This window comes from Inquilinus ginsengisoli (assembly GCF_050434925.1).
In the GTDB taxonomy this organism is placed as follows: Bacteria; Pseudomonadota; Alphaproteobacteria; order DSM-16000; family Inquilinaceae; genus Inquilinus; species Inquilinus ginsengisoli_B.
The window spans coordinates 2,634,117-2,746,294 of sequence record NZ_JBNDJK010000001.1 but is presented as its reverse complement, the minus strand read 5'-3'; the positions used below and the strand labels follow the sequence as shown (position 1 = coordinate 2,746,294).

At 69.7% G+C, this 112,178-nt stretch carries 109 protein-coding genes (2 of these 109 cut by a window edge); 58 read left to right on the top strand and 51 right to left on the bottom strand.

Translation table 11 applies throughout. The features are described from left to right. Positions 1–19: the final stretch of an FUSC family protein gene (locus tag QFZ27_RS12950; protein WP_429226807.1), read on the top strand. It extends 1,064 nt beyond the left edge of the window; 19 of the gene's 1,083 nt are visible here — the last part of the coding sequence; its start codon lies beyond the left edge, outside the window; the stop codon is at positions 17–19. 16 nt (positions 20–35) lie between these two features. Then, a complete protein-coding gene (locus QFZ27_RS12945) occupies positions 36–929 on the top strand; it encodes a dihydrodipicolinate synthase family protein (RefSeq protein WP_429226806.1) in 894 nt (297 codons plus the stop codon). A 225-nt stretch (positions 930–1,154) separates the two neighbouring features. On the opposite strand, the gene QFZ27_RS12940 is transcribed toward QFZ27_RS12945, so the two are convergent. The 6 genes from QFZ27_RS12940 to QFZ27_RS12915 all read right to left on the bottom strand — a co-directional run bounded on the left by QFZ27_RS12940 (position 1,155) and on the right by QFZ27_RS12915 (position 7,467). After that, on the bottom strand, positions 1,155–2,225 hold the full coding sequence (locus QFZ27_RS12940; protein WP_429226805.1) for a DUF2333 family protein: 1,071 nt from the start codon (positions 2,223–2,225) through the stop codon (positions 1,155–1,157). A gap of 116 nt (positions 2,226–2,341) precedes the next feature. Continuing rightward, on the bottom strand, positions 2,342–3,211 hold the full coding sequence (locus tag QFZ27_RS12935) for a hypothetical protein (RefSeq protein ID WP_429226804.1): 870 nt from the start codon (positions 3,209–3,211) through the stop codon (positions 2,342–2,344). A 613-nt stretch (positions 3,212–3,824) separates the two neighbouring features. Further along, complete coding sequence (locus QFZ27_RS12930) at positions 3,825–4,385, bottom strand: DUF308 domain-containing protein (protein ID WP_429226803.1); 561 nt, start codon at positions 4,383–4,385, stop codon at positions 3,825–3,827. A gap of 141 nt (positions 4,386–4,526) precedes the next feature. Continuing rightward, entirely contained in the window at positions 4,527–6,077 is a 1,551-nt protein-coding gene (locus QFZ27_RS12925) for an MFS transporter (RefSeq protein ID WP_429226802.1), read from the bottom strand. Positions 6,078–6,251: 174 nt separating this feature from the next. Then, positions 6,252–6,551 (bottom strand): EthD family reductase, encoded by a 300-nt coding sequence (locus QFZ27_RS12920; RefSeq protein ID WP_429226801.1) that lies wholly within the window; start codon positions 6,549–6,551, stop codon positions 6,252–6,254. A gap of 10 nt (positions 6,552–6,561) precedes the next feature. Further along, positions 6,562–7,467 carry an oxidoreductase gene (locus QFZ27_RS12915; protein ID WP_429226800.1) on the bottom strand — a complete coding sequence of 302 codons (906 nt, stop codon included), beginning with the start codon at positions 7,465–7,467 and terminating at the stop codon, positions 6,562–6,564. Positions 7,468–7,515: 48 nt separating this feature from the next. On the opposite strand from QFZ27_RS12915, the gene QFZ27_RS12910 reads away from it, so the two are divergent. Continuing rightward, entirely contained in the window at positions 7,516–8,415 is a 900-nt protein-coding gene (locus QFZ27_RS12910; protein ID WP_429226799.1) for a LysR family transcriptional regulator, read from the top strand. A 338-nt stretch (positions 8,416–8,753) separates the two neighbouring features. Here QFZ27_RS12910 and trhA read toward each other — a convergent pair whose 3' ends face one another. Both trhA and QFZ27_RS12900 read right to left on the bottom strand, forming a co-directional pair. Next, entirely contained in the window at positions 8,754–9,410 is a 657-nt protein-coding gene (gene trhA, locus QFZ27_RS12905; RefSeq protein WP_429226798.1) for a PAQR family membrane homeostasis protein TrhA, read from the bottom strand. A gap of 130 nt (positions 9,411–9,540) precedes the next feature. Further along, on the bottom strand, positions 9,541–9,732 hold the full coding sequence (locus QFZ27_RS12900) for a hypothetical protein (protein WP_429226797.1): 192 nt from the start codon (positions 9,730–9,732) through the stop codon (positions 9,541–9,543). A gap of 221 nt (positions 9,733–9,953) precedes the next feature. Between QFZ27_RS12900 and QFZ27_RS12895 the strand changes: the two genes are divergently transcribed. Next, on the top strand, positions 9,954–11,957 hold the full coding sequence (locus tag QFZ27_RS12895; RefSeq protein ID WP_429226796.1) for an LVIVD repeat-containing protein: 2,004 nt from the start codon (positions 9,954–9,956) through the stop codon (positions 11,955–11,957). 233 nt (positions 11,958–12,190) lie between these two features. Here the strand turns inward: QFZ27_RS12895 and QFZ27_RS12890 are convergent, their stop codons facing one another. Further along, positions 12,191–12,403 carry a DUF1127 domain-containing protein gene (locus QFZ27_RS12890; protein WP_429226795.1) on the bottom strand — a complete coding sequence of 71 codons (213 nt, stop codon included), beginning with the start codon at positions 12,401–12,403 and terminating at the stop codon, positions 12,191–12,193. Between the two features lie 145 nt (positions 12,404–12,548). Here QFZ27_RS12890 and gcvA point away from each other — a divergent pair, with 145 nt between their 5' ends. The 16 genes from gcvA to QFZ27_RS12810 all read left to right on the top strand — a co-directional run bounded on the left by gcvA (position 12,549) and on the right by QFZ27_RS12810 (position 30,848). After that, positions 12,549–13,499, top strand: coding sequence for a transcriptional regulator GcvA (gcvA, locus tag QFZ27_RS12885; protein ID WP_429226794.1), 951 nt, complete (start codon positions 12,549–12,551; stop codon positions 13,497–13,499). 345 nt (positions 13,500–13,844) lie between these two features. Next, positions 13,845–14,840 (top strand): BMP family lipoprotein, encoded by a 996-nt coding sequence (locus QFZ27_RS12880; RefSeq protein WP_429226793.1) that lies wholly within the window; start codon positions 13,845–13,847, stop codon positions 14,838–14,840. A gap of 34 nt (positions 14,841–14,874) precedes the next feature. Next, a complete protein-coding gene (locus QFZ27_RS12875; RefSeq protein ID WP_429226792.1) occupies positions 14,875–16,443 on the top strand; it encodes an ABC transporter ATP-binding protein in 1,569 nt (522 codons plus the stop codon). Continuing rightward, on the top strand, positions 16,440–17,618 hold the full coding sequence (locus tag QFZ27_RS12870) for an ABC transporter permease (protein ID WP_429226791.1): 1,179 nt from the start codon (positions 16,440–16,442) through the stop codon (positions 17,616–17,618). The genes QFZ27_RS12875 and QFZ27_RS12870 overlap by 4 nt, the downstream gene beginning before the upstream one ends. Then, positions 17,615–18,583, top strand: a complete 969-nt coding sequence (locus QFZ27_RS12865) for an ABC transporter permease (protein ID WP_429226790.1) — start codon at positions 17,615–17,617, stop codon at positions 18,581–18,583. Before QFZ27_RS12870 ends, QFZ27_RS12865 begins: the two co-directional genes overlap by 4 nt. Before the next feature lie 108 nt (positions 18,584–18,691). After that, complete coding sequence (locus QFZ27_RS12860) at positions 18,692–20,101, top strand: SWIM zinc finger family protein (RefSeq protein ID WP_429226789.1); 1,410 nt, start codon at positions 18,692–18,694, stop codon at positions 20,099–20,101. An 8-nt stretch (positions 20,102–20,109) separates the two neighbouring features. Then, on the top strand, positions 20,110–21,552 hold the full coding sequence (locus QFZ27_RS12855; protein WP_429226788.1) for a DUF5691 domain-containing protein: 1,443 nt from the start codon (positions 20,110–20,112) through the stop codon (positions 21,550–21,552). A gap of 21 nt (positions 21,553–21,573) precedes the next feature. Further along, a complete protein-coding gene (locus tag QFZ27_RS12850) occupies positions 21,574–22,653 on the top strand; it encodes an ATP-binding protein (protein WP_429226787.1) in 1,080 nt (359 codons plus the stop codon). Between the two features lie 3 nt (positions 22,654–22,656). Further along, positions 22,657–24,966, top strand: a complete 2,310-nt coding sequence (locus tag QFZ27_RS12845; protein ID WP_429226786.1) for a DUF5682 family protein — start codon at positions 22,657–22,659, stop codon at positions 24,964–24,966. Next, positions 24,959–26,182 carry a VWA domain-containing protein gene (locus tag QFZ27_RS12840; protein WP_429226785.1) on the top strand — a complete coding sequence of 408 codons (1,224 nt, stop codon included), beginning with the start codon at positions 24,959–24,961 and terminating at the stop codon, positions 26,180–26,182. The genes QFZ27_RS12845 and QFZ27_RS12840 overlap by 8 nt, the downstream gene beginning before the upstream one ends. Then, positions 26,166–26,630, top strand: a complete 465-nt coding sequence (locus QFZ27_RS12835; protein ID WP_429226784.1) for a cytidine deaminase — start codon at positions 26,166–26,168, stop codon at positions 26,628–26,630. Before QFZ27_RS12840 ends, QFZ27_RS12835 begins: the two co-directional genes overlap by 17 nt. A 22-nt stretch (positions 26,631–26,652) precedes the next feature. Beyond that, complete coding sequence (locus tag QFZ27_RS12830) at positions 26,653–27,075, top strand: hypothetical protein (RefSeq protein ID WP_429226783.1); 423 nt, start codon at positions 26,653–26,655, stop codon at positions 27,073–27,075. Between the two features lie 129 nt (positions 27,076–27,204). Continuing rightward, on the top strand, positions 27,205–28,524 hold the full coding sequence (gene deoA / locus QFZ27_RS12825) for a thymidine phosphorylase (protein ID WP_429226782.1): 1,320 nt from the start codon (positions 27,205–27,207) through the stop codon (positions 28,522–28,524). 2 nt (positions 28,525–28,526) lie between these two features. After that, a complete protein-coding gene (locus tag QFZ27_RS12820) occupies positions 28,527–29,486 on the top strand; it encodes a DMT family transporter (RefSeq protein ID WP_429226781.1) in 960 nt (319 codons plus the stop codon). After that, positions 29,483–30,472, top strand: coding sequence for an adenosine deaminase (locus QFZ27_RS12815; RefSeq protein ID WP_429226780.1), 990 nt, complete (start codon positions 29,483–29,485; stop codon positions 30,470–30,472). Before QFZ27_RS12820 ends, QFZ27_RS12815 begins: the two co-directional genes overlap by 4 nt. A gap of 28 nt (positions 30,473–30,500) precedes the next feature. Next, a complete protein-coding gene (locus QFZ27_RS12810; protein ID WP_429226779.1) occupies positions 30,501–30,848 on the top strand; it encodes a RidA family protein in 348 nt (115 codons plus the stop codon). A gap of 95 nt (positions 30,849–30,943) precedes the next feature. Here the strand turns inward: QFZ27_RS12810 and lepB are convergent, their stop codons facing one another. Both lepB and QFZ27_RS12800 read right to left on the bottom strand, forming a co-directional pair. Beyond that, positions 30,944–31,717 carry a signal peptidase I gene (gene lepB, locus QFZ27_RS12805; RefSeq protein ID WP_429226778.1) on the bottom strand — a complete coding sequence of 258 codons (774 nt, stop codon included), beginning with the start codon at positions 31,715–31,717 and terminating at the stop codon, positions 30,944–30,946. A gap of 66 nt (positions 31,718–31,783) precedes the next feature. Beyond that, entirely contained in the window at positions 31,784–32,737 is a 954-nt protein-coding gene (locus QFZ27_RS12800) for a phytanoyl-CoA dioxygenase family protein (protein ID WP_429226777.1), read from the bottom strand. A 151-nt stretch (positions 32,738–32,888) separates the two neighbouring features. Here QFZ27_RS12800 and QFZ27_RS12795 point away from each other — a divergent pair, with 151 nt between their 5' ends. Together QFZ27_RS12795 and QFZ27_RS12790 are read left to right on the top strand one after the other, a co-directional pair. Continuing rightward, entirely contained in the window at positions 32,889–33,752 is an 864-nt protein-coding gene (locus tag QFZ27_RS12795) for a helix-turn-helix domain-containing protein (RefSeq protein WP_429226776.1), read from the top strand. A gap of 151 nt (positions 33,753–33,903) precedes the next feature. Continuing rightward, a complete protein-coding gene (locus QFZ27_RS12790) occupies positions 33,904–34,956 on the top strand; it encodes an ankyrin repeat domain-containing protein (RefSeq protein ID WP_429226775.1) in 1,053 nt (350 codons plus the stop codon). A gap of 646 nt (positions 34,957–35,602) precedes the next feature. Here the strand turns inward: QFZ27_RS12790 and QFZ27_RS12785 are convergent. Continuing rightward, positions 35,603–36,124, bottom strand: a complete 522-nt coding sequence (locus tag QFZ27_RS12785; RefSeq protein ID WP_429226774.1) for a GNAT family N-acetyltransferase — start codon at positions 36,122–36,124, stop codon at positions 35,603–35,605. A gap of 92 nt (positions 36,125–36,216) precedes the next feature. On the opposite strand from QFZ27_RS12785, the gene QFZ27_RS12780 reads away from it, so the two are divergent. Then, a complete protein-coding gene (locus QFZ27_RS12780) occupies positions 36,217–37,356 on the top strand; it encodes a hypothetical protein (protein ID WP_429226773.1) in 1,140 nt (379 codons plus the stop codon). Between the two features lie 121 nt (positions 37,357–37,477). Here QFZ27_RS12780 and QFZ27_RS12775 read toward each other — a convergent pair whose 3' ends face one another. Further along, positions 37,478–38,026, bottom strand: coding sequence for a PH domain-containing protein (locus tag QFZ27_RS12775; RefSeq protein WP_429226772.1), 549 nt, complete (start codon positions 38,024–38,026; stop codon positions 37,478–37,480). Positions 38,027–38,113: 87 nt separating this feature from the next. On the opposite strand from QFZ27_RS12775, the gene QFZ27_RS12770 reads away from it, so the two are divergent. Beyond that, on the top strand, positions 38,114–39,028 hold the full coding sequence (locus QFZ27_RS12770; protein ID WP_429226771.1) for a pirin family protein: 915 nt from the start codon (positions 38,114–38,116) through the stop codon (positions 39,026–39,028). A gap of 361 nt (positions 39,029–39,389) precedes the next feature. Here the strand turns inward: QFZ27_RS12770 and QFZ27_RS12765 are convergent, their stop codons facing one another. Beyond that, on the bottom strand, positions 39,390–40,304 hold the full coding sequence (locus tag QFZ27_RS12765) for a LysR family transcriptional regulator (protein ID WP_429226770.1): 915 nt from the start codon (positions 40,302–40,304) through the stop codon (positions 39,390–39,392). Positions 40,305–40,402: 98 nt separating this feature from the next. Here QFZ27_RS12765 and QFZ27_RS12760 point away from each other — a divergent pair, with 98 nt between their 5' ends. Continuing rightward, positions 40,403–41,143: a sulfite exporter TauE/SafE family protein gene (locus QFZ27_RS12760; protein WP_429226769.1), complete on the top strand. Its 741-nt coding sequence runs from the start codon at positions 40,403–40,405 to the stop codon at positions 41,141–41,143. Between the two features lie 16 nt (positions 41,144–41,159). Here the strand turns inward: QFZ27_RS12760 and QFZ27_RS12755 are convergent, their stop codons facing one another. The 4 genes from QFZ27_RS12755 to QFZ27_RS12740 all read right to left on the bottom strand — a co-directional run bounded on the left by QFZ27_RS12755 (position 41,160) and on the right by QFZ27_RS12740 (position 44,589). Next, positions 41,160–41,651 carry a hypothetical protein gene (locus QFZ27_RS12755; RefSeq protein ID WP_429226768.1) on the bottom strand — a complete coding sequence of 164 codons (492 nt, stop codon included), beginning with the start codon at positions 41,649–41,651 and terminating at the stop codon, positions 41,160–41,162. A gap of 279 nt (positions 41,652–41,930) precedes the next feature. Further along, positions 41,931–42,380, bottom strand: a complete 450-nt coding sequence (locus QFZ27_RS12750) for a hypothetical protein (protein WP_429226767.1) — start codon at positions 42,378–42,380, stop codon at positions 41,931–41,933. 18 nt (positions 42,381–42,398) lie between these two features. After that, the gene (locus QFZ27_RS12745) at positions 42,399–42,851 is read right to left on the bottom strand and encodes a hypothetical protein (RefSeq protein ID WP_429226766.1); all 453 of its coding nucleotides are present in this window, start codon (positions 42,849–42,851) and stop codon (positions 42,399–42,401) included. A gap of 205 nt (positions 42,852–43,056) precedes the next feature. After that, the gene (locus QFZ27_RS12740) at positions 43,057–44,589 is read right to left on the bottom strand and encodes an acyl-CoA carboxylase subunit beta (protein WP_429226765.1); all 1,533 of its coding nucleotides are present in this window, start codon (positions 44,587–44,589) and stop codon (positions 43,057–43,059) included. Positions 44,590–44,723: 134 nt separating this feature from the next. On the opposite strand from QFZ27_RS12740, the gene QFZ27_RS12735 reads away from it, so the two are divergent. Then, entirely contained in the window at positions 44,724–45,890 is a 1,167-nt protein-coding gene (locus QFZ27_RS12735; protein ID WP_429226764.1) for a M20 aminoacylase family protein, read from the top strand. Between the two features lie 3 nt (positions 45,891–45,893). On the opposite strand, the gene QFZ27_RS12730 is transcribed toward QFZ27_RS12735, so the two are convergent. The 3 genes from QFZ27_RS12730 to QFZ27_RS12720 form a co-directional block, all read right to left on the bottom strand. Next, positions 45,894–46,229 carry an antibiotic biosynthesis monooxygenase family protein gene (locus QFZ27_RS12730; protein ID WP_429226763.1) on the bottom strand — a complete coding sequence of 112 codons (336 nt, stop codon included), beginning with the start codon at positions 46,227–46,229 and terminating at the stop codon, positions 45,894–45,896. A gap of 11 nt (positions 46,230–46,240) precedes the next feature. After that, on the bottom strand, positions 46,241–47,137 hold the full coding sequence (locus tag QFZ27_RS12725; RefSeq protein WP_429226762.1) for an alpha/beta fold hydrolase: 897 nt from the start codon (positions 47,135–47,137) through the stop codon (positions 46,241–46,243). Between the two features lie 117 nt (positions 47,138–47,254). Beyond that, positions 47,255–47,950, bottom strand: coding sequence for an ATP12 family chaperone protein (locus QFZ27_RS12720; protein WP_429226761.1), 696 nt, complete (start codon positions 47,948–47,950; stop codon positions 47,255–47,257). Positions 47,951–48,055: 105 nt separating this feature from the next. Here QFZ27_RS12720 and QFZ27_RS12715 point away from each other — a divergent pair, with 105 nt between their 5' ends. Then, positions 48,056–48,274: a hypothetical protein gene (locus tag QFZ27_RS12715; RefSeq protein ID WP_429226760.1), complete on the top strand. Its 219-nt coding sequence runs from the start codon at positions 48,056–48,058 to the stop codon at positions 48,272–48,274. 22 nt (positions 48,275–48,296) lie between these two features. Here the strand turns inward: QFZ27_RS12715 and QFZ27_RS12710 are convergent, their stop codons facing one another. Beyond that, positions 48,297–49,139, bottom strand: coding sequence for a 5'-nucleotidase, lipoprotein e(P4) family (locus tag QFZ27_RS12710; RefSeq protein ID WP_429226759.1), 843 nt, complete (start codon positions 49,137–49,139; stop codon positions 48,297–48,299). A gap of 136 nt (positions 49,140–49,275) precedes the next feature. Here QFZ27_RS12710 and QFZ27_RS12705 point away from each other — a divergent pair, with 136 nt between their 5' ends. Together QFZ27_RS12705 and QFZ27_RS12700 are read left to right on the top strand one after the other, a co-directional pair. After that, a complete protein-coding gene (locus QFZ27_RS12705; protein ID WP_429226758.1) occupies positions 49,276–49,896 on the top strand; it encodes a glutathione S-transferase family protein in 621 nt (206 codons plus the stop codon). Between the two features lie 38 nt (positions 49,897–49,934). Continuing rightward, positions 49,935–51,629 carry a dihydroxyacetone kinase family protein gene (locus tag QFZ27_RS12700; protein WP_429226757.1) on the top strand — a complete coding sequence of 565 codons (1,695 nt, stop codon included), beginning with the start codon at positions 49,935–49,937 and terminating at the stop codon, positions 51,627–51,629. A gap of 62 nt (positions 51,630–51,691) precedes the next feature. Here the strand turns inward: QFZ27_RS12700 and ureG are convergent, their stop codons facing one another. The 12 genes from ureG to urtA all read right to left on the bottom strand — a co-directional run bounded on the left by ureG (position 51,692) and on the right by urtA (position 62,679). Further along, positions 51,692–52,321, bottom strand: coding sequence for an urease accessory protein UreG (gene ureG, locus QFZ27_RS12695; RefSeq protein WP_429226756.1), 630 nt, complete (start codon positions 52,319–52,321; stop codon positions 51,692–51,694). Beyond that, complete coding sequence (locus QFZ27_RS12690) at positions 52,318–53,010, bottom strand: urease accessory protein UreF (protein ID WP_429226755.1); 693 nt, start codon at positions 53,008–53,010, stop codon at positions 52,318–52,320. The genes ureG and QFZ27_RS12690 overlap by 4 nt, the downstream gene beginning before the upstream one ends. Further along, complete coding sequence (locus QFZ27_RS12685; RefSeq protein ID WP_429226754.1) at positions 53,003–53,464, bottom strand: urease accessory protein UreE; 462 nt, start codon at positions 53,462–53,464, stop codon at positions 53,003–53,005. The genes QFZ27_RS12690 and QFZ27_RS12685 overlap by 8 nt, the downstream gene beginning before the upstream one ends. Positions 53,465–53,674: 210 nt before the next feature. After that, complete coding sequence (gene ureC / locus QFZ27_RS12680; RefSeq protein ID WP_429226753.1) at positions 53,675–55,384, bottom strand: urease subunit alpha; 1,710 nt, start codon at positions 55,382–55,384, stop codon at positions 53,675–53,677. Between the two features lie 12 nt (positions 55,385–55,396). After that, on the bottom strand, positions 55,397–55,717 hold the full coding sequence (locus tag QFZ27_RS12675) for an urease subunit beta (protein ID WP_429226752.1): 321 nt from the start codon (positions 55,715–55,717) through the stop codon (positions 55,397–55,399). Positions 55,718–55,865: 148 nt separating this feature from the next. Further along, the gene (locus QFZ27_RS12670) at positions 55,866–56,168 is read right to left on the bottom strand and encodes an urease subunit gamma (RefSeq protein ID WP_429226751.1); all 303 of its coding nucleotides are present in this window, start codon (positions 56,166–56,168) and stop codon (positions 55,866–55,868) included. Between the two features lie 22 nt (positions 56,169–56,190). Further along, complete coding sequence (locus tag QFZ27_RS12665; protein ID WP_429226750.1) at positions 56,191–57,018, bottom strand: urease accessory protein UreD; 828 nt, start codon at positions 57,016–57,018, stop codon at positions 56,191–56,193. A 16-nt stretch (positions 57,019–57,034) separates the two neighbouring features. Then, positions 57,035–57,730: an urea ABC transporter ATP-binding subunit UrtE gene (urtE, locus tag QFZ27_RS12660; protein WP_429226749.1), complete on the bottom strand. Its 696-nt coding sequence runs from the start codon at positions 57,728–57,730 to the stop codon at positions 57,035–57,037. A gap of 2 nt (positions 57,731–57,732) precedes the next feature. Continuing rightward, positions 57,733–58,491 carry an urea ABC transporter ATP-binding protein UrtD gene (urtD, locus tag QFZ27_RS12655; protein ID WP_429226748.1) on the bottom strand — a complete coding sequence of 253 codons (759 nt, stop codon included), beginning with the start codon at positions 58,489–58,491 and terminating at the stop codon, positions 57,733–57,735. Continuing rightward, positions 58,488–59,624, bottom strand: a complete 1,137-nt coding sequence (gene urtC, locus QFZ27_RS12650; RefSeq protein ID WP_429226747.1) for an urea ABC transporter permease subunit UrtC — start codon at positions 59,622–59,624, stop codon at positions 58,488–58,490. Before urtC ends, urtD begins: the two co-directional genes overlap by 4 nt. Then, positions 59,621–61,189, bottom strand: a complete 1,569-nt coding sequence (gene urtB, locus QFZ27_RS12645) for an urea ABC transporter permease subunit UrtB (RefSeq protein WP_429226746.1) — start codon at positions 61,187–61,189, stop codon at positions 59,621–59,623. The genes urtC and urtB overlap by 4 nt, the downstream gene beginning before the upstream one ends. A gap of 248 nt (positions 61,190–61,437) precedes the next feature. Next, complete coding sequence (urtA, locus tag QFZ27_RS12640; RefSeq protein WP_429232448.1) at positions 61,438–62,679, bottom strand: urea ABC transporter substrate-binding protein; 1,242 nt, start codon at positions 62,677–62,679, stop codon at positions 61,438–61,440. Positions 62,680–62,945: 266 nt separating this feature from the next. Here urtA and QFZ27_RS12635 point away from each other — a divergent pair, with 266 nt between their 5' ends. From QFZ27_RS12635 to QFZ27_RS12590, 10 genes are all read left to right on the top strand, one after another. Then, positions 62,946–63,530: an ANTAR domain-containing response regulator gene (locus tag QFZ27_RS12635; RefSeq protein ID WP_429226745.1), complete on the top strand. Its 585-nt coding sequence runs from the start codon at positions 62,946–62,948 to the stop codon at positions 63,528–63,530. Positions 63,531–63,841: 311 nt separating this feature from the next. Continuing rightward, positions 63,842–65,098 (top strand): CmpA/NrtA family ABC transporter substrate-binding protein, encoded by a 1,257-nt coding sequence (locus tag QFZ27_RS12630; RefSeq protein ID WP_429226744.1) that lies wholly within the window; start codon positions 63,842–63,844, stop codon positions 65,096–65,098. Positions 65,099–65,118: 20 nt separating this feature from the next. Next, positions 65,119–66,435: a CmpA/NrtA family ABC transporter substrate-binding protein gene (locus QFZ27_RS12625; protein WP_429226743.1), complete on the top strand. Its 1,317-nt coding sequence runs from the start codon at positions 65,119–65,121 to the stop codon at positions 66,433–66,435. 32 nt (positions 66,436–66,467) lie between these two features. Continuing rightward, entirely contained in the window at positions 66,468–67,367 is a 900-nt protein-coding gene (gene ntrB, locus QFZ27_RS12620) for a nitrate ABC transporter permease (protein WP_429226742.1), read from the top strand. Positions 67,368–67,378: 11 nt separating this feature from the next. Further along, complete coding sequence (locus tag QFZ27_RS12615) at positions 67,379–68,176, top strand: ABC transporter ATP-binding protein (protein ID WP_429226741.1); 798 nt, start codon at positions 67,379–67,381, stop codon at positions 68,174–68,176. 15 nt (positions 68,177–68,191) lie between these two features. Continuing rightward, complete coding sequence (gene nirB / locus QFZ27_RS12610) at positions 68,192–70,657, top strand: nitrite reductase large subunit NirB (RefSeq protein ID WP_429226740.1); 2,466 nt, start codon at positions 68,192–68,194, stop codon at positions 70,655–70,657. A gap of 3 nt (positions 70,658–70,660) precedes the next feature. Further along, positions 70,661–71,002 carry a nitrite reductase small subunit NirD gene (nirD, locus tag QFZ27_RS12605; protein WP_429226739.1) on the top strand — a complete coding sequence of 114 codons (342 nt, stop codon included), beginning with the start codon at positions 70,661–70,663 and terminating at the stop codon, positions 71,000–71,002. Beyond that, a complete protein-coding gene (locus tag QFZ27_RS12600) occupies positions 70,995–73,808 on the top strand; it encodes a molybdopterin-dependent oxidoreductase (protein WP_429226738.1) in 2,814 nt (937 codons plus the stop codon). Before nirD ends, QFZ27_RS12600 begins: the two co-directional genes overlap by 8 nt. Further along, on the top strand, positions 73,783–74,697 hold the full coding sequence (locus tag QFZ27_RS12595) for a precorrin-2 dehydrogenase/sirohydrochlorin ferrochelatase family protein (protein ID WP_429226737.1): 915 nt from the start codon (positions 73,783–73,785) through the stop codon (positions 74,695–74,697). Before QFZ27_RS12600 ends, QFZ27_RS12595 begins: the two co-directional genes overlap by 26 nt. Positions 74,698–74,771: 74 nt before the next feature. Next, a complete protein-coding gene (locus QFZ27_RS12590) occupies positions 74,772–76,214 on the top strand; it encodes an alpha/beta fold hydrolase (RefSeq protein ID WP_429226736.1) in 1,443 nt (480 codons plus the stop codon). A 14-nt stretch (positions 76,215–76,228) separates the two neighbouring features. On the opposite strand, the gene QFZ27_RS12585 is transcribed toward QFZ27_RS12590, so the two are convergent. Both QFZ27_RS12585 and QFZ27_RS12580 read right to left on the bottom strand, forming a co-directional pair. Beyond that, positions 76,229–76,435 (bottom strand): heavy-metal-associated domain-containing protein, encoded by a 207-nt coding sequence (locus tag QFZ27_RS12585; RefSeq protein WP_429226735.1) that lies wholly within the window; start codon positions 76,433–76,435, stop codon positions 76,229–76,231. Between the two features lie 80 nt (positions 76,436–76,515). Next, positions 76,516–78,126: a GH3 auxin-responsive promoter family protein gene (locus tag QFZ27_RS12580; protein ID WP_429226734.1), complete on the bottom strand. Its 1,611-nt coding sequence runs from the start codon at positions 78,124–78,126 to the stop codon at positions 76,516–76,518. A gap of 238 nt (positions 78,127–78,364) precedes the next feature. Between QFZ27_RS12580 and QFZ27_RS12575 the strand changes: the two genes are divergently transcribed. From QFZ27_RS12575 to QFZ27_RS12545, 7 genes are all read left to right on the top strand, one after another. After that, entirely contained in the window at positions 78,365–79,315 is a 951-nt protein-coding gene (locus QFZ27_RS12575) for a sugar-binding protein (RefSeq protein ID WP_429226733.1), read from the top strand. 114 nt (positions 79,316–79,429) lie between these two features. Beyond that, the gene (locus QFZ27_RS12570; protein WP_429226732.1) at positions 79,430–80,938 is read left to right on the top strand and encodes a sugar ABC transporter ATP-binding protein; all 1,509 of its coding nucleotides are present in this window, start codon (positions 79,430–79,432) and stop codon (positions 80,936–80,938) included. A 32-nt stretch (positions 80,939–80,970) separates the two neighbouring features. Beyond that, positions 80,971–81,981, top strand: a complete 1,011-nt coding sequence (locus QFZ27_RS12565) for an ABC transporter permease (RefSeq protein ID WP_429226731.1) — start codon at positions 80,971–80,973, stop codon at positions 81,979–81,981. Positions 81,982–82,055: 74 nt separating this feature from the next. Further along, positions 82,056–82,649, top strand: a complete 594-nt coding sequence (locus tag QFZ27_RS12560) for a GNAT family N-acetyltransferase (protein ID WP_429226730.1) — start codon at positions 82,056–82,058, stop codon at positions 82,647–82,649. A gap of 100 nt (positions 82,650–82,749) precedes the next feature. After that, positions 82,750–83,139, top strand: a complete 390-nt coding sequence (locus QFZ27_RS12555; protein ID WP_429226729.1) for a VOC family protein — start codon at positions 82,750–82,752, stop codon at positions 83,137–83,139. A 216-nt stretch (positions 83,140–83,355) separates the two neighbouring features. Then, positions 83,356–84,603, top strand: coding sequence for an MFS transporter (locus tag QFZ27_RS12550; RefSeq protein WP_429226728.1), 1,248 nt, complete (start codon positions 83,356–83,358; stop codon positions 84,601–84,603). Between the two features lie 247 nt (positions 84,604–84,850). After that, a complete protein-coding gene (locus tag QFZ27_RS12545) occupies positions 84,851–85,468 on the top strand; it encodes a LysE family translocator (protein WP_429226727.1) in 618 nt (205 codons plus the stop codon). Positions 85,469–85,509: 41 nt separating this feature from the next. On the opposite strand, the gene QFZ27_RS12540 is transcribed toward QFZ27_RS12545, so the two are convergent. The 3 genes from QFZ27_RS12540 to QFZ27_RS12530 form a co-directional block, all read right to left on the bottom strand. Beyond that, on the bottom strand, positions 85,510–86,070 hold the full coding sequence (locus QFZ27_RS12540) for a nucleotidyltransferase family protein (RefSeq protein WP_429226726.1): 561 nt from the start codon (positions 86,068–86,070) through the stop codon (positions 85,510–85,512). Between the two features lies 1 nt (position 86,071). Further along, positions 86,072–86,614, bottom strand: coding sequence for an NAD-dependent epimerase/dehydratase family protein (locus QFZ27_RS12535; RefSeq protein WP_429226725.1), 543 nt, complete (start codon positions 86,612–86,614; stop codon positions 86,072–86,074). Positions 86,615–86,709: 95 nt separating this feature from the next. Next, entirely contained in the window at positions 86,710–87,681 is a 972-nt protein-coding gene (locus tag QFZ27_RS12530; RefSeq protein WP_429226724.1) for an RluA family pseudouridine synthase, read from the bottom strand. Positions 87,682–87,837: 156 nt separating this feature from the next. On the opposite strand from QFZ27_RS12530, the gene crcB reads away from it, so the two are divergent. Together crcB and QFZ27_RS12520 are read left to right on the top strand one after the other, a co-directional pair. Continuing rightward, positions 87,838–88,230 carry a fluoride efflux transporter CrcB gene (gene crcB, locus QFZ27_RS12525; protein ID WP_429226723.1) on the top strand — a complete coding sequence of 131 codons (393 nt, stop codon included), beginning with the start codon at positions 87,838–87,840 and terminating at the stop codon, positions 88,228–88,230. 89 nt (positions 88,231–88,319) lie between these two features. Continuing rightward, complete coding sequence (locus tag QFZ27_RS12520; RefSeq protein ID WP_429226722.1) at positions 88,320–88,823, top strand: hypothetical protein; 504 nt, start codon at positions 88,320–88,322, stop codon at positions 88,821–88,823. Positions 88,824–88,826: 3 nt separating this feature from the next. Here the strand turns inward: QFZ27_RS12520 and QFZ27_RS12515 are convergent, their stop codons facing one another. The 4 genes from QFZ27_RS12515 to QFZ27_RS12500 all read right to left on the bottom strand — a co-directional run bounded on the left by QFZ27_RS12515 (position 88,827) and on the right by QFZ27_RS12500 (position 92,341). After that, a complete protein-coding gene (locus QFZ27_RS12515) occupies positions 88,827–89,510 on the bottom strand; it encodes a DUF2459 domain-containing protein (protein ID WP_429226721.1) in 684 nt (227 codons plus the stop codon). After that, positions 89,507–90,394, bottom strand: coding sequence for a hypothetical protein (locus tag QFZ27_RS12510; RefSeq protein ID WP_429226720.1), 888 nt, complete (start codon positions 90,392–90,394; stop codon positions 89,507–89,509). Before QFZ27_RS12510 ends, QFZ27_RS12515 begins: the two co-directional genes overlap by 4 nt. 68 nt (positions 90,395–90,462) lie before the next feature. Next, a complete protein-coding gene (locus QFZ27_RS12505) occupies positions 90,463–91,386 on the bottom strand; it encodes an aspartyl/asparaginyl beta-hydroxylase domain-containing protein (RefSeq protein WP_429226719.1) in 924 nt (307 codons plus the stop codon). A 94-nt stretch (positions 91,387–91,480) separates the two neighbouring features. Then, complete coding sequence (locus QFZ27_RS12500) at positions 91,481–92,341, bottom strand: TrmB family transcriptional regulator (RefSeq protein WP_429226718.1); 861 nt, start codon at positions 92,339–92,341, stop codon at positions 91,481–91,483. An 89-nt stretch (positions 92,342–92,430) separates the two neighbouring features. On the opposite strand from QFZ27_RS12500, the gene QFZ27_RS12495 reads away from it, so the two are divergent. Beyond that, positions 92,431–92,886: a VOC family protein gene (locus QFZ27_RS12495; RefSeq protein ID WP_429226717.1), complete on the top strand. Its 456-nt coding sequence runs from the start codon at positions 92,431–92,433 to the stop codon at positions 92,884–92,886. A 344-nt stretch (positions 92,887–93,230) separates the two neighbouring features. Continuing rightward, complete coding sequence (locus tag QFZ27_RS12490) at positions 93,231–94,829, top strand: amidohydrolase family protein (RefSeq protein WP_429226716.1); 1,599 nt, start codon at positions 93,231–93,233, stop codon at positions 94,827–94,829. Here the strand turns inward: QFZ27_RS12490 and QFZ27_RS12485 are convergent. After that, complete coding sequence (locus QFZ27_RS12485) at positions 94,777–96,093, bottom strand: replication-associated recombination protein A (RefSeq protein ID WP_429226715.1); 1,317 nt, start codon at positions 96,091–96,093, stop codon at positions 94,777–94,779. The two genes, QFZ27_RS12490 and QFZ27_RS12485, sit on opposite strands and share 53 nt — an antisense overlap. 231 nt (positions 96,094–96,324) lie before the next feature. Between QFZ27_RS12485 and QFZ27_RS12480 the strand changes: the two genes are divergently transcribed. Further along, complete coding sequence (locus QFZ27_RS12480; protein ID WP_429226714.1) at positions 96,325–97,518, top strand: efflux RND transporter periplasmic adaptor subunit; 1,194 nt, start codon at positions 96,325–96,327, stop codon at positions 97,516–97,518. 10 nt (positions 97,519–97,528) lie between these two features. Further along, positions 97,529–100,717 carry an efflux RND transporter permease subunit gene (locus QFZ27_RS12475; protein ID WP_429226713.1) on the top strand — a complete coding sequence of 1,063 codons (3,189 nt, stop codon included), beginning with the start codon at positions 97,529–97,531 and terminating at the stop codon, positions 100,715–100,717. 27 nt (positions 100,718–100,744) lie between these two features. Here the strand turns inward: QFZ27_RS12475 and QFZ27_RS12470 are convergent, their stop codons facing one another. Further along, positions 100,745–101,593: a hypothetical protein gene (locus tag QFZ27_RS12470; protein WP_429226712.1), complete on the bottom strand. Its 849-nt coding sequence runs from the start codon at positions 101,591–101,593 to the stop codon at positions 100,745–100,747. Between the two features lie 185 nt (positions 101,594–101,778). On the opposite strand from QFZ27_RS12470, the gene QFZ27_RS12465 reads away from it, so the two are divergent. After that, positions 101,779–102,417, top strand: coding sequence for a hypothetical protein (locus QFZ27_RS12465; protein WP_429226711.1), 639 nt, complete (start codon positions 101,779–101,781; stop codon positions 102,415–102,417). A 149-nt stretch (positions 102,418–102,566) separates the two neighbouring features. Here the strand turns inward: QFZ27_RS12465 and QFZ27_RS12460 are convergent, their stop codons facing one another. Beyond that, entirely contained in the window at positions 102,567–103,970 is a 1,404-nt protein-coding gene (locus QFZ27_RS12460; protein ID WP_429226710.1) for a Do family serine endopeptidase, read from the bottom strand. A gap of 78 nt (positions 103,971–104,048) precedes the next feature. After that, positions 104,049–104,936, bottom strand: a complete 888-nt coding sequence (locus tag QFZ27_RS12455) for a LysR family transcriptional regulator (protein WP_429226709.1) — start codon at positions 104,934–104,936, stop codon at positions 104,049–104,051. Positions 104,937–105,035: 99 nt separating this feature from the next. On the opposite strand from QFZ27_RS12455, the gene QFZ27_RS12450 reads away from it, so the two are divergent. Further along, positions 105,036–105,806, top strand: coding sequence for an SDR family NAD(P)-dependent oxidoreductase (locus QFZ27_RS12450; protein WP_429226708.1), 771 nt, complete (start codon positions 105,036–105,038; stop codon positions 105,804–105,806). 77 nt (positions 105,807–105,883) lie between these two features. On the opposite strand, the gene rplQ is transcribed toward QFZ27_RS12450, so the two are convergent. The 4 genes from rplQ to rpsM all read right to left on the bottom strand — a co-directional run bounded on the left by rplQ (position 105,884) and on the right by rpsM (position 108,426). Then, on the bottom strand, positions 105,884–106,324 hold the full coding sequence (gene rplQ / locus QFZ27_RS12445; protein WP_429226707.1) for a 50S ribosomal protein L17: 441 nt from the start codon (positions 106,322–106,324) through the stop codon (positions 105,884–105,886). 119 nt (positions 106,325–106,443) lie between these two features. Next, positions 106,444–107,460, bottom strand: a complete 1,017-nt coding sequence (locus QFZ27_RS12440) for a DNA-directed RNA polymerase subunit alpha (protein WP_429232447.1) — start codon at positions 107,458–107,460, stop codon at positions 106,444–106,446. A 174-nt stretch (positions 107,461–107,634) separates the two neighbouring features. Continuing rightward, positions 107,635–108,039, bottom strand: a complete 405-nt coding sequence (gene rpsK / locus QFZ27_RS12435) for a 30S ribosomal protein S11 (RefSeq protein WP_309791678.1) — start codon at positions 108,037–108,039, stop codon at positions 107,635–107,637. A gap of 18 nt (positions 108,040–108,057) precedes the next feature. Continuing rightward, positions 108,058–108,426 (bottom strand): 30S ribosomal protein S13, encoded by a 369-nt coding sequence (gene rpsM / locus QFZ27_RS12430; protein WP_429226706.1) that lies wholly within the window; start codon positions 108,424–108,426, stop codon positions 108,058–108,060. 334 nt (positions 108,427–108,760) lie between these two features. Here rpsM and QFZ27_RS12425 point away from each other — a divergent pair, with 334 nt between their 5' ends. From QFZ27_RS12425 to QFZ27_RS12410, 4 genes are all read left to right on the top strand, one after another. Further along, positions 108,761–109,324 carry an HdeD family acid-resistance protein gene (locus QFZ27_RS12425; protein ID WP_429226705.1) on the top strand — a complete coding sequence of 188 codons (564 nt, stop codon included), beginning with the start codon at positions 108,761–108,763 and terminating at the stop codon, positions 109,322–109,324. Positions 109,325–109,379: 55 nt separating this feature from the next. Continuing rightward, on the top strand, positions 109,380–109,784 hold the full coding sequence (locus tag QFZ27_RS12420; protein ID WP_429226704.1) for a carboxymuconolactone decarboxylase family protein: 405 nt from the start codon (positions 109,380–109,382) through the stop codon (positions 109,782–109,784). A gap of 208 nt (positions 109,785–109,992) precedes the next feature. Further along, positions 109,993–111,285: a hypothetical protein gene (locus QFZ27_RS12415; protein WP_429226703.1), complete on the top strand. Its 1,293-nt coding sequence runs from the start codon at positions 109,993–109,995 to the stop codon at positions 111,283–111,285. 122 nt (positions 111,286–111,407) lie between these two features. Beyond that, positions 111,408–112,178: the 5' portion of an arginase family protein gene (locus tag QFZ27_RS12410; protein ID WP_429226702.1), read on the top strand. 150 nt of this gene lie beyond the right edge of the window; only the first 771 of its 921 coding nucleotides appear in the window; it begins with the start codon at positions 111,408–111,410; its stop codon lies beyond the right edge, outside the window.

Genomic DNA, 112,178 nt, shown 5'->3' with positions numbered 1-112,178 from the left:
GGCGCTGACGGCGGACTGACATCAGGGAGAGCGCCATGACCGCACCCGGCATCCACGCCATCCTGTACGCCTTCTTCGATACGGAGGAGCGGCTGGACCGCGCCGCCATGCGCCGACAGGCGGAGGCGTGCCTGGAGGCCGGAGTCGCCGGCATCGCCGCGCTGGGCCTGGCCACCGAGGTGGCGAAGCTGGCCTTCGACGAGCGCCGGGCGGTGATGGACTGGGTGGCCGAGGATGTCGGCGGCCGGGTGCCGGTCGGCTTCACCATCTTCGGCCCGTCGGTGGCGGAGCAGGTGGCCATGGTCCGGGCGGCCGAGGCGGCGGGAGCCGGCTGGCTGATCCTGCAGCCGCCGGCCGCAGGCAGCTACGGCGCCGGCGAGTATCTCGACGTCTTCAGCCGGGTGATGGATGCGACGGCGCTGCCGGTGGCGATCCAGAACGCGCCGCAATATCTCGGCCGCGGCCTGGCCGCCGACGACATCGCCCGGTTGATGCGCCGCCACGCCAACATGACGCTGATCAAGGCGGAGGGGTCGGCGGTCGAGATCGAGCGGCTGATCGCCGTGACCGAGGGAAAGCTGCGGGTGTTCAACGGCCGCGGCGGGCTGGAGATGATCGACAGCCTGCACGCCGGCTGCAGCGGCTTCCTGCTGGCGCCGGACGCGGTCGACCACGCGGTGGCGATCCACCGGCGGCACGACGCCGGGGATGAAGCAGGCGCCGCGGCGGCCTATGCCCGGGTGGCGCCGTCGATCGTCTTCGTCATGCAGTCGATCGAGACGCTGATCTGCTACGGCAAGCGCCTGTTCGCCGCCCGGGCGGGGCTGACGGTGCATGACCGGGCGCCGGCGCTGCGCCCGACCGAATTCGGCCTCGACCTGGTGGCCCGGCACGCCGCGGCGCTGGGGCCGTTCGGGCCAAAGGGCTGATACCAAGCCCTATTGAGGCCGACTCTCCGGCCCTTTCCTCGTCATGGCGAGCATCTCACGCCGCTGGGGCGGCCCCGGAAGGGAAAGAAAGTTTTAACTTCTTCAAGAGCGAGGCGTGGCCATCCAGCCCCGCCGTCGGAGCCCTGCCAACCTGGATGGCCACGTCGCTTCGCTCCTCGTCATGACGGAAAGGAACCGAAGGATCGATCCCAAAGGCCGTTGGTGTCAGTTCCGCAGCACGTTCGACAGCTCGCGCATCTGGGTGCGGGCGCGCAGCAGGAAGAAGCCCTGCACCGCCAGGTGGTTGGGCTGGAACATGGCGTCGGCGCGGCCGTTCATCACCACCAGCGGCCGCAGCTCCGCCGCCTCGCGCAGGTTGTCGACCATCTCGTCCCAGATCTTGGTCGCGCCGGACTGGGCTATCACCCCTTCGAAGTCGCGGCCGAGCGCGCGCAGCACCAGGAAATAAGCGTAGAGCCGGCCCTTGGTGGAATAGAAGACGTCGTCCGCCTGGGTGTCGATGATCCAGCCGCGGCTGGCCTCGATATGGTCGGCGATCACCGAGGATTGCGAGCCGAGATCGGCGGCGAAGCGGTCGATCGTCTGCAGCAGGTTGTCGGCCCGCCGCTCGAACGGCGCGGTGCCGGCGGCGACCCTGTCGTTGTAGCTGCGCAGCGCCCGGGCGGCGGCGCGGTACTGCGATTCCGACGACGCCGTCGGCGCCCAGGAGGTGCTGAGGTCGAACAGCCAGATCGTGCCGGGATAGCGCAAGAGGCCGGTGGCGCGGTCGAGCTCCGGATCCACCTGCGACGAGCCGCGCGACCGGCCGATCTGGTCGCCCATCTCGGCGGTGAAGCGCGACAGGGCATAGATGATGCCCTGCTGGTAATTCGGCATGTTGTCCAGCAGCCAGCCGGGCAGGAAGAACGGGTCGTTGGCGGTCCAGCGATGGGCGCCGCCGGTCTCGCGCTCTATCAGCGCGGCGGCGATCTCCACCGCCTGGCTGCCATTGGCCACCGGCGCGGCCGGGACGAAGTCGGGGTCGTCGTCGATGGCGTGCACGACGAAGGCGCCGACGGCCATGTAGAGGACGAACAGCAGCACCAGCCCGCCGATGCCCCAGCCGACCGCCCGGGACCAGCGCCGGCCACCGGCGGGCGGCGGTGCGGCGGACGGGACCGCGCCGGTCGCCCGGCGCCGGAACAGGCCGCCCAGCCGCGCGCCCCAGCCGCGACGGGCGGGAGCCGGATCAGCGGCGAGGTCTTCCTTAAAGATGTCGTCCGACCGCTCGCTCACTCGCCCCTCGCCCCCTGGTGGTCTCGGGGAACAGAATGGCGATGGCGGCAACTTCGTGCCAGTCCCGTCGCGGCGGCGCCGGCACAATCGGCCGCACGCCGACGACGCCTCGGCGGTCAGCCGTGCCGATGGATGTGGGCGAGCATCCGCGAATGGCGCCACCGGGCACCGCGCTCGGTCTCGCGGCTGCGCCGTCCGGCCAGCTCCGGGTCAGTCCATCGGCTCTGGTCGCGCGGCGGCGCCGGATCGGGCGGCGGGGCCGTGGCGGGCGGTCCGGTGACGGCGTCCGGCCGGTCGTCCCCGGGCGGCGTCGGAACGGGCTCCCGGTTCCGGTTGAAGATCTCGCCGGTGGCGGCGCCGTGGTGGATGCCGCGCTCGCCCTCAGGCTCGCCGGCAGCATCGGCCGGGATGGCGCGACGGAGATTGGAGGAGGCGCGGCGCGGGGCCGGGCCGGAGGCCTGGCCCTTCGGGCCGACATCATCGGTCCCGGACTTCGCGGCGGCGGCGGGACCGCCGGCAGCAGGCCCGCCGGCCGGAGGGATCCCGCCGGGCGGGAGGCCGAGGGCCCGGCACAGGCTGGCGATCAGGGCCTCGATCGACAAGGTGGTGTCGGCGAGGTCGACGTCGATGCGCTCGTCCTCGGTCAGCTTTTCCTGCAGATCCGCGGCCAACTGCTCCCGGACCTCGGGGTCGGGAACGGCGGCGATGGCCTGGGCGACGGCGTGGCGCCGGTCGTCCTTCTGGTCCTGCCGGGACGTCCGCCGGAGCTCGGCCTCGCGCCGTGCCTGCTCCCGCTGCTGCCGCAGCCTGATCTTCAGCGCGATCGCACGGCGGATGCCGAGGAACAGGCTGCTGAAGCGGGTCTCCGCCTCCCCGGCGCGATCGAGATCGCCGGCCGCGAGGGCGGCGAGGGCCAGGGCGTGAAAGCCGCGGGCCAGCGCCTCCGCGAGCTCCATCAGCTCGGACAGCATCGCGGCCTGGTCCATGGCCGGCGACGCGGCGGCGTCCTCCCGCTGCTGGCGGAGCCTGAGCGCGACGGCGCGGCGGCCACCGCCTCGGCCTGGAAGGTCCGGGCCAGCTCCAGGGCGAGCCTGGTCAGCCCGGACAGCACCTCGGCCTCCCGCTCGTCCGGGGACGGCGAAGCGGCGGAGGGAGTCCCGGCTGGGATGGCATCGACCATTCCTGTATTAGAACAGAATAGGAACACAAAGTCAAGCAGAACTGCATCCGCTTCGCACCTGCCATCGCAAGCCGGCCCGGCCGGCCCGCTGGGTTTGCAGGCCCCATAGGCCGGCGCCACTGGATCGCCAGCCCCGCGAGCTCACTACGGCCGGGCACCTGCTTCGGCATGCCGGACAAACGGTCCGGCAACCTCCGAACGTCCGCAAAGCGCGATGACGAGACATTCACGAGGCGCCCGACAACGGACACTGTCCAAACCAGCCAGATTCCTGCTCCTCGCGGCCAACTCTGGCCCCGACCATGACGCTCATCACCGGACATCGCGGTAGCGGACATTGCCGCATCCCATGGCCGGAACGTTCAACTGCCCGCCGATGATGCCTTCTCACGCTCTTGCCGAAACAACCTGACCAGAACTCACGCCGAGGCCCGGGCGGCTTTGCGCCGTAGTTCGCTCACGGACAACCACACCGCCGAAACCAGGAAATAAAGGGCTCCAGCCGCTGCGTAGCCGGCGACGTCTGTGATCGATGGCCGCACCGGCATCCGGGCCTGCACGATGAAGAAGACGCCCGCCAACGCCGACTGCCCGCCGCTCAAGATCATCGCCCACTGCGCGCCGTAGCTTTTCCAACGGCCGACGGCGGTGCCGAGTTGAAGCAGGCCCGAGAGCATCGCCCAGGCACCGAACACCGCAAGCACCAAATTCATGCTCATCTGCAGCGCCGCGACGACGACATTGATGGCCTGAGTGCGGTTCAGCCGCAATCCACCGCTTCGCGACACATCGAAATAATTGGCGGCGGCATCCCATGCGGGATACGCGACAAGCAAAGCGGCCGCGGCGGCCAAGGAATTCGGACCTATCGCGAATGCGGCCGCCACCCATATGGCCGAAAACACCGTCCGGGTAAAGTAGTAGCGCTTCAGCCATCTCTCCTGATTGCGAAGAGCGGAATCCTCGTGATCGTCCTGCATTGGATTGTCCTTTCGACGAGTAGGCAGCCTGAGAGGGCGAGCTGTCTGGCGCACAGCGTCGCGTCTATGAGGTTGGGATCGGTCTCGAGCTGCCGGCGCAGGCGCAGCACCTGCACGTCCATGCTGCGGTCGAACACGTCCTCATGGACGCGTGTCGCCTGCCTCAACTGCTCGCGCGAGTGCACCCGCTGCGAAGCCTAGGCCCGCGGATTTCGACCGGATCTCGGGCAGCAAGGCAGGACCGTCGCCAATCTTATCTGGATGCCCGCTGTCGGGACGATAGCTGCCACATGGCCGCTCTGCATTTTCTTCGTCGGGGAGCGGAGCGAGCCGCCGGGCAAGGGTGATGCTGAGACCCGCTCCGACGGCGAGGCAGGCGGCGATGCAGAGGATGGCGACGGTAAAGGCCTGGGCGATGGTCGCCGGATCGGTGCGCGCGCCGAGGACGGTGTAGAAAATCCCGCCGATCACCGCGACGCTGAGCGCGGTGCCGACCTGCAGGGTCGAACTGGCGATGCCGGCGATCATGCCGGAAAAGGCCGGCGCGACGCGGCCCGTCACCATCCGCATCAAGGTCGGCAGCGCGAGCCCCTGTCCGAAACCGATGGCGAACAGGATGGCGGCCAGCGGCATGGGCGGGGTGGGCACGCCGGCCGGTGCCGCCACGACGGCCCAGGCCAGGCCGACAAACCCGACGGCCTCCAGCCCCATGCCGACCGGATTGACATAGGCGCCGAGGATGCGCCTGCAGAACGGCGTCGACAGCGGCCCCAGCAGGAACCCCGCGCCGAACGGCAGGAAGACCAGGCCGGCGCCCAGCGCGGTCGCGTGCAGCGCGTCCTGCAGATAGACCGAGAACAGCAGGAAGAAGGGCGCGATCGTGTAGAACAGCAGCGCGATCAGCAGCGCGCGGCCCAGCCCCGGTGCCCGCATGGCGGCCGGATCGACCAACGGCGTTCCGCCCGCCTGGGCCAGCCGGCTCTCATAGCGCCAGAACAGCCATGCCAGCACCGGCACCGCCATGAGCGACAGCCAGGACCACGGCGGCCAGCCCGCCTCGCGCCCCTCGATCAGCGGCACGATCAGCGCGCCCAGCGTCAGCATCGACAACGCCGTGCCGCCGAGGTCCAGCTTGCGCGCGTCCTGCGCGCGCGTTTCCTTCAGCAGGGGAATGCCGAACAGCACGACCAGGATCGCCACCGGCAGGTTGACGAGGAAGATCGCCCGCCACCCCAAGCCCCAGAGATCGGCCGAAATCAGGATGCCGCCCAGCGCCTGGCCGACCACGGCGGCCAGGCCGAAGACCGCGCCATAGAGGCTGAGCGCGAGCGGCTTCTCGCTTTCGGGGAAGATCGCCTGCACCGAGGCGAGCGCCTGCGGCGCCATCACGGCCGCCGTCACGCCCTGCAAGGCGCGGCCGGCGACGAGCGCCCAGGGCGACCCCGCAAGGCCGCACAGCAGCGATGCCGCGGCGAAGCCGATCAGCCCGAGGAAGAACACCCGGCCGCGGCCATACAGATCGCCCAGGCGCCCGCCGGTGATCAGCGTCACGGCATAGAGCCCGGCATAGGAGGAGATGACGAGCTGCTCGGCGGAGGACGAGGCGCCCAATTCCCCGCGAATCGAGGGAAGGGCAACATTGACGATGAAGAAATCGAGCGGCGGCAGGAACGCGCCGACCAGCAGGATCACGAACATGGCCCAGCGGCGCGGGTCGAGTGAGGCGGCATCACCCCGGGGCCGGGCAGGCGGCAGGGTTTCCGGGTGAGATTCTATGGTGCTCACGGATATCTTCCATTCTGGATGGTGAACGTCGCCATCGCCGACCCGTCCAGGTCGCTCCAGCGGCTGCCGCGTTGCCGCCGCTCAGAGGGGCATCGCCAGGCTTCGCTGCGGCTTGACGGCCGTGACGAGATCCACGTCGGCCATCACCCGCGCCGTCTCCGGCGAGGCCAGTGCCGTTCTCATCGCCGCCTCGTCCCGGAAAACACAGGTCGCGATCGCGATCAGGCCGCCGCCATTCCCCTGCGGAAAGAAGCCGGCGAGGCGCTCAAGCCCGTAGGGGGCCCAGCATTCGCGCACGAGCGGGAAATGAACGTTGATCCAGTGCTCGCGGTCGAACGGCGTGTCGGCATTGCCGGCATAGGTCACGTACATGGTGATCATGGCGATCCTCTCAGGCCGCAGTGTCGAAATCGGTGGCGATGGAGATGTCGCGCCAGGCGGCGATGTCGGCGCGGAATCTCTCCAGCTTCCGCTCCGCGATCGCGTGGGCGCTCGGCCCGAGCGGGAGGTGCAGCGGCGGATGCTCGGCATCGATGGCCTGCAGCATCACGGCGACAGCCTTGGCGGGATCGCCCGCCTGCCTGCCGTTGTTGGTCCGGCGATAATGCCGCCTCGCATGCGCGGTGCTGGCGTAGGCGGGAATCTCCCGCGCCGCGGTGACGATCGAGCGACCGAGAAACTCGGTGCGGAAGGGGCCGGGCTCGACGATGATGACGTTCAGCCCCAGGGGACGAAGCTCCGCCGCGAGCGCTTCCGACAGGCCTTCCACCGCGAACTTGGTCGCATTGTAGATTCCATTGCCCGCGGAACCGGCGATGCCGGCGCCGGAGGACAGGTTGACGATGCAGGCTCCTTCGCGCTTGCGGAGCGCCGGCAACGCGGCACGCGTCGTCTCGATCAGGCCGAACACGTTCGCCTCGAACACCGGTCGGTATTCGCTGGGCTCCCCCTCCTCGATCGCCCCGACGAAGCCGAATCCGGCGTTGTTCACCAGGATATCGAGACCGCCGAAGGCGCTTTCCGCCAGCGCGACCGCCTCTGCCGCGGCGCCGGGCTGCGTCACGTCGAGCGCTATGCCGCGCACCGTATCGGGGAAGCGGTCGCACAGCGCCTGCACGGCGTCGATCGAACGCGCGGTGGCGACAAGGCGGTCGCCGCGCCCGGCGACCGCCTCGGCAAGTTGCTTCCCCAGGCCGGACGAACATCCGGTAATCAGCCAGGTCTTCACCAAATCCTCCTGCAATGCGTCGGACGAGTGCCGCCTCACGGGCGCTCGCCAAGCGGCCGGCAATTCCAAGCCTGCACGAGGTGGATTTAGGCGATCAGATCTGTACGATAACTGACAATGTCGTACGGCTTCCGTTCACTTTTGTGGGTCGACCCGATGGAGTGGAGTGACGTCCGGATTTTTCTGGCCATAGCCCGTTCCGGCACGCTGGGCGGCGCCGCCCGCGCGCTTCACCTGAGCCATCCGACTGTCGGGCGTCGCCTTCGGGCTCTCGAACAGGCAACGGGCCATACGCTGTTCCAGAGAACGGCCGATGGCTTCATTCCGACCGAGGAGGGTAACGCCGTCATCGCGATGGCGGAGCAGATGGAAGAAGCCGCCCTGGCCATGGAACGGCGGCTCGCCGGGCAGGAGCAGGACCTTCAGGGCAGCTTGCGCATATCGTCGGCCGACTGGTTCGGCGCCTATGTCCTGCCCCCGATCATCGCCGACTACGCAAGGGCCTACCCCCTCGTCGATGTCGAGATCCTGACGGGCACCCGCTTGTTCAGCCTGGCCCAGCGGGAGGCCGACATCGCCTTCCGAATCGTCCCGTTCGACACGCCCGATGTCGTGCAGCGACGGCTGGTCCGATTGGCCTATGGTGCCTACGTCGCGGCGGACTCCCCCGAGCCGGCCTATGGCGATGGAGCCGGCTTCCGGCTCATCACCCACGACACGTCGACGGGCCAGTTCCCGGATATCGCCTGGCTCCAGAAGAGCTTCCCGAACGCGAGGCCTGTCCTGCGTTCGAACAATCGGAATGTGCAGGGACGCATGTGCAGACTAGGCATCGGTATCGCTGTTCTGCCACAGGTGGTCGGCAATCAGATGGCGGGCCTGCGCCGGCTCAACCTGCCAGCGGAGCCGCCCGGCCGGGATATCTGGATGGGCTATCATCGTGACATGAGGCGTCTTCATCGCCTGCGAGCCTTCATCACCACGGTGACCAATCACATCGCGGAGGTGCAGTCCTGACTCGGAGCGCTGGAAGCCGTGACCACTGGCTTTGGTTCGTAGTCGACACGCTCGCGCCGGCGCCCCCCGTTTCCACCCGCTTCCTCAGCATCGACCATCATGCCTTCCGGTTCTTGTCCGATCCCGACGCACCTGGTGATCCGCTCATGAATCGCATCGGTGCGTTTCGAAGGGTCGCCCGGGGGACGGACCAGCCCTGACCGTGGCGTCCGGTTTCTGGAGCCACTCGGCACGGGGAATGTCCGGTTCAGAGCGCCTTGGAAGGCCTCCGGACGGCAATGGGCGGATCCGGCCTGCGGCGGGATGGTGGCCCGGCCGCCTGCCGCCGGCCCTCACCGTCAGCCGCGGGGCACGACGGTGATCATGATGCCGGTGAAGTGCAGGGCGCTGCCGGCCAGCACGAACAGGTGCCAGATCATGTGGTTGAAGGGCAGCCGCTCCCACACATAGAACGCGACGCCGGCGGTGTAGGCGAGGCCGCCGGCCACGATCCAGCCGACCGCGGCGCCGCCGAGCGACGACCAGACCGGGCCGATCGCGACCAGGATCAGCCAGCCCATGCCGAGATACAGCGGCAGCGCGATGTGCCGGCCGTAACGGCGCCAGGACAGCCGCAGCACCACGCCGGTGATCGCCAGGCCCCAGATCACCGCAAACAGCGTCCAGCCCCAGGTACCGCGCAGGCCGAGCAGCAGGAACGGAGTGTAGGTGCCGGCGATCAGCAGATAGATCGAGGCATGGTCGAGCAGGTTGCAGGCGTGCCTGAACCGGGCCGTGCGCGCCGCATGCAGCAGGGTGGACGACACATAGGTCAGCACCAGCGTCGCGCCGTAGATCGCCAGGCTGACGATCTCGAGCGCGCCGCCGTACAGGCTGGCCAGGACCAGGAGCACCACCAGCCCGGCCATGGCGAGGGCGGCGCCGATGCCGTGGGTGACCGCATTCGCGATCTCCTCGGCCAGGGTCTCGGTGTGCGGAGCGATCCCTTCGGTCATGGGATCAATCTAGCATCCGCCCCGGCCGCCGCCATGGGGCGCTGGGATGCATCGATCGTCACGATGAGCCCTCGCCCTCAGCAGACTGCCGGACAAACAAAACAGGTGTCATGATTTACAATAAAAGAATCTAATTTTTGGCAATATTGAATAGATCTCCATCGACCATTTCCTGGGAGAGCAAATCTCGCTTGTCAGATTTCGTTTCATTTGTAATGGTGAAATTCAGATCCGAATCTGTGGAGCGGCATTTCGCCGCCGGATCCATAGGCTTCAATGTTTCCGAGGTCGAATAATCGAAGGGAGGCGAGCTTGCATCCATGCCTGCGTCGGTGGTGCAGCATGTCCTTCGTGAGTTCGCCCGCACCTCCTTGAGATGTCGTCGATTCCGTCCTGAGAGCGACTCTTCGCCCCCTTTCCCCGTCATGGCGAGGAGGCGAAGCCGCCCCCTTGAGTCAAGAAGGGGCCATTCAGAAGGCGGTGCCGCTGGATGGCCACGCCCCTGCGGGCTCGCGATGACGGATCAACACCAGACATTGCGACGTGCCGAAAACCAACCCAATCAAAAAGGAGTCGGTCGTGAAAGCATCTGCAACAGCAAGATTATCGACGCATGTTCGGCAGACAGTATTTCGGTATTCAAGACAGATCGCGCTGGCGCTGGCCCTGGCGATCTCCGGCGCGGGTCTGGCCCATTCGCAGGATCTGGCGACGCGGGCCAATCAGACGGCCTATGGCGGCCGGATCGGCGTCCCCCTCAAGCAAGGTGACTTCGTCTATCTTCCGACTGGATCGACCGTCACGGCATGGGACTACCGGATTCCGGAGGCGCCCCGGCTGGCCGGAGACACGCGCAGGCAGCCGCTCGCCGGCGTCATCACCGCGATCGCGTCGCGCGGCCGGTATCTCTACGCAAGCTGGCAACGGGGTGGCAGCTCTTCCGGCCTGGCCATCTATTCCCTCCTCGATCCGGGTCAGCCAAGGCTGATCGACGGCGGCCTCCTGCGGAAAAGCGCATCGCCCGAAAACATCACGGCGATCTCGATCGATGGGGATTTCCTCTATGCGTTCGACAGCGAGAGAGGCGTGGTCGTCCACTCCCTGGCCGATCCGCTCTATCCCAAAGCGATCCGGGTGGTCGAGGGCGGCCCCGCCGACGTGGTCGGCATGGCCGGCAACCGCATCTTCACGTCAGGCCGAAGCTGGGTGGGCGACACTCTGCTGCAGGTGTTCGACAACAGCCGAAAGAACTATCCCAAGAGGGTGGCCAGCGAAAACCTGGACGGGTTCGAGAATTTCCGCCTGCAGTTCGCCTGGCCGCTCGCGGTGGGGTTCGGGCTGAGCGTCAATCTGTATTACTTGCCGCCCTGGGGCGGTCCGCCGCTGCTGTGGGGCAGCGCGGCGCCGGGCGAAGCCCTGTTCAACGGCTTCATCGCCGGCGACAAAGCCTACGGCTTCGGGGCGTCCGGCGTCAGTGTCTGGAGCCTGCGCCTGCCGGTCCGCCGGGTCGGCCGTGCCGACTTCGCCAATGCCTTCGCCACGGAAACGACCACGGTGCAGGGCCAGTTCGGATGGGTGGCCACCACCACCGATCAGCTGGCGCTCTTCGACACCGGCAAGACCGCATCCCCCCGCCTGGCCAGCGTCGTCGACACCCTCGGCGGCGCCGATGTCAGGGACGCGGCCCTCATCGACCGCAGCCTGGTCCTGCTGCAGAACGTTTACGGGCTGAGCGCGGCCAATGACGGTGACCTCACGCCGACGGGAAGGTTCGACGCCGACCTGCCGAAGGCCAAGCAGGCCCGCGCCTTCGAGGACATGGCGGTCGATGGCAGGCGGGCCTATCTGGCGGCCTGGGGCTATGGGCTGATCGTGGTCGATCTCAGCAATCCGTCGTCGCCGCGGGAGCTGGGGCGCCTGCCCGCCGAGTTCTCCTCCGCGGTCGCGGGGAAGGGCCGGCATGTCTATCTCGGCACCGCCACCAACGGGGGCTCGGTGACGTCGGTCGATGTGTCGAACCCGGCTCGTCCGGTGGTGCGGGATGCGGTTCCGGTGGACACCCGGGTCGAGCGGCTGCAATTGGCCGGACGGTTTCTCTTTGCGGCCAGCGCGCCGGACGCGGCGGGAGGTCCTCCGGGCGGATTGCGCGTCTTCGATGTCGGCAACCCCTCGCAGATCAGCGAGATCGGCCGCTACAGTGAGGATTGCGAATTCGCGAGCGACCTGGCCGTCAGCGACGACGCCCGGACCGTCCATCTGCGATGCTCGAGCGGCCTGCACATCCTGGATGTGAGCCAGCCGAGCCGGCCGGTCCGCATCGGGTTCTACGCGGCCAGCCAAGGTGATCGGGCGATCGCGCTCGGCTCCGGATCGGTGTTCGTCGCGGCAGACGGGAGTGTCGAGGAGATCGATGTGCGCAATCCGCGCCGGCCGACCTTGCTGAACCGCTATCAGCTTCCGGCCGAGGCCCGCCGGCTGCGGGTGATGCCGGGCCGTCGCCTGTTCGTGTTCACGGGGACGGGCGGCATGCAGATCATCAAGCTGTAGCGAGACCTTTCAGAACGCCCGTTTCCTCGCCGTCATTGCGAGCATCTCACGCCGCTGGGGCGGCCCCGGAAAGGAAAGAAAGTTTTAACTTCTTCAAGAGGAGGCGAAGCCGACGAAGCAATCCAGGGACCGGTGCGAGCCTCCCTGGATTGCTTCCCCCCGGCTCAAGGCCGGGGTCGCAATGACGGTGTTGGGAATTCCGAAAGGTCTCTCTCGCGGGCCACCGCTCGAGGTCAGGCGCGCCAGAACGGCTTGCGGATCTCGGCCTCGACATCGCTGTGGCTCAGGCCGACATCGGCCAGGACATGGTCGTCGAGGCTGGACAGGTGGCGGCGCTGGCGCTCGCGGTCCTGCCAGTCCAGAAGCCGGTCGACCAGGCGCAGGACCATGCCGCGGGTGGCGAGGTCGGTCCGAGTGGCGGTGAGCTGGATTCCAGTGGCGGACATGACGGTTCTCCTTGCTTTCGAGGCGGCTGGCCCCGCAGGGAAGCATTTGCCTCGCCCCAATAGTTGCGCCTTCGTTCTCGCTTCGACAAACGAGGCTTTCTCGTGCTACGGCTTAGAAAATCTATCGCTCGACCGGGCCGATCCGATGGCGCGCCGCCTGCCTCCGCTGAATGCCCTCCGCGCCTTCGAGGCGGCGGCCCGCCATCTCAGCTTCGTCGATGCGGCCGACGAGCTCGCCGTCACGCCCGCCGCGGTCAGCCACCAGGTCAAGGCGCTGGAGGCGCATCTCGGCGTCGCCTTGTTCCAGCGGCTGCCGCGCGGGCTGGTGCTGACCGAGCAGGCCCGGATCCTGGCGCCGCAGCTGACCCGCGGCTTCGACCGCCTGGCCGAGGCCGTGGCGCGGATCCGGGTCGACGACGTCCAGACCGTATTGTCGGTCACCGTTTTGCCGTCCTTTGCCGTGCGCTGGCTGCTGCCGCGGCTGGCCGGGTTCCGCCGGCTGAACCCCGGCCTCGAGGTCGAGGTCCGCGCCCAGCACCAGGCGGTGGATTTCCGCGGCGAGCGGGTCGACATCGCCCTGCGCTACGGCCGCGGCGGCTGGCCCGGCCTGCATGTCGAGCGCTTCCTCGACGACGCGGTGTTCCCGGTGTGCAGTCCGAAGCTGCTGGACGGGCCGCACCCGCTGCTGCGGCCGGAGGATCTGCGCCGCCACACCCTGATTCACGACGTGCTGACCGGGGATGACGAGCCCTGGGTCACCTGGCAGCACTGGCTGCTGCATTTCGGCCTCGACGACATCGACCACCGCCGCGGGCCGCGCTACAGCGACAGCCACATGATGCTGGAGGCGGCCGCGGCGGGCGAAGGCGTGGCGCTCGGCCGCAGCTCGATCATGGCCGACGACCTGGTCCGCGGCCGGCTGATCCGCCCGTTCCCGGACATCCAGGTGGCCGACTACGCCTACCATTTCCTGTGCCGCACCGATGCCATCGACCGGCCGGCCGTGCGCGCCTTCCGCGACTGGCTGGTCGCCACCGCGGCCGACGACCCGACCGCGCCCAACGCGGCGGCGCCTGCCCCGGCCCTGGGTGATTGAGCGCGGTCCAGCAATAGGCCTTTTGTCCGATATTAATACTGATTTTCAACGCAAAATTTGCTTTGACCGTTTGGTCAGGTTTTCGTTACGGTTCGATTTCAGGAGAGGCGGCGCCGAGGCACGGGAATCCGGCCGCGGCGCCATGCGAGGCTTGCGGTTCGTCGTCTCCCGGCTGGATGTCCGGGATCGAGCCCCTGGGAGAGATCATGACGACGGTATCCGACGCCGGGCGCAGCCGGCCTGCTCCATTTCCTCCACGATGCCCATGGCCCTCGCCGCGCTGGCGCCCCATGCGCATGGCAGATATGTTCTGACTCTTGGTTCGACAGGGAGCGTCTTCCAGCAATGAGAAACCTTCTCTCCGCCCTCGCCCTTTCCACGGCGCTCGTGGCCGGGGCTGCCTTCGCCGATGAGGTGAAGCCGGCAGTGGTCTTCGACATGGGCGGCAAGTTCGACCGCTCCTTCAACGAAGGCATCTACAACGGCTCGAAGAAGTGGTCCGACGAGACCGGCATCAAGATCGCCGAGTTCGAGGTCACCAATGAGTCCCAGCGCGAGCAGGCGCTGCGCCGCATGGCCGAGAACGGGGCCAACGTCGTGATCGCCGTCGGCTTCGCCCAGGCCCCGGCGCTGGAGATCGTGGCCGAGGAGTTCCCGGACACGAAGTTCGCGATCATCGACGCGGTGGTCGAGAAGCCGAACGTCCAGTCGATCGTGTTCAAGGAGCAGGAAGGCTCCTTCCTGGTCGGCGTGCTGGCGGCGCTGGCCTCGAAGACCGGCACGGTCGGCTTTGTCGGCGGCATGGACATCCCGCTGATCCGCGCCTTCAGCTGCGGCTACATCCAGGGCGTGCACTACGCCAATTCCAGCGCCAAGGTGCTGGAGAACATGACCGGCACCACCCCTGCCGCCTGGAACGACCCGACCAAGGGCGGCGAGCTGGCGCGCAGCCAGTTCGACCGCGGCGCCGACGTGGTCTATGCCGCGGCGGGCGCCACCGGCCTGGGCGTGCTGCAGGCCGCGGCCGACGCCAAGAAGCTGTCGATCGGCGTCGACAGCAACCAGAACCACCTGCACCCCGGCTCGGTCCTGACCTCGATGCTGAAGCGCGTCGACGTCGCCGCCTACGAGGTGTTCAAGACCGCGCAGGACGGCAGCTTCAAGCCGGGCATCAAGGTGCTCGGCCTGAAGGAGGACGGCGTCGGCTGGGCCCAGGACGACAACAACGCCAAGCTGATCACGCCGGAGATGAAGACCAAGGTCGACGCGGCGGCCAAGGGCATCATCGACGGCTCGATCCAGGTGGTGGACTACCGCACCAACAATTCCTGCCCGATGTGACGGCGGCGTCCGATCCGCAATGGACAATGATGGCGTGACCCGCGCCGCGACGGTTGGCGGCGCCCCTGCAGGGGCGCCGCCGGCCATCGAGCTGCGCGGCATCAACAAGAGCTTCGGCCCGGTCAAGGCCAACCAGGACGTGTCGCTGACGATCGCCCCCGGCACGATCCACGGCATCATCGGCGAGAACGGCGCCGGCAAGTCGACGCTGATGTCGATCCTGTACGGCTTCTACGAGGCCGACAGCGGCGAGATCCTGGTCAACGGCCAGCCCAGGCGCATCACCTCCTCCAGCGACGCGATCGCGGCCGGCATCGGCATGGTGCACCAGCACTTCATGCTGGTGGAGCCGTTCACCGTGCTGGAGAACGTGATCCTCGGCGCCGAGGGTGGCGCCCTCCTGGCCGGCGGCAAGGCCCGGGCGCGGGCGGAGCTGCAGCGGCTGGAGCGCGAATACACCCTGGAGGTGCCGGTCGACGCCGTGGTCGGCGACCTGCCGGTCGGGCTGCAGCAGCGGGTCGAGATCCTGAAGGCGCTGTATCGCGGCGCCGACACCCTGATCCTGGACGAGCCGACCGGCGTGCTGACGCCGCAGGAGGCCGACCATCTGTTCCGCATCCTCGCGGCGCTGCGGGCGCAGGGCAAGACGGTGATCCTGATCACCCACAAGCTGCGCGAGATCATGGCGATCACCGATGCGGTGACGGTGATGCGGCAGGGCCGCGTCGTCGCCAATGTCGCGACCAGGGAGACCAGCCGCGAGCAGCTGGCCGAGCTGATGGTCGGCCGCAAGGTGCTGCTGCGCGTCGACAAGACCCCGGCCCGGCCGGGCCAGACGCTGATGGAGGTGCGCGGCCTCGACGTCGTCGACGGCCAGGGCGTGCGCCGGGTCAAGGACGTGTCCTTCGCGCTGCGGGCCGGCGAGATCGTCGGCATCGCCGGCGTCTCCGGCAACGGCCAGTCGGAGCTGCTGGCCGCGCTGGCCGGCATGGTCCGGCCGGCCAAGGGCGACATCATGGTCGGCGGCACCGCGCTGTCGTCCCTGCCCCGTGTCGATGCCGGGACGCTGCGCGCGCTGGGTGTCGGCCATGTGCCCGAGGACCGGCACCGCGACGGCCTGGTCACCGCCTTCACCGCTGCCGAATGCGCCATCCTCGGCCACCATGCCGACCCGGCCTATAACGGCGCGGTGATGACCGACGGCCGCAAGGTGCTGGCGCATTGCGAGCGGCTGATGAAGGATTACGACGTCCGGCCGCCGAACCCGCATCTCAAGGCCGCCAACTTCTCCGGCGGCAACCAGCAGAAGATCATCGTCGGCCGCGAGGTCGAGCGCGACCCGAAGGTGCTGCTGGTCGGGCAGCCGACCCGCGGCGTCGACATCGGCGCGATCGAGGCGATCCACCGCCGCCTGGTGGCGCTGCGCGACAGCGGCAAGGCCATCCTGCTGGTGTCGGTCGAGCTGGACGAGATCCGCTCGCTGGCCGACCGCATCCTGGTGATGTTCGACGGCATGATCGTCGGCGAGGTCGCGGCCGACGGCGCCAGCGAGCAGTCGCTGGGCCTGATGATGGCCGGCGTCCAGCAGGAGGCGGCGGAATGAGCGCCTTCGGCCGTCCGGCCGATGTGCCGCGCTGGGTGTCGATCGGGCTGATCCCGGCGGTGAACCTGGTCCTGGCCTTCGTCGCCGCCGGGCTGGTGGTGCTGCTGATCTACTGGGGCCAGTACGCCGACGGCACGCTGCCCGGGGCCGATTATCTCTACACCCCGGTGCGGGCGGCGGGGCTGCTGCTGAAGGGCGCTTTCGGCACCTTCCCGAACTGGAGCTACACGCTCTACTACACCACCAACTTCATCTTCGCCGGCCTGGCCGTGGCGGTGGCCTTCCACGCCGGGCTGTTCAACATCGGCGCCGAGGGCCAGGCCTATGTCGCCGGGCTCGGGGTCGGGCTGGTCTGCCTCTATCTCGACTTCCTGCCCTTCATCCTGGTGCTGCCGCTGGCGATCGTGGCCGCGGCGCTGTTCGGCGCCGCCTGGGCCTTCATCCCGGCCTATCTGCAGGCGAAGCGGGGCAGCCACATCGTCATCACGACGATCATGTTCAACTTCATCGCCTCGTCGCTGATGGTCTATCTGATGGTCCATGTGCTGATCGCACCGGGCCAGCAGTCGCCGGAGAGCCGGGCCTTTGCCGCCAACACCGTGCTGCCGACCATCAGCGAGGTGCTGTCCTGGTTCGGCATCAAGATGCGGCGGCTGCCGCTGAACCTGTCGTTCCTGTGGGCGCTGGCCTGCTGCGTCTTCGTCTGGATCTTCATCTGGCGCACCCGCTGGGGGTATGCGCTGCGGACGGTGGGGCTGAACCCCCGCGCCGCCGTTTATGGCGGCATCTCGGTGGCCGGCATCATCATCCTGGCGATGTGCATCTCCGGCGCCCTGTCCGGTTTCATCGCCCTGAACGAGATCATGGGCGTGCAGCGGCGCATCCTGCTGAACTTCGTCGCCGGCGCCGGCTTCGTCGGCATCGCCGTGTCGCTGATGGGGCGCAACCATCCCTTCGGCATCATCTTCGCGGCGCTGCTGTTCGGCGCCCTGTACCAGGGCGGGGCCGAGCTGAACTTCGACATGCCGGAGATCACCCGCGACATGGTGGTGGTGATCCAGGGTCTGGTGATCCTGTTCGCCGGCGCGCTGGAGAACCTGTTCCGGCCGAAGATCGAGGCGCTGTTCCGGCGCCGCGCGCCGGCGCTGCAGGCGGCAAAGGGGGCGAGTTCATGACCCTGCTCGATGTCATCGCCCTGCTCGACGCCATGGTGCGGACCTCGACGCCGCTGGTGCTGGCGGCGCTGGCCGGCTTGTACGCCGAACGCGCCGGGCTGGTCGATATCGGGCTCGAGGGCAAGATGCTGGCCGCCGCCTTCGCTTCCGCCGCCATGGCCGCCTATTCCGGCTCGGCCTGGGCAGGGCTCGGCATGGGCGTGGTGGTCTCGGTCGTGCTGGCCTTGCTGCACGGCTACGCCTCGATCACCCACCGCGGCAACCAGGTGGTCTCCGGCCTCGCCATCAACATCCTGGCCTCGGGCCTGACGGTCACGCTCGGCATCGCCTGGTACCAGCGCGGCGGCCAGACCCCGTCGCTGGAGGGCGACGCCCGGTTCCAGCAGATCGTGCTGCCGCTGGCCGACACGCTGCGCGAGGTGCCGGTGATCGGGCCGATCTGGTCCGAGCTGGTCTCCGGCCATTCGGTCCTGGTCTACGCAGCCTTCCTGGCGGTGCCGCTGACGGCCTGGATCGTGTACCGCACCCGCTTCGGCCTGCGGCTGCGCGCGGTCGGCGAGAACCCCGCGGCCGTCGACACCGCCGGCATCTCGGTGACGGCGCTGCGCTACCAGGCGATGGTGCTGACCGGCGTGCTGTGCGGCCTCGCCGGCACCTATCTGTCCGTGGCCCAGAACGCATCCTTCGGCCGCGACATGACCGCCGGCAAGGGCTATCTGGCCCTCGCCGCCCTGATCTTCGCCAAGTGGAAGCCCTGGCCGGTGATGTTCACCTGCCTGCTGTTCGGCATGCTGGAGGCGATCGAGGCGCGGCTGCAGGGCACCCGCATCCCGGGCATCGGCGAGATCCCGGTCCAGTTCATCCAGGCGCTGCCCTACATCCTGACCGTGGTCCTGCTGGCCGGCTTCATCGGCCGGGCGACGGCGCCGAAGGCCAGCGGCGTGCCCTACGTCAAGGAACGGTGAGCCCGCCCCGGATCGCAAAAGCGACACGATGCGGCGATACCACAGCAGGACGCCTGTCTTCACCGGCCCGCGGCCGGATGCGGGCGGTCAACCAGGACCGGGGCCGGCATGAGCTTGTCTTTGGCCAAGATCGAGGAGATCGCGCCCGACCAGGGCTCGCTCAACGCCGCCCGCGGGCTGGTGAAGGGCAAGCCCTGGCCGGTCGTCGCGGAGGACGGCGCGGGGCTGATCTGGGGCGAGTGCCAGGGATCGGGGGCCCAGCCCTACCGGGTCGCGGTCTCGGAAGCCGATCTCGGCTATAAATGCACCTGCCCCAGCCGCAAATTCCCCTGCAAGCACAGCCTGGCCCTGATGTGGATGCGGGCCGAGGGCCGGCCCTTCACTGCGCAGGAGCGGCCGGACTGGGTGACGGACTGGCTGTCACGCCGTCGCGGCCCCGGCACGCCGAAGCCGCGTGAGGCGGAGGCCGATCGCGCCGCGCCCAGCATCGCGGCCGCGGCGGACGACGAAGCCGAGCCGCCGCAGCGGGACGAGAAGGCCGAGGCCCGCGCCGCCGCCCAGCGCGACCGCAACCGCGCCGAGCGGGAGGCGGCGGTCCTGGCCGGGCTCGACGAGCTGGACCTGTGGCTGGCCGACCAGCTGGCCTCCGGCCTCGCCGGCTTTCCCGCTGTGGCGGGGGAGCGCTGCGGCCTGCTGGCGCGGCGCCTGGTCGACGCCAAGGCCGGTGGGCTCGCCGCCCGAGTCGAACAGCTCGCCGCCACCCTGTTCGGCCTGCCGGACGCCGCCCGGGGCGATTTCCTGATCGAGGCCTTCGGCGAGCTGCACCTGATCGCCGAGGCCTATCGGCGCCAGGACGAGCTGCCGGAGGCGCTGCGGGCCGATGTCCGGCTGACCGTCGGCTGGCCCCTGGCCAAGGAGGCGCTGCTGGCCGATCCCGGCGCCCTGCGGCTGCGCGGCAGCTGGATGGTGGTGGCGACGGTCAACACGATCCAGCCCGACCGGCTGCGGCGGCTGGAGACCTGGCTGTCCCGGCTGGAGGCCGGTGACGGGCCGCGCTTCGCCGTGCTGACCGATTTCGTCCCGGTCTCGGCCGGGGCGGTCGGCAGCCTCTACTCGCCGGGCGAGCGGCTGGAGGCGGAGCTGGCCTTCTACCCGTCGGGCGCACCGCTGCGGGCGATCATCGCCGAGCAGACGGGCGGCGCCGTGAAGGAAGGGCGCTGGCCAGCCCCGGCGGAGGATCTCGCCGGGTCGCTGGCCCATTACGACGAGATGCTGGCCCGCCGGCCCTGGCTGGGCGACTGGCCGCTCGCGATCCGCGACGCCCGGGTCGCCCGGCTGGGCGGCGAGCTGGTGCTGGCCGATCGCGCCGGCTCCGGGCTGCCAATTGCCGCGCGCGACGACGATGCGGTGCTGCCCCTGCTCGGCATGGACGGGCTGAACGTCTTCGGCCTGTGGGACGGACGCCGCCTGGACCTGCGCTTCGCCGAGACGCCGGCCGGGCGCTGGACGGCGGTGTAGGAGGACCGATGCTCGACCACGCAACCGCCGAGGCCCTGACCCGCAGCCTGATGCTGGGCACCGCCAGGCGGCCGCTGCCGGCAGGCGCCGGCCTCGGCGGCCTCCTGGCTGCGGACGACCCGAAGGCAGTGCTGAAGGCCGCGGCGCTGCTGGGCCAGCGCGGTCGCTTCGCCCGCCCCCGCCTGTCGCAGGTGCCCGTCAGCGAGCCGATCCTGGCCGACCCGCGCAGCCTGCCGCCCGACGCGGCGCGCCCGCTGTTCCTGTCGCTGCTGGCCGGGAAGTCAGGCCATTCGGCCGATCCCGTGGCGCTCGCGATCGCCGACGCGATGGCGCGCCGGCGCCTGAAGCTGCACCCGTTCGACCTGCCGCGGCTGGAGGCCTTCGTCCGGGCGCATGCGGCGAAGCTCGGGGCCAGCGCCATGGCCTGGGCCGGCCGCCATGCCGGGGCGGAGGAGTCCGGCCGCGGCGCCTTCGACGCCGAGGCGATCGACGAGACCAACTGGCAGCAGGCTGGGCCTGCCCGGAAATCCGCCTTCATCCGGTCGCTGCGCGGCACTGCGCCGGACCGCGCGCGCGATCTCGTCGCCGGGATCTTCGCCACGGAGCCGGCGGCGACCCGGGTGGCCCTGCTGCAGGGTCTGGCGGCAGGGTTGTCAGAGGCCGACCGCCCCTTCCTCGACAGCCTGTCCGGGGACCGGGCGCTGACGGTGCGCGAGACCGCCGAGGCACTGCTGGCCCGGCTGCCGGGATCGGCCCGGTCGCGGCAGCGGCTGCAGGAGGCGATCGACCGGCTGCATCTGGGACATACCGGGCTGTTGAAGCGCCGCGCCACGCTGCGGCTGGAATTCCCTGCGACGATCAAGGAGTGGCAGCGGGAGAGCTGGGCGGTCGCGACCATCGCCACGGCCGGCCTCGACGATCTCGCCGGGGGGCTGCGGCTGACGGTCGACACCATGGCCGTGGCGGCCGAGGGCGACGAGATCCTGGCCGTCGCCCTGGCCGTGCGCGCCGCGCGCGAGGAGCGCTTCGACCTGCTGGCGCGGCTGGCCCGCGCGGGTGCCGCGCGCGCCTGGATCGCGTCGATAGAGGCCGGCGACCTCAACGAGGCCGAACCGGCATTCGTCGCGCGCTGGAGCGCCGCCGCCCTGCATCCGGAGCTGTGGACCGACCTGCCGGCCGGAGCTCTCGCCCGGCTGCACGAGGCGATCCGGGCGCCGCTGCCGGAGACCGCCATCCGCACCATCCTGGCCGCCCCGGCGTGGCGGTCGCTGACCGCGGCGGCGCAGCGGCAGGAGGCGCCGCTGGCCGAGCAGGCCTTCACCGCCCTGGTCGCGCTGACCCCGGCCCCTCTGCGCCATGCGTTGCAGACCGAGCTGGCGCCGTTGCCGCCGACCCTGACCGCCCGCGCGCTGACGGCGATCGCGCTCCTCGACCACATCGATGCCGCCTGACCCGGCCCGGAGACACCGTCGATGACCGACACGATCCGCCGTTCGGCCGAAGAGATCTTCGCCGAGGAGCTCACTGCCCTGGCCCGGGGCGACGGCCACGAGCGCCCGGAGAACTGGAGGCTGTCGCCGCGGGCGGCGGTGACCTATCTGATGGGCGGCCAGGCGGCCGACGGGACGCCGATCTCGCCGAAATATGTCGGCAACCGGCGGCTGATCGAGACCGCCGTCGCCACCCTGGCCACCGACCGGGCGCTGTTGCTGCTGGGCGTGCCCGGCACGGCCAAGTCCTGGGTGTCGGAGCATCTGGCGGCGGCGGTGTCCGGGTCGTCGCGCCGGTTGATCCAATGCACGGCGGGCACCGACGAGAACCAGATCCGCTATGGCTGGAACTACGCCCAGCTTCTGGCCAAGGGGCCGTCGCGCGAGGCGCTGGTGCCGACTCCGCTGATGCGGGCGATGGAGGACGGCACGATCGTCCGGCTGGAGGAGCTGACCCGCATGGGCTCCGACGTGCAGGACACGCTGATCACGGTGCTGTCGGAGAAGACGTTACCGATCCCGGAGCTGAACACGGCCATCGACGCCCGGCGCGGCTTCAACATCATCGCCACCGCCAACAACCGAGACAAGGGCGTCAACGAGCTGTCCTCCGCGCTGAAGCGCCGGTTCAACGTGGTGGTGCTGCCGCCGCCGGCCACGCTGGAGGAAGAGACGGAGATCGTGGTGAGGCGGGTGCGGGAGATCGGCTCGAGCCTGTCCCTACCCCCGATCGCGCCGGCGGAGCAGGAGATCGCCCGCATCGTCACCCTGTTCCGCGAGCTGCGCGACGGCCGCACCCTGAACGGCAAGCTGCAGCTGAAGACCGTCAGCGGATCCCTGTCCACGGCCGAGGCGATCTCGGTCGGCGTGGCAGCCTGGGCCGAGGCCGGGCATTTCGGCGACGGCCGGATCGGCGCCTCCAGCCTGGCCGCCAACCTGGTCGGCGCCGTGGTCAAGGACCCGGTCCAGGACACGGTCGCGCTGCAGGAATACCTGGAGACGGTGGTGCGGACGCGCGACGGCTGGTCCGACCTGTACGGGGCGATCCGCGAGGTCCTCTGAGGCATGGATCCGCGAATCCACCTGTTCGGCATCCGCCATCACGGCCCGGGATCCGCCGCCAGCCTGGTCGCGGCGCTGGAGGCGCTGCAGCCGGCGACAGTGCTGATCGAAGGGCCGCCCGAGGCCGACCCGCTGATCCCCTACGCCGCCAGCCCCGGCATGAAGCCGCCGCTGGCGCTGCTGGCCTATGCGGCGGACGAGCCCGGCCGCTCCGTCTTCTTCCCGTTGGCCGATTTCTCGCCGGAATGGCAGGCGATGCGCTGGGCCGTCCGCAACGGCCGGCCGGTTGCGTTCATCGACTGGCCGGCGGCGGCCTCGCTGGCGGACCGCCCGGTCCGCCCCGCCGCGCCCGCGGAGCCGGAGGCGGCAGCAGCCGGCGAGGCTCCGTCCAACGGCGAGGCCGCTGACGAGGCCGAAACGCCACCGCCGGCAGCACGGCCGAACGGCGATCCCCTCGACCGGCTGGCCGAGATCTCCGGTCATGCCGATGGCGAGACGTTCTGGAACGCGCTGGTCGAGAGCCGCGGCGGCGCCACCGATGTGTTCGCGGCCATCGAGTCGGCAATGACCGCCCTGCGCGCCGAGGCCCCCGCCGATGCGCGGGAGGCCGCGCGCGAGGCGCATATGCGGCTGAAGATCCGCCAGGCGCTGAAGGACGGCGACGGCGCGATCGCCGTCGTAGTCGGGGCTTGGCATGTCCCGGCGCTGCGGCGCAAGACGGCCGCGGCGGAGGATCGCGCGACCCTCAAGGATCTGCCGAAGACCAAGGTCGAGGTCACCTGGGTGCCCTGGACGGACACGCGCCTGGCCACCGCATCGGGCTACGGCGCCGGCGTCGCCTCGCCTGGATGGTACGCCCATCTCTGGAGCCTCTATGACGGCGCCCGGGAGACGGTCGCCCCCGACGCCTTCGCCGCCACCTGGCAATCGAAGGTCGCGGGCCTGCTGCGGGGCGAAGGCTATCCGGCCGCCACCGCCTCGGTGATCGAGGCGGCGCGGCTGGCGGTCGGGCTGGCGGCCATCCGCGGCCAGCCGGTGCCGGGCCTGGCCGAGATGCGCGACGCGACCCTGGCCGCCCTGTGCCATGGCGAGGAGGCGCCGTTCCGGGTGATCGAGAGCCGGCTGGTGGTCGGCCGGTCGGTCGGCGAGGTCGACGACAGCGTGCCGCAGATGCCGCTGGCGCAGGACCTGGCCCGCTGGCAGCGCCGGCTGCGCCTGAAGCCGGAGGCGCTGGAGCAGGAGGCGGCGCTGGACCTGCGCAGCGAGGCCGGCCTGGCCAAGTCAACCCTGCTGCACCGGCTGGACCTGATGGGCGTGCCCTGGGGCCGGATCGCCGATGCCGCGGCCGGGCGCGGCACCTTCCGCGAGATCTGGCGCCTCGCCTGGGCGCCCGAACTGTCGGTGCGGCTGGCCGAGGCGCTGGTCCACGGCATCACGATCGAGCAGGCGGCCGCTGGATCGGCCCTGGCGCGGGCCGAGGCGGCGACCGGGATCCACGACCTGGCCGGGCTGGTGCGGCACTGCCTGCTGGCCGATCTGCCCGACACGGCCGAGCGCTGCATCGCCCGGCTGCAGGCGGCGGCGGTCAACGCCGTCGACGTCGCCGGGCTGATGCAGGCGGTGCCGCCGCTGGTCTCGATTCTGCGCTACGGCACCGCGCGCAAGATCCCGGTCGAAGCGCTGTCGTCCCTGGCCAAGGCGATGACGGCGGAGATCCATGCAGGCCTGGCCGTCGCCTGCGCCAATCTCGACGACGCCTCGGCCGGGCGGATGCGCGAGGCCATGACCGCCTTCGACGCGGCGCAGGGCCTGCTGGACGACGCGCATCTCGACGCCGAATGGCTGCGGCGCCTGCGATCCGTCGCCGACGATCCCGCCACGGTGCCGCTGCTGGCAGGGCTGGCGCTGCGGCGCCTGTACGACCGGTCGGCCCTGCGCGAGGACGAGGTCGCTGCCGCCTTCTCGCGCGCCCTGTCGCCGGCCGTCTCCCCGAAGGCGGTGGGCACCTGGCTCGAAGGCTTCCTCGGCGGCAACGCCGAGGTGATCCTGCAGGACCCGGCGCTGTTCGGCCTCGTCGACAGCTGGCTGGAGGCGCAGGACGACGCGACCTTCATCGAGAGCCTGCCGATGCTGCGGCGGTCCTTCGGCACCTTCGGCGCGGCGGAGCGCCGCCGCCTTCTCGCCGAGGTCGGCAAGGGCCGCAGGCAGGCCATGACGCCGGCAACGACGGGTGCCGCCGCGGCGGACAGCCCGGCTTTCCGCGAGGCCCTGCCGCTGCTTCTGACCATTCTGGGGATCCCACGCCGTGACTGACGACGCCGGACGCGACGATCGCGAGAGCAAGGAGGCCGAACGGCGGCGGCGCTGGCGCTTGGCGCTGGGCGGCGACGACGAGGACGGCCTGTCCGAGCGCGACCTGCGGATGGACCGGGCGCTGAGCGCCCTCTACGGCACCGCGCCGGGCGGCGGCTCCGGCCGGGGCGGCAGCGGCCGGCGCGGCGGGCTAGGCGCCTCCGCCCCGCGGGTCGCCCGCTGGCTGGGCGACATCCGCGAGTTCTTTCCGACGCCGGTGGTCCAGGTGATCCAGCGCGACGCCTTCGACCGGCTGAACCTGAAGGCGATGCTGCTGGAGCCGGAGTTCCTGGCGACGCTGGAGGCGGACGTCCATCTGGTGGCCGATCTGATCAGCCTGCGCGCCGCCATGCCGGAAACGGCGAAGGACACGGCGCGGCAGGTGGTGCGCAAGGTGGTGGACGAGCTGATGGCGAAGCTGGCCCACGCCACCACCGAGACCATCCGGGGCGCGGTCCGCCGCGGCCGGCGCACCCACCGCCCGCGCTTCGCCGACATCGACTGGCCGCGCACCATTCATGCCAATCTCCGGCACTGGCAGGCGGAGCACCGGACGATCGTGCCCGAACGGCTCGTCGGCTTCGCCAACCAAGCCAGGATCAAGGCCGACCTCGACCAGGTGATCCTGTGCGTCGACCAGTCGGGATCGATGGCGACGTCGGTGGTGTATGCCTCGATCTTCGGCGCGGTGATGGCGTCGCTGCCGGTGATCGAGACACGGCTGGTCTGCTTCGACACCGCTGTCGTCGACCTGTCGGAGGATCTGGCCGACCCGGTCGACGTGCTGTTCGGGGTACAGCTGGGCGGCGGCACCGACATCAACGCCGCGCTGGCCTATTGTCAGGACCTGGTGACCCGGCCGGCGAAGACGCATCTGGTGCTGATCACTGACCTGTTCGAGGGCGGCAACGCCCCGGAGATGCTGCAGCGGGCCGCGGCGCTGGTCGCCGCCGGCGTCAACCTGATCGTGCTGCTGGCCTTGTCGGATGACGGCCGCCCGTCCTATGACACCGGCCATGCCCAGGCCCTGGCCGCGCTGGGGTGCCCGGTCTTCGCCTGCACCCCGGACCAGTTTCCCGACCTGATGGCCGCCGCCCTGAAGCGCGACGACCTGGCGGGCTGGGCCGCGGGCCGGGACATCAGCCTGGTGCGGGCCGGGCATGCGGATGCGCCGTGACCACGGCGGTTTCGAGAAGGAGATCCAGGTGATGGCCGATGCCGGCTTCGAAGCGCTGTTCCAGGCCGCCAGAGCGGCCCGGACGCATGCCCATGTGCCGTATTCGCGTTTCCCGGTCGGCGCCGCGATCCGCACTTCGGACGGGACGATCCATGCCGGCTGCAATGTCGAGAATGCCGCCTATCCGCAGAGCCAATGCGCCGAGGCGACGGCGATCGGCGTCATGGTCGCGGCCGGCGGCCGGGCGATCGAGGAGATCGTGGTGATCGGCGGCGAGGCCGGCGACACGCTGCTGTGCACGCCCTGCGGCGGCTGCCGCCAGCGCATCCGCGAATTCGCCGGGGGGGACACGAAGATTCATGTCTGCGGGCCGGAGGGGCTGCGCCTGACCACGACACTCGACGCCCTGCTGCCCCATTCCTTCGGGCCGGAGAACCTAGCCGAGTAGTCCACAGGCGCAGGAGGTGAGCATGGATCGTCAGGCCCGACAGCGTCTGATCGAAGAAATTTCCGAACAGCAGCGAGCCGGTTCAGGCGAGATCGCGGTGCCGCTCGACCTGTTCTTCGACGGCAATGACGATCGCGGCTCGATCGGTTGCAATCTCGGAGACGTGCAACCTGCCATTGCCGAATTCTACCGGACGCTGGTGGCCTTGCGTCGACGGCCCGAGGTGCAGGACATCCTGGTTCGCATCTGCGCCGTGGATGACGATGAGAGCTGGCCGTTCGCGGATGCGGTCTATGTCATCTCGTCCCTTCCGCAGAGCGAGATCGAAGACGCCCTCATCGTCCTCAGGTTCGACGAGGTTCTGGCCAAATGGATGTATGGCAAGCCGCCTGCTGCCGCGGAGCCGAAGCCTGGGTTCGCGCCATACAGCGTTTGGTGGGATTGAACGGCAACAGCACTCCGCCTCTGGCGTCCGTCCGCTTCCCGTCCTAGTAAGAACCAACCGTGTCCAAACGGATTCGCCCGAGGGTCGCCATGTCCGAGTTCGCCGCCGCGCCGGCCGAGCGCCGCTGAGATGGCGCTGCTGCCGCAGGAGATCATCCGCCGCAAGCGCGACGGGGCCGTGCTCGCCGACGCCGAGATCGAGGCGATGGTGCGCGGCGCCGTCGATGCCAGTGTCACCGACGCCCAGATCGCCGCCTTCGCCATGGCCGTGTTCTTTCGCGGCATGACCATGCCGGAGCGGGTGGCCTTCACCCGCGCCATGGCGCGGTCCGGCCGGGTGCTGGACTGGTCGGCCGCGAACCTGCCCGGCCCGGTGCTGGATAAGCATTCGACCGGCGGCATCGGCGACAAGACCAGCCTGATCCTGGCCCCGATCGTCGCCGCCTGCGGCGGCTTCGTGCCGATGATCTCCGGCCGCGGCCTGGGCCATACCGGCGGCACGCTGGACAAGATGGATTCGATCCCCGGCTATGTCAGCCAGCCGGAGACCGAATTGCTCGACCGGGTGGTGCGGTCCGCCGGCTGCGCCGTGGTCGGCGCCACCCGCGACATCGCCCCGGCCGACCGCCGCATCTACGCCATCCGCGACACCACCGGCACGGTCGAATCGATCGACCTGATCACCGCCTCGATCCTGTCGAAGAAGATGGCCGCCGGCCTGGGCGGGCTGGTGATGGACGTCAAGTTCGGCACCGGCGCCTTCATGAGCGATATCGGCGACGCCCGCGCCTTAGCCCGGTCGATCGTCGACGTCGCCAATGGCGGCGGCCTGCCGACGGTCGCCCTGCTGACCGACATGAACCAGCCGCTGGGCCGCACCGCCGGCAACGCGGTCGAGGTGCGCGAGGCGATCGACCTGCTGACCGGCGGGCCGAAGGACGCGCGGCTGTGGGAGGTCACCGCCCGGCTGACCGCCGAGCTGCTGGTGATCGGCGGCCTGGCCGGCGATGTCGAGGCGGCCCGGGTCAAGGTCGAGCACGCCTTGGCCAGCGGCGCCGCGGCGGAGCGCTTCGCCCGCATGGTCCGCGACCTGGGCGGCCCGGCCGACATCCTGGGGAAGGACCATCTGCCGGCGGCCCCGGTGGTGCGGCCGATCGCGGCGGAGCGCGACGGCGTCGTCGCCGCGGTCGACGCCCGGGCGATCGGCGTCGCCATCGTCGCGCTGGGCGGCGGCCGCACCCGGCCGGAGGACGGCGTCGACCACGCCGTCGGCCTGACCGAGATCGCCGCCATCGGCGAGGCCGTCGGCCCGAAGGGCCGGCCGCTGGCCCTGCTGCACGCCCGCGACGAGGCCTCGGCCGCCGCGGCCGAAGCCGCGATCCGCGCCGCCGTGGCCGTGGCCGGCACCGCCCCGGCCCAGCCGGCGCTGGTCGCCGAACGGATCGCCTGAGCATGGGCGCGCAGGCCGCGACCGCGCCGCCGCAGGCGAAGCAGTCGGCGGCGCAGGGCATCGCGCTCTACACCGGCGGCATCTTCCTGCTGTGCATCATGGACGCCATGATCAAATGGCTGTCGGCCGATTATCCGATCGCCCAGATCGTGTTCTTCCGCGCCTCGATCGGGCTGATTCCGACCCTGGTGATGTTGTATCGGCCGCCCGGGCTCAAGGCGTTGCGGACCCGCCGGGTCGGGGTGCATCTGATGCGCGGCCTGGTCGGCTGCGTCGGCACCTTCGGCTTCTTCTGGGCCTTCGCGGTGATGCCGCTGGCCGATGCCTATGCCATCGGCTTCGCCGCGCCGATGTTCATCACCGCCCTGTCGGTGCCGATCCTGGGCGAGAAGGTCGGCCTCAAGCGCTGGCTGGCTGTGCTGGTCGGCTTCGCTGGGGTGCTGATCATGATCCGGCCGGGCGGCGAAGGCAGCGGCTTCGGCGGCGGCGCCGCCATCGCGCTGCTGGCCACCGCGGCCTATGCCCTGTCGATGGTGCTGATGCGCCTCTACAGCCGCACCGAGACCAACGCCTCGATGATCTTCTACGCCACCATCGTCATCGTCGCCGTCGCCGGGGTGCAGATGCCCTTCGTCTGGGTCACGCCGACCTGGAAGGATGCCGGGCTGCTCGCCGTGCTGGGCCTGCTCGGCGGCATCGGCGCGATCATGATGGCGCAGGCCTATCGCGTGGCGACGCCGTCGATCGTGGTGCCGTTCGAATACACCGGCATGATCTGGGGCGTGGGGCTGGGCTTCATGCTGTGGGGCGACGTGCCCGATCTGTGGATCTGGGTCGGCTCGGCGGTCGTCGTCGCCAGCGGCCTCTACATCCTGCACCGCGAGACGCGGACCCGGTCGCCGGTCTCGCCGCCCGCCGGGGCGACCGACCCGGCCGGCGAGAGCGGGGTGTCGGCATCATGAGAGAGGGCGCGGCGATGCTGCCGAAGGCGGAGCTTCACCTGCATCTGGAGGGCGCGGCCAGTCCGGACCTGGTCCGCCGTCTGGCCGGCCGGCACGGCATGGCCCTGCCGGCGGATCTGTTCGACGCGACGGGCGAGTTCGCCTGGACCAATTTCCTGCACTTCCTCAAGGTCTATGACGCCGCCAGCACGGTGATCAAGACCGAGCGGGACTATCGCGACGTCACCTACGAGTACCTGAAGGCCTGCGCCGCCGAGGGCGCGATCTATGTCGAGCTGATGTCCTCGCCCGACCATGCCGCGGCGGCCGGCCTGTCGTATCAGGGCCATCTCGACGGCATCGTCCAGGGCATCGAGGATGCGCGGGCCGAGACCGGCATCGAATCCCGCATCATCGTCACCTGCGTCCGCCATCTCGGGGCGGAGCGCGGGATCGAGGTGGCGAAGCTGACGGCGAAGCACCCGCATCCGCTGGTCACCGGCTTCGGCATGGGCGGCGACGAGGCCGGCTTCCCCCCGCGCCTGTTCACCCAAGCCTTCCACATCGCCCATGACGAGGCCGGCCTGGCCTGCAACGTCCATGCCGGCGAGGCGGCGGGGCCGGAAAGCGTATGGGCGGCGCTGCGCCTGCCGGTCGCCCGGATCGGCCACGGCGTGCGCTCGATCGAGGACCCGACGCTGGTGCGCGAGCTGGCCGACCGCGGCATCGTGCTGGAGGTCTGCCCGACCAGCAATGTCGCCACCAAGGTCTATCCCGACTATCGTGCCCATCCGCTGCGCCAGCTGATGGAGGCCGGAGTGAAGGTGACGCTGAACAGCGACGACCCGCCCTATTTCGCCACCACCATCGGCCGCGAATACGAGGTGGCGGAGCGGCATTTCGGCCTCGACGAGGCTGCCCTGCGGCAGGTGACGCGCACCGCGCTGCAGGCCGCCTTCGTCGACGAACCCACCCGTGCCCGGCTGCTGGCCAGGCTCGACTCCTGATCCACCCGAAGCAGAGAAGAGGATACCCATGACCATCAAGCGCATCGGCGTCGGCCCGCGCATGAGCGCGGCCGTCATCCATGGCGACCGCGTGTTCCTGGCCGGCCAGGTGGCCGAGACCCCGACGCCGGACGTGACCGAGCAGACCCGTCAGATCCTGGCGACGATCGACGGGCTGCTGGCCGAGGCCGGCACCGACAAGACCAAGCTGCTGACCGCCAACATCTGGCTGGCCGACATCGCCGATTTCGCCGCCATGAACGCGGCCTGGGACAAGTGGGTCTCGCCCGGCAACACCCCGGCCCGTGCCACGGTCGAAAGCAGGCTGGCCGGCCCGGAATACCGCGTCGAGATCCAGGTCACCGCGGCGATCTGATCCCGCTTCGCTCCGTCGCGTAGGTTGGGTTCGCCCATGGCGAACCCAACAGCTTCAAGTGTTGGGTTCGCGGACCGCGAACCCAACCTACAAGCTCACTCGATCGCCGACAGGAAGCGGTCCAGCCGCAGGCCGGCGGGCCAGGTCCAGACCGGCTGCGAGGCGCGGCCGAGATCCCAGGACGCGACCACAAGCTCGGCCTTGCCGACGAGGTCGCCGACCGGCAGCAGGCCGACGCCGCCGGCGCTGACCGGCAGCCGGCTGTCGGCAGAGTTGTCGCGGTTGTCGCCCATGACGAAGAGGTCGCCGGGCGGCACCGTGACCTCCGCCATCTCGTCCAGCGGCCCGCGGGCGTAGAGCTTGAAGATCGGGTGGCTGATCCCGCCCGGCAGGGTCTCGACCGCGCGGACGGCAGGCACGGTCGCGCCGTCGCCGCGCTCCACCCTGCCCTCGCCGTCCGGCCGCAGCCCGACCGGCGCGCCGTTGATCCAGAGCCGGCCGTCGCGCATCGCGACGCGATCGCCCGGCAACCCGATCACCCGCTTGACCCAGGTCTGCGACGCATCTCCGGGCCAGCGGAAGACGACGACGTCGCCGCGCGCCGGCATCCGGCCCAACACTCGACCGCTCGCGGGCAAGGTCAGGCCGAAGGGCAGCGAGGCAGCGCTGTAGCCGTAGCTGAACTTGGTGGCGACGAGCTCGTCGCCGATCTGCAGCGTCGGCTCCATCGAGCCGGAGGGGACGTAGAAGGGCTCGGCGATGGCGGTCTTGCCGGCGGCGATCACCAGCAGCAGCGCCGCCAGCTCGCCGGCGCCGCGCAGCCAGCGCCGGCCGCTTACACCAGTCTTCGATGCCGTATCGGTCGCCATCGCGCACCTCCGAGGCCGGACGTTCGCGCCGCGCCCGGCCCCGGACAAGTTACGAATGGGACATGATCACTCGTCCCAGGAGGCGAGGCCGAGCAGCCTCTCTCCCAGCGGGGTCAAACTGGCGCGCTCGTAGCGCGTCTTTTCCCACTCCCGCGGATCGCCGGGGAAGGCATAACCCTGCGGCGGCTCGCGGTCGCGCCAGGACTGGATGCGCCAGTCGCGCAGCTGGGCGTTGCCCTCGTCCGCCGGGGTCATCGAGATGTACTGCGCCATCCGCACCCGGTCGGCCGACCGGTTCGGCCGGATGCCGTGCGCCAGCAGGCTGTTGAAGATCAAGAGGTCGCCGGCCTTCATGGTGACGTTCCGGATCTCGAAGCCGGTGGTGTCCGGCGCCCAGGGGTTGCGGTCGGCCGGCTGGGTCTCGCGCCACGCTTCCAGCGTCCGGAACAGCTCCGGCACGCATTGGAAGCCGCCCATCTCCGGGTCGGTGTCGACCAGCGACAGCACGCCCTGGCAGTTCACCGGCAGCGGCGTCAGCGAGGTGTCGGCGTCCCAGTGGATGAAGCCGTTGAAACCGCGGGCTTGGCGGTTCGGCGGGTTCAGGTTGGCGCGGTCGATGGTGACCCACAGCCGCTCGGTGTCCCAGATGTCGACGAAGGCGTCGTACACCTTCTGGTGCTGTCGGTTGTCCCACAGCAGTTGGTGGTTGTAGATCTCGACCATGCCGCTGTTGTTCAGCTCCTTCATCGCGTGGTCGCGCAGCTGCGGCTTCACCCAGCTCTCCGGATCCTTCGGATCCATCTCCTGGAACTCCCACAGCAGGTCGCAGGTGCGACGGACGTTCTCGGCCGGCACCGCATTGGGGACGACGACATAGCCCCAGGTGATCCAGTGCTTCCAGTCCGCCTCGGACAGGACGCGCAGCGGCCGCGTCTTCTCGATGTCCTTGAGTTGGGTGTCGTAGGTGTAGGAGACCGAGGCGTTGCCCGGCCGGTTGTCCCCGTACTGATAGCGGTCCATTGGCGTTTCCCCTGAAGCGGTGCGGCGTTCGGCCGTCCATGTCAGGACTGTAGCGCCGTCCGGGCCCGCCATGTTGGCGCCGCCTGCCGAAAACTGATACTGGAGTCGCGTCGGGCGGCAACCGAGCTGCCCTTGCGTATCAGTTCTCGCCATGCAGCCGATCTTCGAGAAGGTGACGGTGCCGGGGGATGCGTCCTGGACGCTGCTGAACCGGCGGCTGGACGACGCCATCCCGTTCGAATGGCACTACCACCCGGAGTTCGAGCTGACGCTGACCCTGAACAGCCGCGGCCAGCGCCATGTCGGCGACCATCTCGGCCAATACGACGACGGCGACCTGGTGCTGGTCGGCCCGAACCTGCCGCACACCTGGTGCTCGCGCGAGCGCATCGACCCGGCCCGGCCGCATATCGCGCTGGTGATGTGGTTCTCGCCGGACTGGGCGGCGCGGCTGGTGGGCTCGCTGGCCGAGCTGCGGCCGGTGGCGCGCCTGCTCGACGAGGCCGGGCGCGGCCTGGCCTTCTCCGCCCCCGCCGCCGCCGCGGTGCGGCCGGCGATCGAGGCGATGCCGGATCTCGACCCCGCCGGCCGGCTGCTGCGGCTGATCGAGGTGCTGACCGCCCTGGCGCGGGACGAGGGCCGGGCGCCGCTGGCCGCCCCGGCGCCGCTGCCGGCCGCCGTGGCGGCGCCGGAGCAGGCCCGCATCGACCGGGTGCTGAACCACATCCACGCGCATTACCGCGACGAGATCCCGATCGCGGTGCTGACCGGCCTGGCCTGCCTCAGCCCCTCGGCCTTCCACCGCTTCTTCCGCCGGCACACGAGGCTGACCGTGTCGCGTTATGTCGCCCAGCTGCGCATCGGCCAGGCCTGCTCGCTGCTGATCAACAGCGACCGCCCGATCGCCCATGTCGCCGACGAGGTCGGCTATCCCAACATCGCCAATTTCAACCGCCAGTTCCGGGCGCTGAAGGCCATGTCTCCGCGCGAGTTCCGCCGCAGTTTTCGCGGGTGAGGTCAGCCCGGTATGGCCGGACGGCAGCCATAAGCCCCTTCGGGGCAGCAAGCCTGTGCATTGCCGGGATGGATAGCGGTCTTTGGCGTATCTAAGATCAAAGACGACCTCAGCCGAGGCGCGTGTATCCCCTTCCACCGCGAGGATGCAGATGACCACCCCTCTCAAGACGCGGCTCCCGAAGCACTTCGAAGATCTGCTCAAGGCGGGCGATCTTGCAGAGCTGAAGGCGGTCTTCGAGACCTGCGACCTGAATGCTCGCGGCGGGTATAATGAGCAGACAGCGCTGGGCTTTGCGGAATGTCCCGATGAGCTGGCCCGCTGGCTGGTCGCCCAGGGCGCCGATCTGTCAGCCGCCGACAGCCACGGCAACACGCCTTTGCATGCGCGGTCGCGTGCGTGGCGGGGCCGCATCGAGGGACTGCTGGAGCTGGGTGCCGATGTCCACGATGACCGCCCGGCGGTGGGCACGCCGCTGCACGCGGCAGCGGCATCCCACATTCCCCCCAATGCCCGCCTGCTGATCGAGCACGGCGCCCGGGTCGATGCCCGCAACCAGGCGGGCCTGACCCCGCTGGAACTGGCCCTGCAGCAGTGCAGCAATGCGGTGCTGGAGCGGATGGCGCCCCTGGCGGAAGACCTTCTGGCCGCCGGCGCCAGCAGGACCGAACGGATGACGGGCTTCGTCGAGGAGATCGGCAGGCGCTTCGAATTCCACCGCGGCAACTTCAACCCGGAGTCGGTCGAAGCCGCCAGCGCCGCTCTCGATCGGCTGTATGAACTGTTCGACGTCGTGCCCGTGCCCCGCCGCGCCCTACATGACGGCAAGTCCATGATCGTCGTCAGGGCGACCCGCTGGCAGGACCAGCACCGGGAATTATGGGACCTTTTGGTACCAGGCAGCGGCCCGGCGGCCACGGTGCAGGGAGAGGTGGTGCGGATCGCCGGGCGCATATCGAACGAACTCGACGGCAATGGCGGCGCCAACTGGGATGGGGATTACGGCAGGATGGCCGACGCCTATTTGCGCCATGTCCAGACCGGCACGCCCCTGCCTGACCACGAGATCCGGGAAGTCGCCGCGATCGTCGCCAGGATAAAGGCCAACTTCGGCGATCCGACGCGCCTGATCGAGCTGGCGGTCGCCTGGGTGCTGGCGAACCCGAAACCAATCAAGCTCGCGCCCCCGCCCTACAGGCGCTAGCCAGCGCACGGATCGGGTTCGCACATCGCGACCCTGATTGACAGCGACCGGCCGATCGCCCATGTCGCGGACGAGGTCAGATACCCCAACATCGCCATTTCAACCGCCAGTTCCGGGCGCTGAAGGCAATGACCCCGCGCGAGTTCCGCCGCGGTTTTTGCGGGTGAGGCGGCTGCAACGGTTCGCGCGCCTCAGCGCGGCCGGGCGGATGGTTCGGAAGATACCGATTGTCCGCAGAGGGCGGAAAGCGGAAGCTCGCCAATTGATCGATCAGAGAAGGCAAGCCATTGTCTTCGGCCTCCTATCCTCCAAAGCGCATCAAGTAGTCGTCGATCTCCTGGTCAGTGGCGTGCCAATGTGCGCCCCGAAGCTCGGCCATCGCAATCAACCCAAGAAGGGTTATTGGATCGTCTGCTAAAAACGTGTCACCGCCTCTCGTGGCAATGAGGCTACTAGGTTCGCTGCCTGGCTCAATTTTGTAGCCCTTTGATAGGATCGCCAAATATGCGGGCACGGCTACATTTGCGGCTGCCGAGATATGCATCGAGTGGCTCGTCTGCTAATGGCCGCCTAGACTAGCGGTTCTGCCGTCCACTCGACAGTCCGCTTCGGGTCTCAGACGGCCGCAAGACGGAATGGGCGCCCCTCACCCGATCGCCTTCGTCATCTCGACCCAGGTCGGCCTGTCGTAACCGGGATGGGCGTGCAGCGCGCCTTCGGTGAAGCCGAGCGACGCGAAGAAGCGGCGGTTGCCGTCCAGCGCCAGGCGGACGCCGAGCGCCAGCCGCATACCGCCCAGCCGCCGCGCCTCCGCCTCGGCCGCCGCCATCAGGGCCCGGCCGACGCCGCTACCGCGATGCTCGCGGGCCACCGCCACCCGGCCGACATAGAGGTCGCCGCCCTCACGCCGCTGCAGGACCAGGCAGCCGACCGCGACACCGCCCGCCTCGGCCACCAGCCCCTGCTCGCGGCCCAGCAGCGCCGTGATGCTCTCCGCCGTCTCGTTCACCGCGCTGGGCGGCGGGTCGAGCCGGTCGAGATAATCCGCGAAGGCGCCGCGGATCAGCGCCACCACCGCCGCAATCTCCTCCGCCGAGTCGCCGCGCATCGGCCGGACCGTCACGCCTGACCCGGGCGCCGCGCCGCCGCCCTGCCCCGTCTTCGCCATGGAAAAGCCCCGAGTCGCCTGCCCCATTATGCAGTGCCAGAATGCGGCCGGCGGAGACAGCCCCGCCCACGGCAGAATTGAAGGGGGAGACCATGACTCATCGCATGACAGCGGGCGTCGCGACCTTGGCCGCACTGCTTGCGGCGACGCCGGCCTGGGCGCAAAGCGCCAATCGCGGCCTGCAGACCGTGACCGACGGCGCCAAGGTCACCGGCCACATGACCATCGATTTCAACTCTCGCAGCGTCCGCAACAGCAACGGCCTCGACGTCTACACCATCGAGAACCTCACGGTGGCGGATCTCATGGCCTATGCCGGCTCGGCCCAGCGCAAGCCGGAGGACACCATCACCTACAGCCTGCGGATCGACGTCAACAACCCGGCGAATCCGAGCCAGATCGCCAAGGAAGTGGCGATCATGCGCGGCGAGACGCCGATCGACGAGGGCGGACGGTACCAGCCCGAATCCGGCAATCTGCGGCTCGACATCGTCAAGGGCCAGCAATCCAGCGGCAAGTTCGGCGGCGTCATCCAGGGCCGCGAGGTCACCCGCTGGTGGGAGCTGGGCGAGCAGATCAACCGCGCCTCGAAGGTGGCGGACAAGCTGTATTCCCGCACCGTCAACGGCAAGGTGGTGACGATCCAGGTCAAGAACCCGGACCCGCTGGCCTTCCAGGGGCTGGTGCTGGCGCCGGGTCCGTTCTCGTTCCTGCCGCAGACCCGGGTGTCCGGCAACCTCGATTACGACTACGAGCTCGGCAACTGGCTGACCGACAACAACGGCATCACCTTCCAATACGCCATCGGCAACCAGGCCTATACCGACAAGGTCACCGGCTCGATCCGCTATGTCGAGGAAGAGGGCAACTTCACCGACGCCAAGGGGCAGAGCCGCAACTACACCGGTTATTACGACTACAACCTGCGCTTCAACGAGGCGGTGGTGAAGCCGGAGGAAGCGTTCTTCGGCGGCGAGAACAACGATGCCGATGTCGAGGCCTTCTTCGGCACGGTGGAGCAGGACCAGGCCGGCATCTACGGCCGCGTCTACTATCTGGACAGCGAGGATGGCTGCAAGCGCGAGAAGAACGAATCCGGTCAGATGGAGTGCATCGGCCCGACCCGGTCGGAGGTGTATTGGGACCTGAAGCCGGTGAAGCTGACCTACAGCCAGCTCGGCAACTGGTTCAAGCTGGAGCCGCTGATGATCGGGCCGTTCAACGACGAGTGAGCTGTTAGCCGTCCCTCCTTCCTGTCATTGCCGGGCTTGACCCGACAATCCAGAGAGCGTCGACATCCTCTGGATCCTCGGGTCAAGCCCGAGGATGACAGGGAAGGGGTACAAGCCTTCCCTACCCCGGCAGCGACCCGGCATCGTGGCCGCCATGCCCGTCATGATGGTGGTCGTCGCCGGCCGAGGACACCTCGACCTCGCGGAACCGCACCCGGTTCTGCCGCGCCACGGTGGCACGCCGCAGCTCGTCCAGCCGGGTCTCAGGCATGGCGATCGGGCCGATCAGGATGTTCGGGGCCGACTGGTCGCGCGTGGTCAGCCCGATCGTGCCCAGCCCCAGCACCAGCCATTGCAGCGGCCGCGACAGCGAGAAGTCGCGCACCCGGAACAGCTCGATCTCCTCGCGCTTCCGCACCAGGAGGCCGGAGCGGATGATCAGCCGCTCGCTGGTCAGCTCATAGCTCACCAGCCAGCGCCAGGCGGTCCAGACGACGGCCACGATGACCGGTGCCGCGGCCGGCACCGGCCCGCCGATCATGCCGATCAGCACCGCCAGCACGATGGCGAGCACCCAGACGTAAAACGACGCGCGCAACGCGGTGCGGATCTTCCAGATCACGGTCTCGCCGGCAGCCCCCGCCGCGGCGTCCTGAGTGGTTTCGGCCATCTTCGGTCCCCCCTTGGCTCATGCCGGAGCGAAGGGTACGGTCGAACCGAGCGCCCGTCCATGGCGGTTCTGGGCGGAGGAGTTACCATGAGCTGGCAGCCGACCCGCGATCCCGTCACCGGCGAGACGCCCTGCCCCCTGATCGAGACGGTGGTGATCCCGCGCACCGCCGATATCGGCGGCTTCGAGGTGCGGCGCGCCGTGCCGTCGATGCAGAAGCGCTCGGTCGGCCCCTTCGTCTTCGTCGACGAGTTCGGCCCGACCCTGTTCGGCGCGGGCGACGGCATCGACGTGCCGTCGCACCCGCATATCGGCCTGGCCACCGTGACCTATCTGTTCGCCGGCGAGCAGACCCATCGCGACAGCCTGGGCACCCGCCAGCTGATCCGCCCCGGCGACGTCAACTGGATGACCGCCGGCCGCGGCATCGCCCATTCCGAGCGCACGCCGCCGGCCCTGCGCACCACCGGGTCGACCCTGTTCGGGGTGCAGACCTGGGTCGCCCTGCCCGCCCCGTATGAGGAGGTGGCGCCCAGCTTCGCCCATCACGGCATCGACGACCTGCCGGTGATCGAGGATGCCGGCACGTCGGTACGGCTGATCGTCGGCTCGGCCTATGGCGCGCGCTCGCCGGTCGCCACCTTCTCCGAGACGCTGTATCTCGACGCGGCGCTGCAGGCCGGTGCGGTGCTGCCGCTGCCGGCGGAGCATGAGGAGCGGGCGGTCTATGTGATCTCCGGCCGGGTCCGGATCGGCGGCGACGATTTCCCGCCGCAGCGCCTCTTGGTCCTTCGGCCGGGGGACACGATCACGGTCGAGGCGCTGGAGGAGACCCGATTGCTGGTGTTCGGCGGCGAGCCGCTGGATGGCCCGCGCAAGCTGTGGTGGAATTTCGTCGCCCGCAGCCGCGAGCGCATCGAGCAGGCCAAGGACGACTGGCGCGAAGGCCGCTTCGGCACCATCCCGGACGAGACCGAGCGGCTGCCGCTGCCGGAGCGGTGAGACCGTTTGGAGCTGTTCCCCTTCTCTGTCATTGCCGGGCTTGACCCGGCAATCCCAGGGGCCACCTGGAGCGGCATCGACATTCCCTGGATGCCCGGGTCAAGCCCACGGCTGTCCGGTTGAGCCTTTCGGGTTGTAGCTCAAGGCACTGAGCTAAACTTTTATTGTCATTGCCGGGCTTGACCCGGCAATCCAGGGCCACCCGGAGCGGCTTCGACATTCCTGGATGCCCGGGTCAAGCCCGGGCATGACAGTTTAAAATAGAACCGCAGGCTCCAAGCACGTTCTCAGGTTGCTGCTTTTCCTCGACCGGACACTCGTGGGTCAAGCCCGGGCATGACAGAATGGGGTGAGTCTCGGTCTACACCCCAGACGAATCCTTCGCCAGATACTCCACCAGCCGCCTGGCGTGAGCCGGCAGGGCGTCGAGGGACCGGACGCAGATCGACAGCCGGCGCAGCGCCCAGGGGTCGGACAGCGGCACGGCCCGGATCGCCATGCTGCGGCGGCAGCGCCGGGCCGCGGTCTCCGGCACCACCGCCAGGCCGACGCCCTGCTCGACCATCCGGCACACCGCATCGAAGCCGCCGAGCCGGACCCGCAGCGTGAGCGGCCGCCCGGCCCGGGCGGCGTGACGGGCGAGATGGTCCTGCAGCGCACTGCCAGGGCTGAGGCCGACGAAATCCTCGCCCAGCACCTCGGCGAAGGCGATGCGGCGGCGGGCCGCCAGCGGGTGGCCGCGCGGCACCGCCAGCACCAGCCGGTCGATCCGGAACGGAATGCGCTCAAGCCCCCCGCTGCCATCCGCAGCGCCCCCGTCGGCCATGTCCGCGACGATGCCGAGATCGGCCAGCCCGGCGGCCACCGCCTCGACGATGGCGTGGCTCGGCCGCTCCTCCAGGTCGACGTCGATGCGGGGGTGGGCGGCCAGCCATTCGGCCAGGGGCTCGGGCAGGAACTCGGTCATCGCCGCGGTGTTGCCGAGGATGCGGACATGGCCCTTGAGGCCGCGGGCATAGTCGCCGAGCTCACCGCGCATCCGCTCCATCTGCTGCAGCACCAGCCGGGCGTGGTGCAGCACCGCCTCGCCCGCCGGGGTCGGCGCCACGCCGCGCCGGCCGCGCTGCAGCAGCGCCGTGCCGGCCGCCGCCTCCATGCCGCGGATGCGGGCGCTGGCCGAGGCCAGGGCCAGGGCTGAGCGCTCGGCGCCGGCGGTGATGCTGCCGGCTTCGGCGACGTGCAGGAACAGGCGCAGATCGGTCAGATCGAAACGCATCGGCAGGTCCTCCGGCATGGCCAGCCTTCGTCCTGGCCGAAGGCTGGCTCCCTCCCTTCCACATTGTCGCCGGTGCCGACGCCGGGCAAGCTATGGCCATGATCGATCCGCTTTTCCTCCTCGTCGCCCTCACCTTCCTGCTCGCCGGCTTCGTCAAGGGCGTGGTCGGGCTCGGCCTGCCCACCGTGGCGATGGGGCTGCTCGGCCTGGCCATGGCGCCGGCCCAGGCGGCGGCGCTGCTGGTGGTGCCGTCGCTGGTGACCAATCTCTGGCAGCTCTTCGCCGGGCCACGTTTCGGCGGGCTGCTGCGCCGGCTGTGGCCGATGATGGCCGGGATCTGCCTCGGCACCTGGGCCGGGGCCGGGCTGCTGACCGGTGCCGGGGCCGAACGCGCCACCGTCGCTCTCGGCGCGGCGCTGGTGCTCTATGCCGCGATCGGCCTGGCCGGACCGCGCTTCTCGGTCCCGGCCCGGGCGGAGCGCTGGTGGTCGGGCCCGGTCGGCGCCGCCACCGGCCTGGTCACCGCCGCCACCGGGGTCTTCGTCATCCCGGCGGTGCCGTTCCTGCAGGCGCTGGGGCTGGAGAAGGAGGACCTGATCCAGGCGCTGGGCCTGTCCTTCACCGTCTCGACCCTGGCGCTGGCCGCCGGGCTGGCGCGGGACGGCGCCTTCCCGGTGGCCGCCGCCGGCACCTCGCTGCTGGCCCTGGCCCCGGCGCTGCTGGGCATGGCCGCCGGCCAATGGCTGCGGCTGCGGGTGCGGCCGGAGGCGTTCCGGCGCTGGTTCTTCCTCGGCCTCCTGCTGCTCGGCCTCGACCTGGCCCTACGCCCGCTGCTGTAAGCCATCGCACGTTCATTCAACTGCTGGCGCCCAATGCACGGGCGCAGTCGAAACCCCTGAGCAGAGGCTCTCCGGTATCCTTCTCGACATAGTCATACGAGCGGATACGGCCTTCGGCATCGATCTGGAAGATGATGGTGCAACTCACCTCGATCTCCCTAGGCGAAACCCACGGGCCATCGACATATGTCGTCCGGGTTTCAGAGTAGCTTCGGACGTTTCCGTCATCGTCGCGGATTGTGCCCTCCGCGGCCTCCGTCCGGGGAATTGACACATAGAAGCCACCCGTTTCCACATTGCGCGAACGCACGAATGTCGTCCTGTTCTGGCCATCCGGCAAGGAGACGCGGCTGACAGGCCTGCCGAAGTTGAGAATGGCTACGGCTTCCGTCTTGCCGACATATTGGTCCAGCATCCTGCGAACCTGACGATCATTGGACGTTCCACAACCGGCGAGCATCAGGACTGCAATACCGAGAAAGACAAATCGAAAGTCGAAGCACAGCATCGCCCCTCCGAGATTACAGCCATCGAACAGCTTCTCTTATTGAAATTTTCCCAGTCAAACACAGCTTCATTGCGGCACGCCACTGCCGCCGGGCTGGCGCGCGACGGCGCCTTCCCGCTGACCGCCGGCACTTCGCTGCTGGCGCTGGCCCCGGCGCTGCTCGGCATGGCCGCCGGGCAGCGGCTGCGGGTGCGGCCGGAGGCGTTTCGGCGCTGTCCTCCTCGGCCTGCTGCTGCTCGGCCTGGACCTCGCGCTGCGGCCGCTGCCGTGAGCAGCGGATCAATCCAATTCCTCGGCGACGCAGCCATTGCCGCGGAAGGCATAGGACGATATCCGATCGGCGGCGTCGAACAGGAACGTTACCAGGCAAGGTCGGCGCTCGGCATAGGGCGGCACCCAGCGATCGACGGTGACGGTGCGGGTTTCGACATAGTCCTTCGCCCGGCGGCCGTCATAGATCGTGCCGGTGACGGTTTCGCTATGCGGCTCGCTCCTGAAATAGCCGCCGCCGCGTTCGACCCATGACGCGTCAAAGATGGCATAGCGCGAGCCGTCGCCGCCGCGCCCCTCCCGGAGAGGAGCGCCCACGTGGGCGATCAGCAACGATCTCGGCACGCCGATCAGGCGATCCAGCTGCTGCCGGGCTCCAGCCTCGGTCATCCGGGCGCAGGCGGACAGCAGCGCGGCGCCGGCAAGCAGTGTGACGATCGGCAGGAGGAGCGGACGCATCGATGCTTCCCCATTTTTCTATGATTGCTCCGGCGCGACGCAGCCGTCACCGACATGGGCGTAGGTCGCGACCCGGCCGGCGTCCGTGAAGTAGAAGGTCGTCAGGCAGCGGCGCTGGCGCGAATAGGGCGCCACATAGCGCTCGCTCCGCACCGGGACGAAGTCGAAGTAGCTCCGCCTGTTGCCGTTCTCGTTGCGGTAAGTCCGCCGGACGATCTTGGAATCCATGACGGGTAGAGAGTAGCCACCGCCGGATTCGGTCCAGGACAGGTCGTACTGGACGGTGCGCCGGCCGTCGGGGCTGCGGCCTTCCCAGACCGGGCGGCCGAAATTGAGAGCCACCGCCTCCGCCGGCATGCCGACCCAGCGGTCCATCTTCTGGCGGAAGCCGACCTGGGACTCGCCATCGGCGCAGGCGCCGAGGAGTGGAAGACCGATGAGGAAAGCGATGATCCGTGAAACGGGCGGCATGAACGGGAACTCCAAAAAGCCGGCTCAAATGCACGCGGCATATAATAGAATGATCTTATGGAGACTCCATCATAAATAGAATAGCCCTGCAAGGGCAAGATCGTCAGTCAGCTGCCGGCTTCACCGCTCACTCCGCCGCGACGCAGCCATCCCCGGCATAGGCGAAGGCGCGCGGTCATCCCGGTCTCTGTGGTCGGTGTGGGGATCACAACGGCAAATTGTCGTGCTTCTTCCAGGGATTCTCGAGCTTCTTGTCGGCCAGCATCGCCAGCGCCTTGCAGATCCGCCGGCGGGTGTTGTGCGGCATGATCACGTCGTCGACATAGCCGCGGGCCGCGGCGACGAAAGGGTTGGCGAATTTCTCGCGGTATTCCTCGGTCCGCGCCGCGATCTTGTCGGCATCGCCGAGGTCGGCGCGGAAGATGATCTCGACCGCGCCCTTCGGCCCCATCACCGCGATCTCCGCGGTCGGCCAGGCGTAGTTGACGTCGCCGCGCAGATGCTTCGACGCCATCACGTCATAGGCGCCGCCATAGGCCTTGCGGGTGATCACCGTGACCTTCGGCACCGTCGCCTCGGCATAGGCGAACAGCAGCTTGGCGCCGTGCTTGATGATGCCGCCATACTCCTGGCTGGTGCCGGGCAGGAAGCCGGGCACGTCGACGAAGGTGACGATCGGGATGTCGAAGGCGTCGCAGAAGCGGACGAAGCGCGCCGCCTTGCGGCTGGAATCGATGTCCAGGCAGCCGGCCAGCACCATCGGCTGGTTGGCGACGATGCCGACGGTGCGGCCCTGCATCCGCGCCATGCCGATGATGATGTTGCCGGCGAAGGCGGGCTGCAGCTCGAAGAAATCGCCCTCGTCCACCACCTTCCCGATCAGCTCCTTCATGTCGTAGGGCTTGTTCGGGTTGGCCGGGATCAGGGTGTCGAGCGACATCTCCGGCCGGTCGGCCGGGTCCTCGGTCGGGCGGATCGGCGCCGGCGAACGATTCGACGACGGCAGGAAGCCGACGAAGTCGCGCAGCCGCAGCAGCGCCTCGACATCGTCCTCGAAGGCCAGGTCGGCGACGCCGGACTTGGTGGTGTGGGTGACGGCACCGCCCAGATCCTCGGCCGTCACCACCTCATGCGTCACCGTCTTCACCACGTCCGGGCCGGTGACGAACATGTAGGAGCTGTCCTTCACCATGAAGATGAAGTCGGTCATCGCCGGCGAATAGACCGCGCCGCCGGCGCAGGGGCCCATGATCAGCGAGATCTGCGGCACCACGCCCGAGGCCAGGACATTGCGCTGGAACACCTCGGCATAGCCGCCGAGCGAGGCCACGCCCTCCTGGATCCGCGCGCCGCCCGAATCGTTCAGGCCGATGACCGGCGCGCCGACCTTCATCGCCTGGTCCATGACCTTGCAGATCTTCTCGGCATGCGCCTCGGACAGCGAGCCGCCGAACACCGTGAAGTCCTGGCTGAAGACGAAGACTAGCTTGCCGTCGACCGTGCCGAAGCCGGTGACCACGCCGTCGCCCGGCACCTTCTGCTCGGCCATGCCGAAATCCGGCGAGCGGTGCTCGACGAACATGTCCCATTCCTCGAAGGAGCCGGGGTCGAGGAAGATTTCGAGCCGCTCGCGCGCCGTCAGCTTGCCCTTGGCATGCTGGGCCTCGATGCGCTTGTTGCCGCCGCCGAGGCGCGCCGCCGCGCGCTTCTTCTCGAGCACCTCAAGGATCTCGCGCATTCTCCCCCCGCGGATGTCCGCCAAAGCGTCATCCGCCTGCAATAGCACGCGGCGCAGGGCGGGGCGAGATCGGGGCTTGCCAGCCCGGCGGCATGGGTTCCTGATACGTCCGACGTTCCCGCGAAGGACCAGCCATGAAGATCGACCCGATGATCGCCGGCTTCGCCGACGAGCTGACCGAATGGCGCCGGGACATACACGCCCACCCCGAGCTGGGCTTCGAGGAGCAGCGCACCAGCGCGCTGGTGGCGGAGCGACTGCGCGCCTTCGGCTGCGAGGTCGCGACCGGCATCGGCAAGACCGGCGTGGTCGGCACGCTTCGCGTCGGCAACAACCCGAAGGCGATCGCCCTGCGCGCCGACATGGACGCCCTGCCGATGCAGGAGGCGAACGGCTTCGGCCACCGGTCGCAGACCGCGAACACGATGCATGCCTGCGGCCATGACGGCCACACCACCATGCTGCTGGGCGCCGCCCGCTACCTGGCCGCGACGCGGAACTTCGACGGCACGGTGCATTTCATCTTCCAGCCGGCCGAGGAGGGCCGCGGCGGGGCGCAGGCGATGATCGCCGACGGGCTGTTCGACCAGTTCCCGTGCGAGGCGGTGTTCGGCATGCACAATTTCCACACGCTGGATGCCGGCCGGGTCATGGTCCGCCCCGGCCCGACCATGTCTGGCGGCGGCATCTTCGACATCGAGATCACGGGGCGCGGCGCCCATGGCGCGCTGCCGGAGACCGGCATCGACCCGGTGGTGATTGCGGCCCATGTGGTGACGGCGCTGCAGAGCGTGGTGGCCCGCAACATCGCCGCCCTCGATTCCGCGGTGGTCAGCGTCACCCAGATCCATGCCGGCGACGCCTACAACATCATCCCCGACACCGCGGTGCTGCGCGGCACCTTCCGCGCGCTGCGCATGGAGGTGCTGGAGGCGCTGAAGGCGCGGATCGAGGCGATCGCCCGCGACGTCGCCACCGCCTTCGGCGGCCGGGCCATGCCCGATGTGCGGATCACGGTGATCCCTGTGATCAACAATGATGCCGAAACGGAATGGGTGGCCGAGGCCGCGGCCGACGCCCTAGGCGCCGACGCAGTCGACAGCAACGGCGCCATCGTCATGGCGTCGGAGGATTTCGCCTTCATGCTGGCGGAGAAGCCGGGTGCCTTCCTGTTCATCGGCAACGGAAAGGGCAGCGTGCCGGTGCATAACCCGCATTACGATTTCAACGACGAGATCCTGCCGGTCGGCGCGACGCTGTGGTCGCGGCTGGTGGAGACGCGGCTGAAGAAGGCGGGGTGAGCCTCACGTTTCGTCCCCGCCGATGTCGCCATGCGAGTGGCGGATCTGCAGGATCTGCACCCGGTCCGGCAGCTCGATCAGGAATTCCGGGTCGCGGTCGAGATGGTGGATCGCCGTCGGGTCGCTGCCGGTGAACTGCGCCATCGCCTCGACGCTCTCCCAATAGGAGATGGTGACGAACTCGGTCTCGTCCGCGCGGTCCTCGCGCAGGCATTGGACGCCCAGGGCCTTCTCGATCAGCGGCTTGATCCCGACCTCGTAGTTGTAGGCCTCGTATTCGTCGGCGCGCGCCCGCACCGTGCGGCCGCGCCAGATCCGGGCAATCATGGGTCTGGTCATCGTCGTCCTCCTCATCGGCTGTGCACGCGGCCGAGAAAATCCCGCATCAGGGCCACGATCTCGGCGAGATTGGTCTCCAGCGCCCAATGGCCGCCATCGAGCAGGTGCAGCTCCGCCTCCGGCAGGTCCCGCAGCCAAGCCAGCGCGGACGGCTCGGGCATGAAGCCGTCCTGCGGCCCCCAGGCGATCAGGGTCGGCGGCCGGTGCTCGCGCAGATAGGCCTGGTAGCGCGGGAACCAGCCGAGATTCTGCTTCAGCCCCTCCATCAGCCCGACCGCGATTGCCCGGCGCCGTGGCGTGTCCATCAGCGGCCAGTGGAGGCTCCAGAGGTCGGGCGGGATGCGCTCGCCCAGGTCGGCACGGACGTTGTTCAGGAACTCGTCGCGGAACCCCTCCTCGCTGACCGCCGCGACCAGCGTGGCGCGCGTCTCGTCCGTCGGCCTGGCGAAATGCTCGGTCAGCGCGGCGTATTTCGGGCCGAGCACATCCTCGTAGATGTCGCCGTTCTGGACGATCAGCGCCGCGATGCGGTCCGGCCGCCGGATCGCCAGGCGCAGGCCGATCTGCGAACCGTAATCATGCAGGTACAGGGCGAAGCGCTCGAGCCGCATCGCCTCGGCGAACCGCTCCAAGAGGGCGGCGTAGCCGTCGAAGTCATAGGCGAAGCCCTCCGGCGTGTCGCTGTGGCCGAAGCCGGGGAAGTCCGGCGCGACCAGCCGCCAGCGATCGGCCAGCGCCGGCATGAGATTGCGGAACTGATAGGAGGAGCAGGGATAGCCGTGCGGCAGCACGATGGTGGGCGCATCCTCGCGCCCGGCTTCCCGATAAAAGATCCGGATCCCGTCGATCGTGACATGCCTATGCCGGACGCTGTGGTCGGCATCGGCGGGGGATCGCATCGCGGTCATTGGGCATCGTCTCCGTCGCTAGGGGGGACGAGGCGCGGCCGTCCGGGCAGCCGGCACCGATGGCCGAGAGCTGGGGCCCTCTGCTCTTCAGATAGGTCGCCCGGCCGGATGCTCCAGTCAGCCCGCCGCCAGCGCGACCAGCCGGGCGGCCGCCTGCAGCTCGGCCCGCAGCCCGGCGCGCCGGGCCGTGGCCTCGGCATCCTCGCCCCAGCGCTCGATCTGGAAGCTGGCGTCCAGCTCGGCCAGCTCGAAGGCTTCGTCGGCATCGATCCGGCCGGCCAGCAGCGCCAGGCCGAGCACCAGCGAGCCGGTCAGCGCCGTCGCCTGGTGCAGCGCCGTCAGCCGCCAGTCGTCCTGCGCCGCCACAGCCGCGCGCAGCGCCGCCAGGCTGGCGCCAGGCTGCGCCTGGTGAATGATGCCGGAGGTCACGGCCAGCGGCGCGTCATGCGCAGTCATCGCCCAGTCGAGCAGCGGTTGCCAGGCGACGGCCTGCCGCTCCACCAGCGCCGCTGGCGCCTCGGCCCGATAGCACAGCAGGTCGCTGCCGCCATAGGGGGCGATGCTGTCGATGACCAGTTGCCGATTCGGCGCCGTCTTGTCGATCGTCGTCGCGGCCAGCTGCATCAGCGGCATGGAAGACGGCACCACCTTCCCGGCCTGCGCCTCCCACTCCGCCGCCACCGCCTCGGCCAAAGCGCGGCTCGGCAGGACGAACTCGGCCTTGGCCGGGCTCTTGATCGGCTTGCCGTCGAGGACGACGCCGAACCCGTCGCCGGCCGGCACCACACCCACCGCCTTGTAGAAGCGCTTCATCGTCTGCCCCAGTCACTCTCCGCCCGCGCCGATATCGGCAATCGTGACGGCGGATGCAACCCGCAGCTTTCGTCGGAGCGGCCGGAATGCTACCGCGGTGCCACGATGCAGCTCGACCTGACCAACACCTCGATCATCCTCGCCGCCGCCCTGGCGGTGGTCGCGGCCATGCTGGTGATGGACCGCCGCCGCCCGCCGCCGGGCGAGGTGCGGCTGTTCCCGGTGATCCCGGTGCTGATGGTGGCGGCCCTGGTGGTAATCCTGATGCTGGCGCATCTGGTATCGCTGCTCACCGGCCAACCGTTCCAGGGGCGCGGCTTCTGAGGCCGCGCCCGCACGGGAACGGCTACTGCCCGTTCCAGGGCGTCAGCGCCTCGATCTTCAGCTTGCGCTGCTCCGCCGCCGGCAGCTTGTAGTCGCCCTTGTACGGCGCCGATTCGAACGAGCCGTAGGTCGGGTTGGCGATCGCGATCCAGTCGCGGCCCCAATGGTCCTTGGCCGCCTCGAACGCCTTCTGCCGCTCCTCCAGCGTGCCTTTGTAGGCGTCGCTGAAATCGCCGAAATTGTCGCCGACCAGCAGCAGGATCCGGTAGTCCTTGGCGATCACGGCGCGGCGCGTGCCCTTGGCCGAGCCCCAATCCGGCTGCTCCTTGGCGCTGAGGAAGGTGTCGACGTTGTCGCCCATCGGGAAGCCGAGCGCCTTCATGTGCTCGACCGTCGGCCCCTCCTCCTCCTTGGTGCGGTTGGTGACGTAGAACACCTTCACGCCCTTGGACGCGGCATATTGGGTGAACTCGACCGCGCCGGGGATGGCGGTGTCGATCTTGGCGTTGACGTATTTGGTCCAGGTCTTGGGGTCGAAGCCGGAGCCCTCGGCCACGTTGCGGGCCTGGTATGGCGAGGTGTTCAAGAGCGTGTCATCGACATCGAGCACCACCGCCGGCGGCAGGGTCTTGAAGTCGCCGGTCTGCTCGGCCGGTGCCGCGGTGCGGGCCGGGTCGGCCAGCGCTTCATCCAGCCGGATCCGGGCCAGGGCATAGGCACCGATCGCATTGGCCTGCGCCTCGACCGAGGTCTGGTCCCACAGCACCGCGTTGAGGTTGTCGTCCGGGCCGGGGCCCTGCTGCGCCTGCGCCGCGCCCGCAGCCGCCATCATCGCCAGGGCCGAAGCCCATCCGTACCGCATCATCCGAAGCCTCCATTTGTTACAGTTTCGTGACGGCATATGAGCAGGCCCGGACCGCGCGCGGCAACCCCCGTTCAGGCTTCGTATCGCGCACCGCCGCGTCGTGTTAGGAGTGCGGAGCGCGACGAAGGGAGGACCGATGTACACGCTCTACGCCCAGCCCGGCACCGGCTCGACGCTCAGCGAGATCATGCTGACCCTCGCCGGCGTCCCCTTCGCCATCAAATCGGTCGACGTCTTCGACAACCCGGCCGACCGCGAGATGCTGCAGCGGCTGAACCCGCTGACCCAGGTGCCGGTGCTGGTCCTGCCCGACGGCACGGTGATGACCGAGAGCGGGGCGATCACGCTGCATCTGGCCGATGTGGCGCCGGATTCCGGGCTGGCCCCGCCGCCCGACCACCCGGACCGGCCCGCCTTCCTGCGCCGCCTGGTGTTCATCGTCGCCGCGCTGTACCCGACCTGGGCCTATGGCGACGACCCCGGCCGCTGGGTCACCGGCGACCAGGCGAAGACCGAGCTGCGCGCCTCGACCGACGAGCACCGCAAGGTGCTGTGGCGGCAGATGGAGGCGGCGGCGGGCACACCCTGGTTCCTCGGCCACACCCGCTCCGCCATCGACGTCTATGTCGCGGTGATGAATCGCTGGCGGCCGCGCAGCGAGTGGTTCGCCGCCGAATGCCCGAAGCTGTCGGCCATTGCCGGGCGGCTGCGCGCCGACCCGCAGCTGGCCGAGGTCTGGCAACGAAACGAAGGCTGAACCATCCGATCCCGATTCTGCGACCGAGGGGGCGTGACGTGAAGAAGCTGATCAACAATCCGCGCCATGTCCTGCGCGAGATGCTGGAAGGGTTCGTCGACCTGCATTCCAGCCTGGCGCTGCTGGAGGAAGAGGCCGTGGTGGTCCGCGCCGACCTGCCGGTGCCGGCCTCGCGCCCGATCGCGCTGCTGTCCGGCGGCGGCAGCGGGCATGAGCCGGCCCATGCCGGCTATGTCGGGCCCGGAATGCTGGCAGGGGCCATCGCCGGGGACGTCTTCACCTCGCCCAGCGTCGACGCCGTGCTGGCCGGCATCCGCGCCGCCGCCGGCCCTCTCGGCGCGGTGCTGGTGGTCAAGAACTACACCGGCGACCGGCTGAACTTCGGCCTGGCCGCCGAGCTGGCGCAGGAGGAGGGCATCCCGGTCGAGATCGTGGTGGTGGCCGACGACGTGGCGCTGCGCGACACGGTCGAGCCGGCACGCCGCCGCGGCATCGCCGGCACCGTGCTGATCCACAAGCTTGCCGGCGCCGCGATCGCCGCCGGCAGGACGCTGGCCCAGGTCGCCGCCCTGGCCCGCGCCGCCGCCGCCGATCTCGGCACCATGGGCGTGGCGCTGGGCGCCTGCACCGTGCCGACCGCCGGCAAACCCGGCTTCACCCTGGGCGACAGCGAGATCGAGCTGGGCCTGGGCATCCATGGCGAGGCCGGGGTCCGGCGCGGGCCGCTGCAGCCGGCCGATGAGCTGGTGGCCGAGATGCTGCAGGCGATCGTCTCCGACCTCGGCCTGGCGCAGGGCGACCGGGTGGCGCTGCTGGTCAACGGCCTCGGCGCGACGCCGCCGATGGAGCTGTCGATCGTCGCCCGCGCCGTTTTGGCCGATCTGGCAGGGCGCGGCATCGCGGTGGAACGGGCCTGGGCCGGCAACTTCCTGACCGCGCTGGACATGCCGGGCTGCTCGCTGAGCCTGCTGAAGCTGGACGACGAGCGGATCGCGCTCTTGGACGCGCCGACCCAGGCCCCGGCCTGGCCGGGCGGCGGCCGGGTCGGGCCGAAGCGCCGGATCCGCGCGCCGGAGCCGGCGCCGGCGGCCCGGGACGACACCCCTCCCTCGCCGCTGGCCCCGGCGCTGCAGGAGGCCGGCCGCGTGGTGGCCGACGCACTGGTCAAGGCCGAGCCGCATCTGACCGACCTCGATGCCCGCGCCGGCGACGGCGATCTCGGCGCCAGCATGGTGCGAGCGGCGGAGGCGATCCGCGCTTTGCCCGAGGACGCCTGGGCCGACCCGTCGCGGGCGCTGGCATCGGTCGGCGACGCGCTGCGCCGAGCGATCGGCGGCAGCTCCGGCCCATTCTACGCCACCGCCCTTTTGCGCGCGTCGCGGCGGCTGGCGGGTGAGGCGGTCCCCGCCCCGGCCGCCTGGGCCGAAGCCTTCACCGCCGCGGTGCAGGCGATCGCCGAGCTGGGCGGCGCCAAGCCGGGCGACCGGACCATGCTGGACGCGCTGCACCCGGCGACCGAGGCCTTCTCGGCCGCGGTGGCCAGCGGCAAGTTGCCGGCCGAGGCCTGGGGCGTCTGCGTCGCCGCGGCCGCCGCCGGCACCGACGCCACGGCACGGATGCTGCCGCGGCTCGGCCGGGCCAGCTATCTCGGCGAACGCGCCATCGGCCTCCCCGATGCCGGCGCCGCCGCGGTGCTGGTGTGGCTGCAGGCGCTGAAGGCGGTGGTGCGGTAGACGGCGGCCATTTTTTCGCTACCTCTCCCGCCTGGCGGGAGAGGCTACGCATCTAGTCCCGCTTAACCCGCCCCTTTACCCAACCCACCCGCCCTCTCGATGAACGCGGCGATCTCGGCGACGCCATCGCCGCTGCGCACCCGGGCGAAGACGAAGGGGCGGTCGCCGCGCATCCTGCGGGAATCCCGGTCCATCACCTCGAGCGAGGCGCCGACCAGGGGCGCCAGGTCGGTCTTGTTGATCACCAGCAGGTCCGACCGCGTGATGCCCGGGCCGCCCTTGCGCGGGATCTTGTCGCCGGCCGAGACGTCGATGACGTAGATGGTGAGGTCCGCCAGCTCCGGGCTGAAGGTGGCGGCCAGGTTGTCGCCGCCGGATTCGATCAGCACCAGGTCGAGGCCCGGGAAGCGGCGCCGCATCTCGGCCACCGCCGCCAGGTTGATCGACGCGTCCTCGCGGATCGCGGTGTGCGGGCAGCCGCCGGTCTCCACCCCAAGGATGCGGTCGGAGGTCAGTGACCCGGCGCGGTTCAGGAACTCCGCATCCTCCTTGGTGTAGATGTCGTTGGTGATGGCGGCGATGTCGTAGCGGTCGCGGAAGGCCTTGCAGAGCGCGTCCATCAGCGCCGTCTTGCCGGAGCCGACCGGGCCGCCAATGCCGACGCGCAGGGGGCCGTTGTGGGTGCGGGTCATGTGCGGAACAACCTCGTATATTGGGTCTCGTGCTGCATCGATGCGATGTCGGCGGCGACGGCCAGGCCCCCGCAATGGCTGAAGGGATCGCCGTCGGGCAGGGACGCGGCCCGGGCCGCCGTCTCCGCCACCGCCGGCATCAGCGCGGCGATGGCGCGCTGGCCATCGGTCTGGCCCAGCGGCACCAGGCGCTGCGCCGCCGACACCAGGTTGGCGGCGACGGCATGCAGGAAGGCAGTCAGCGACGGGGCCAGGGCGATGCCGTGACCGGCGGCGCAGGCGGCGACCGCGACCGGATAGGCCACGGTCTCGCCGATGCGGGCGGCCAGACGCTCCAGCCCCGGCACCGGCCAGGCGGCGCGGGAGATGGTCAGGAAGGCGGTGCCCTGGGCCAGGGGCTCGACCTGCCGCTCGCGCGACGCGGCCAGCGCCGCGGCCAGGTCGGCGATCTCGGCCAGCCGGTCGTCGTCGCCGGACGCGGCGGCGCGGTGGGCGTGGACGAACAGCACGGCATCGTTCCAGCCGGCGCCATGCGCCAGCGCATCCTCGATCCAGGCGATCAGGCCCGGCCGGTCGGTCACCCAGCCGGCCTCATTCGCCCATTCCAGGCCGCTGGAATGGCTGAAGGCGCCAACCGGGTAGGAGGGCGACAGCCAGGCCATCAGCCGGTAGAGGGCGGCGTCAGCCATGGGAGTGCCCCTGCACGGCGCCATGGCCATAGGCGCCGCCCTCGGGGTCGAAGGGCGCCTCGATGGCGATGACCACGCCCCCGAGGCCGCGCACCATTTCCTCGATCACATGGTCGGCGCGGATGCGCAGCGCGTCGGGCAGCAGCTGGGTCGGTAAATGCCGGTTGCCGAGATGCCAGGCAATGCGGATCAGCTCGGCCTGGCTGCCGGCCCGGATCTCGACCAGCCGTTCCGGCGCTGCCGCGACCAGGACCAGGCCCCCCTCCTCGCCTTGGAGCGCGTCGCCGTCGCGCAGATGCGCCGCCTCGGACAGGTCGAGCAGCACCACGGTCCCGGCCTCGCCATACAGCACGATGCGGCGCCGGTGGCGGGAATCATAGTCCAGCACGACGCGGTCGGAGGCTTGGGCCGGATCGAAGCGGCCGGCCGGGACGACGGCGGTGAAGCGCTTCATGGCCGAGCCCCTGACAGACTCCACCCCATCTTTGCTTGTCCCCCCTCCCCTTGCGGGAGGGGGGCAGGGGGAGGGGTCTGCGCGCGTCCGCGCGCGAATGCCCGAGGACGTCCCGGCAAGCTGAGAAAACCCCCTCCCCCTAGCCCCCTCCCGCAGGGGAAGGGGGGACTCAAAAGGGTGGGCTCGGTCTCGATCGGGGTCACAGCCATCTCAGAACAAAAAATACCGCTGTGCCAGCGGCAGCACCGAGGCTGGTTCACAGGTCAGCAGCTCGCCATCGGCGCGGACCTCGTAGGTCTCGGGGTCGACCTCGATCACCGGGGTCGCGGAATTGTGCACCATGTCGGCCTTGCCGATGCCGCGGGTGCCCTCGACCGCCACCACCTCCCGCGCCAGGCCCAACCGCTGGCCAATGCCGTCCTCCAGCGCCGCCTTGGACACGAAGGTGATGGCCGAGGCCGCCATCGCGCGGCCGAAGCCGCCGAACATCGGCCGGTAATGCACCGGCTGCGGCGTCGGGATCGAGGCGTTGGGGTCGCCCATCAGCGCCATCGAGATGGTGCCGGCCTTCAACACCAGCTCCGGCTTCACCCCGAAGAAGGCCGGGTCCCACAGCACCAGGTCGGCCAGCTTGCCCACCTCGACCGAGCCGACATGCTTCGACAGGCCCTGCGCGATCGCCGGGTTGATGGTGTACTTCGCGACGTAGCGCTTGACCCGGGCGTTGTCGTTCTCGCCGGTCTCCTGCGCCAGCCGGCCGCGCTGGACCTTCATCTTGTGCGCGGTCTGCCAGGTGCGCAGGATCACCTCGCCGATCCGCCCCATCGCCTGGCTGTCGGAGGAGATGATCGAGAAGGCGCCGAGGTCGTGCAGGATGTCCTCGGCCGCGATGGTCTCGCGCCGGATCCTACTCTCGGCGAAGGCCACGTCCTCCGGGATCCCGGCATCCAGGTGATGGCACACCATCAGCATGTCGAGATGCTCGTCGAGCGTGTTGACGGTGAAAGGCCGGGTCGGGTTGGTCGAGGACGGGATGACATTGGCCAGGCCGGCCACCCGGATGATGTCCGGCGCATGCCCGCCCCCGGCGCCTTCGGTGTGGAAGGCGTGGATGGTGCGGCCCTTGAAGGCGGCGATGGTGTCCTCGACGAAGCCGCTCTCGTTCAGCGTGTCGGTGTGGATCATCACCTGGATGTCCATGGCGTCGGCGACGCCGAGGCAGCAGTCGATCGCCGCCGGGGTGGTGCCCCAATCCTCGTGCAGCTTGAGGCTGGAGGCGCCGGCGCGGATCTGCTCGATCAGCGCGTCCGGCCGGCTGGCATTGCCCTTGCCGGAGATGGCGAGGTTGACCGGCAGCCCCTCCGCCGCCTGCAGCATGCGGGCGATGTGCCAGGGGCCCGGGGTGCAGGTGGTGGCCTTGGTGCCGGTGGACGGGCCGGTACCGCCGCCGACCAGGGTGGTGACGCCGCTGGCGAGCGCCTCCTCCACCTGCTGCGGGCAGATGAAGTGGATGTGGCAGTCGATGCCGCCGGCGGTCAGGATCTTGCCCTCGCCGGCAATGATCTCGGTGCCTGGGCCGATGACGATGTCGACGCCCGGCTGGATGTCCGGGTTGCCGGCCTTGCCGATGGCCGCGATGCGGCCGTCGCGGATCGCCACATCGGCCTTCACAATGCCCCAATGGTCGAGGATCACGGCATTGGTGATGACGGTGTCGGCGGTGCCTTCGGCGCGGGTGGCCTGGCTCTGGCCCATGCCGTCGCGGATCACCTTGCCGCCGCCGAACTTGACCTCCTCGCCATGGATCGTGTGGTCGCGCTCGATCTCGATGAACAGCTCGGTGTCGGCCAGGCGCAGCCGGTCGCCGGTGGTCGGCCCGAACATGTCGGCATAGGCGGCGCGGGAGATGGAAATCGGCATGTCTCGGCCTCCTCAGCCCTGGACCGGATCGAGCGGACCCATGACGGCCTGGCGGAAGCCGGTCGCGACGCGGGCACCGGCCAGGGCGACCAGCAGCACCTCGCGGCTCTGCCCCGGCTCGAACCTGACGGCGGTGCCGGCCGCGATGTCCAGCCGCCGGCCTCGCGCCGCCGCCCGGTCGAAGGACAGGGCCGGGTTGGTCTCGAAGAAATGGTAGTGGCTGCCGACCTGGACCGGCCGGTCGCCGGTATTGGCCACGGTCAGGACGATGCTGTCGCGCCCCGCGTTCAGCTCGATCGTGCCCTGTGCCGGAATGAGTTCGCCCGGGATCATCGGCGGTTCCTCCGGCCGGCAGCTACCCCAACCCTGTCATTGCCGGGCTTGACCCGGCAATCCAGAGAGCGTCGACATCCTCTGGATGCGCGGGTCAAGCCCGGGCATGACAGAAGAGAAGATACGAAATTGAACATCGCCATCCCCCTCACCTGATCGGCTCGTGGACGGTCACCAGCTTGGTGCCGTCGGGGAAGGTGGCCTCGACCTGGACGTCGTGGATCATCTCGGCGATGCCTTCCATCACCTGGTCGCGGGTCAGCACCGCGGCGCCGGCCGCCATCAGATCAGCCACCGAGCGGCCGTCGCGCGCGCCTTCGGTGACGAAGTCGGAGATCAGCGCCACCGCCTCCGGATAGTTCAGCTTCACGCCGCGCTCCAGCCGCCGGCGCGCCACCATCGCGGCCATGGCGATCAGCAGCTTGTCCTTCTCCCGCGGGGTCAGGTTCACGGAGACTCCTCCCAGTGCTTCTTCAACATTGCCAGACGCGCGGCAGCGGGCGTCCGGCCCGCAGGATACCGAGCGCCGAGATCAGGTCGCGCCGCAGCACGGCGCTATCCGCCGCGGCGAAGCGGGCGACCAGCAAGCCGTTCCAGGCGCTGGCGCCTGCCAGACCCTGCACTCCGGCCAGCGCCGCGCGCAACGGGTCGATCAACGCCTGCGCCTCAGGCGCGGCGAACAGCAGCGTCGCCACCGCCCGGGCACCACGGCCGAGGCCCGGCCGATCCAAGGCCGCCGCCGGGTCGCCGTCGACCGCCAGCACATCGGCATAGACCAGCCTGCCGTCGCGGCGGATCCGCCAGGCGTCGCGCAGCGTGCCCTGCCGCACCGTCTCGCCCATCGCCGCCCGGCCGAACACGATCGCCTCGATCCCGAGGAACCGGGCATCGCCGCGCAGCTCGATCTGCAGGTCGCGGTCGAGCCGGGCCCGGTCGAACAGGATGGTCTCCTGCGGCAGCCATTCCGCCACCGCGCCGGGCTCGATCACCAGCCGGGTCTCGATCCGCGCCGCGTCGCCGAGCGATCGGTAGATCCGCTCCGCCGCCTGGCCCGCCACGGTCGCCGCGGTGCCCTCGCCCCAGCGCACCGCCTGGCTCAGCCGGTCGCCGCCGGTCAGCCCGCCGGCGGTGTTCAGCAGCACGGCGCCGGCGAAGGCACCGGCCTCACGCCGTGGAAAGCGCGCCTTGGCGCAGCCCTCCTGAAACAGGGCGTCGAGCACGGTCTCGGCCCCGCGCCGCTTGAAGCCGAGGTCGAGCCGGCCGCAGGCGCGCGCCAGCGGCACGGGCAGGACCGTCGGCACCGCGAGGGCCGGCGGTTCAGACCGTAAGGTGACGACGGACGCTGTCTTCATCGAGCGCGGTCTTGCCCCCGTCCACCACGACCTCGCCGCGATCCAGCACGACGAGGCGTTGGCCCAGAGCATGGGCGAAATCGAAATACTGCTCGACCAGCAGGATCGCCATGGTGCCGCGGTCGCGCAGCATGGCGATGACACGGCCGATGTCCTTGATGATCGAAGGCTGGATGCCCTCCGTCGGCTCGTCCAGAATCAAGAGGCGCGGCCGGGTCACCAGCGCCCGGCCGATCGCCAGCTGCTGCTGCTGCCCGCCCGACAGGTCGCCGCCGCGCCGGCCGAGCATCGATTTCAGCACCGGGAACAGCTCGAAGATCTCCTCCGGCACCCGCCGCTCGCGCCGCGGCAGCACGGCGAAGCCGGTCTCCAGATTCTCCTTCACCGTCAGCAGCGGGAAGATCTCGCGCCCCTGCGGCACGAAGGCGATGCCGCGCCGCGCCCGTTCGGCCGTCGGCAGGCGGGTGATGTCCTCGCCCTCCCACAGCACCTTGCCGGACGCGACCGGCTGCTGGCCGACGATGGCGCGCAGCGTGCTGGTCTTGCCGACGCCGTTGCGGCCGAGCAGGCAGGTCACCTCGCCCTTGCCGACGCCGAGCGAGACCCGCCGCAGCGCCTGGGCCGCGCCGTAGAACAGATCGATGCCTTCGACTGCGAGCATGCTCAGCGCCCCAGATAGACGTCGATGACGCGCGGGTCGGCGCTGACGGCGTCGAGCGGCCCTTCGGCCAGCACCGAACCCTCGTGCAGCACCGTCACCTTGACGTCGAGGGCGCGGACGAAATGCATGTCGTGCTCCACCACCACCACCGACCGGGTCTTGTTGATCTCGCGCAGCAGGATCGCCGTCTCCTCGGTCTCGGCGTCGGTCATGCCGGCCACCGGCTCGTCCACCAGCAGCAGCGCCGGCTCCTGCGCCAGCAGCATGCCGATCTCCAGCCATTGCTTCTGGCCATGCGACAGCGCCCCGGCCAGCCGGTCTCGGTGGGCGGTCAGCTTGGTCGTTTCCAGGATCTCGTCGATCCGCTCCGCCGTGTCGGCGCGGGGCCGGCCGAACAGCAAGTTGGTCGGCGATCGCGGGCCGGCCAGGGCGAGGAGGAGGTTGTCCCCGACCGTGTGACTGTCGAACACCGTCGGCTTCTGGAACTTTCGTCCGATGCCGAGGCCCGCGATCGCCGTCTCGTCCAGCCGGGTCAGGTCATGGGTGCCGCGGAACAGCGCCTCGCCCTGGTCCGGCCGGGTCTTGCCGGTGATGACATCCATCATCGTGGTCTTGCCGGCCCCGTTCGGGCCGATGATCGCCCGCATCTCGCCCGGCTCGATCACCAGCGACAGGGCGTTGAGCGCCCGGAAGCCGCTGAAGGTGACGGTGACGCCGTCGAGATAGAGCAGCGCCTGGGTGGTAGCTTCCGGTTCGGTCATTGTGGCGTCTCCGTCGCCACCTCGGCTGCACGGCGGCTGGGGCGAGCGCGCCATGACCGCCAGGCCGACTGCACCGCGCCGACGATGCCCTTGGGCAGCACCAGCGTCACCAGGATGAACAGCCCGCCCAGGGCGAACAGCCAGAACTCCGGCAGCAGGTTGGTGAACATGGTCTTGCCGAGATTGACCGTGACCGCGCCGATGATCGGGCCGATCAGCGTACCGCGGCCGCCGACCGCGACCCAGATCACCGCCTCGATCGAATTGGCCGGGGCGAATTCGCCCGGGTTGATGATGCCGATCTGCGGCACGTAGAGCGCGCCGGCCACGCCGGCCATCATCGCCGACAGGGTGAACACCACCAGCTTGTAGGATTCGACCCGGTAGCCGAGGAAGCGGGTACGGCTTTCGGCGTCGCGGATCGCGATCATCACCTTGCCGAAGCGCGACCGGGTGATCGCCCGGCACATCAGGAAGGCGGCGGCCAAGGCGACCGCGCTGGCCAGGAACAGCCCGGCCCGCGTCGCATCCGCCTGCAGCGAGAAGCCGAGCAGGTCCTTGAAATCGGTCAGGCCGTTGTTGCCGCCGAAGCCCATGTCGTTGCGGAAGAAGGCCAGCAGCAGGGCATAGGTCATCGCCTGGGTGATGATCGACAGATACACGCCGGAGACACGGCTGCGGAAGGCGAACCAGCCGAACACGAAGGCCAGAGCGCCCGGCACCAGCAGCACCATCAGCGCCGCGAACCAGAACTGGTCGAAGCCGAGCCAGTACCACGGCAGTTCCGGCCAGTTCAGGAACACCATGAAGTCCGGCAGCACCGGGTTGCCGTAGACGCCGCGCGGGCCGATCTGGCGCATCAGATACATGCCCATGGCGTAGCCGCCGAGGGCGAAGAAGGCGCCATGCCCGAGGCTGAGGATGCCGACATAGCCCCAGACCAGGTCGATCGCCAGGGCCAGCAGCGCGTAGCAGAGATACTTGCCCATCAGGCTGACGGCATAGCCCGGCACGTAGAACGGCGAGTCCGGCGGCAGCGCCAGGTTGGCCAGCAGCACCAGCACCGCCACGGCGACGAGGCCGATGGCGAAGGCCGGGCCGCCCGAAGCGCGGAGGAGACGGGCCGTGATCATGATTCCACCGCCCGTCCCTTGAGCGGGAACAGCCCGCGCGGCTTGCGCTGGATGAACAGGATGATCCCGACCAGGATCGCGATCTTGCCCAGCACCGCTCCGGCCCAGGGCTCCAGCAGCTTGTTGGCGACGCCGAGCGTCAGCGCCCCGACCAGCGTGCCCCACAGATTGCCGACGCCGCCGAACACCACGACCATGAAGCTGTCGATGATGTAGCCCTGGCCGAGATTGGGGCTGACATTGTCGATCTGGCTGAGCGCCACCCCGGCGATGCCGGCGACGCCGGAGCCGATGCCGAAGGTCATCATGTCGACCCGGCCGGTGCGGATGCCCATGGCGGCGGCCATCCGCCGGTTCTGGGTCACCGCCCGCATCTGCAGGCCCAGCGCGGTGTAGCGCAGCACCAGCATCAGCGCGGCGAAGACCAAGAGGGCGAAGACGATGATCCAGAGCCGGTTCCAGGTCAGGGTCAGGCCGCCCAGGTCGAAGGCGCCGGACATCCAGGCCGGGTTGCCGACCTCGCGGTTCGACGGGCCGAAGACGGTCCGCACCGCCTGCTGCAGGATCAGCGACAGGCCGAAGGTGGCCAGCAGCGTCTCCAGCGGCCTTCCGTAGAGGAAGCGGATGATGCCGCGCTCGATCGCCACGCCGGCCAGGGCCGCGACCAGGAAGGCCAGCGGCAAGGCCACCGCGAGGGAATAGTCGAACAGGTTCGGCGCATAGGTGCGGAACGCCTCCTGCACCAGGAAGGTGGTGTAGGCGCCGAGCATGACGATCTCGCCATGCGCCATGTTGATCACGCCCATCACGCCGAAGGTGATGGCGAGGCCGATGGCGGCGATCAGCAGCACCGATCCGAGGCTGAGCCCGTAATACAGGCTCTGCACCCCGTTCCAGATGGCGAGCCGGGTGTCGATGTGGCCGATCGCGGCCTCGGCCGCGGCAGCGACCGCCGGAGAGGGGTTGGGGATGCCGGACAGCAGCGCCCGCGCCTCCTGGTCGCCGCGGGCGGCGACGGTGTCGATCGCGGGCAGGATCGCGTCGTCAGCACCGCCCCTGGCCAGGATGATGGCGGCGCGCGCCTCGAGGAAGGCCTGCTTCACCGCCGGGTCGGTCTCGCGCGCCAGCGCCGCTTCCAGCGCCGGCAGCGCCTTGTCGTCGCGCGATTTGAACACCGCGGCGGCGGCGTCGAGCCGCTTGGCCCGGTCGGGCGCCAGCAGGGTCAGCGACCCCATCGCCGCGTCGATCGCCCGCCGCACCCGGTTGTTGACCCGGATCGGCTTGCCGCCCGCCGGCGCCTCGGCCAGCGCAGCCCCGGTGGCGGCGTCGACGAAGCCGCCGGCCTCGGTCTTGATCGCGACGGCGCCGGGCGCCGCGATCAGCCGACCGGCCGCCAGCGCTTCCAGGATCGCCGGCGCCTGCGCATCGCCCGAGGCGGCGACCCCGTCCACCCCGGCGGCGATGTCGTCGTAATTGGTCGACGCGAAGCGCGAGAGCACCTCCGCCGGGATCTCGGCCCGGGCCGAGAGCGGGAGGATCAGGAGGAGAAGTGCGAGGACGCGCACAGCCGGTCTGACTGCGTCGCCGAACCAGCCCAAACTCTCTCCCCCTCCCCTTGCGGGAGGGGGGAAGGGGGAGGGGTTTGCCGCAGCCGCCGCAATCGCGGGTCTACGGCATGGCCCCACCACTCCAAACCAGCTTCGCACCAACGGCACTAGCCCCCTCCCCCTACCCCCTCCCGCAAGGGGAGGGGGAGGATCTCTCGGAATCATCGGATAGAACGAACGGACAACTCGGCTTCAACGACGCCGGATCACGACCCCGACCCGCCGCACTTGCCGGTCTTGACGTTGAAGTTCCCGCAGGCCAGCGGCTTGCGCCAATCGGCGATCAGGTCCTTCGAGCCTTCGAGATAGTCGGACCACTCGTCGCCCACGACCTCGGGGGTCTCCGACACTGTCTGGATCTGGCCGTCGGCCTGGATTTCGCCGATCAGCACCGGCTTGGTGATGTGGTGGTTCGGCATCATCGTGGCATAACCGCCGGTCAGGTTCGGCACGGTGACGCCGACCATCGCGTCGATCACCTTGTCGGGATCGGTGCTGCCCGCCTTCTCGACCGCCTTCACCCACATGTTGAAGCCGATATAATGCGCCTCCATCGGGTCATTGGTGGTGCGCTTGTCGTTCTTGATGAAGGCGTGCCACTTGGCGATGAAGTCCTTGTTCTCCGGCGTGTCGATGCTCTGGAAGTAGTTCCAGGCGGCCAGGTGGCCGACCAGCGGGGCGGTGTCGAGCCCGGCCAGCTCCTCCTCGCCGACCGAGAAGGCCACGACCGGGATGTCGGTCGCCTTGATGCCCTGGTTGCCCAGCTCCTTGTAGAACGGCACATTGGCGTCGCCGTTGACGGTCGAGACCACGGCGGTCTTCTTGCCGGCCGAGCCGAAGGCCTTGATCTTGCCGACCTCGGTCTGCCAGTCGGAGAAGCCGAACGGCGTGTAGTTGACGCTGATGTCCTCCGGCGCCACGCCCTTGGCCTTCAGATACGCCTCGAGGATCTTGTTGGTGGTGCGCGGATAGACGTAGTCGGTGCCTTCCAGCACCCAGCGCTGCACCCCTTCCTCGTTCATCAGGTAGTCGACCGCCGGGATCGCCTGCTGGTTCGGCGCGGCACCGGTGTAGAAGATGTTGCGCGAGCTCTCCTCGCCCTCATATTGCACCGGGTAGAACAGGATGCCGTCGAGCTCCTCGAACACCGGCAGCACCGACTTCCGCGACACCGAGGTCCAGCAGCCGAAGGTGGCCGCGACCTTGTCGACCGAGATCAGCTGCCGCGCCTTCTCGGCGAAGAGCGGCCAGTCCGACGCCGGGTCGACCACCACCGCTTCCAGCTTCTTGCCGAGCAGCCCGCCCTTCTTGTTCTGCTCGTCGATCAGCATCAGCATGACGTCCTTCAGCGTGGTCTCGCTGATCGCCATGGTGCCGGACAGGGAATGGAGGATACCGACCTTGATGGTGTCCTCGGCCCGGGCGGCTGTCGACACCGCCAGCCCCATGGACACCGCCAGCGCGGCGCCGATCACCCAATGTTTCTGCGACAATGCCATCGTAAGCTCCCCGAACTCTCTTGTTTGCGTCCGCATCCCCATGGCTAGGCAAGTTCCGGGCCAGTGGCGGAACTCCGCCACCGGCGCCTGCCCAAGAGGGCGGCAGATGCCTCGGCTGCCCATTCCCTGCGCAGCGTCCCCATATCTGATGTGGTCCAGAACTTGCTGAGCCGTGATCGAGTCCCTGATCCAGCCCCGTTGCCCGTGCCCCGCGAATGGTCCTGCGCATCCTCCTGGTCGATGAGAACGCCGAGCGCTGCCGCGTGGTCGAGGCGGCGCTGACTGCGGCCGGCCACGGCGTGGTCACGACCGCCAGCGGCACCGAAAACCTGCTGGCGCGGGTGCGCGAGATCGAGCCGGACGTGATCATCGTCGACCTCGACGCGCCCAACCGCGATGCGCTGGAGCATATGCGCAGCGTCAGCCGCGAGCGGCCCAAGCCGATCGTGATGTTCGTCGACCAGAGCGACGACGCCGCGATCGGCGAGGCGATCCGCGCCGGGGTCAGCGCCTATGTCGTCGACGGCCTCAGCCCGCACCGGGTGAAGCCGGTGCTGGAGGCCGCGATCGCCCGGTTCCAGGCCTTCCAGGCGATGCGCGACGAGTTGGAGAAGACCCGCGCCACCCTGGCCGAGCGCAAGCGGATCGAGCGCGCCAAGGGCATCCTGATGCAGCAGCGCGGCATGACCGAGGACGAGGCCTACAAGGCCCTGCGCAAGCTGGCGATGGACCGCGGCAAGCCGCTGGCCGAGATCGCCGAGCAGGTGATCAGCATCAGCGAGCTTCTGATCAAAATCTAGGCACGCCCGTTTTCGCCGCTTTTTTGTGCATTGCACAACAGCGGAGCACAATCATACCGCAACGCAGCGTACCCACGCCACCTGCTTCCGGTCGCTGAATCGGGCCGCGGCGCTCGATTGCTGGCCCGGAGAGGCCGCGGCCGGGCAGTTGGCACGCCGCTTGCGTATCCCTTTGGTGACGACGGGCAATGGCGTCCGTCCGACGATATTCCAGGCGGTCCGATGACGGGCCGTCTGAACCGGGCAAAGGCGTCCGAGGGTTGCGGATCTTCCGCAGGCTCTCGGGCGCCTTTTTTGTTTTGGAGCGGCTGATGACGGACCTGCCGGACCGGACTGACCTGACCCTCGGCTTCGTGCCGCTGGCGGATTGCGCGCCGCTGGTCGTGGCCGAGCGGAAGGGCTTCTTCCGTGAGGAAGGGCTGTCGGTCCGGCTGTCGCGCCAGAGCAGCTGGGCCAGCCTGCGCGACAAGCTGGTCTGCGGCCTGCTGGACGGCGCCCATATGCTGGCGCCGCTGCCGCTGGCGATCACGCTGGGGCTGAGCGGCCCGAAGACGCCGATGCTGGTCGGGCTGTCGCTGAACCTGAACGGCAACGCCGTCACCGTCTCGCGCGCTTTGGCGGCGGAGATGGCGGCGGCCGATCCGGAAGGCTCGGCCGCCGGGTCGGCCACGGCGATCGCGGCCGTCGTCGCCGCCCGCCGCAAGGCCGGGGTCCCGGCCCCGGTCTTCGCCATCGTCTTCCCGGTGTCGAGCCATCACGACCAGCTGCGCTACTGGCTGGCGGCCGGCGGGGTCGACCCACAGCGCGACGTGCGCATCGTGGTGGTGCCGCCGCCGCAGATGGTGGCGCATCTGTCGGCCGGGCGGGTCGACGGCTTCTGCGTCGGCGCGCCCTGGGGCGATGTCGCGGTCGACCAGGGGGTCGGCGTCATGGCCACCACCGGCTGGCAGATCTGGAACAACGCGCCGGAGAAGGTGTTCGCCGTCACCCACGCCTGGGCCGAGGCCCGGCCGGATGCCCACCGCGCCCTGCTGCGCGCCCTGATCCGCGCCGCCGCTTGGCTGGACCGGCCGCAGCACCGGCCCGAGGCGGTGGCGATGCTGGCGGCGCCGGAGGTGCTGAACGCCCCGGCCGCCTCGATCGCCGCCAGCCTGGTCGGCCGGCCGGGCGAGTTGATGGTCGACGGGCTGCCGGCGCGCGGCCCGGTCTATCACCACCGCGCCGCCGGCCTGCCCTGGCGGTCCCACGCCGCCTGGTTCCTGGCGCAGCTGCGGCGCTGGGGCGAGCTGCCGGACGCTATCGACATCGCCGCCACCGCTGCCGCCGTCTACCAGCCGGATCTCTACCGCGAGATCGCCTGGGACCTCGGCTATCCGGCCCCGGCGGCGGACAGCAAGACCGAAGGCCATCACGACACCCTGTGGGTGCTGGCCGACAAGACCGGCGGCGTGGCCCTGGGCGCCGACCGCTTCTGCGACGGCCGGGTCTTCGATCCCGCCGCCATCGACGCCGATCTCGCCGGCCTCGCCGCCGGCGGCACCACAACCGTCGCGGCGCAACGCGGCTGACCGAACCGAAGGGGGCTTCGATGACCGCACGCGACCGCACCACCACGACACTCAACCGCCGCAGCCTGCTGCAGGGCACCGCCAGGCTGACCGGCGCCGCGGCGACCATCGCCGCGCTCCGCACCGCCTTCCCCGCCGGCGCCTTCGCTCAGGGCGCGGGGCCGGAGACGACCAAGGCGACGCTGGGCTTCATCGCCCTGACCGATTCCGCCCCGCTGATCATCGCCAAAGAAAAGGGGCTGTTCGACAAGGTCGGGCTGACCGAGGTCACGGTCAGCAAGCAGGCCTCCTGGGGCACCACCCGCGACAACCTGGTGCTGGGCTCGGCCGGCGGCGGCATCGACGGCGCCCATATCCTGACGCCGATGCCCTATCTGATGACGCTCGGCACCATCACCGCCGAGAACAAGCCCGTCCCGATGCAGATCCTGTGCCGGCTGAACACCAACGGCCAGGCGATCTCGGTGGCCAAGGACCTGATGCCGGCCGGCGCCACGGTCGACGCCAAGCCGCTGAAGGCCGCCTTCGCCGACATGAAGGCCAAGGGGCAGGACGTGAAATGCGCCGTCACCTTCCCCGGCGGCACCCATGACCTGTGGATGCGCTACTGGCTGGCCGCCGGCGGCATCGACCCGACCAAGGACGTCAGCACCATCGTGGTGCCGCCGCCGCAGATGGTCGCCAACATGAAGGTCGGCAACATGCAGGCCTTCTGCGTCGGCGAGCCCTGGGGCGACCAGCTGGTGCACCAGGGCATCGGCTATTCCGCCTGCACCACCGGCGAGATCTGGAAGGACCATCCGGAGAAGAGCCTGGCGCTGCGCGCCGACTGGATCGACGCCCATCCGAAGGCGGCGGCGGCGCTGCTGCAAGCGGTGCTGGAGGCCCAGCGCTGGGCCGAGAAGCCGGAAAACAAGGAGGAAATGGCCCAGATCATCGGCCGGAGGGCGTGGTTCAACGTGCCCCCGGCCGACATCCTGCCGCGTTCGCTCGGCACCATCGACTACGGCGACGGCCGCAAGGTCGAGAACAGCCCGCTGCTGATGAAGTTCTGGCAGGACTTCGCGTCCTACCCGTTCCAGAGCCACGAGCTGTGGTTCCTGACCGAGGACCGGCGCTGGGGCTACATCGCCCCCGATGTCGACCTCAAGGGGCTGATCGCCAAGGTCAACCGCGAGGACCTGTGGCGCCAGGCCGCGCAGGCGATCGGCGTACCGGCGGCCGAGGTGCCGGCCGGCACCTCGCGCGGCAAGGAGACCTTCTTCGACGGCAAGGTCTTCGACCCCGATGCCCCCGACGCCTACCTCGCCAGCCTCGCCATCAAGACCGTCGCCTGACGCCCCGACGACAGCCAGCCGGAGCCAGCCTCGTGCCTCAGTCAGCCCAGATCCTGTCCGAAGCCCCCGCCCCGGCTGCCGCGCGGAAGCCGGCTGGCCGGGTCCTGTCCCTGCCGGTGGCGCGGCCGCCGCTTGGCCCCGTCCTGTCCCGTCTCGCCGTCGAAGCCGCGGCCCGGGTGATCCCGCCGCTGATCGTGCTGGCGCTGCTGCTGCTGGCCTGGCAGCTGCTGTGCTCCAGCCCGGCCTCGAACCTGCCGTCGCCGCTCAAGGTGCTTGACGACACCTGGGACTTCATCATCGACCCGTTCTACGACAATGGCGGGGTCGACAAGGGCGCCTTCTGGCAGATCGCCACCAGCCTGTCGCGGGTGGCAATCGGCTTCGCCCTGGCCTCCGTGGTCGGGGTCGCGCTCGGCGTGCTGATCGGCCAGAGCGTCTGGGCGATGCGTGGGCTGGACCCGATCTTCCAGGTGCTGCGCACCATCCCGCCGCTGGCCTGGCTGCCGATCTCGCTGGCCGGGTTCCAGCAGGCGGAGCCTTCGGCGATTTTCGTGATCTTCATCACCTCGATCTGGCCGATCGTGATCAACACCGCGGTCGGGGTGCGCAACATCCCGCAGGATTACCGCAACGTCGCCCGGGTGTTGCGCCTGTCGCCCTGGGAGGTGTTCACCAAGATCACCCTGCCGGCCACCGTGCCCTACATCTTCACCGGCCTGCGCATCGGCATCGGCCTGTCCTGGCTGGCGATCATCGCCGCCGAGATGCTGATCGGCGGCGTCGGCATCGGCTTCTTCATCTGGGACGCGTGGAACAGCTCGCGCATCAGCGACATCATCGTGGCGCTGGTCTATGTCGGGCTGGTCGGCTTCGTCCTCGACCGCCTGATCGGCTTCGCCGGCGCACTCGTCGCCCGCGGCACCTCGGCCTGAGGGGACGAACCATGGACAGCTATCTCTCGATCGAGCAGGTCGGCATGCGCTTCACCCGCGGCAGCGCGGTCAGCGAGGTGCTGGTCGACGTCAAGCTGGGCATCGACCGCGGCGAGTTCGTGTCGATCATCGGCCATTCCGGCTGCGGCAAGTCGACCCTGCTGAACATCGTCGGCGGCCTGGTCCGCTCTACCACCGGCGAGGTGCTGCTGGACGGCCAGGTGGTCGACAGCCCCGGCCCGGACCGCGCCATCGTGTTCCAGAACCACTCGCTGCTGCCCTGGCTGACCGTCTACGGCAATGTCCGCATCGCCGTCGACAAGGTGTTCGGCCGGACCAAGAGCGCGGCCGAGCGGCACGACTGGGTGATGCACAACCTGGCCCTGGTCCATATGGCGCATGCCAAGGACAAGCGGCCGGGCGAGATCTCGGGCGGCATGAAGCAGCGCGTCGGCATCGCCCGGGCGCTGGCAATGCAGCCCAAGATCCTGCTGATGGACGAGCCCTTCGGCGCGCTCGACGCCCTGACCCGGGCGCATCTGCAGGACTCGGTGATGGAGATCCACGCCGCGCTCGGCAACACGGTCCTGATGATCACCCATGACGTCGACGAGGCGGCGCTGCTGTCCGACCGCATCGTGATGATGACCAACGGCCCCAGCGCCACCATCGGCGAGGTGCTGGACATCCCGCTGGAGCGGCCGCGCCGCCGCCTGGCGCTGGCTGACGATCCGACATACGCCGCGTGCCGGGTGCAGGTGCTGCGCTTCCTCTACGAGCGCCAGCGCTTCACCACCGTGGCCGCCTGAGGGGGGAGGGGAAACATGCCCGAAGGAAGCTGGGGCCCGAAGGAGAGCCTCGTCGTCATCGGCAACGGCATGGCCGGGATGCGGGCGGTGGAGGAGCTGCTGGCCCGCGCGCCCGGCCGCTACGCCGTCACCGTGTTCGGCGCCGAGCCGCAGGTGAACTACAACCGCATCATGCTGTCGCCGGTGCTGGCCGGCGAGAAGCGGTTCGACGACATCGTCATCAACGACCGCGCCTGGTACGACGCCAACGGCATCGACCTGCGCGCCGGGGTGCGGGTGGCGGCGATCGACCGCGAGGCGCGCGAGGTGATCGGCGCCGACGGCAGCCGGTGCCGCTACGACCGGCTGCTGCTGGCCACCGGGTCCGACCCGATCGTGATCCCGGTGCCGGGGCGCGACCTGCCGGGCGTCGTCACCTTCCGCGACATCGCCGATGTCGAGGCCATGCTGGCGGCGGCGCGCGAGGGCCGCAGCCGGGCCGTGGTGATCGGCGGCGGCCTGCTGGGCCTGGAAGCCGCCAACGGCCTGCGCGCCAACGGCATGGAGGTCACCGTCCTGCACCTGATGCCGGTGCTGATGGAACGGCAGCTGGACCCCGCCGCCGCCTATCTGCTGCAGCGCGAGCTGGAGCGGCGCGGACTGGCCGTGCTGACCGAGGCCGACACCGCCGCGATCGAGGGCGACGGCAAGGTCGAGGCGGTGCGGCTGAAGGACGGGCGCGTGATCCCGGCCGACATCGTGGTGATGGCGGTCGGCATCCGCCCGGCCACCACGCTGGCCCGCGAGGCCGGCTTGGCTGTCGAGCGCGGCGTCGTGGTCGACGACCGGATGACCACCTCCGACCCCTGCATCCTGGCCGTCGGCGAATGCGTCCAGCACCAGGGCCGCACCTACGGCCTGGTGGCGCCGCTATACGAGATGGCCCGGATCTGCGCCGACCAGCTGGCCGGCACGGCGGAGAGCGAGTATCGCGGCTCGGTCACCTCGACCAAGCTCAAGGTCACCGGCATCGACGTGTTCTCGGCCGGCGACTTCCAGGGCGGCGAGGATTGCGAGGACATCGTGTTCCGCGACGCCGCCCGCGGCGTCTACAAGCGGCTGGTGCTGAAGGGCAACCGCATCGCCGGCGCCGTGCTGTACGGCGACACCGCCGACGGCGCCTGGTTCTTCCAGATGCTGCGCGAGGGCCTGGACGTCGCCGCGATGCGCGACGGGCTGATCTTCGGCCAGGCGCTGGCGGCCGCCGGAGGTGCGGCGCCGGACCCTAAGCAGGCCGTTGCCGCCCTGCCGCCCGAGGCGGAGATCTGCGGCTGCAACGGCGTCTGCAAGGGCACCATCGTCCAGGCGATCGGCGAGAAGGGCCTGACCAGCCTGGACGCGGTGCGGGCCCACACCAAGGCCTCGTCCTCCTGCGGCTCCTGCACCGGGCTGGTCGAGAGCCTGCTGGCGGTGACGCTGGGCGACGGCTATGCCGGCGGCCCGACGGTCAAGGCGGTCTGCGGCTGCACCGATTTCGGCCATGACGAGGTGCGGCGGCTGATCCTGGCGCGCGAATTGCGGTCGATCCCCGCGGTGATGCAGGAGCTGGGCTGGCGTACGCCGCATGGCTGCGCCAAGTGCCGGCCGGCGCTGAACTACTACCTGATCTGCGCCTGGCCGGGCGAGTACACCGACGACCAGCAGTCCCGCTTCATCAATGAGCGGGCGCACGCCAACATCCAGAAGGACGGCACCTATTCGGTGGTGCCGCGGATGTGGGGCGGCGTCACCAGCGCCAAGGAGCTGCGGGCGATCGCCGACGTGGTCGACCGCTACGAGATCCCGTCGGTCAAGGTCACCGGCGGCCAGCGCATCGATCTTCTGGGCGTGAAGAAGGAGCAGTTGCCGGACGTCTGGCGCGACCTGAACGCCGCCGGCATGGTCTCCGGCCATGCCTACGGCAAGGCGCTGCGCACGGTGAAGACCTGCGTCGGGTCGGAATGGTGCCGCTTCGGCACCCAGGATTCGACCGCCATGGGCATCGCGCTGGAGCGGATGAGCTGGGGCAGCTGGACCCCGCACAAGTTCAAGATGGCGGTGTCCGGCTGCCCGCGGAACTGCGCCGAGGCGACGATCAAGGATTTCGGCGTGATCGCGGTCGACAGCGGCTGGGAGCTGCATGTCGGCGGCAATGGCGGCATCAAGCTGCGTGGCACCGACTTCCTGTGCAAGGTCGAGACCGAGGCCGAGGTGCTGGAATATTGCGGCGCCTTCATGCAGCTGCACCGCGAGGAATCGCACTATCTCGAGCGCACGGCGCCCTGGATCGAGCGGGTCGGCCTGGACCACGTCAAGCGCCGGGTGGTCGAGGACGCGGACTCGCGCCAGCGGCTGCACGCCCGCTTCCTGCATTCCCAGCAATTCGCGCAGAACGACCCTTGGGCCGAGCGCGCCGCTGGCGCCGAGGCGCACGAGTTCCGCAGCCTGGCCGAGGTGGGGTGAGCGATGACCATGAAGCTGTGGATCGATGTCGGCGGGATCGAGGACATCCCGACGATGGGCGCCCGGGTGGTGAAGAGCCCGGAGGGCGACATCGCCCTGTTCCGCACCGCCGACGACCGGGTCTTCGCGCTCTATGACCGCTGCCCGCACAAGGGCGGGCCGCTGTCGCAGGGCATCGTGCACGGCACCAGCGTCACCTGCCCGCTGCACGCCTGGGTGATCAGCCTGGAGACCGGATCGGTCGAGGGGCCGGACGAGGGCTGCGTCCACCGCATCGCGGTCGAGCTGCAGGCCGGCCGCATCCGCCTCGGCCTGCCCTCGCCGCAGCTGGTCGCCAATGGCTGAGATCCGCACCACCTGCCCCTATTGCGGCGTCGGCTGCGGTGTCGCTGTCTCAGGTGGAGCCGACGCGTTGCCTCTCCCGCTTGCGGGAGAGGTCGGAGCCGCGTTGGCGGCTCCGGGTGAGGGGATTTTGTCGAGGCCAGGACCAGCCCTCACCCGGTCTCGCTCCGCGAGCCCGGGCTCTCCCGCGTCCGGCGGGAGAGGTAACGCGACGGAGCACATGGTCAAAGGCGACCCGATCCACCCGGCGAATTTCGGCCGGCTGTGCTCCAAGGGCGGGGCGCTGGGCGAGACGCTGGGACTGGACGGGCGCCTGCTCGACCCGATGATCGGCGGCCGAGCCGCGAGCTGGGACGAGGCGCTGGACCGCGTCGCGAGCGGCTTCAGCGAGGCGATCGAGCAGCACGGGCCGGATTCGGTCGCCTTCTACGTCTCCGGCCAGTTGCTGACCGAGGACTACTACGTCGCCAACAAGCTGATGAAGGGCTTCATCGGCTCCGGCAACATCGACACCAATTCCCGGCTGTGCATGGCCTCGTCGGTCGCCGGCCACCGCCGCGCCTTCGGCGGCGATGTGGTTCCGGGCTGCTATGAGGATTGGGAGCAGGCGGATCTCGCGATCTATGTCGGCTCCAACGCCGCCTGGTGCCACCCGATCCTGCACCGCCGGCTGCTGGCGGCGCGCGAGAAGCGGGGCACCAGGATCGTGGTGATCGACCCGCGCCGCACCGCGACCTGCGACGAGGCCGACCTGCACCTCGCCATCGCCCCCGGCACCGACGTGCTGCTGTTCAACGGCCTGTTCGCCCATCTGGTGCGCGAGGGCACGCTGGACCGGGGCTGGATCGCCGCCCATGCCTCGGGCTTCGAGGAGGCAGCCGTCGCCGCGGCCGATGACGCCCCGGACATCGCCGCCGTGGCCCGCGGCTGCCGCCTGCCGGAGGAGGCGGTGCGGCGCTTCTACGCCTGGTTCGCCCACACCCCGGCGACGCTGACGATCTATTCCCAGGGCGTGAACCAGTCGACCCAGGGCACCGACAAGGTCAACGCCATCATCAACTGCCACCTCGCCGCCGGGCGGATCGGCCGGCCGGGCGCCGGCCCGTTCTCGGTCACCGGCCAGCCCAACGCCATGGGCGGGCGCGAGGTCGGCGGCCTGGCCAACCAGCTGGCCGCCCACATGGCCTTCGAGGACGTGGCGGCACGCGACCGGGTGCGCCGCTTCTGGCAGGCGCCGCGGCTGGCGGAACGGCCGGGGCTGAAGGCGGTGGAGCTGTTCGGCGCCGTCGCCGCCGGCCGGATCAAGGCGCTGTGGATCATGGCGACCAACCCGGCGGTCAGCGCGCCGGATGCGGAGCGGCTGCGCCGTGGCCTTTCCCGCTGCGACCTGGTCGTGGTTTCCGACGTCACCGCCGAGACCGACACCGCCCGCCTGGCCGATGTGCTGCTGCCCGCCGCCGGCTGGGGCGAGAAGGACGGCACCGTCACCAATTCCGAGCGCCGGATCTCGCGCCAGCGCGGCTTCCGCCCCCTGCCCGGCCAGGCCCGGCCGGATTGGTGGATCGTCACCCAGTTGGCCCGTCGCATGGGCTTCGCCGACGCCTTCCCCTATGAGGACCCGGCCGCGATCTTCCGCGAGCACGCCGCCCTCTCCGCCTTCGAGAACGGCGGCGAGCGCGCCTTCGACATCGGTGCCCTGGCGGCACTGGACCGTGAGGCCTATGACGCGCTGGAGCCGGTGCAATGGCCTGTCCCTGAGGGCCGGCGACTGGGCACGGCGAGGCTGTTCGACGACGGCCGCTTCCCGACGCCGGATGGGCGCGCCCGCTTCGTTCCGGTGCGGCACCGCCCCCCGGCCCACCGCCCCGACCAGAACCGGCCGATGCTGCTGAACACCGGCCGGTTGCGCGACCAGTGGCACACCATGACCCGCACCGGCGCGGTGCCGCGCCTGGCCGCCAACAGCCCGGAACCGGCGGTCGAGCTGCATCCCGACGACGCCCGCCGCCACGGCCTGGCCGAAGGCGACCTGGTGCGGCTGAAGAGCGGCTGGGGCCGCGCCCTGGCCCGGACCCGGATCACGCCGGACCAGATGCCCGGCCAGGCCTTCCTGGCGATGCATTGGAACGACCGCTTCACCACCGACTGCGTCGTCGGCAAGCTGGCCAGCCCCGCCGTCGACCCGGTCTCCGGCCAGCCGGAGCTGAAGCACACCCCGGTCGCGCTCGAGCGGCTGGCGCTGGGCTGGGAGGGGTTCCTGGTGTCGCGCCGGCGGATGCGGCCGACTGGCCTGGTCTACTGGACCCGGCGGGCCGCCGCCGGCTGCCAGATCTATGCCCTGGGCGGGCCGGAGCCGCCGGCCGACGGCATCATCCTCGGCCGGTCGCTGCTGGCGCCGGCCAAGGACCGGCAGGTGATCGAGTTCGCCGATGCCAAACGCGGCCTGTTCCGCCTGGCCACGCTGGAGGCCGGCGATCTGGCCGAATGCCTGTTCGTCGCCCCGCCCGGCAAGCTGCCCGACCCGGAATGGCTGCTGGCCCGCTTCGCCGCGGAGGTCCCGCAGCTGGACGATTCCGACCGCCGCGCCCTCTTGTCCGGCCGCGCCCCGGCCGGCGCCCCGGCCGAGGGCCGCATCGTCTGCGCCTGCCTCGGCGTCGGCATCGAGCGGATCCTGCGGACCATCCGGGATGGCCAGGGCATCGGGGTCAAGGAACTCGGCGCCCTGCTCGGCGCCGGCACCAATTGCGGCTCCTGCGTGCCCGAGCTGAAGGAGATCGTCGCCCATGCCGCCCTCCCTGCCGCAGGCTGACGCCCTGCCCCACCTGCCCGTCTTCCTGACCGTGCGCGGCCGGGTCTGCGTCCTGGTCGGCGGCGGCGATGCGACGCCGCCGAAATTCGAGCTGCTGCGCCGCGCCGGGGCCGCGATCCGGCTGGTCGGGGCCGATCCCGCCTTTGCCGAGACGGCGGAAGCCGCCGAGATCCTCCCCGGCCCGCTGGCCGCCCACCACCTGGCCGGGGCTTGCCTGGTCATCGACGCCTCGGGCGACCTCGACACGAACAACCGAAGCGCCGCCCTGGCGCGGGCTGCCGGCGTGCCGCTGAACGTCGTCGACCGGCCGGCGCTGTGCGACTTCATCCTGCCGGCGATCCTGGACCGCTCCCCTATCGTGGTCGCGATCTCGACCGGCGGTGCCGCGCCCGCCGTCGCCGGGCTGATCCGGCAGGAGCTGGAGGCACTGATCCCGCCCGGCCTCGGCCGCCTCGCCGCCCTGTCCGGCACGCTGCGCGAGGAGATCCGCCGCCGCATCGCCGACCCGGCCCGCCGCCTGGCCTTCTGGCGCCGGCTGTACCGTGACGGCGCGGCCGATCGGGCAACGGCGCTCGACCTGCTGGACCAGGTGGCGACGGAGCGCCCCACCGTCGGCGCGCTGACCCGGATCGTCCTCGGCCCGGGCGGCGAGCAGGACCTGACCCTGCGGCAGGCGGCGGCGCTGCGCCGGGCCGATCTGCTGCTGGTAGAGGATGGCGTCGACCCGGCCGTGCTCGACCATGCCCGCCGCGACACGCCGCGCCGGCCCCCGGTGCGGAGCGCGGCCGAGGCCGCCGCCCTGCGCGAGGAGTTGGGTCGAGGCCTGCAGGTGGTGCAGCTGGTCGCCGAGGAGAGTCAAAGCCTCGCGCCGCGGCTGGCCGCGGAGTAGCAGACGCTCTTGCCGCATGGCGTCGCCTCGCCGGCGTGCCTAATTTGTCGGCTATTGCCCCGCGAATGCCGATGATGACCCGTCGCCTGATCCTGATCGCAGCCCTGATCCTGGCCGGGGGCGCCCCGGCCCTGGCTGCCCCTGAATTCCACGCCGGGGCCTGCAGCTTCGTGGTGCCCGACGGCCGGGCCGCCACCTGCGGCACCGTCACCGTGCCGGAGAACCGGGACAAGCCCGACGGCGCCACGGTGACGCTCGCGGTTGCCATCCTGTCCACCCCCGACAGGCTCGGCGACGCACCGCCGGTGCTGTATCTCGAGGGCGGCCCGGGCGGGGCGGCCGGGCTTGACCCCGACGGCATCTCTCGCTGGTGGGACCTGATCGCCCGCAACGACTGGCTGCAGCAGCGCAAGCTGGTGCTGTACGACCAGCGTGGCATGGGCAAGTCGGAGCCGAACCTGACCTGCCCGGAGATGGTCGATGCCCAGATCCGCGGCAATGGCCCGGAGGGTGACGGCGGCAACGCCTCGGCCGCGATCGACGCCGCCCGCGCCTGCCGCAGCCGCTGGGAGGCCGAGGGCCACGACCTGACCCGCTACACCACGCCCGACAGCGCCCGCGACGTGGCCGATCTGCGCCTCGCCCTCGGCATCGACAGATGGGTGCTGTTCGGGTCGTCCTACGGCACCCGGCTGGCGCTGGAGACGGTGCGGCGTTACCCCGACGGCATCGCCGCGCTGATCCTGGACGGCGTCTACCCGCCCGGCGAAAGCCTGTTCACCGCGTCGGAGGAGGCCGACCCCGACGGCGACCGCTCACTGCAGCGCGTCTTCGCCGCCTGCGCCGCCGACAGCACCTGTAATGCCGCCTATCCCGACCTGGCCGGGCGCTACCGCACCCTGCTGGAGCGGCTGGACGACGAGCCGCCGACCGTCACCGTGGCACGGCCGGACGGCAAGGGCGATGCCGAGCTGATGTTCACCGGCGGCCTGCTGGCGGAGGTGGTGTTCAACGACCTCTATTCCCGCGACGACGCCGCCACCCTGCCGGCGCTGATTGCCGGCATCGATGCCGACCGCGACGAGGCTTATGAGGAGGCGGCGGAGCAGTGGCTGACCGGGCTCTTGGACCCGACCATCGCCAACGGCGCCTACGACCTGGCCGAATGCCTGGCGCCGGATGCCGGCGACCTGCGCGACGCGCCGGGGTCGACCTGCCCGGCCTGGCCGGCCGGCGCCGCGGACGATCTCAGCTCGCAGCCGGTCGACAGCGACATCCCGGCCCTGATCCTGTCCGGCGGGCTCGACCCGGTGACGCCGCCGAGCTGGGCCCGTGCCACCGCCGCGCATCTGCCGAACGGCTTCCTGGTCGAGCGCCAGGACCAGGGCCACGGCCTGATCGGCAGCGACCCCTGCGCCGAGACGCTGATGGGCAAGTTCCTGGACGCGCCGGACCGGCAGCCGGTCGATGCGTGTCAGCTCACCCCTGACCCGATGCGCTTTTCGGTCAATGGCTGAGCCGGGGGCCCGCGTCAGGCGGCTTCCGGGGTGTAGCCGGCCTCGGCGATGAGCGCGGCGACCTGGGCTCGGTCGGCGGTCCCGGTGACGGAGACCAGCTTGCGCACCGGGTCGGCCTCGACCTTGGCGCTTGGGATGGTGCCTTCGATCGCGCCCTTGATCGTGCCGGCGCAATGGCCGCAGGTCATATCCTCGACCCGGAAGGACAGTGGAACACCCATGATGGTTCGGCTCCTGTTCGCATGGACCGGACGACTCTCCGACCTTCCAATATGGGAAGGTCAAGCCGCTTCTGCCGCCCTCAAGGCTGATCTGCAGGCAGGCCGATCACCGTGTCGGCCAGCTCGGAGCGCTCGGCCTTCGCCACCAGCACCGCCAGCTTCACCTGGCTGTCGCGGCGCACGCGGGCGACAGCGTCCTCGGTGAGACGGTCGAACCAGCCCGGCTTCATCACCCGCAGCACGGGCGGCGCCAGCTGCCGGTCGCCGCGAAGCGTCGCGTAGTTCTCGTTGACCGCACCCAGCGCCCGGTCGAAGCGCTGCAGCAGTTGCGGCAGGATCGCGGCCGGGACCGGCGCCGCCGGCTCGATCTGCAGCGCATAGCGGCGGGCCGGCAGCTCGGCCGCGACCTGGAAGTGGCGCAGGGCGAGCCCGGCCTCCGAGGTCATGGCGGTGACGGCGCCGACCACGTGATCGACGGTCAGCATCTCGCCCTGCAGGTTCTGCACCTGGCCGCCCTTGTACAGGAAGTGCAGCACCGGCGAACCGGCCACCCGGTCGGTGACGCGGACGACGTCGTTCATGGCATAGCGGTACAGCCCGCCGGTGTTGGTGACGACGATGTGGTAGTTCTGCCCGGGCTCGACCTCATGCGCCAGCAGGCTGCGGGCATCGGGCCGGCCGAACTCGTGCTCCGGCACGAATTCGAACACCGCCGTGTGCAAGGTCAGGATCCCCCCCGGGCTCTCATTGCCGAGCGGGATGGTGAAGATGCCCTCGCTCGCCATGTAGCCGACATCGCGCAGCGGCACCCCCGGGCGGCACCAGTCGCGCAGCGCCGGCGCGAAATGGCCCATCGAGCCGCCGATCCAGCAGCCCAGCGCCTGCAGGTCGGGCCAGTAGTCGGCCGGGCGCAGCCGGCCGCCGCGCCGGCGGCGTTCGGCCAGGGCCCGGGCCCGCTGCGGATCGGGCCGGAACTCGTTGACGGCGATGGCGCGGATCGCGTCCGGCACCGCGAAGTCGCCGCACATCGTGCCGTCATGCAGGTCGCGGATCAGCGCTTCGGCACTGCGGTCGGCGAACTCGAACACGCCCAGCAGCGCGGCGGCGTTGCCGCTGAACACGAAGCTGCACGGCCGCTCGATGCCGAAGCGGAGCAGGGCATATCGCCGGGCCGCCCCGTCCTCGATGTGATACGCCGCATAGGGATGGCAGAAGGTCCGCCGGATCGCCGGAGGCAGGCGGAAATAGGCGCTGCCCGACAACGCGCCATAGGGATAGTGCCGCTCGGTCCACCCCTCGATGGCCGTGTTGAGCAGGGCCAGGGTCCGCCCCTGCAGCAGGCGGGCGTTGTCGAGCACGGCGCGATCCAGCCACCGGCGCAGCGTGTGCTGCTGCAGAGCCAGGCAGCGCCGGGTGAACGGGATCATCTTCGGCGTGCCGGTGGTGCCGGTGGTGCGGTGGAAGAAAAAGGGCGGCTCGGATGTCAGCACGCCGTCCTGCCCGGCCAGGACGGCATCGACATAGGGAATCATGTCGGCCCATTGCCGGATCGGGACTGCCGCCCGATACGCCTCGACCGAAGTCACCGCGCCGAAGCCGTGCTCCCGCCCGAAGCCGGTCCCGGCATTGCCGCGCAGGATGTCGCCCAGCAGCGCCCGCTGCTGTGCCGCCAGGGCTTCGTGCCGCCGCATGAAACCCGTCCAGGCCCGTTGTCGATGGCTGATGGCGGCAGACGGCATCGTCATGCTCTCCCTTGAATATCTTTTCTCAAATTCGCGTCACATCTGCGGGAGGCTACCAGAGGTTGGCGCGCTCCGCCGCATGCACCGGCTTGACCGGTCCCAGCCGTTGTGATCCAAATTGTCTGATTATAATAGCAATGTTGACCGACCCCGCCGGAGAGCGGGTTCGGAAAACGGGAGGAACCCAATGAAGCGCCTGATTCTGGCGGGCCTCGCGGCCGCCGTCGCGTCTGTTCTCGCCATCGGCCCGACGCTCGCCGCCGACAAGACCATCGCCTTCGTCGTCAACGGCTCGTCCGATTTCTGGACCATCGCCCATAAGGGCACCGACAAGGCGGTCTCCGAGCTCAAGGGCTACAGCGTCGAGTTCAAGATTCCCGGCGAATCCAGCGCGGCCGAGCAGCGCCGCATCGTCGAGGACATGCTGGCCCGCGGCGTCGTCGGCATCGGCATCAGCCCGGTCGATCCGGACAACTCGACCGCCCTCTTGAACTCCGCCGCCGACCAGGTGCCGCTGTTCACCTTCGACAGCGACGCGCCGAAGAGCAACCGGCTGCTGTATATCGGCACCGACAACGTCGCCGCCGGCGTGCAGGCGGGCGAGCTGATCAAGAAGACCCTGCCGGACGGCGGCAAGATCATGCTGTTCGTCGGCACGCTGGGCAACGCCAACGCCCGTGAGCGCGTCGAGGGCATCAAGAAGGCGATCGCCGGCACCAAGATCGAGATCGTCGACGTCCGCACCGACGACATCGACTTCGTCAAGGCCAAGCGCAATGTCGAGGACACGCTGACCAAGTATGACGACCTGGCGATGCTGGTCGGCCTCTACTCCTACAACACGCCGATCATCTACGACGCGATGAAGGCGGCCGGGAAGCTGGGCCAGATCAAGGTCGTCGGCTTCGACGAGGACCCGGTCACGCTGCGCGGCGTGCAGGAAGGCGTGATCGAGGGCACCGTGGTGCAGCAGCCCTACGAATTCGGCTACCAGACTGTGAAGCTGCTGGCCCAGTACATCGAGGGCGACAAGTCCTTCATCCCGGCCGACAAGCTGAAGATCATCCCGACCCGGCTGATCGACCAGAGCAACGTCGCCGACTTCCAGAAGCAGATGAAGGAACTGCTGGGCAAGTAGCACCGACAGCATGAGCCATCGGCTCCGACGATCCCCTTCCTTGTCCCCCCTCCCCTCGCGGGAGGGGGTTAGGGGGAGGGGATTTTCGCGACCAGAGCAGGCGGACTTCCGAGCATGACCGATGCCGTCCTCGCCATGGAGGGGATCTCCAAGACCTATCCCGGCGTGCAGGCGCTGAAGGATGTCAGCCTGGCCGTTCGCCGCGGCGAGGTGGTCGGGCTGATCGGCGAGAACGGGGCCGGCAAGTCGACGCTGATGAAGATCCTGGGCGGGGTCGAGGCCCCGACCGTGGGCACCGTCACCGTCGGCGGCACCCCGCACGCGGCGCTGACCGTGACCGAGGCGATCGCCGCCGGCATCGCCTTCGTGCACCAGGAGCTGAACCTCTTCGACAATCTCGACGTCGCCGGCAACATCTTCATCGGGCGCGAACCGCGGCGCTTCGGCCCGCTGAAGCTGATCGACACCGCCCGGCTGCACGCCGACACGCAAAGGCTGCTCGACCGGCTGAGCGTCGATTTCGGGCCGGCCACGCCGCTGATCGAGCTGTCGATCGCCCAGCGCCAGATGGTGGAGATTGCCAAGGCGCTGTCGCTCGACGCCCGCATCATCATCATGGACGAGCCGACCTCGAGCCTGACCCTGACCGAGACCCAGACGCTGCTGCGGGTGATCGGGGAGCTGAAGGCGGCCGGCGTCGCCATCATCTTCATCACCCACCGCCTGGGCGAGATCGAGGCCTGCGCCGACCGGGTGGTCTGCCTGCGCGACGGCCGCGTGGTCGGGGCGCTGGACCGCGACGAGATCCATCACGACCGCATGGTGCGGATGATGGTCGGGCGCGACCTGCGGGCGCTGTACATCCCGCCCGCCGTCGCGGCGCAGCCGGACGCGGTCGAGATCCGCGGCGTGCGCACCGCCACCTATCCCGACCATGAGGTGACGCTGTCGGTCGGCCGCGGCGAGATCCTGGGCCTGGCCGGCCTGGTCGGCTCCGGCCGCACCGAGCTGGCGCGCGCCATGTTCGGCATCGACCGGATGCTGGCCGGCGAGGTCCGGCTGGATGGCAAGCCGCTCACCATCGGCACCCCGCGCGCGGCCATCGCCCAGGGGCTGTATCTGGTGCCGGAGGACCGCAAGCGCAGCGGCCTGGTGCTGGACATGACCATCGCCCACAACGTCACCCTGCCCGGCCTCAGCCGCGTCGCCAGACACTGGCTGATCGATAGCCGTGGCGAGACCAAGGAGGCCGAGGTCCAGCGCGAGAAGCTGCGCATCCGCACCCCGTCGGTCACCACCACCGCGCTGAAGCTGTCCGGCGGCAACCAGCAGAAGATCGTGCTGGCCAAGTGGCTGGCGCTGCAGCCGCGCTTCCTGATCTTCGACGAGCCGACGCGCGGCATCGATGTCGGCGCCAAGTCCGAGATCTACCAGCTGATGCGCACCCTGGCCGACCGCGGCGTGCCGATCCTGATGATCTCCAGCGACATGGAGGAGGTGATCGGCGTCAGCGACCGCATCGCGGTGATGCATGAGGGCCGGATCGCCGGCATTCTGGACCGCGACCAGTTCAGCGAACCCAACGTGATGCAGCTGGCCGTCGGCCGGCCGCTGGCGGCATAGGCGAGAGAAAGTCCGGGAGGACGTCAGGGACGATGAGGAAAGAACTGGGGCTGGCGATCCTGATCCTGGTGATCGGCTGCGTCGTGGCGCTGCTGCAGCCGCGCTTCATCTCGACGGTGAACCTGGTGAACATGGCGAATCTGGTCGGCCTGTACGGGCTGTTCTCGATCGGCCAGGGGCTGGTGATCATCACCGCCGGGATCGAGCTGTCGGTCGGGTCGATGTTCGCGCTGATCGGCGTCGTCTTCGTCGACATGGTGGTGAACTGGGGCTGGTCCTGGCCGCTGGCCCTGGCCGCCGCGATCGGCATGGGCGGGGTGTTCGGCGCCATCCACGGCTTCCTGGTGGCGCGGGTCGGCATCCAGCCCTTCGTCGTCACCCTCTGCGCCCTGCTGATCTACCGCGGCGCCGCCCGCTACTACACCGACGACGCCACCGTCGGCTTCGGCTATGGCGGCGATTTCGACACGCTGGCGCAGTTCGCCACCGGCCGCAGCTTCGGCGTCCCGAACAGCTTCCTGGCCATGGTGGTGGTGGCGCTGGTGATGTGGGTGGTGCTGCACCGCTCGGTGTTCGGCCGCTATCTCTTCGCGGTCGGCAAGAACGAGGAGGCGGCGCGTTATTCCGGCATCAACACCCGGCTGGTGATCGGCTCGGCCTATGTCATCTGCGGCCTCCTGGCCGGCCTCGCCGCCGTGTTCCTGGCCTTCTACACCAACTCGATCCAGCCCTCGGCGCACGGCAATTTCTACGAGCTCTACGCCATCGCCGCGGCGGTGCTGGGCGGCTGCTCGCTGCGCGGCGGCGAGGGCTCGATCCTCGGCATCATCCTCGGCACCGTGCTGCTGCAGGTGCTGCAGAACCTGGTCAACCTGCTCGGCATCCCCTCCTCGCTCAACTTCGCGGTGATGGGCACGGTGATCCTGATCGGCGTGCTGGCCGACCAGCATCTGCAGAAGATGCGCGCCGCCCGCCTGGCCCGCGCCGTCCCGGTTGCCGCGGACCGGTCGCCGGCGGTGGCGGGATCGGCGCCGAAGCCCTGACCGGGGGCGCAGCCCCGACGAATCAGCGTGCGCCACACGACGTCGAGGGCCATGATCGTCCCTCGGAGGCGCCAATGTCCGAATCCTCGATGCCGATCGTGGCGGTCGTCGAGCCGGCCGAAAGCGAGCGAGCCGTCGCCACCATCCTGCTGGCCTTCGCCACCGATCCGATGGCCCGCTGGACCTACCCCGACCCGCAGCAGTACCTGCTGCATTTCCCGGGCTTCATCCGCGCCCTCGGCGGCACGGCCTTCGCCGATGGAACCGCCTGGCAGGCCGACGACCATGCCGGGGCGTCGGTGTGGTTGCGGCCGGGCGCACATTCCGACGAGGAGGCTTTGGGAGCGCTGATCGAAACGACCCTTCCACGGGAGAGACAAGGCGAGATCGGCGCCATCGTCGAGCAGATGGCCCGGCACCATCCGGTCGAGCCGCACTGGTACCTGCCCCTGATCGCCGTCGACCCGCTGCACCAGCGCAAGGGCTATGGCGCGGCGCTGTTGCAGGCTGGCTTGCAGCGCTGCGACCGGGAGCATCTCCCCGCCTATCTCGAATCGAGCAACCCCGCCAATATCGGGCTGTATCAGCGGCACGGCTTCGAGATCACGGGGACGATCCAGGCGGAGTCGTCGCCGCCGGTGACCCCGATGCTGCGCGCCGCGCGCTGACGGGTCGTGAGCCGGCAGGCGCCGGCCGCCGCGGGATCGTCACCGAAACCATGATACCCTCTCCGGATGGTGGCGCTCCGCCGTCCGATGGGAGGCAACGATGCCCGAACACGGCACCTTCGTCTGGAACGAGCTGAACACCCGTGATCCCCAGGCCGCCTGCGACTTCTACGCCAGGACTCTGGGTTGGACTGTCGAGTCGATGCCGATGGCGGCCGGCGGCGAGTACCTGATCGCCAAGGTCGGCGACCGGATGGTCGGCGGCATCTTCGATATCCGGAACCTGCCCGGCATGGACCAGGTGCCGCCGCACTGGTTCGCCTATATCGAGGTCGACGACGTCGACGCCCGCGTCGCCGCGGCGCAGCAGGTCGGCGGCTCCCTGATGCGCGACATCTTCGAGGTGCCGGGCGTCGGCCGCATCGCCATCGTCCGCGACCCGACCGGCGCCGTCGTCGGCTGGATGACCTCGGCCCCCCAGCCCGGCTGACGGCTGCGGCCGGCCCCAATCCGCGCTGCCCCGGAATTGGGCAGCATCGATGGTCATGTGACCGGTTCTTGAGCGATCCGGCGGCGGCAGGCCGCTGGGCGGGATGGCTTGGTCCCGAGAATTCCTACTCCCTCTCCGCGACCGGCAAGTTGGCACGGTTCCTGCGAGATGCGATCCGGCCGCCGAGGCCAGGTCAGTATCGCGTCTGGAGCATCGATGGCCGACGTCAATCAACCGCCTGCAAGCTCGACCGCCGCCGCCAATCGGGCGCTGTGGATCTCGACCGTGGCCTTCACCCTGTGCTTCGCGGTCTGGACGCTGTTCGCGATCATCGGCATTCGCATCAAGCAGGAGCTCGGCCTGAGCGAAGCCGAATTCGGTCTTCTCATCGGTCTGCCGGTGCTGACAGGATCGCTCAGCCGCATCCTGCTGGGCATCTGGACCGGCCGGTACGGCGGCAGGGTCGTCTACACCGCAACGATGCTGTCCGCCGCCCTGGCGACGTTTCTGCTGTCCCGCGCCAGCACCTACCCGGAGATGCTGATCGCGGGCCTCGGCGTCGGCCTCGCCGGCGGGTCGTTCGCCGTGGGCGTCGCCTATGTGTCGCCGTTCTTCCCGCCGGAAAGGCAGGGCACGGCGCTCGGCATCTTCGGTGCCGGCAATGTCGGCGCGGCGGTGACCAAGTTCCTCGCCCCCTTCGTCCTTCTGGCCTGGGGCTGGCAGGCGGTGGCGGAAATCTGGGCCCTGGCCCTCGCCGTCATGGCCGTCGTGTTCTGGTTCACGACCAGCGACGACCCGGAATACCGCAAGCGCAGGCTCCACGGAGCCGCGCCGAAGCCCTTCCTGCAGGAATTCGTCCCGCTGAAGAATCCGCGGGTCTGGCGCTTCTCGCTCTACTATTTCTTCGCCTTCGGCGGGTTCGTCGCCCTGTCGCTCTGGCTGCCGCGATATCTCGTCGGGGCCTACGGGTTCAACCTCGAGACCGCCGGCATGCTCGCGACCGCCTATTCGATCCCCGGCAGCGTCTTCCGCGCCTATGGCGGCGTCCTGTCGGACCGGATCGGCGCCAGGGCCGTGATGTATCTGGTGTTCATGGTCTCCGCCGTGGCGACGCTGATCCTCGCCCTGCCGGCGGCGTCGCCCTTCGCGATCGGCCCGATCGTCTTTGTCGTCGTCGTCTTCGCGCTCGGCTTCGTCATGAGCCTCGGCAAGGCCGCGGTCTTCAAGCACATCGCCGCCTACTACCCCGAGAGCATCGGGGCCGTCGGCGGTGTGGTCGGCATGATCGGCGGGCTCGGCGGCTTCGTCCTGCCGGTCGCCTTCGGGATTCTGAAGGACGTGACCGGTCTGTGGTCGAGCTGCTTCCTGCTGCTGTTCTTCATCGTCGCCGCCTCGCTGTGCTGGATGCATCGCACCATTCGCCTCACCGCCGCCGCCTCGACCCGCGCCGGCGCATCGGCCTGACCGCCGGGGGCGGGATTTTCTGCCGGATTGACCGTGCCGGCCCCGCCCCTTATCTTGCCGCCATGCTTCGAGCCGCTTCCCATCGCCTGCAACAACGCCGCCGCAATCCGGCGGTCGCTGTCGCTTGCGCGCCCGGGACGAGGCTGCGGTCTTCCTGACCGGCGGCTGACGGCCCGACGCACGACGCCCCGCCACTCCGGCGGGGTTTTTGTTGATCCTCGCCGGCTTCCTGCCTTCGGAGAGCCCGATGATCGACCTGCACCTCCTCCTCGCCTTCATTGCCGCCGTCACCCTGGTCATGCTGATCCCGGGGCCGAACGTCGCCCTGATCGTGGCCAACAGCGTCGCCTGGGGACCGCGCTATGGCCTGCTGACCGTGTTCGGCACCAGCTCGGCCATGGTGCTGCAGCTCGGCCTCACCGCCCTTGGCATGGCCGAGGCGCTGGGCACCGCCGGCGGCTGGTTCGAGACGCTGCGCTGGATCGGCGTCGCCTATCTGGTCTGGCTCGGCATCGCCCATTGGCGCGCCCCGCCGGCCGACCTGACCCAGGTTGCGGCGCAGCCGAAATCCGCCGGCGCGATCTACGGCCGCGCTGTGCTGGTGTCGCTGACCAACCCGAAGACGCTGCTGTTCTACGGCGCCTTCTTCCCGCAGTTCATCGACCCGGCGCGGCCGGCCGGCGCCCAGGTGGCGCTGCTGTCGGCGGTGTTCCTGCTGCTGGCCGTGGCGCTCGACGGCAGCTGGGCGCTGCTGGCCGGCCGCGCCCGGACCCTGCTGGCCCGCCACGGCCGGCTGCGGCAGCGGATCACCGGCAGCCTGCTGGTCGGCGCCGGCATCGGCCTGGCCCTCGCCCGCGGCAAGTAACAGGGCCGAAGCGCGGCCTGCGACGCCGGCCCTGCCCTCGTCTATTCCGCGATCGTCAGCCAGGGCCAGCGCGCCCGGTACGCCTCGGCCTTGGCGCGGAACAGCTCGGGCGACGGGTTCAGCGGATTGGGCCGGAGGATGCCTTCGGCCATGTCCGCGAGCCCGTTCGGGGCGTAGAGCCGGCCCGTTTCCACCTCGATGCCGATGCAGGTGCATTGCACCAGGTAGCGGTCGATGCCGTCGGTCGCCGAGCGCAGCTGCGGATAGGCGCCGCCGAAGCGCTGCCGATACCAGAGATGGACCCGGGCCTGGTTCTTGACCTCGACCGGCGCGCCGAGATCCGCGAACAGGGCGGCGGCCTGCCGGATCACCGCATCCTCCGCCTCCCAGGACAGGTCGCTGTCGTCGAAGTAGAAGACGTCGTAATCCTTGACCGAATTTTCCGGCGGCTGGCCGGAATGCCGGTTCCACACCGCCTGGAACAGGCAGCCGGCGGTCAGGAAGCACTGCGGCACGCCGAGCCCCGGCAGCCGCCGCATCAGCGCGGCGTTCACCGGATTCTCCATCGCCTGGGCGATGACGTCTTCGGCAGAGATCGGCATGCTACTCCTCGGCAGACAAGGCGCGCCGGAACTCCGCGGTCAGCCGGTCGTCGTCCCAGTAATTCTGCCTCAGCCAGTCCGGCGCCGCGACCAGCGCCGCCGGGTCGTGCGGCACCCAGCCGACGCGGATCACCCGGGCCGAGCGCGGCCCCGCCGCATACATCGCGGCCAGGCTCCCCAGCGCCAGCTTGGACCGGCCGTAGCTGTTGATCGCGGCGCCGTGCTTCGGCGCGGCCCAGTCCGACGACGCGACCACGATCCGCCCGACGCCCTGCGCCGCACAGGCCGCGAACAGCCGGGTGGCGTCGCTCACCGCCCGCCAATGCACCGCCTCCGGCGCATCCGGGTCCGCCGAGGTCGCCAGATGGATCAGCGCATCGGCATCCCGCAGAGCGGACGCGATCATCGGCTCGCCGTAGTCGACCGTCGACAGGTCGACCCGGATCTCCGCCCCCGCCGCCCGGTCGATGCCGATGCAGCCCGGAAAGGCCAGCCGCAGCCGCCGCCCGATATTGCCCTCGGATCCGGTGATGATCAGCGTCAAGGTTCCATCTGCTCGCTTGAGGGAACGCTCGTAGTTTGCGTTGCCTCTCCCGCTCGCGGGAGAGGCAACGCGCTTGTTCCGGCGCCGTTGAGCTCTTAATCTTCCGGCCCTTCCGGCTTCGCCTTGGTGTCGAAGTCGAAGTAGCGGAAGGTCGTCGTCATATGCGGCGGCAGGGGCGCGGTGACGTCGATGGTGCCGCGCGTCGGGTGCGGCAGCACCAGCCGGCGGGCGTGCAGATGCAGCTGGCGCGGCAGCTCGGCTCCCGTGATCACGGCCTTGCCGGCGCCGTACTTGCCGTCGCCCAGGATCGGGGTGTTCAGCGCCGCCATGTGCAGGCGCAGCTGGTGGGTGCGGCCGGTGACCGGCCACATCGCCACGAAGGCGGCGTGCCGGACCGCGGCCTCGACCACCGAATAGTCGGTGACCGCCCGCTGGCCCTCCTCGTCGTCGTCCTCGACCACCCGGCCGACATTGCTCGGCGACCGCGCCAGGGCCAGGTCGATGCGGCCCCGGTGGGGATGCGGCACGCCGACGGTCACCGCCCAGTATTCCTTGCGCGTGGCGCGCTCGCGGAACGCCTCGGCGAGCCGCCGCGTCGCCTTGGCGGTGCGGCCGATCAGCAGCACGCCCGAGGTATCCTGGTCCAGCCGGTGGATCAGCCGCGGCCGCTCCTTGGCGTCGAACTGCAGGTGGTCGAGCAGCCCGTCGACATGCGCCTTGACCTTGCCGCCGCCCTGCGTCGCCAGGCCGGACGGCTTGTTCAGCACGATCACGTCGTCGTCCATCAGCAGGATGGCGCGCTTCAGCTCCGCCGCCAGGCCCTGCTCCTTCTCCGCCTTCAGCGGCATCGGCGCGCGCGGCACCGGCGCCTGCGACGCGGCCTCGTCGAGCGGCGGGATGCGGATGGTCTGGCCGGTCTCCAGCCGCTGCGCCGCCTTGGCACGCTTGCCGTCGACCCGGACCTGCCCGGTGCGCAGCAGCTTCTCCAGCCGGCCATGGGTCAGGCCGGGGAAGCGCTGGCGGAACCAGCGGTCGAGCCGCAGCTCGCCGTCGTCCTGCGTCACCATGACGGTCTGCACCGCGCGCGGCGCTGGGTTCCCGGAAGGCGGGGTGGCGTCGGCCGAAGGCTTCGGCGCAGGATGGTCTTTGCGGGTCGACGGTGGGGAGGGCGTTCGGCTCATCGGCGTTGTGTAGCACGAGGGACCCGAGGAGGGGATCGTCGCGTGGGGACATATCTGTGGGTCGCGGCCGGCAGCGCGCTGGGCGGCATGGCGCGGTACTGGTGCTCCCTCTGGGCGATCGAGCGCTTCGGCGCGACCTTCCCCTGGGGCACGCTGGCCGTCAACATCCTCGGCTCCTTCGTCATCGGCCTGTTCGGCGGCCTGACCGGGCCGGACGGCCGCTTCCTGGTCAGCCCGGATATGCGGATCTTCGTCATGGTCGGAATCTGCGGCGGCTACACCACCTTCTCCTCCTTCAGCCTGCAGACCCTGGGGCTGATGCAGGACGGTGAATGGGTCCGGGCCGGCGCCAATGTGGTGCTGTCGGTGGTATTGTGCCTGGTCGCGGTCTGGCTCGGCGTCAGCGCGGCCGGCGTGGCGCTGAAAGGAGTTTGATGGCGCAGGTTTTTCCCGCCATCCGTGCATAAAGGGATATTATCGCCGCACAGGGGAATCGAGTCGTTCCAGGACGGGGAGAACAGGCGATGAGGCTCGGGATCGTGGCAGGAATCGTGCTGCTGGGGGTGCTGGCGGGCTGCGCACCGAAGCCGCTGCCGCCCGACCCGACCGCCGAGCAGCTGCTGGCCCACGGCGCCAAGCCGATCCCGCGCATGGCGCTGCTCGAGCGGCTGACCGACAAGACCGTCTACGGCACCTTTTCGGTCGACACCAACACCGACAAGGCCGGCGACGCCTGGACCGAATACTTCGCCCCGGACGGGCAGCTCTGGTACCGCGACCGGCGCACCACGTTCCGCGGCCGCTGGCATGTGCCGGACGACAGGGACGAGCTGTGCCTGAGCTTCCGCGAGGGCGAGGAGCGTTGCGCCAGGCTCTACGAGCTCGGCACCACGCTGCAGTTCATCTCGGCCGCCCAGGGCCCCTACCAGGGCCGCGCCATCTCCTATGCCGACAAGACGGCGGACGGCGACCTGGAGGGCTTCGTGCCGAAGAAGCCGGAGCCGCGCAAGCGCCGGCAACGGAAGTAGGCCTCACCCCAGCGGCCACATCACGCCGAAGCTGAACGGCGGCCACAGCGCGGTCGGCACTCCGGCGGCGCGCAGCGCCTCGGCGGTCCAGACGTTGCAGGTGCGCCAGGGGCGGTAGGTGCCGTGCGCGGCGTAGAAGGCCTCATGGGTTCCGGTCCCCGGCGGCGCCACCGGCACGCCGCGCCCGGCCGGGTCCAGCGCCGCCGTGCCGCGGATGAAGCCGATCAGCGCCTCGCGCCCCACCCGGTCCAGCGCGAGCCGCTTGCAGCCCGGCACGCCCGCGGGATCCAGCACATAGGCGACGTGCAGGGCACTGGGGCCGCCGCCGAACAGCGCCGCCATGGCGGTGCGGAAGCGGAGATCGGCCCAGCTCGGCGTCTCGCGATAGAAGGTCAGGTCGCCCCAGCCGAAGGCGACATGCAGGTTCGGCACGAAGGCGACCGGCACCGCATCCGGGAACACCGCGGTCCAGTCGACCAGCCCGTCCCATGCCGGCAGCACGATGTCGGTGTGGGTCAGGGTGGCGCAGACATAGGCCGGCGGGTCGCTCGCGGCGACTTGCTGCGCCCGGCCGCCGAGCGGCACCAGGGCCAGCGCGAAGGCGACGCTGATGTAGAGTATGGCGAGGCCGAGCAGCCCCGCCACCAGCGCGGCGACGGCCGCCAGAGCCAGGCGCAGCGCCCTCATCCGCGCACCCCGAAGATCCAGCCCTCGGTGCGGGCGGTCGCGGGGTCGAGGCCCGGCGGCGACCAGACTGCACGGTCCGCCGCCAGCGCCCGCAGCCCGGCCGCGGCCACCAGCGCGTCGGTGGCGTGGTCGGTCAGCGGATCGGGCGCGATGGCCGGCCCGCTGCCGAGTCGCGCCAGCGCCGCGTCGAGCCCGGCGCGGTCGCGCACCTTGGCGCTGAGGGTGCGGCCGGCGCGGCGCCAGAACAGCCGTGGGAAGATCTCGACCATGACCAGCGGCTGCGCCGCCGGCGTCTCGAACGGCCACACCGCCAGCCGCCCGTCGAGCCGGCTGCGCAGATGGTGCAGCACCCGCATCCCGGCCAGCGCGCCGGGCCCGACCGTCTTCGGCCCGAACTGCTTGAACGGGCTGTCGGGCGCGCCCAGCCGGTCGCGGCGGCACGCCATCTCGGCGGCGCGATGCGGCTCGACCCAGCCGGCCGGGCGCGGCCCGCGATGCCAGAAATCGGCGACATAGTCGGCATGGCGGGCGAAGCCGGCGCCGTGGAAGTCCGGCGCTTCGCCGGCGACCCGATCGACCAGCGCCCACAGCGCCCGGGCATCGCCGCCCGGCGGCAGATAGCCGGCGGCGACGGCAAAGGGCAGCGAGAAGGCGCAGTCGATCCCGGCCAGGACCCGGCCGCCGCCTTCGGCCTGGGCCTCGAGCCATCCGGCCACGGCGGTTCGGGTCCAGCGCCGGCCGGAGGGCGGCGGCAGCAGCACCGGCCCCTCGGCGCCGGCCCGGCACTCGGCCACGGCGACGCCGTCATAGGCGCCGACCGCCCCGGACCAGTCGATGGCGACGAAGCGGTCGAAGGCGGCGGTCTGTTCGCTGTCGGATGTCACGAGGGCCACCCCTGGCGAAGGCAACACCGGCAAGCCTGGTTCAGGGGCGTGGCCGAAGCGTGGCGGAGTTACGCGAGAACCAGGAAGGCGCCGAGCAGCCCGCCGAAGAAGGCGTATTTGATCGCGTAGTACAGCTTCCGGTTCTTCTTCTTGATGCCCTTGAAGTAGGACCGGATCGGATAGATGTAGGCGAACGCCTTGTTCAGCCCCGAGACCTTGTCGCCGTCGGCGTTGCGGGTGGCGCCGGCCTGGATCAGGTATTTGGCGAAGAAGCGGTTCACCGCCAGGGCCCAGCGGAACCGCATCGGCCGCTCGACGTCGCAGAACAGGATCACCCGGTTCTCGTCGGAGAAGTTCTCGGCGTAGTGGATGAAGGTCTCGTCGAAGACCACGTCCTCGCCGTCGCGCCAGCTGTAGGACTTGCCGTCGACGATGATGCGGCAGCGGTCGTCATTCGGCGTGATCAGGCCGAGATGGTAGCGCAGCGAGCCGGCATAGGGGTCGCGATGCGCCACCAGCTTGCCGCCCGGCGGCAGCGAGGTGAACATCGCCGCCTTGAGGCTCGGGATGGTCTGCACCAGCGCCACCGAGCGCGGGCACTGCGCCGCGGCCGAGGGCAGCGGGTCGCCGTACCACTTCAGGTAGTAGCGCTTCCAGCCGCGCCGGAAGAACGAGTTGAAGCCGACATCGTCGAGCTTGTCCGAGCCCTTGATGTCGCCCTCCTCCTGCAGCCGCAGCGCCTCGTCGCGCAGCACATGCCAGTTGTCCTTCAGCGCCTGCAGCTCCGGGAAGCTGCGCGGGTCGTGATAGGGCGTGCTCGGCACCTTCGAGAACAGGTACATGAAGCAGTTGATCGGCGCGAAGAAGGTCGAATGGTCGGTCAGCTGGCGGGTGAAGCGGTGCCGCACCTGGCCGCGGAAATGCACCCACAGCGCCGACGCGATATAGGCGTAGACGATCAGGAACTTCGGGGCGAACACAGCGGCCAGCATCAGGGCCATACCTCCAACCGGGACCCGGGCGACGGGACCCGGTTTGCGACCAATTCGCACGCTCTATACCACCCCCGCCGCGCCGCCGATAGGTTCAGGGCGCCGCAGGCCCGGGCTGCCTGGGCAGGAAGCGGATCTCGCGCAAATCCTGCAGCGCCTTCTGCCACAGCGTCTCGAAGCCCTGGGTCAGGCTGGCGGCCAGTTCGCGGTCATGCACCAGCAGCGAGGCGAAGCGCCCCTCCGGCACGAAAGGGTGGTCGAGCGACAGGATCACCGTCTCGTCGTCCAGCACGTGGAAGGGGTGGCCCAGCTCGCCCGAATAGCGCAGCCCCGACAGATGGCCGAGCGCGCCGCCATGGCGCCGCAGGAAGCCGACCAGCCGCGGCGCGGTGCGGTCGGAGAAGCCGAAGATCGCCCGGTGGTCCAGGCCGCGCCCGGAGGCCGCGCGGGCGAGGCGCTTGAGCACGTCGAAGCCGGAATCGGCCTGGCGGTCGATGGCCGAGAGATCGCCCTCCTCGAGATAGGACAGCACCCTCCGCCGCGCGCCGGCGAGGCGGGCGAGATGGCGCTTCACATGGCTTTCGGTGCCCAGCGCCAGATCGACCACGCCGCGGCCGCCGCGCAGCCGCCCGGGCAGGTCGCGCAGGGTGGCGCGCAGCTGGTCGGCCTGGGCCGCAAAACTCTCCGCCCGCTCGCGCGCCAGCTCGACCAGCCGGTCGACCACCGCGTCCGGCGACAGCGCGGCATACAGCTTGGGCCGGCTGTGCTGGATCTCGCACAGGCCCAGCCGGGCCAGCTTCTCCATCGCCAGGTAGATCTTCGAGGTCGGGATGTCGCCCTCGCGGCACAGACTGGCCGCGTCCGAGACGCCGAGAATCCCCAGGGCCACCAGGGCCCGCTTCTCGTAGAGCGAGAAGCCGGCTTCGTCGAGCAGCGCCAGGTCCTGCCATCGCATGATCGCTTTCTACTCCAGAAAGTAGATGAAAGCGAGCGGGCGGCCGCGGACAATCTCCCCATCGGCAACAACTCTTTGGGGAGAGAGAGATGAGCGAGGATCTGAGCCACCTGAAATATCCGGAGGCCCCGGCGCAGGTGATCCCGAGCTTCTGGGTCGGGGAGGTGGAGACGCTGCGCGACTTCTATCTGGAGAAGCTCGGCTTCGGCCACATGATGGGCATCGTCGGCAAGGACGGGAAGTTCGACTTCGGCATCGTCCGGCGCGACGGCATCATGGTGATGATGGGCCGGCCGCAATCGCCCGGCGCCGGCATCGCCAAGGGCCAAAGCGGGGCCCGGCCGCTCGACATCTACTTCTACGTGCCGAATGTCGACGGCTTCCACGACGAGGTGCGGTCGCGCGGCGTGGCGGTGGCCGAGGCACTGAGCACGCAATGGTGGGGCGACCGGACCTTCGCGGTGAAGGACCCCTACGGCTACTCGCTGTGGTTCTGCCAGACCGTCGGCGCCCCCGAGCCGCCGCCGGGCGTCACCATGGTGTGAGGAGAGCGGGCGGGCCTGCCGCCTGCCCCGCTTCCGACGCCCATGGCGCGATGGCACGCTTCGCCATCACGCCATGGGCCAATGTCGCGATTTCGGCTATGATGCCGGCGTGTCGCAGCAATCATTATGCTGCGACACGCCGAATTTTTTGATGCCGCCATATTGATCCCAATTGGAGACCGGCGATGCCTCTCGATATCGACAGGCGAGGTTTCAATCACAGCGTTCTGCTTCTGGCCTTCGCCGCAGCGTGCCGCCCGCTGCCGTTGCCGGACCCGCTGAAGGCCGACGGCGAGATCGTCGACGTCCATTGCCATCTGTTCAACGGCAAGGACCTGCCGATCGTGACCTTCATCACCAAGGTGGTGATCCCCGAGAATGAACCGGCCCAGCTCCGAGCCAGGTCAGCCTACGGGGTGGAGGATCCGACCGTCCTGGAGTCGGTGCTGGAGCTGTTCAAGGATTCGCTCCTCACATGGACGCCCTCGGCGGCCAACGAGATCGACTATCTGCGCGGAAGGGTCCGGCAGGTGTCGAGCGGCACGGAGCCGGGCGCCCGGTCCCGGATGCTGGACGCCCTGACGGATGTGGTCCGCGGCCGGCAGGCCGGGCCGGACAGGGCGCTGACCCCACGCAATGCGAAGATTGACCGGCTCCGCGGCCTGCTGCTCGATGCCGGCGGCCGCGCGGGCATGAGGAGCCTGAACCGATCCGCACCGATCTCGGAGGACAATGCGCGGCAGGTCGCTCTCGTGGCCTATGAGAACCAGAGCAGCCTCGGCATCTATCTGCGATGGTTCACGCTGTTCATGCAGTACCGGCACGAACTGGCCAGGCAGTTGATCCGCCACCTCGCCAATGACGGGAAAACGCCCGTCCTACTGGTGCCGCTGATGATTGACTACTCGAAATGGCTCGGCGAGGAACCGGCGAAGGGCTCATCGCTGCGGCAGCAGGCGGAGGTCTTCGGGCTGATCTCGCAGCAGCAGCGGAAGGCGCCGGCGATCCACGGCATGGTCGCCTACGATCCTTTGCGGGCGGTCTATCATGAACGGCGTCCGGTCAAGGAGCCGGAAGACCCGCTCGGGGTGGTGCGGGAGGCCTTCGGGACGCACGGTTTCCTCGGGGTCAAGCTCTACCCGCCGATGGGATTCCGCGCTACCAGCAACACCGACGGCCAGGGCTACCCCGACCATGTCGTGCGGGACCTGGGCGCCGCCGGGCTCGGGAAGAGCCTCGATGATGCGCTGGACCGGCTCTACGACCTCTGCCTGGAGGCCGATGCGCCCGTGATAGCGCATGGGGCGATCACGCAGGGCGCCGGCCTCGGCTATGCCAAGCGCACCGACCCGGCCTATTGGCTGAGGGTGATCGAGCGGAAGAAGGGCCTGCGCGTCTGCATCGCCCATCAGGGCCGGTTCGGATATCTGTCCGAAGCGCCGGAAACCAACCGCCAGATCTATGAAGACATCATCAGCGGCTACATCAAGGCCAACCCGGACAGCCACCTCTACATGGACATCAGCTACCTGTCGGAGGCGCTGAGCTCCAGCGTCGCCGAACGGCAATGCTATGCCGACCGGCTGAGCGGGTGGGTCCGGGAGTACGACCCGAAGGCCGACCACATCCTGTTCGGAACGGACTGGGTCATGGTCGGGATCGAGAAGACCAGCGACGTCTACACCCGGTATATCGTCGAGTTCCTCCAAAAGGACTGCCATTTCAGCCGCGGCCAGGTGAATCGCATCCTGCGCCAGAACGCCGGTCGCTACCTCGGGCTGCGCGACGGCGACAAGACACGGGACAGGCTGTTGGGCTTCTACGACGCCAACCACATGCCCGCGTCGCTGCTGCCGCGCTTCTGGGAGGAAGAAGAGCCGGCGCCGGCTGTCACTCGCTCCTCTGTCCCCGCAGCTTGCCCCAGTAGTCCAGCCGCTTCCTGATCTCGCGCTCGAAGCCGCGCTCGACCGGGCGGTAGAACTCCTGCCGGTCCATGTCCGGCGGAAAATAGTTCTGGCCGGAGAAGCCCTCGTCGGTGTCGTGGTCGTAGGCGTAGCCCTTGCCATAGCCGATCTCCTTCATCAGCCGGGTCGGGGCGTTCAGGATGTGCATCGGCGGCATCAGGCTGCCGGTCTCCTTGGCAGCCCGGGCGCTGGACTTGAAGGCGGTGTAGGCGGCGTTCGATTTCGGCGCCGTGGCCAGGTAGATCACCGCCTGGGCGATCGCCAGCTCGCCCTCCGGGCTGCCCAGCCGCTCATAGGCGTCCCAGGCCGCCAGCGACTGGGTCAGCGCGGCCGGGTCGGCCATGCCGATGTCCTCGACCGCGAAACGCACCAGCCGGCGCACGACATAGAGCGGGTCCTCGCCGCCGGCCAGCATCCGCGCGAACCAGTAGAGGCCGGCATCGACGTCGGAGCCGCGCAGCGATTTGTGCAGCGCCGAGATCAGGTTGTAGTGGCTCTCCTGCGCCTTGTCGTAGACCGGCGCCCGGCGCTGCACCGTCTGGGCCAGGCCGGCGGCGTCGAGCGGCGCCGCCGGCTTCAGCGCGAACAGCTCCTCCGCCAGGTTCAACAGATAGCGGCCGTCGCCGTCGGCCATGGCCTTGACCGCGTCGCGCGCCTCCGGCGCCAGCGGCAGCTTCCGGCCCTCCGCCGCCTCGGCCCGCTGCAGCAGCTCCTCCAGCGCGGCGAAATCGAGCCGGTTCAGCACGAAGACCTGGCTGCGCGACAGCAATGCCGCATTCAGCTCGAAGGACGGGTTCTCGGTGGTGGCGCCGATCAGGGTGATGGTGCCGTCCTCGACCACCGGCAGGAAGGCGTCCTGCTGGCTGCGGTTGAAGCGGTGCACCTCGTCGACGAACAGCAGCGTGCCCTGGCCCGCGGCGCGCCGGCCGCGCGCCGCCTCGAACACCTTCCGCAGCTCGGCCACGCCGGAGAAGATCGCCGACAGCGGCTCGAAATGCAGGTCGGTGTGCTCGGCCAGGAGGCGGGCCAGAGTGGTCTTGCCGCAGCCGGGCGGCCCCCACAGGATCATGCTGGCGATGCGGTGCGCCGCCACCATCCGGCCGATCGGCCCGTCCGGCTTCAGCAGGTGGTCCTGCCCGACCACCTCGGCGATGCTGCGCGGCCGCAGCCGGTCGGCCAGCGGCCGCGGCGCCTGGTCGGCGAAGAGGGAGGGCGTGTCGTCGGATCTGGGAGAGCGAGCCATGATGGCGCGCATCGTCGGTCAGCGGCCGTCGCGGCGCAATGGCGAGCTTCGCAGCCCCGGGCGGCCAGCCACAATCCGGCCATGCTTTCGCCCGGATGTGATCACGGTCACTTCGCCCGGAACTTTTGCAGTGCAAAAGGCGAACGACCATAGCCCTATAACCCCGACAATTGACAACCCCCCATGCAGGCACGACCCTCTTGGCCGGGGACCTCCTGTGGAGTGCGAGACATGATGACCGGGCGCCTGCAGACGCGGCCAGGAAGGGTGCTCGGCACCCTAACGGTATTGGCAACGGTGGCTTTCCTGGCCGCCTGCAACGAATCGGGCGGCGACCAGGGCCAGTCGGCGCCACCGCCCCCGCCGGTCACGGTGGCCACGCCCCTGGTCCAGAAGATCACCGAATGGGATGAGTTCACCGGCCGCTACGAGGCGACGGCGAGGGTGGAGGTCCGCGCCCGCGTTTCCGGCTACCTGCAGTCGATCAACTTCGCCGACGGCGCCACCGTCAAGCAGGGCGACGTGCTGTTCACGATCGATCCCAGGCCCTACCAGGCGACGGTGGATTCGGCCAAGGCCGACTTGGCCAACGCCCAGGCCCGGCTCGACCTCGCCAAGGTCCAGCTCGACCGCGCCCAGTCGCTGGTCGCTCAGTCCAACGTCTCGCGCTCGTCCTACGACCAGGCGGTGCAGGAGCGGCGGGCGGCCGAGGCCGCGGTGGCCCAGACCACGGCGGCGCTGCAATCGGCCCAGCTCAACCTCGACTTCACCCAGGTCAAGGCCCCCATGGCCGGCCGCGTCTCGAACCGGCGGGTCGACATCGGCAACCTGGTGACCGGCGACCCGAATTCGACGCTGCTGACCACCATCGTGGCGCTGGACCCGATCTATTTCGAGTTCGACATGAGCGAGTCCGACTATCTCGCCTATCAGCGGGCGGTGGTGGCCGGCAAGCTGCCCTCGACCCGCGACAACGCCACCATCATCCAGACCCGGCTGCCGGACGAGAAGGACTGGCCGCATGCCGGCACCATGAACTTCGTCGACAACCAGCTCGACCCCGGCTCCGGCACCATCCGCGCCCGCGCCATCCTGGACAACAAGGACCTGTTCATCACCCCAGGCCAGTTCGGCCGGCTGCGGCTGCCCGGGTCGAACGAATACGACGCCATCCTGATTCCGGACAGCGCGATCCTGACCGACCAGTCGAACCGGATCGTGATGACGGTCAAGGATGACGGCACGGTCGAGCCCAAGATCGTCCGGCCGGGCCCGACCCAGCCGGGCGGCCTGCGCATCGTGCGCGAGGGCCTGACCGGGCAGGAGAAGGTGATCATCAACGGGCTGGTCCGGGCACGCCCGGGCGCCAAGGTGACGGCACAGCCCGGCAAGATCGAGCCTACCCCCGAATACGACGCCAACTGAGGCCAGGGGTATGAAGTTCTCCCATTTCTGCATCGACCGCCCGATCTTCGCGACGGTGCTGTCGATCCTGGTCGTGCTGCTCGGCGCGGCCGCCTATTTCACCCTGCCGGTGGCGCAGTATCCCGAGATCGCGCCGCCGACCATCGAGATCCGCACCTCCTATCCCGGCGCCTCGGCCGAGGTGGTCTCCAACACGGTCTCGACGCCGATCGAGCAGGAGATCAACGGCGTCGAGAACATGCTGTACATGCAGTCGCAGGCGACCGGCGACGGCCAGCTGGTGATCCAGGTCACCTTCAGCCTGGGCACCGATCTCGACATCGCCCAGGTGCTGGTGCAGAACCGCGTCGCCGTGGCCGAGCCGCGGCTGCCGGACGAGGTGCGCCAGATCGGCGTCACCGTGCGCAAATCCTCGCCCGACATGCTGATGGTGATCCATCTCAGCTCGTCGGACGGGTCGCGCGACCCGCTCTACGTCTCCAACTACGCGACGCTGCAGGTGCGCGACGTGCTGGCCCGCCTCGACGGCGTCGGCGACGTGCGCATCTTCGGCGCCCGCGACTACGCCATGCGGGTCTGGCTTGACCCGGACAAGGCGGCCTCGCGCAACCTGACCGCGGGCGAGATCATCGCCGCGCTGCGCTCGCAGAACGTCCAGGTCGCCTCCGGCGTGCTGAACCAGCCGCCGGTGCCCGGCCAGGGCGGCGCCTACCAGCTCAATGTCGAGACCCTCGGCCGCCTGTCCGACCCGCGGCAGTTCGGCAACATCGTCGTCAAGACCGACACCGACGGCCGCGTCACCCGCGTGCGCGACATCGCCACGGTCGAGCTGGCGGCCCAGGACTACACCGCCAACGGCTATCTCGACGAACGGCCGGCGGTGCCGCTGCTGGTGTTCCAGCGCCCGGGCTCGAACGCGCTGGAGACGGCCGACCGCCTGATCGAGACCATGCAGGAGCTGTCCAAGAGCTTCCCGCCCGGCCTGCAGTACAACATCATCTACAACCCGACCGAGTTCATCGCCGAATCGGTGCATGAGGTCGAGAAGACGATCTGGGAAGCGATCGCCTTGGTCGTCATCGTCGTCATCCTGTTCCTGCAGACCTGGCGCGCGGCGATCATCCCGGTGGTCGCCATCCCGATCTCACTGATCGGCACCTTCATGGTGATGGCGGCGCTTGGCTATTCGTTGAACAACCTGTCGCTGTTCGGTCTGGTGCTGGCCATCGGCATCGTCGTTGACGACGCCATCGTGGTGGTCGAGAACGTCGAACGCCATCTGCGCGAGGGCAAATCGCCGAAGGAGGCGGCGCATCTGACCATGGACGAGGTCGGCGGCGCGCTGATCGCCATCGCCCTGGTGCTGTGCGCCGTGTTCATCCCGGCGGCGATGATCAGCGGCATCTCCGGCCAGTTCTTCCGCCAGTTCGCGGTGACCATCGCCGCGGCGACGGTGATCTCGGCCTTCGTGTCGCTGACCCTGAGCCCGGCGCTGTGCGCCATCCTGCTGAAGCCGCACCAGGAGCATCACGAGAAGAAGACCTTCGTGCTGTTCCGGCCGGTCCAGTCCTTCTTCCGCGGCTTCAACTGGGCCTTCGACAAGCTGTCGAACGGCTATGGCGGACTGACCCGGCGGATCCTGCGCTTCGCCGTGGTCATGCTGGTGCTCTATGTCGGGCTAATCGGCCTGACCGGGCTGCAGTTCGGCCGGGCGCCGACCGGCTTCATCCCGGACCAGGACCAGGGCTACCTGATCACCGTGATCCAGCTGCCCCCCGGCTCGTCCCTCGCCCGCACCGACGCGGTGGTGCGGCAGGCGGCCAAGGAGATCCTGCAGGTGCCGGGCATCATCCATGTCGTGCCCTTCTCCGGCTTCGACGGCGCCACCTTCACCAACGCCTCGAATGCCGGCGCGATCTTCTCCACCTTCGCGCCCTTCGCCGAGCGCGACGCCAAGGGGCAGGATGTGCGGCACCTGCAGCAGGCGCTGAACCAGAAGCTCGCCGGCATCCAGGACGCCTTCATCATCACCATCCAGCCCCCGCCCGTGCGCGGCATCGGCACCGGCGGCGGCTTCAAGATGATGGTCGAGGACAAGACCGGCCGCGGCCTGCCGGCGCTGGACGCCGCGACCCAGGAGATCGTGGCCAAGGCGAACCAGACCCCCGGCCTGGCCGGCATCTTCTCGCTGTTCAACACCCGCACGCCGAAGCTGTATGCCGACATCGACCGGGTGAAGGCGGAGATGCTGGGCGTTCCGGCCGACCGGGTGTTCGAGACACTCGAAGTCTATCTCGGCTCGACCTATGTCAACGACTTCAACTATCTCGGCCGCACCTTCCGCCTGACCGCCCAGGCGGACGGCAAGTTCCGGCAGACCCTGCGCGACATCGGCAACTACAAGACCCGCAGCGACAGCGGCGGGATGGTGCCGCTCAGCGCCGTGGCCAGCTTCCACGACCGCACCGGCGCCTACCGCGTGCCGCGCTTCAACCTGTACCCGGCGGCCGAGGTCCAGGGATCGACCCTGCCGGGCTATTCCACCGGCTACGCCCTGGCGGCGATGGAGCAGATCGCCACCGAAACCCTGCCGCAGGGCTTCGGCTTCGAATGGACCGAGCTGGCGCTGCAGGAGAAGCTGGCCGGCAACACCGGCATGCTGGTGTTCGTCGCCTCGGTGGTGTTCGTCTTCCTGCTGCTGGCGGCGCAGTATGAAAGCTGGACCCTGCCGCTGTCGGTCATCCTGATCGTGCCGATGTGCCTGCTGGCCGCGGTCACGGGGCTGCTGCTCAGGGGCATGGACGTCAACATCCTGGCCCAGATCGGCTTCGTCGTGCTGATCGGCCTGGCGGCGAAGAACGCGATCCTGATCGTCGAGTTCGCCCGCCAGGCGGAGGAGCATGGCGAGAGCCGGCAGGAGGCCGCGATCTCGGCGGCCCGCACCCGGTTGCGGCCGATCCTGATGACGTCCTTCGCCTTCATCTTCGGCGTGGTGCCGCTGGTGATCGCGTCGGGCGCCGGCTACGAGATGCGGCAGTCGCTGGGCACCGCGGTGTTCTTCGGCATGATCGGCGTGACCGTGTTCGGCCTGCTGTTCACGCCGCTGTTCTATGTCGTCTGCCGCTGGCTCGGCTCAGTGGTCGGCCGGCGCAAGCCGGCCGCCCCGGCGCCGAAGCCGCAGAGCGGCCCGGCGGAATGATCGTGGCGGTGGCGGCGTCCCGGAGGCTCACTCCGGGACGCCGCTGCCCCGCGCCAGTTCCGGCAAGCGCAGATCCCGATAAAGCTCGGCCAATATGCCGGCGAAGACGCTGACCTCGACCGCCGTCAGCGCCAGCGACACCAGATCCATCACCAGGGTCACCAGGCCGGCGCCCGGCTCATCCGGCAGGATCGCGTCCAGCACCAGGCCGAGGCCGATGGCGACCAGGAAGAACCCCAGCAAGGCGATGATCAGCGCCCCCAGCACCGCCAGCCTGCGGCCGCGCAGCAGCCGGCTGCTCTCGGCGGCGGTCAGGCCCCGGTCGCCGATCGCGATGCCGGGCAGCACCAGCCCATAGAAGGCGAAGGGCACGGTCGACAGGACGGTGATCAGGCCCGAGATCGTCAGGACCCCCAGCATGCCGCCCGACGCCCCGCCATCGGCCACGGCCTGCAGCAGCGACGGCCCGCCGATCAGCCCGAACAGCAGCGACAGCACGAACATTCCGGCCACGGCCGTGACCATGCCGAGGATGCCGAGCCAGATCTGGTAAAGGGCGAAGCGGAACGTCGCGCCGTCGGCCGGGAACGGTGCCAGCTCGCCGCGCAGCACGTAACGGTGCCAGCTGACCGCGATCAGTGCGATCGCGAACAGCAGCACCAGCATCGACAGCATCACCGCCAGGGCGGCGGCGCCGGACGGCTCCTGGCCGACGAACATCGCCGTGACCTCGTCGCCCCACAGCCATTCGATGGCGAAGCGGAAGATCAGCGCGAAGGCGACCGCCGGCGCCGCCAGCCATGCCAGGGCGCGGGCATGCCCCAGGCTCCAGCCCAGCGCGCGCCGCAGCAGGTCGCCGCTCGAAAGTGCCGCCATCATCCATCCCCTTCCCACGAATCGGGGCGGATCATTCCAGCCCATGCCGGGCGGGGCAACCGGTGGAAACGCTGCCAGCCGCCTCGACGCGCCGCCGCCCGCGAGAAAAAACACGATCGCGGTAGTATTACCGGCGACCTGTGTTCATGCTATGTTCCATGGAGATGACGCCCCAGGATTGCGGATTGGATGACGGGCCGGTCGATCCGGACCTGGCCTGGACGCGATGGGCGCTGGGCTCCCTGGGCGAGCTGGTCGAGATCGGCCTCCGCTCGGCCCGGATGACGGCGACGGAGCAGATGGCGACGCCGATCACGCGGACGAAGCCGGATTTCGCGCTGGCGCAGGTGCGCCTGGCCCGCTCGGTACGGCTGTCGATCGCGATGAGCCAGCGGGTCCGCGAAAAAAACTACCAGGATCGCAAGGCCGGCAAGACGGAGCCCATGCCGGCTGAAGGGGCCACGGCGTCCGAAGCTGCGGCAGCCGAGGCCGCACCGGCCGAAGCCGCGCCGGAAGCCGGCCCCAAGGACAGCGAGCCCCGGACGGAGCGGCACGAGTCCCTGACCGAGAGCGAGCGCCTCGAGACCGAGCTCGAGCCGGCCGAAGAGGCGGAGGAGCGCCGCGACCTGGACCCGGCCCTGCTGCCGCACGACTGGGACGGCGCCACCGCCGCGGAGGCCTCCGACTGCCTGCCCGAAGATCTCTGGTCCGACACTCCTGCCGAAACCGCGGCCGCTCGGCCCGAGCCCGATTGGCCTCATCCATCGGACACGTCCGACACCGGCCGGCCCACGCCGAAACCGTGGAAACCGGATAGCAGTTGAGCGTCCCGTCCCCTGTTGTCCAGCACCCTCTCACGACAGCTCGGGCTGTTTTTTGCCTCTCCCGTTTACGGGAGAGGCACACGAAGTTCAGGCCGGAAATGACCGCTCCACCTACCTCCCAAAGAAACTCGTCTACCCACCAAGCGGCACTACCGCCCCACCACCGTCTCCAGCACCTGCCCGCCGCGCTGGACGGCGATGCGCCAGGGGCCGCGGAAGTTGCGCAGCGCCGTGTCCAGCGCCTCGGTGCTCTCGACCGCCTCGTCGTCGAGCCGCAGCAGCACGTCGCCCGGCTGCAGCCCCAGCCGCGCCGCCGGGCTGCGGGCGGCGACCGCGGTCACCACCACGCCCTTACCCGAATTGTTGAGCCGCATCTCCTCGACCACAGCCGGCGAGACATTGACCACGGTGGCGCCGGCCAGGGGCGAGCGCCCGCCGAGCACCCGCTGGTCGCGCGGCGGATCCTCCGGCGGCGCCTCGACCGGCAGCGCCAGCTCGGCCGTGTCCTTCCCCCGCCGCACCGTCAGCGTCGCCGTGGCGCCGAGGTCGAGCGTGGCCAGCCGGAAGCGCAGCGATTCCGGGTCGTCGACCGCATGGCCGTCGACCGCCGCGACCACGTCGCCGACCTTGAGGCCGGCCCGCGCTGCCGGGCCGCCCGCGGCGACGCCGTTGACCAGCACGCCGGCCGGGCGGTCCAGCCCATAGGCCTCGGCCAGGCTACGGTCGACCGCCTGGCCGTCGGCGCCGAGCCATGGCCGCACCACCTTCTGCCCGGTCTCGGCCGCCCGCATCATGCTGCGCAGCATGTTGGCCGGGATGGCGAAGCCGATGCCGAGCGACCCGCCGGTGCGGCTGTAGATCGCCGTGTTGATGCCGACCAGCCGGCCCTTCATGTCGATCAGGGCGCCGCCGGAATTGCCGGGGTTCACCGCCGCGTCGGTCTGGATGAAGAAATCGTAGTCGGAGATGCCGACGGCCGTGCGGGCGATGGCGGAGACGATGCCCATGGTCACGGTCTGGCCGACGCCGAAGGGGTTGCCGATCGCCAGCACCAGGTCGCCGACCTCGAGCGCGTCGCTGTCGCCGAGCGGCAGCGACGGCAGCGACCGGCCGGCGAGATCCTTGAGCTTGAGGAAGGCGAGGTCGGTGCGCTCGTCCGACAGCACCAGCTCGGCCTCGTATTCGGTGCGGTCGGACAGCACCACGGTGATCTGGTCCGCGTCCTTGATCACATGGTGGTTGGTGACCACGAGCCCGTCGTCACCGACCACCACGCCCGAGCCGAGCGAGTTCTCGACCCGCTGCCGCGGCCGGCCGCCGGGCATGTCGTCGCCGAAGAAGCGCTGGAAGAACGGGTCGTCGAACAGCGGATTCGCCCGCTCGACCACCATGTGGCGGGCATAGATGTTGACCACGGCCGGCGCCGCGCTGCGCACCAGCGGTGCGAAGCTGAGGTCGATCTCGGCCCGGCTGGTCGGCACCACCGGCTCCGCCACGGCCGGCCCGGCCAGCAGGAGCAGCACCGACGCCGCGGCGCCTGCGAAACGGAACATCCTTCCTCCATCGGCCGTCACGGAGGTGGGTCTAGCCGAAGCCGCCCGCCGCCGTCCATGGGCCGGCATGCCGCGGACCTAGCGGATCTCCTCCTGCAGCAAGCTCAGCGCCTGCAGCAGGGCCGGCGAGCGGTCGCCGCGGCGCCAGACGGCGGCGATCCGGGCCTGCGGCGCACGGCCGGCGAGGGACAGGTAGCGCACGCCATGCGGCCGCAGCCGGCGCAGCGACGCCGGCACCAGCGACACGCCGAATCCGGCCGCGACCAGCGATACGATGGCGTGCATCTGATGCGCCGACTGGGCAATGCGGGGCACGAAGCCGGCTTTGGCGCAGGCCTCCAGGATCGCGGCGTGGAAGCCAGGCCCCTCGCCCTGCGGGAACATGACGAAAGGCTCGTCGGCGAGGTCGGCGAGATCGATCCGGCCGCAACCCGCCAGCGCATGGTCGGCCGGCACCACCGCGACCATCGGCTCGGCCCAGGCCGGGCGCTGCTCCAACCCCTCGCTGTCCGGCAGCGGCGGAATGACGAAGCCGAGGTCGCCGCGGCCGCCGCGCAGCTCGTCGAGCTGCCGCATCGTCGTCGCCTCGCGCAGGTCCAGCGCCAGGCCGGGGTGGCGCGCCCGCAGCGCCTTCAGCAGCGGCGGCAGGCGCTCGAACATGGCGCTGCCGACGAAGGTGACGCGCAGGAGCCCGGTCAGCCCCTGCCCCGCCTGGCGCGCCACCGCCACCGCATGCTCGGCCTGGGCCAGGGTGCGCCGCGCCTCCTCCAGCAGCGCCGAGCCGGCCGGGGTCAGCGCCACCCGGCGGCGGCTGCGGTCGAACAACGCCGCGCCGATCACATCCTCCAGCCGCCGCATCGCCGTGCTGAGCGGCGGCTGCGCCATGCCCAGGCGCTCAGCGGCGCGGCGGACATGCCGCTCTTCGGCCACGGCGATGAACTGGCGCAGGAGGCGAAGCTCGATCATCGGCTGATACTCTCCGGATATCAGATGCTCATGATCTCATATTTGAAGTATGCGCGGCATCGTCCCACGTTCCGGCCATCACAGAAGGAGAACGGATCGATGGCACGCATCGTGGTGGTCAGCGGCGGCGGCACGGGCATCGGGCTGGCTGTGGCCCGGCATTTCGCCGGTCAGGGCGAACAGGTGGTGATCCTCGGCCGCCGCGCCGGCGTGCTGGAGGCGGCGGCGGAGGTGATCGGACAGAATTATCCGGCCGCGCCGCCGGTGCTGGCGCTGCCGGGCGACCTGTCCCGGCCCGAGACGGTCGAAGCGCGGTGCCGGCAGATCGGCGAGCGCTTCCCCGCGGTCGACGTGCTGGTGCATGCGGCCGGCGGCAACGCCATCCTGCAGGCGCCGCCGGGCCATTACGACGACGGGCTGGCCGGGGTGGCACGACGCTGGACCGAGAACTTCGCCGGCAACGTGCTGTCCGCCGTGCTGCTGACCGAAGGGCTGCGCGACCGGCTGCGGGCGCCCGGCGGCCGGGTGGTGCTGATCGGCTCGATCGCCGCCTATCGCGGCTCCGGCGCCGGCTGCTACGGCGCCGCCAAGGCCGCGCTGCACCCCTATGGCCACGACCTGGCCGCTTCCCTGGGCCCGCGCGGCATCACCGTCAACATCGTCGCGCCGGGCTATATCCGCGACACCGAATTCTTCGCCGACCGGCTGTCATCGGAGCGCCAGGCGGCGCTGATCGCCGAGACCGCGACCCGCCGCGCCGGGCTGCCGGCCGACATCGCCGACGCCGTGGCCTGGCTGGCCTCACCCGGCGCCGCGCATGTCACCGCCCAGGTGATCCAGGTCAATGGCGGCGCCGAGCGCGGGCATTGACTCGGCCAATCCGTCATCACCTACGAAAAAGGCCCGGCTTGCGCCGGGCCCTGATCCGTTCACCGTCGTCGGGCCGATCAGCCCTCGGCGCCCTCGGCTTCACCTGCCGCGGCCTTCATCTCGGCGTCGCGGGCCTTGTCGGCGGCGCCCTTGGCGTCGCGGTCGCGCTCGACCAGCTCGATCACGGCCATCGGGGCGGCATCGCCGTAGCGGAAGCCGGCCTTGAGCACGCGGGAATAGCCGCCGCTGCGGGTCTTGTAGCGCTCGGCGATCACCGAGAACAGCTTGGTCACCACGTCGTCGTCGCGCAGCTGGGCATAGGCCAGGCGGCGATTGGCGAGGCCACCCTTCTTGCCGAGGGTGATCAGCTTCTCGACGATCGGGCGCAGATCCTTCGCCTTCGGCAGGGTGGTCTTGATCTGCTCATGGGTGATCAGGGCCGCCGCCATGTTGGCGAACATCGCCTTGCGGTGGCTGCTGGTGCGGCTGAACTTACGTCCGGAAACGCCGTGACGCATGGCGGTCTCTCCTCAAGGCGCGGCCCCCGCGGGGGTCCGATGGCGGGACCCGCCGCCTGCCCTCGGCGAGGACAGAACGGCGGGGTAAAACCTCGATTAACCGTTGATCGGGCAGCCGATCAGAACGGCTCTTCGAGCTTCTTGGCAAGATCCTCGATGTTCTCCGGCGGCCAGTTCGGGATTTCCATGCCGAGATGGAGACCCATGGTCGAGAGAACTTCCTTGATCTCGTTCAGCGACTTGCGGCCGAAGTTCGGGGTGCGGAGCATCTCCGCCTCGGTCTTCTGCACCAGGTCGCCGATATAGACGATGTTGTCGTTCTTCAGACAGTTGGCCGAGCGCACCGACAGCTCGAGCTCGTCCACCTTCCGCAGCAAGTTGCGGTTGAACGGCATGTCCTCCGAAGTCTCCTCGCGGTGGTCGCGCGACGGCTCCTCGAAGTTGATGAACAGCTGCAGCTGGTCCTGCAGGATTCGGGCGGCCAGCGCCACCGAATCCTCCGGCGTCACCGCGCCGTTGGTCTCGATCGTCAGCGACAGCTTGTCGTAGTCGGTAACCTGGCCGACGCGGGTGTTCTCGACCTTGTACGAGACCTTGCGGATCGGGCTGTACAGGGCGTCGACCGGGATCAGGCCGATCGGCGCGTCCTCGGGCCGGTTCATGCTGGCCGGGACGTAGCCCTTGCCGTTGTTGACCGTGAACTCCATCGCCAGCTTGGCGCCGTCGTCGAGGGTGCACAGCACCAGCTCGGGGTCCATGATCTCGATGTCCGGCCCGGTGACGATGTCGCCGGCCTTGACCACCTTCGGCCCCTCAACGTTGAGCCGCATCTTCTTCGGGCCCTCGGCGTGCATGCGCAGCGACAGCGCCTTGACGTTGAGGACGATGTCGGTGACGTCCTCGCGGACACCCGGGATCGACGAGAATTCGTGCAGCACGCCGTCGATGTGGATCGCGGTGACCGCGGCGCCCTGCAGCGAGGACAAGAGCACGCGGCGGACGGCGTTGCCGAGGGTCAGGCCGAAGCCGCGCTCGAGCGGGTCGGCGACGAGGGTCGCCTTGCGCTGGGAATCGTCGCCCGGCTGGACGTCGAGAGCGTTGGGCTTGATCAGTTCCTGCCAGTTGCGCTGAAGCACTGTCATATCATCCTGTTCTGCCACGAGAGGCCGGATACGGCCGAAAATGCCGACGGGGGCCGAAGCCCCCTTCCGATCCCATCCGTGGACCCTGTGGCCAGTGGTCCTGTCCCGGATCGGCTGGCTGAAACCGCGCGAAGGTGCCGGGCCGCCGGGCGGCGGCCCGGGCAGGCCTTAGACGCGACGCTTCTTGCGCGGACGGACGCCGTTGTGCGGGATCGGCGTGACGTCGCGGATCGAGGTGATCTGGAAGCCGACCGACTGCAGCGCGCGCAGGGCGCTCTCACGGCCGGAGCCGGGGCCCTTCACGTTGATCTCGAGCACGCGCATGCCGTGCTCCTGCGCCTTGCGGCCGGCGTCCTCGGCAGCCATCTGGGCGGCGTAGGGAGTCGACTTGCGGCTGCCCTTGAAGCCCATGCCACCGGCCGACGACCAGGCAATGGCGTTGCCCTGCGCGTCGGTGATGGTGATCACCGTGTTGTTGAAGGACGAGTTCACGTGGGCGACGCCCGAGGTGATGTTCTTGCGCTCGCGACGACGCAGACGGGCGTTCGCGGTGGCAGCTGCTGGCTTGGCCATGGTTCGCTCGCCTTCCGATTACTTCTTCTTGCCCGCGATGGGCCGCGCCGGACCCTTGCGGGTACGGGCATTGGTGTGGGTGCGCTGGCCGCGGACCGGCAGGCCCTTGCGGTGACGCAGGCCACGGTAGCAGCCCAGGTCCATCAGCCGCTTGATGTTCATCGCCGTCTCGCGGCGCAGATCGCCTTCGACCGTGAAGTCGGCGTCGATCGACTCGCGGATGCGCAGGATCTCGTCTTCGGTCAGCTCATTGACGCGCCGGTCGGCCGGAATGCCGAGCTTGTCGATGATGCTCTGGGACGCGTGACGGCCGATCCCATGGATATAGGTCAGCGCGATCAGGACGCGCTTCTGGGTCGGAATATTGACGCCGGCGATACGTGCCACGTCGCTCTCCTTGCGGTTGCCACCTTCGGCGCCGCCGCTGCCCTGCCCCACCGGGACCTGACCTGCAACGCCGGGTCTGCTGGTTCATGTCCGCCCACGGGCCGGAGCGGCCACGCGAACGACTTAAGCTTCGGGGCCCTCGGGCTCCGAAGCGCGCGGAGTATAGTGATGGTCGGGACAGAGTCAACCGCCGGGATTCGCGTGCTCGAATCCGCTGGTCGGGACGACAGCGGCGGAACCATAACCGGGACCGATCCGGCTTGTCACCTGCGCAATTGCGATCATTTTCTTGAGCACGGCCATGCGCCGGCCGGATGCCTGCGGGAGACGGATAATGCAGAACCTGCCGGTCCTTCGCGCCCTCGCCGCCAATTGGGGCGCCGTCGCGCTGCGCGGCGTGATGGCCATCCTGTTCGGGGTCCTGGCCTGGCTGTGGCCGGGCATGACCCTGGCCGTCCTGATCATCCTCTACGCCGCCTATGCGCTGGTCGACGGGGTGATGGGCATCGTCGTCGGCATCCGCGGCCGCAACTGGGGCTATGCCCTGCTCGGCCTCGCCGGCGTCATTGCCGGGATCGTTGCCGCAGTTTGGCCGCTGCTGACCGCGATCGTACTGGTCACCATCATCGCCGTCTGGGCGATCGTGATCGGGGTCATGGAAATCGTCACTGCCATCCGCCTGCGCAACGAGATCGAGGGCGAGTGGCTGCTGGCGCTGACTGGCGCGCTGTGGGTGCTGTTCGGCGCCTACGCCCTGTTCTTCCCCGGCGCCGGGGCGCTGTCCCTGGTGTGGCTGATCGGGACCTGGGCCGTGGTGATCGGGGTGCTGCAGCTGATCCTGGCCTTCCGCCTGCGCCGCCTGGCACAGCATCACGGCGACACCGCCACCCGGGCGTGACGCCGCGCCGGGCCCATGCCACCCTGCCCGCATCGCAATCGCAGGAAGCATCGCCATGGCATCGGGGCTGATCGGATACGAGGAAGCGTCGCCGGAGGTCCGGGCCGTCTACGACGACATCATGGCCATCCGCCGGGTCGACAAGATCAACAACTTCTGGAAGGCGCTGGCGATGCATCCGCCGACGCTGAAGCGGACCTGGGAAAGCCTGAAGGAGGTGATGGCGCCCGGCGCGCTCGACCCGCTGGTGAAGGAGATGATCTATCTCGCCGTCAGCACCACCAATGGCTGCGGCTACTGCATCGCCTCGCACAGCGTGGCGGCGCGCAAGGCCGGCATGACCGACGAGATGCTGGGCGAGCTCCTGGCCGTGGTCGGCATGGCGAACGAGACCAACCGCCTGGCCACCGGCCTGCAGGTGCCGATCGACGAGGCGTTCCGGGTGGATCGCGACAGGTGAGACGCGCGTCCGCCGGATCAGGACCGATGGGATACTTCCGAACCAAGACTAATAATAAAATTTTGATCGATAGAAATAAATGAACGGCGGAAGGAAATCCTGAAATCAGAGAACTTTCAAAGATTCTTACATTTTCCAGCTTACTAAAAAGTAAATATTTCAAGCCGTTTCCCCGGATATATGATTTTTCAAGTCAAGTTTTTTTGGATTGATCTGTTCAGAGGATATCACCTTGAAGTTATGGCTTCCCCTGGCCTGCGCTGCCTTCGCATCGACGGCGGCGCAGGCGAATTCCAATCTGTTTGAACTCTGCAACGAATCGTTCCGCGAGCTTTCGCCGGCCGAGCAGCAGTTGGTCATCAGCAAAGGCTGCGCCCTCGACCCGGTCGGACAGTCGATCAATGTCGCCTCCCTGCCTGACGGGACCGGAAGTGGAACGGGAACGGGCAGCGGCAGCGGCAGCGGTACCGGCTCGACCGGGGGATCGAGTTCGGCCGGCGGGGGCGGTTCATCGGGCGGCGGCAACGGCAGCGGCTCGCACGGTGGAGGCGGCTCCGGCGGAGGTTCAGGCGGTGGCGGATCCGGAGGCGGCGGCTCGGGCGGCGGAGCTTCAGGCGGTGGAGGCTCGGGTGGCGGCGGGTCCGGAGGCTCGGGTGGCGGCTCCGGCAGCGGCAATGGCGGCGGCATCAATGTCGGCGTCGGCAGCGGCTCCGGCAGCAACAACAGCGGCGGGGTGAATGTCGGTGCGGGCGGCGGCGCCTCGCATAATTCCGGCGGCGTCAATGTCGGTGTCGGCAGCGGCACCGCCTCGACCAACAGCGGCGGCGTGAATGTCGGCCTCGGTGGCAAGGCGGCGTCCGGCAATTCCTCAGGTATCAATGCCGGCGTCGGCACCGGCGCGGCCTCGGCCAACAGCGGTGGGATCAATGTCGGCGTCGGCGGCAAGGCCGCGTCCGGCAATTCCTCAGGCATCAACGCCGGCGTCGGCACCGGCGCGGCCTCGGCCAACAGCGGTGGGATCAATGTCGGCATCGGCGGCAAGGCCGCGTCCGGCAATTCCTCAGGCATCAATGCCGGCGTCGGCACCGGCGCGGCCTCGGCCAACAGCGGTGGGATCAATGTCGGCGTCGGCGGCAAGGCCGCGTCCGGCAATTCCTCAGGCATCAACGCCGGCGTCGGCACCGGCGCGGCCTCGACCAACAGCGGCAGCGTCAATGTCGGGCTCGGCGGCAAGGCATCCTCCGGCAACACCGGCGGGATCAACGCCGGGCTCGGGACCGGCGCCGCCTCGACCAATGGCGGCGGGCTGAATCTCGGCCTCGGCGGCAAAGCGGCCTCCGGCAATACGGGCGGCCTCAATGTCGGGCTCGGCGGCAGCGGTACCGGTGCCGCCAGCGGCAACACCGGCGGCATCAATGTCGGCCTCGGCGGCCCCAAAGGTGTCGGCGTCCATCTGGGCGGCAGCCACAGCGGCATCAGCGTCGGCGGCCACCGGCTCTGAGCGGTCCGGATGGCGAAACGGAGGGCCGGCATCCCGATGCCGGCCCATCCCGGTCAGTTGGCACGGCTTGACAGCCCGGGGGCGCGATAGAACCATCCCGATCCCACGAACCGGAGGGATCATTGCCCCCATACGCCGGCATCGCGACCTTCCTGAACGCCCCGCACCGCACCCGGCCGGAGGGCGGCCGCCCCGCCGCCGCGGTGCTGGGCCTGCCCTTCGATTTCGGCACCACCAACCGGCCCGGCTCGCGCTTCGGCCCCGGCGCGATCCGGGCGGCGAGCCGGACGCTGACCGGCGACGACCATCCCGATCTCGGGCTGAGCCCGGAGGAGCGGCTGGATCTCTACGACGCTGGCGATGCCGCGCCGGTCACCGCCGACATCGCCGGCAGCCTGGAGGCGATCCGCGCCGCGGCGGCGGAGCAGATCGGCGCCGGCGCCCGCCTGCTGGCCTTCGGCGGCGACCACACCGTCACCCTGCCGCTGCTGGAGGCGACGGCGGCAAAGCACGGCCCGCTGGCGCTGATGCAGTTCGATGCCCATGTCGACACCTGGGCTGGTACGCCCACCGCGCCGATCTATCACGGCTCCTGGCTGCGCCATGCGATCGGGCGCGGCCTGGTCGACCCGCGGGCCACGGTGCAGGTCGGGCTGCACAGCCCGGTCGACCGCGCCACCGCGGCCTGGACCCGGGACCAGGGCGTCACCGGCCTGTCCGCCGAAAGCGTGCATCTGGACGGCATCGACAAGACGGTCGAGCGCATTCGCGCCGTGCTCGGCGACCGGCCGGCCTATCTGACCTTCGACATCGACGGCATCGACCCCGGCCTGGCGCCCGGAGTCGCCTGCCCGGAGGCCGGCGGCCTGTTCCCGTGGCAGGCGCTGGCGCTG

Excerpts from the sequence above, each read along its gene's own strand:
- QFZ27_RS12740 (WP_429226765.1), bottom strand. The coding sequence starts at position 44,589 with ATGCGCGAGATCCTTGAGGTGCTCGAGAAGAAGCGCGCGGCGGCGCGC.
- QFZ27_RS12420 (WP_429226704.1), top strand. The coding sequence starts at position 109,380 with ATGGCATCGGGGCTGATCGGATACGAGGAAGCGTCGCCGGAGGTCCGG.
- QFZ27_RS12725 (WP_429226762.1), bottom strand. The coding sequence starts at position 47,137 with ATGACCGCGATGCGATCCCCCGCCGATGCCGACCACAGCGTCCGGCAT.
- QFZ27_RS12580 (WP_429226734.1), bottom strand. The coding sequence starts at position 78,126 with ATGCGGCGGCACGAAGCCCTGGCGGCACAGCAGCGGGCGCTGCTGGGC.
- QFZ27_RS12625 (WP_429226743.1), top strand. The coding sequence starts at position 65,119 with ATGACCGCACGCGACCGCACCACCACGACACTCAACCGCCGCAGCCTG.
- QFZ27_RS12460 (WP_429226710.1), bottom strand. The coding sequence starts at position 103,970 with ATGTTCCGTTTCGCAGGCGCCGCGGCGTCGGTGCTGCTCCTGCTGGCC.
- QFZ27_RS12675 (WP_429226752.1), bottom strand. The coding sequence starts at position 55,717 with ATGATCCCGGGCGAACTCATTCCGGCACAGGGCACGATCGAGCTGAAC.
- gcvA (WP_429226794.1), top strand. The coding sequence starts at position 12,549 with ATGGCGCGCCGCCTGCCTCCGCTGAATGCCCTCCGCGCCTTCGAGGCG.
- QFZ27_RS12730 (WP_429226763.1), bottom strand. The coding sequence starts at position 46,229 with ATGACCAGACCCATGATTGCCCGGATCTGGCGCGGCCGCACGGTGCGG.
- QFZ27_RS12770 (WP_429226771.1), top strand. The coding sequence starts at position 38,114 with ATGAGCTGGCAGCCGACCCGCGATCCCGTCACCGGCGAGACGCCCTGC.
- QFZ27_RS12870 (WP_429226791.1), top strand. The coding sequence starts at position 16,440 with ATGAGCGCCTTCGGCCGTCCGGCCGATGTGCCGCGCTGGGTGTCGATC.
- QFZ27_RS12685 (WP_429226754.1), bottom strand. The coding sequence starts at position 53,464 with ATGAAGCGCTTCACCGCCGTCGTCCCGGCCGGCCGCTTCGATCCGGCC.
- rpsK (WP_309791678.1), bottom strand. The coding sequence starts at position 108,039 with ATGGCCAAGCCAGCAGCTGCCACCGCGAACGCCCGTCTGCGTCGTCGC.
- QFZ27_RS12855 (WP_429226788.1), top strand. The coding sequence starts at position 20,110 with ATGCTCGACCACGCAACCGCCGAGGCCCTGACCCGCAGCCTGATGCTG.
- QFZ27_RS12475 (WP_429226713.1), top strand. The coding sequence starts at position 97,529 with ATGAAGTTCTCCCATTTCTGCATCGACCGCCCGATCTTCGCGACGGTG.
- QFZ27_RS12790 (WP_429226775.1), top strand. The coding sequence starts at position 33,904 with ATGACCACCCCTCTCAAGACGCGGCTCCCGAAGCACTTCGAAGATCTG.
- QFZ27_RS12945 (WP_429226806.1), top strand. The coding sequence starts at position 36 with ATGACCGCACCCGGCATCCACGCCATCCTGTACGCCTTCTTCGATACG.
- QFZ27_RS12880 (WP_429226793.1), top strand. The coding sequence starts at position 13,845 with ATGAGAAACCTTCTCTCCGCCCTCGCCCTTTCCACGGCGCTCGTGGCC.
- QFZ27_RS12760 (WP_429226769.1), top strand. The coding sequence starts at position 40,403 with ATGATCGATCCGCTTTTCCTCCTCGTCGCCCTCACCTTCCTGCTCGCC.
- urtD (WP_429226748.1), bottom strand. The coding sequence starts at position 58,491 with ATGACCGAACCGGAAGCTACCACCCAGGCGCTGCTCTATCTCGACGGC.
- rplQ (WP_429226707.1), bottom strand. The coding sequence starts at position 106,324 with ATGCGTCACGGCGTTTCCGGACGTAAGTTCAGCCGCACCAGCAGCCAC.
- QFZ27_RS12835 (WP_429226784.1), top strand. The coding sequence starts at position 26,166 with ATGCGGATGCGCCGTGACCACGGCGGTTTCGAGAAGGAGATCCAGGTG.
- QFZ27_RS12750 (WP_429226767.1), bottom strand. The coding sequence starts at position 42,380 with ATGCGTCCGCTCCTCCTGCCGATCGTCACACTGCTTGCCGGCGCCGCG.
- QFZ27_RS12555 (WP_429226729.1), top strand. The coding sequence starts at position 82,750 with ATGCCCGAACACGGCACCTTCGTCTGGAACGAGCTGAACACCCGTGAT.
- QFZ27_RS12630 (WP_429226744.1), top strand. The coding sequence starts at position 63,842 with ATGACGGACCTGCCGGACCGGACTGACCTGACCCTCGGCTTCGTGCCG.
- QFZ27_RS12815 (WP_429226780.1), top strand. The coding sequence starts at position 29,483 with ATGAGAGAGGGCGCGGCGATGCTGCCGAAGGCGGAGCTTCACCTGCAT.
- QFZ27_RS12800 (WP_429226777.1), bottom strand. The coding sequence starts at position 32,737 with ATGGACCGCTATCAGTACGGGGACAACCGGCCGGGCAACGCCTCGGTC.
- lepB (WP_429226778.1), bottom strand. The coding sequence starts at position 31,717 with ATGGCGACCGATACGGCATCGAAGACTGGTGTAAGCGGCCGGCGCTGG.
- deoA (WP_429226782.1), top strand. The coding sequence starts at position 27,205 with ATGGCGCTGCTGCCGCAGGAGATCATCCGCCGCAAGCGCGACGGGGCC.
- QFZ27_RS12500 (WP_429226718.1), bottom strand. The coding sequence starts at position 92,341 with ATGCGATGGCAGGACCTGGCGCTGCTCGACGAAGCCGGCTTCTCGCTC.
- QFZ27_RS12575 (WP_429226733.1), top strand. The coding sequence starts at position 78,365 with ATGAAGCGCCTGATTCTGGCGGGCCTCGCGGCCGCCGTCGCGTCTGTT.
- QFZ27_RS12735 (WP_429226764.1), top strand. The coding sequence starts at position 44,724 with ATGAAGATCGACCCGATGATCGCCGGCTTCGCCGACGAGCTGACCGAA.
- QFZ27_RS12850 (WP_429226787.1), top strand. The coding sequence starts at position 21,574 with ATGACCGACACGATCCGCCGTTCGGCCGAAGAGATCTTCGCCGAGGAG.
- QFZ27_RS12890 (WP_429226795.1), bottom strand. The coding sequence starts at position 12,403 with ATGTCCGCCACTGGAATCCAGCTCACCGCCACTCGGACCGACCTCGCC.
- QFZ27_RS12755 (WP_429226768.1), bottom strand. The coding sequence starts at position 41,651 with ATGCTGTGCTTCGACTTTCGATTTGTCTTTCTCGGTATTGCAGTCCTG.
- QFZ27_RS12595 (WP_429226737.1), top strand. The coding sequence starts at position 73,783 with ATGCCGCCCTCCCTGCCGCAGGCTGACGCCCTGCCCCACCTGCCCGTC.
- QFZ27_RS12455 (WP_429226709.1), bottom strand. The coding sequence starts at position 104,936 with ATGATCGAGCTTCGCCTCCTGCGCCAGTTCATCGCCGTGGCCGAAGAG.
- QFZ27_RS12860 (WP_429226789.1), top strand. The coding sequence starts at position 18,692 with ATGAGCTTGTCTTTGGCCAAGATCGAGGAGATCGCGCCCGACCAGGGC.
- QFZ27_RS12515 (WP_429226721.1), bottom strand. The coding sequence starts at position 89,510 with ATGAGGGCGCTGCGCCTGGCTCTGGCGGCCGTCGCCGCGCTGGTGGCG.
- ureC (WP_429226753.1), bottom strand. The coding sequence starts at position 55,384 with ATGCCGATTTCCATCTCCCGCGCCGCCTATGCCGACATGTTCGGGCCG.
- QFZ27_RS12570 (WP_429226732.1), top strand. The coding sequence starts at position 79,430 with ATGACCGATGCCGTCCTCGCCATGGAGGGGATCTCCAAGACCTATCCC.
- nirD (WP_429226739.1), top strand. The coding sequence starts at position 70,661 with ATGACCATGAAGCTGTGGATCGATGTCGGCGGGATCGAGGACATCCCG.
- QFZ27_RS12690 (WP_429226755.1), bottom strand. The coding sequence starts at position 53,010 with ATGGCTGACGCCGCCCTCTACCGGCTGATGGCCTGGCTGTCGCCCTCC.
- QFZ27_RS12920 (WP_429226801.1), bottom strand. The coding sequence starts at position 6,551 with ATGATCACCATGTACGTGACCTATGCCGGCAATGCCGACACGCCGTTC.
- QFZ27_RS12560 (WP_429226730.1), top strand. The coding sequence starts at position 82,056 with ATGTCCGAATCCTCGATGCCGATCGTGGCGGTCGTCGAGCCGGCCGAA.
- QFZ27_RS12520 (WP_429226722.1), top strand. The coding sequence starts at position 88,320 with ATGAGGCTCGGGATCGTGGCAGGAATCGTGCTGCTGGGGGTGCTGGCG.
- QFZ27_RS12495 (WP_429226717.1), top strand. The coding sequence starts at position 92,431 with ATGAGCGAGGATCTGAGCCACCTGAAATATCCGGAGGCCCCGGCGCAG.
- QFZ27_RS12720 (WP_429226761.1), bottom strand. The coding sequence starts at position 47,950 with ATGAAGCGCTTCTACAAGGCGGTGGGTGTGGTGCCGGCCGGCGACGGG.
- QFZ27_RS12810 (WP_429226779.1), top strand. The coding sequence starts at position 30,501 with ATGACCATCAAGCGCATCGGCGTCGGCCCGCGCATGAGCGCGGCCGTC.
- QFZ27_RS12935 (WP_429226804.1), bottom strand. The coding sequence starts at position 3,211 with ATGGACCAGGCCGCGATGCTGTCCGAGCTGATGGAGCTCGCGGAGGCG.
- QFZ27_RS12795 (WP_429226776.1), top strand. The coding sequence starts at position 32,889 with ATGCAGCCGATCTTCGAGAAGGTGACGGTGCCGGGGGATGCGTCCTGG.
- ureG (WP_429226756.1), bottom strand. The coding sequence starts at position 52,321 with ATGACCCGCACCCACAACGGCCCCCTGCGCGTCGGCATTGGCGGCCCG.
- QFZ27_RS12775 (WP_429226772.1), bottom strand. The coding sequence starts at position 38,026 with ATGGCCGAAACCACTCAGGACGCCGCGGCGGGGGCTGCCGGCGAGACC.
- QFZ27_RS12590 (WP_429226736.1), top strand. The coding sequence starts at position 74,772 with ATGACCCGTCGCCTGATCCTGATCGCAGCCCTGATCCTGGCCGGGGGC.
- nirB (WP_429226740.1), top strand. The coding sequence starts at position 68,192 with ATGCCCGAAGGAAGCTGGGGCCCGAAGGAGAGCCTCGTCGTCATCGGC.
- QFZ27_RS12505 (WP_429226719.1), bottom strand. The coding sequence starts at position 91,386 with ATGCTGGCCGCTGTGTTCGCCCCGAAGTTCCTGATCGTCTACGCCTAT.
- QFZ27_RS12480 (WP_429226714.1), top strand. The coding sequence starts at position 96,325 with ATGATGACCGGGCGCCTGCAGACGCGGCCAGGAAGGGTGCTCGGCACC.
- QFZ27_RS12930 (WP_429226803.1), bottom strand. The coding sequence starts at position 4,385 with ATGCAGGACGATCACGAGGATTCCGCTCTTCGCAATCAGGAGAGATGG.
- QFZ27_RS12910 (WP_429226799.1), top strand. The coding sequence starts at position 7,516 with ATGTCGTACGGCTTCCGTTCACTTTTGTGGGTCGACCCGATGGAGTGG.
- QFZ27_RS12585 (WP_429226735.1), bottom strand. The coding sequence starts at position 76,435 with ATGGGTGTTCCACTGTCCTTCCGGGTCGAGGATATGACCTGCGGCCAT.
- QFZ27_RS12710 (WP_429226759.1), bottom strand. The coding sequence starts at position 49,139 with ATGATGCGGTACGGATGGGCTTCGGCCCTGGCGATGATGGCGGCTGCG.
- QFZ27_RS12635 (WP_429226745.1), top strand. The coding sequence starts at position 62,946 with ATGGTCCTGCGCATCCTCCTGGTCGATGAGAACGCCGAGCGCTGCCGC.
- QFZ27_RS12865 (WP_429226790.1), top strand. The coding sequence starts at position 17,615 with ATGACCCTGCTCGATGTCATCGCCCTGCTCGACGCCATGGTGCGGACC.
- QFZ27_RS12600 (WP_429226738.1), top strand. The coding sequence starts at position 70,995 with ATGGCTGAGATCCGCACCACCTGCCCCTATTGCGGCGTCGGCTGCGGT.
- QFZ27_RS12425 (WP_429226705.1), top strand. The coding sequence starts at position 108,761 with ATGCAGAACCTGCCGGTCCTTCGCGCCCTCGCCGCCAATTGGGGCGCC.
- QFZ27_RS12530 (WP_429226724.1), bottom strand. The coding sequence starts at position 87,681 with ATGGTGACGCAGGACGACGGCGAGCTGCGGCTCGACCGCTGGTTCCGC.
- QFZ27_RS12820 (WP_429226781.1), top strand. The coding sequence starts at position 28,527 with ATGGGCGCGCAGGCCGCGACCGCGCCGCCGCAGGCGAAGCAGTCGGCG.
- QFZ27_RS12765 (WP_429226770.1), bottom strand. The coding sequence starts at position 40,304 with ATGCGTTTCGATCTGACCGATCTGCGCCTGTTCCTGCACGTCGCCGAA.
- QFZ27_RS12705 (WP_429226758.1), top strand. The coding sequence starts at position 49,276 with ATGTACACGCTCTACGCCCAGCCCGGCACCGGCTCGACGCTCAGCGAG.
- QFZ27_RS12900 (WP_429226797.1), bottom strand. The coding sequence starts at position 9,732 with ATGGATGCAAGCTCGCCTCCCTTCGATTATTCGACCTCGGAAACATTG.
- QFZ27_RS12485 (WP_429226715.1), bottom strand. The coding sequence starts at position 96,093 with ATGGCTCGCTCTCCCAGATCCGACGACACGCCCTCCCTCTTCGCCGAC.
- QFZ27_RS12845 (WP_429226786.1), top strand. The coding sequence starts at position 22,657 with ATGGATCCGCGAATCCACCTGTTCGGCATCCGCCATCACGGCCCGGGA.
- QFZ27_RS12785 (WP_429226774.1), bottom strand. The coding sequence starts at position 36,124 with ATGGCGAAGACGGGGCAGGGCGGCGGCGCGGCGCCCGGGTCAGGCGTG.
- QFZ27_RS12450 (WP_429226708.1), top strand. The coding sequence starts at position 105,036 with ATGGCACGCATCGTGGTGGTCAGCGGCGGCGGCACGGGCATCGGGCTG.
- QFZ27_RS12780 (WP_429226773.1), top strand. The coding sequence starts at position 36,217 with ATGACTCATCGCATGACAGCGGGCGTCGCGACCTTGGCCGCACTGCTT.
- QFZ27_RS12540 (WP_429226726.1), bottom strand. The coding sequence starts at position 86,070 with ATGCCGATCTCTGCCGAAGACGTCATCGCCCAGGCGATGGAGAATCCG.
- urtA (WP_429232448.1), bottom strand. The coding sequence starts at position 62,679 with ATGGGGCTGGCGGTGTCGACAGCCGCCCGGGCCGAGGACACCATCAAG.
- QFZ27_RS12565 (WP_429226731.1), top strand. The coding sequence starts at position 80,971 with ATGAGGAAAGAACTGGGGCTGGCGATCCTGATCCTGGTGATCGGCTGC.
- QFZ27_RS12470 (WP_429226712.1), bottom strand. The coding sequence starts at position 101,593 with ATGGCGGCACTTTCGAGCGGCGACCTGCTGCGGCGCGCGCTGGGCTGG.
- QFZ27_RS12550 (WP_429226728.1), top strand. The coding sequence starts at position 83,356 with ATGGCCGACGTCAATCAACCGCCTGCAAGCTCGACCGCCGCCGCCAAT.
- QFZ27_RS12615 (WP_429226741.1), top strand. The coding sequence starts at position 67,379 with ATGGACAGCTATCTCTCGATCGAGCAGGTCGGCATGCGCTTCACCCGC.
- QFZ27_RS12545 (WP_429226727.1), top strand. The coding sequence starts at position 84,851 with ATGATCGACCTGCACCTCCTCCTCGCCTTCATTGCCGCCGTCACCCTG.
- urtE (WP_429226749.1), bottom strand. The coding sequence starts at position 57,730 with ATGCTCGCAGTCGAAGGCATCGATCTGTTCTACGGCGCGGCCCAGGCG.
- QFZ27_RS12830 (WP_429226783.1), top strand. The coding sequence starts at position 26,653 with ATGGATCGTCAGGCCCGACAGCGTCTGATCGAAGAAATTTCCGAACAG.
- trhA (WP_429226798.1), bottom strand. The coding sequence starts at position 9,410 with ATGACCGAAGGGATCGCTCCGCACACCGAGACCCTGGCCGAGGAGATC.
- urtC (WP_429226747.1), bottom strand. The coding sequence starts at position 59,624 with ATGATCACGGCCCGTCTCCTCCGCGCTTCGGGCGGCCCGGCCTTCGCC.
- QFZ27_RS12745 (WP_429226766.1), bottom strand. The coding sequence starts at position 42,851 with ATGCCGCCCGTTTCACGGATCATCGCTTTCCTCATCGGTCTTCCACTC.
- QFZ27_RS12715 (WP_429226760.1), top strand. The coding sequence starts at position 48,056 with ATGCAGCTCGACCTGACCAACACCTCGATCATCCTCGCCGCCGCCCTG.